The organism is Microbispora rosea, from assembly GCF_900156315.1.
Classification (GTDB): domain Bacteria; phylum Actinomycetota; class Actinomycetes; order Streptosporangiales; family Streptosporangiaceae; genus Microbispora; species Microbispora rosea.
The window spans coordinates 17,415-130,935 of record NZ_FTNI01000024.1 but is presented as its reverse complement, the minus strand read 5'-3'; the positions used below and the strand labels follow the sequence as shown (position 1 = coordinate 130,935).

Below are 113,521 nucleotides of genomic sequence, written 5' to 3'. Positions count from 1 at the left end.
ACGAATCAGGCCACGCCCGCCACCGGATCGCCATGCGGAAACCCCGGCGCGGCCGGGTCACCGTGATTGTTAGCCATAACATTTTGGCCCGGCCATTCGGGCCGGAAACGACACGATATGACGCCTGCGGGCGACGGGTGCGGCGGGCGTCTTCCGTCACTGTGGGCTATTACGGCATGCCCGTCAAGAGCCGGAAAAGGTCGAACGACGGCGCGCGTGCACCGGTCCTGAAACTTTCACGACTTTCCCGTGCAGGCCGGCGCGACCGGCCGGGACCGCACATCCAAGCGCATCCCGGGCATAGCTGAACCTCCACTGAACAGGAGCGATGTGAAAGAGATCGCCCCAGACGGGGCGCGGTCCCTCACCTCGGGAGTCGGCCGCCGGCGAGATTCGCACGGCGCGCGTGAACGCCCTCCAGGCCGAATTAGGGCCTTGACGGAGACGGGCCGGACGCCAAAACTAAGCGCACCGACCCCCAATGCACGACTGTGAGGCGGCGGGCCCACAGCTGCAATTGTTAGCGCTAACATCACATCGGCACTCGGCACCCCCCACGAGGAAGGCACGAAAGCCTCATGATTTTCCGATTAGGGCATCTGAAGAGGGCGGCACTGTCTGCGGGCGCGGCGATCACGCTCGCCGCCGGCCTCCTGGCCGGCCTTTCCGCACCGTCGGAGGCCGCCACGCAGGGGCCGTGTGACATCTACGCCGCCGGCGGCACGCCGTGCGTGGCGGCGCACAGCACGACCCGCGCTCTGTACGGCAACTACAACGGCCCGCTCTACCAGGTGCGCCGTTCCTCGGACAACGCCACCCGCGACATCGGCGTGCTGAGCGCGGGCGGCGTCGCCAACGCCGCCGCGCAGGACTCGTTCTGCGCGAACACCACCTGCCTGATCACGATCATCTACGACCAGTCCGGCCGCAACAACCGCCTCACCCAGGCGCCCCCCGGCGGGTTCTCCGGCCCGGCCGCGGGCGGCTATGACAACCTCGCGGTGGCGACCGCGGCGCCGGTCACGGTCGGCGGGCAGAAGGCCTACGGCGTCTACGTGGCCCCCGGCACCGGCTACCGCAACAACAACACCAACGGCGTCGCCAAGGGCGACCAGCCGGAGGGCATGTACGCCATCTTCGACGGCACCCATTACAACGGCGGCTGCTGCTTCGACTACGGCAACGCCGAGACCAACAGCCGCGACAACGGCAACGGCACGATGGAGGCCATCTACTTCGGCAACATCAAGGTCTGGGGCTACGGCGCGGGCAACGGCCCCTGGATCATGGCCGACCTGGAGAACGGCCTGTTCTCCGGCGTGAACCAGCACTACAACGCGGGCGACCCGAGCATCAGCCACCGGTTCCTCACCGCCATCGTCAAGGGCGAGCCCAACCACTGGGCCATCCGCGGCGGCAACGCCCAGTCGGGCAGCCTCTCGACCTTCTACAACGGGGTGCGGCCCAACGTCGCGGGCTACAACCCGATGAAGAAGGAAGGCGCCATCATCCTCGGCATCGGCGGCGACAACAGCGTCGGCGCCCGCGGCACCTTCTACGAGGGCGTGATGACGTCCGGTTACCCGTCCGACGCGACCGAGAACGCGGTGCAGGCCAACGTCGTCGCCGCCGGATACTCCACGACGACGGGCGGCGGCCAGAACGGCACGCTCACCCCCGGTTCGGCGATCTCGCTGCGCGCCACCACGCCCGGCTACACCGACCGCTACATCCGGCACCAGAACGACAACGCCATCACGTCCGTGATCACCTCGTCCAGCTCAACCCTGGACAAGAGCGACGCCACCTGGATCGTGCGCAGCGGCCTGGCCAACAGCTCGTGCGTGTCGTTCGAGTCGAGGAACTACCCCGGCGACTACCTGCGGCACAGCTACTACCAGCTCTACCGGCAGCGCGACGACGGCAGCTCGCAGTTCGCGCAGGACGCCACCTTCTGCCCGCAGGCGGGCAAGAACGGCCAGGGCACGTCGTTCGCCTCCTACAACTTCCCGGCCCGGTTCCTGCGGCACTACAACAACACCGTCTACATCGCCAGCAACGGCGGCTCGAACGCCTTCGACAACGCCACCCAGTGGAGCAACGACGTGAGCTGGGTCGTCTCCCAGCCCTGGGCATGAGCCCTCCGTCGTGAGCGAAGCCGCCCCCGGGTCACCGGGGGCGGCTTCCCCCTCTGGCCACGCTGTGGCCACGCTCATGCCAGGAGCGTCATCCGGGCCGCCCCCGCACCTCGGTGAGGCCTGCCTCCGCCGCCCGCATCCCGCGTGCGCCGATGACGGCGAGCGTGATCCCGCTCGCCACGAGCACGGCCAGTTGCAGGGTCGCGCTGAGGCCCGTGACGCCGGTCGCGCCCGGGGGCATCGTGCCTGCGCGGGCGAGCACGGCGGGCACGGTCAGGATCGCCCCCGCCAGGGCCACGGGCGCGGCGGGTCGCCCCGGCGTCCGGTACCGGAGCGCGCACCACACCGCGATCGCGGTCAGCGACACGCACGCGAGGCCGGTCGTGTCGAGCCACATCCAGGCCGGAATGAGGAGCTCCGCGGAGACGGTCTCCGCCCGCGTCGCCGCCCCGAGCACCCCGACGACCACCGAGAGCAGCAGGCCCGCGGCGATCGGGAGCGCGAGCAGGAGCAGGGCCCGCCGCGTGGGCAGGCGGGGCGGCGGGGCGTCGCGATGGAACCCGATCACCAGCGCCAGCGCCGGGACCACGGCAGGCAGGGCCGCGCAGGCCCAGCGCACCGCGCCGTCCCATCCCAACGCGCTGTCCCATTCCAGGAACGGCGGCACCAGCACGTACGGCACGACCAGAGCCGCGATGGCCGCCGCTTTGGCGATACGGACACGGCCTCGCACGAGCGCGCCGAGGCCGGCCGCCCACAGCAGGGGCGTCAGGTCGGCCAGCACGAGCCGCGCACGCTCGGGGGACCCGGGATCGCCGATGCCCATGACACCGTCGGGCAGGGCGTCCACGGGGATGCCGTACGTCAGCACCGCCTGCCCGGCGTACAGGCCCGCGATCATCGTCCAGAAGACGAGGCCGAGCAGGGCGGCCAGTCGGACCGCCTCGCCCCACAGGTAGGCCCCGGGTGGAGACCCCGGACCGCCCAGCCGCAGCCGCAGCGCGAGCGCGGCCACGCTGGCGACCTCCAGGAGGCGCGGACGCTGGTCGTCGTGTCCGGCCGGCTCGCGCCGGGCGCCTTCCATGAAGGCCGCGACCATCTCCTCCTCGCGCTCGGCCCGATAGGACCCCGGCAGCAGCCGCAGCCACCGCCGGTAGCGCTCCTCGAGCACGCTTCGTCTGCCGACGCGCTCGCTCATGCCAGCCCTCCCGCCTGCCTGAGTCGCAGCCGCTCGACGGCGCGGCGCGCGTTGTCGGCCAGCCGTACGGCCTCCTCCTCAAGCGCCCGCGCCCCTTCGTCGGTCAGCCGGTAGTAGCGGCGCAGCCGTCCCTGCCGCACCTCCTCGCGGTCCGCCTCCACGAACCCGTCGGCGGCGAGCCGGTCCAGCACGCCGTACAGGGTGCCGATCTTGAGTTGGACACGCCCTCCGGAGAGCCGCTCGACCTCCTGCGCGATGCCGTAGCCGTGCCGCGGCTCGTCGACGAGTGCGGTGAGAACGAGGAACGCCGGTTCCGTCATCGCCCGTGCTGTCACGTCCCCAGGATATATCGCCAGACATGATATTCAAGTGCACCTCACATCAACAGGAGAACATCCACGATTTGCCTAAAAGGATTAGGCAATTACATAATGCGTGAAGGCGACGCAGGGAGAGGGTCATGGCACGCGCAGGGCTGACCACGGAACGCCTGATCAGGGCGGGGGCGGAACTGGCCGACGAGGTCGGCTTCGAGCATGTGACGATCTCGGCGCTGGCCCGGCGGTTCGGTGTCAAGGTCGCGAGCCTGTACTCGCATCTGAAGAGCTCCCAGGACCTCAAGACCGGGATCGCCCTGCTGGCGCTGGAGGAACTCGCCGACCGGGTCGCGGACGCGCTGGCCGGTCGCGCCGGCAAGGACGCCCTGGCCGCCTTCGCGGCCGCCTACCGCGACTACGCCAGGGAGCATCCCGGCCGCTACGCAGCCGCCCGGTTCAGGCTCGACCCCGAGACGGCGGCCGCCAGCGCCGGCGTCAGGCACGCCCAGATGACGCGGGCCATCCTGCGCGGCTACGACATCGCGGAGCCGGACCAGACACACGCGGTCCGGATGCTGGGCGGCGTCTTCCACGGCTACGTCGACCTGGAGCTGAGCGGAGGCTTCAGTCACACGCCCGTCGACCCGGACGAGTCCTGGTCCTGGATCGTGGACTCCCTCGACACCCTGCTGCGCAACCGGACCACGCCCTGATCACGAACAGGCTGAGGCGATGAGCATCGAGCACGACCCGATCACCACACCCTTCACCACACCCGTCACCGCGGACATCCTGCGCGGCGCCCTCGACGTGGAACGCACCGCGCACGGCCTGCTGCCGCATCGGCTGCCCGCCTGGGCTCGCCGGCAGATCCCCGACGGGCAACTGGCCATGGCCGAGGCCCAGCCGTCCGGCGTACGGCTGGCGTTCCGGACCCGGGCGACCACCGTCGAGCTGGACGCGCTGCCCACCAAGCGGGCCTACCGGGGCCTGCCCGCCCCGGCGGACGGCGTCTACGACCTGCTCGTCGACGGCCGCCTCACGGCCCAGGCGACCGTGAGCGGCGGCAACGTCCGCGTCATCGACATGGCCACCCAGTCGGTCGAGCTCCGGGAAGGACCAGCCGGAACCGCCCGGTTCGCCGATCTGCCCGCGCGTGACAAGGACGTCGAGGTCTGGCTGCCGCATACGGAGATCACCGAGCTGATCGCCCTGCGCACCGACGCCCCGATCGAGCCGGCGCCGGACAGCGGGCGCAGGGTGTGGCTGCACCACGGCAGCTCCATCAGCCACGGCTCCAACGCCGCCCACCCGACCGCCGTCTGGCCCGCCCTGGCCGCCGCCCGGGGCGGAGTGGAGCTGATCAACCTGGGGTTCGGCGGCAGCGCGATGCTCGACCCGTTCACCGCCCGCACGATGCGGGACACCCCCGCCGACCTGATCAGCGTCAAGATCGGCATCAACATCGTCAACGGCGACGTGATGCGCCTGCGCGCGTTCACTCCTGCGGTCCACGGCTTCCTCGACACGGTCCGCGAGGGACACCCGGCCACGCCGCTGCTGGTCGTGTCCTCCATCCTGTGCCCGGTCCAGGAGGACACCCCCGGCCCGCTCGCACCCGACTTCGGGGGCGGGACCGTGCGGTTCAAGGCCACGGGCGACCCGGCCGAGCGCGCCGCCGGGCGGCTGACGCTCAACATCGTCCGCGACGAGCTCGCCCGGATCGTGCGGCAGCGGGCGGCCGACGACCCGAACCTGCACTACCTCGACGGCCGCGACCTTTACGGCGAGGCGGACTACGCGGAACTGCCGCTGCCCGACGAGGTGCACCCCGACCCCGCCGGGCATCGCCGCATCGGCGAGAACTTCGCCCGGCTCGTGTTCGGCGCCGGGGGCCCGTTCGCCGTCACGGCCGCCTGACTGACCGCGCCCGATCGGGCCACCGGGTGAGAGCCTGATGTGCCCGGCCGGAAATGTGCTGTTACGGTAGGCCGCGGTGTGCCGGGAAGTAGGGTCGGCGACGGGCGCGGGACGCCCGCGTGGTGGGGCTGCGCATGAAGGTGTTCTGGGCCGTGGTGGCGCGCTTCCACCAGCCGGCGCAGGTGATCACGACGGTGTTCGGGGTGACGATCATCCTGGGAACCGTCCTGCTGTCCAGTCCGCTCGCCACGACCTCGGGGAAGCCCGCGGACTGGCTCACCGCCCTGTTCACCGCGACGTCGGCGGTGTGCGTGAACGGGCTGACCGTCGTCGACACGGCCACGCACTGGTCGGCGTTCGGCGAGGCGGTCATCGCCGTCCTGATCCAGGTGGGCGGCCTCGGCATCATGACCCTGGCGACCGTCTTCACCCTGCTCGTCTCCCGCAGGCTGGGCCTGCGGGCCCGGCTGTCCGCGCAGGCCGAAACCAGGGTGCTCAACGGCAGCGACCTGCGACGCGTGGTGGGCAAGGTGGTGCTCTTCAACCTGACCTGCGAGGCCGTCGTGGGAACCGTTCTCACGCTCAGGTTCGTGCTCGGGTACGGCGAGCCCGTCGGGCGCGGCCTTTACCTGGGCCTGTTCCACGCGGTCTCGTCATTCAACAACGCCGGTTTCGCGCTGTGGCCCGACAGCCTGGTCAGGTTCGCCGCCGACCCCTGGGTCTGCCTGACCGTCGCGGCGGCGGTGATCGTGGGCGGGCTCGGCTATCCCGTGGTGTTCGAGCTGCGCCGGTCCTGGCGCCGGCCCAGCCGCTGGTCGCTGCTGACCCGCATCACGCTCGCCGTCACCGCCGTCCTGCTGGCGGGCGGCACCCTGGTCTTCCTCGTCACGGAATGGACCAACCCCCGCACGCTCGGGCCGATGGACGAACAGGGCAAGATGCTCGCCTCGTTCTTCACCGCCGTCATGCCGCGCAGCGCCGGGTTCAACAGCCTCGACATCACGCAGATGCACCCCTCAAGCTGGCTCGTCACCGAGCTGCTGATGTTCGTCGGCGGGGGCAGCGCGGGCACCGCGGGCGGCATCAAGGTCACGACGCTGGGCCTGCTCATGTTCATCGTCTGGGCGGAGCTGCGCGGCGAGAGCAGGGTGAACATCGGCCACCGCCGCCTCACCGAGGCGGCGCAGCGGCAGGCGGTCTCGCTGACCGTGCTGAGCGTGTCCCTGGTCGCGCTCTTCACCTACGTCCTGCTGGTGCTGACGCCGCACTCCCTTGACCGGGTGCTCTTCGAGGTCGTCTCCGCCTTCGGCACGACCGGGCTGTCCGTCGGCGTCGCCTCCGCCGTCTCCCCCGCCGCGCAGGTGCTGCTCACGCTGCTGATGTTCGTCGGCCGGATCGGCCCGCTCACGCTGGGCTCCGCCCTGGCGCTCAAGGAGCGCACCCGCCGCTATGAATTACCGGAGGAGGAGGTCATCGTTGGCTGACATGAGAAACGACCCCGTGGCGGTGATCGGTCTCGGCCGTTTCGGCACCGCGCTCGCCCTGGAGCTGGTGCGGCGCGGCACCGAGGTGCTCGCCATCGACCACCGCCCCAAGGTGGTGCAGAGCCTCGCGGGCCAGATCACGCACATCGCCACCGCCGACGCCACCGACCCCGAGGCGTTGCGCCAGCTCGGCCTGCCGGACTTCTACCGCGCGGTGTGCGCCATCGGCAGCGACCTGGAGGCGAGCATCCTCGCCTCGTCGCTGCTGGTCGAGCTGGAGATCGAAGACATCTGGGCCAAGGCCGTGAGCCGCCAGCACGGCCGCATCCTCAGCCGGATCGGGGTCCAGCACGTGGTCTTCCCCGAGCACGACATGGGCGAGCGCGTGGCCCACCTGGTGAGCGGGCGGATGCTCGACTACCTGGAGGTCGACGAGAACTTCGTCCTGGTCAAGACCCTTCCGCCCAAGGAGTACGTCGGAACCCCCCTCGGCGAGTCGAGCCTGCGCCGCAAGTACGGGGTGACGGTGGTGGCGGTCAAGCGGCCGGGCGAGGAGTTCACCTACGCCACCGCCGAGACCGAACTCGGCTACGGTGACGTCATCATCGTGTCCGGCCGCACGGACCAGGTCGAGCGCTTCGCGGAGCTGCCGTGACGATGTGGGGGAAAGCCGGATGTCCGGCTTTACCGGTCACCGCGTCACGAATTCGAGTAACGTCACTACTCGTAGTGATCAGGTGGGGCCCGCCGCGCCTTGACCGACCGGCCGGAAATGGCGCTATCCGTCGCGGCCATCGGGGAGTGCCGCGTTCACTAGGCGGGAAGAGTAAAGCCATCAAAGGAATCATGTGCTGACGTGGGGGCCGGCTATGGAGTCGCGATGAGTTCCCAGAGCATCCTGCGTGCGTTGCCGTTCATCGCGATTCTCCTGGTCGTCGTGGTCGACCTGATCACCGGACCCCGTGTGGGCTTCCTGGCGCTCCTCACGCTGGGCCCGGCCTTCGCCTCGGTGGCGGGCGGCGTGCGCCGCACTGCCCTGGTGGGGGTGCTGGCCCTCGCCATCTGCGTCCCCCTCGCCGTGTACGACGGCCTGCTCGGCCGGACGAGCAACTATCTCACCCTCGCGGCGATCGTCGGCGTCACCGCCGCGAGCATGCTGGCCAGCAGACTGCGCAACCGGCGCGAACGAGAGCTGGCCAACCTCCGCCTGGTCGCCGAGGCGGCCCAGAGGGTGCTCCTGCGCCCGGTCCCCCGCCGCGCGAGCGACCTGCGGATCGCGCTCTCCTACACCTCCGCCGCGGCGGAGGCCCAGATCGGCGGCGACCTCTACGAGGTGGTGACCACCCCGGAGGGCGTACGGATCCTCATCGGCGACGTGCAGGGCAAGGGCTTGGAGGCGGTCGAGACCGCGGCGTGGGTGCTCGGCGCATTCCGCGAGGCCGCCTACGACCAGTCCGAACTCGCCGGTGTGGTCGAGCGTGTGGAGACCAGTCTGGCCCGGCACCTGAGCGGTGAGAAGTTCGTCACCGCCATACTCGCGGAGGTCCACGACGGGGAGATCTCCCTGCTCAACTGCGGCCACCCCGCCCCTCTCGTGCTGCGGCGCGACGGCGTCCACTTCGCGGAGCCGCAGGAGGAGGCCCTCCCGCTCGGGCTCGGCGCCCTCGGCTCGCCGCGGCCCAAGCCCCACCGGGTGCCGTTCGGGGAGGGCGACCAGATCCTCTTCTACACCGACGGCGTGATCGAGTGCCGCGACCGCAACGGCCACTTCTACCCGCTCGCGGAGCGGGCGCATCTGTTGCGCGGCGCCGATCCCCAGGTGGCCCTCGACGCGCTGCGCGCCGACCTGCTGCGCCACGTCGGCGGCCCCTTCCTCGACGACGCCGCGATGCTCCTGCTCCGCCGTCATCCCGGATGAGCCTGTCATCCGGGTGAGGCCGGCACCGCGGCCGAGCGCGGCCCCTACTCGGGGTGCTCGCCCCTGGCGCGGTCGCGGAGCCTGCCCACCAGCGTCGCCGCGGCCTGGCCGACCTTGCGGGGCACGGCGTGCGCCGGGCTGGCCGCGAAGCTCGACTCGTCCAGCATGTCCTTCACCATCTGCAGGGCGATGCGGTTGCGGTTGGGCGTGCCCTGGGCCAGCGCCTCGGTCAGCTTGCGCACCTGGTGGCTCTTCACCTTGGCCGGGAGCGGCGGCTCGTGCTGGTCGACCAGGCACTCGACGATGACCGGACCGTCCCAGGAGAGCGCCTCGTACATCTGGTCGGCGCAGCTTCTCGGGTCGGTGATGCACATTCCCCGGGCGCCGTGCCCTCCGAGCCCACGAGCGCCCGCGCGACGTGGAAGCCGTTCTCGGGGAGCAGCGCGTCGAGGTTGTAGCCGGACACCCGGCGGGGGATGACGGGCGGGCCCCGGCGGATCGCGCCGCCCCCCCCTGCCCCGATGACGCACTCCAGCTCGTCCTCGCCGGTGGCGCCGACCCGCATGCGGGTGCCGTCGTAGGTGACGATCTCCAGTTCCTCGATGTTGTCGACGGTCTTGCCCGCGGTCAGGGAGTGGGTGCCGCAGGAGTTGTTGCCGACCATGCCGCCGATCGTCGCGTGGTCGTGGGATCCGGGCCGAAGGTCAGGCCGTACGGCGCGGCGGCGTCCCTGAGCCGGTCGCAGACGACGCCGGGCTGCACCCGCGCGGTGTGCCGCATGGGGGCGAGTTCGACGATGCGGTCCATGTGGCGGGTGAAGTCGAACACCACGGCCCCGTTGACGGCCTGCCCGGTCATCGAGGTGCCGCAGCCGCGCGCGAGCACGGGAGCGCCGAAGCGTCGGCACACCTCCAGCGCGGCCTCGACGTCGGCGGCGTCCCTGGGCGTCACCACGCCGACCGGCACCTGCCGGTAGACGGACGCGTCGTAGGCGTACACGGCCCGGTCGCCGCCGCCGAACCCGACTTCGCCCGCGATCGCCTCGGTGAGCCGGTCGCGCAGTTCCCCGGCGTACGGAGGAAGCGGCGGGTTCCTGGCCTCCGCGCCCCGGCCACGCGCGGGACGGCGCCGACGGCGGCGGTCTCGGGAAGACACGGGTGATCTCCGCCTCCTCGCGGATCTCGCCGTCCGGCCGCGTGCGCCGCGGACCGGCGGCAGCCTCTGCGGCGGCCTCTGGCGCGACCCTTCCCGCGGAGGGCGGCCAGGACCGCGGGCGCGGGTGAAAGCGCGGTGGGGATACGTCCATGCGAACCGTGCGATATGCGGGTCTGCTGCCCACAAAGCCACCGTGACCTGCGGCGTCGTTTATGGGCATCGGCGGCGGGAAGGGCCACCCGGGCGAGCCGTTCGATGCCGGAGCCGATCATGAAGGTATCGATGATGAACGTGCAGAGCAACGCGGTGAAGAGCGCGGGCGACACCCTGGCGTCGGCGATCGGCAGCGTCGCGGGCGCCGTGGCCGACCCGAAGGGCGCTCTGAAGCAGGCCAAGTCGGCCCTGTCGTCTCCGAAGCAGCTCGCCGTCGCCGCCGGCCTCGTCGCCGCGTACGTCCTCGGCTGGTGGAGCGGTCACCGGACCGCGCCGGCCGCGAGAGGCAGAGCGCGGGGCCGCTGAGGGCACGCCCGGACGCGCCGCCGATCAGCGAGGGCGCCCGTACGACCGATGTCGATCGGAGGCGGACATGACCGAGATCGTGGGTGAGAGCCTGGCCCGGCGACTGGTGGAGTGGGGGGTCGACACGATCTTCGGGCTTCCCGGTGACGGGATCAACGGCCTGATGGAGGGCTTCCGCCGGCACCGGGAGAAGCTGCGCTTCATCCTGGTCCACCACGAGGAGGCCGCCGCGTTCATGGCGACCGGCTACGCGAAGGCGACCGGCCGTCTCGGCGTGTGCGCCGCGACCTCGGGGCCGGGCGCCATCCACCTGCTGAACGGCCTGTACGACGCGAAGCTCGACCACGTGCCCGTGCTGGCCCTGACGGGCATGCAGGAGACCTCGGTGCTGGGGACCCACTACCAGCAGGAGGTCCACCTCGACCGCCTCTACCAGGACCTCGCCGCCTACAACCTGATGGTCACCAATCCGCAGCAGATGCCCGGCGTGGTCGACCTCGCGGTGCGCAACGCGCTGACCAAGCGGACGGTGTCGCACCTGACCTTCCCCAACGACATCCAGGTGGCGCCCGCGAGCGAGGACCCGTACCGGCACATCGGCCCCGGCACCCCGCCCGCCAGCCTGACGACCTGCTCGCTCCCGCCGCTGCGGCCGGGCGAGGATGATCTGGCCCGGGCGGCCGAGGTGCTGCGGCGGGGTAGGAAGATCGCGATGCTCGTCGGCGTCGGCGCGCGGCACGCCCGCGAGGAGGTGCTGGCGGTCGCCGACAGGCTGGCCAGCCCCATCGTCAAGAGCCTGCCCGGCAAGTTCGTGGTGCCGGACGACCACCCGCTCACCACCGGCGGGCTCGGCCTGCTCGGCACCGCGCCGAGCGAGGAGCTCATGGAGGAGTGCGACACGCTGTTCATGGTCGGCACGTCCTTCCCCTACGGAAAGTACCTGCCGCCCGAGGGGCAGGCCCAAGTGGTGCAGATCGACACCGACCCCACCCTGCTCGGCATCCGCCGGCCGACGCAGGCCCCGGTCGCCGCCGACGCCAGACTCGCGTTGCGGGCGCTGCTGCCGCTGCTGGATCCCGCCGAGGACCGGTCGTTCCTGGAGAAGTACCAGCGCAAGATGGACGCCTGGCGGGAGGACATGAAGGCGCTGCAGGACCCGGGCCGCGACCCCGTCGCGCCGCAGTACCTCATGGGCTGCGTCGACGAGGCGGCGTCCGACGACGCCATCCTGACCTGCGACTCCGGGACCATCGCGACGTGGGCCGCGCGGCACTGGACGATCCGCGGCGGGCGGGAGTTCTACCTGTCGGGCAACCTCGCCACGATGGCCCCGGGCCTGCCGTACGCCATCGGGATGCAGCACGCCTTCCCCGGCCGCCAGGTGATCGCCTTCGTGGGCGACGGCGGGTTCGCCATGCTCATGGCCGACTTCCTCACGGCCGTACGGCACGACCTGCCGATCAAGGTCGTGATCAACAACAACAACAGCTACGGGCAGATCCTGTGGGAGCAGATCATCCTCGGCTACCCCGAGTACGCCGTGCGGCACCGGCAGCCCGAGGCCGACTTCTCCGCCTGGGCCCGCGCCTGCGGCGCGTACGGCGCGAAGATCAAGGACCCGAAGGACCTGCCGGGCGCGATCCGCGAGGCGCTGGCGCACGACGGGCCGGCCCTGGTGGACTGCGACGTCAACCCCGACGAGCCGCCGATGCCGGGCAAGGTCACGTACGAGCAGGCCAAGCACTTCACCGAGGCGTTCCTGCGCGGCCAGCCGCACAAGGCGGGCGTCCTCGCCACGGTCGCCCGCGACAAGATCAGCGAGCTGCTGTCCTGACGGTTCCGTACGACCCGCAGCGCGACCAGGCGTACCCGCGGGACCCGTTCCCGGCCGGCCGCACGGATCAGGCAGGGTGACGGCCGGCTCGGCGGCGTGAGCGCGGAGTGGCGAAGGTCACGCGTCTCGGCGGGCGAATACTTCGAGTTTTTTGGAACTAAATGCGGGGGCGGAGCGGTTACAAGCGTTCGATCTATTTCGAACGTCAGGCCGGAGCCACGATGACAAGTCGCTTGCACGAACGACAGCACGCCCTCGACACCCCGGCGGTGAGACGCCGCGGCCTCCCGGCGCTGCCGCGCACCGCGGCCTTCTGGCTGGTGGCGGGCACCACCGCCATCCTGCTGTCCGCATCGAGTGCGCCGAGCCCGCTCTATCCCGTGTACCAGGCCGAGTTCGGCTTCAGCGCCCTCACACTGACGGCGATCTTCGCCGTCTACGTGCTCGCGCTGCTGGTCAGCCTGCTCACGGTGGGACGGCTCTCCGACTTCCTGGGCCGCCGCCCGGTGCTCGCCGCGGCGCTGGTCGCCGAGGCGGCCGCGATGGCCGTCTTCCTCGGCGCGCACGGCGTCGCCGCCCTCTTCGCCGCCCGTGTCATCCAGGGCCTCGCGACCGGTGCCGCGATCGGTGTGGTCGGTGCGTTCCTGCTCGACCTGCAACCCACCGACGGCTCGCGGCTCGGATCGCTCGTCAACGGCGCGGCCACCACCGCGGGCTTGAGCATCGGCACGATCGGGAGCGGCGTGCTGATCCAGTACGCGCCGCACCCCACCCGGCTGATCTTCGTGATTCTCACTGCGGCGTTCATCGGCCTCGCGGTCGCGACGGCGGTGCTGCCGGAAACCGTCGCGCGGACCCCCGGAGCCGCCGCCGCGCTGCGCCCGAAGGTGCTCGTCCCCACCCCGGCCAAGCGTGCGTTCCTGCGCGCGACCCCCGTCATGCTCTCCACCTGGATGCTCGGCGGACTGATCCTCTCCGTCGGGGCGTCGCTGCTCGCGACGGTGTTCGACGAGCACAACCACGCGGCGATCGGCCTCACGCTCGGAGCGCTCGCCGCGGTCTCGGCGTTCGTGTCGGTGCTGCTCAGGAAGCGCGCGCCGGAGCGTCTCCAGCGCGAGGGAACGCTGCTGCTCCTCCTCGGAACGATCCTGCTGATCGTCGCCGTGGCGTCGTCTTCGCTGACCGCCTTCGTCGCGGCGACGCTCGTCGCCGGCGCCGGGTGGGGGCCGGCCTACCTCGGCGCCTTCCGGACGGTCAGCCAGCTCGCGGCGCCGCACGAGCGAGCCGCACTGATCTCGGCGATCTACGTGGTGAGCTACCTGGCCTTCAGCATCCCGGCGTTGATCGCCGGGATCGCCATCACCACGCAGGGCCTGCGGGGAACCTCGCTGGTCTACGCCGCCGTGGTCGCCCTCGTGGCCGCAGGCACCCTCGTCTACGAGGCGCTGAGCCGGCGCGAGCCGGCCGCTTCGTGACGGCGGTAGCGGCCCGCGTAGGGTGAGCAGTCTCCGTACGGGCACAATCGTTCAAGACCGCCGCCGCGCCATGGGCTACAACGGTCCCCGGCGTGCCGCCAGTGCGGCACGGGACGTGCGCGGGGAGGCGAACGGATGAACGTGGGTTTCGTCGGTCTCGGGATCATGGGGCGGCCCATGGCGCTCAACCTGGTCCGTGCCGGAACCCCCCTCGTGGTGTGGAACCGCACGGCCGCCAGGAGCGAGCCGCTGCGCGCCGCGGGCGCGGAGGTGGCCGGCAGCGCGGCCGAGGTGTTCCGGCGGGCGCGGGTGGTGATCCTCATGCTGGCCGACGAGGCCGCGATCGACGCGGTGCTGGAGCGGGGCACGCCCGCCTTCCCCCGCAACGTCGCGGACCGGGTCGTGGTGCACATGGGCACGACCTCCCCCGCCTACTCGGCGGGGCTGGAGGCCGACGTGCTCGCGGCCGGGGGCGGCTACGTCGAGGCGCCGATCTCCGGCTCCCGCGTGCCGGCCGAGCAGGGGCGACTGGTGGCCATGCTCGCCGGCCGGCCGGAGGCCGTGGAGGAGGTCCGCCCGCTGCTGAAGCCGATGTGCGTCAAGACGGTGGTGTGCGGGCCCGCACCCAAGGCGCTGCTGACGAAGCTCGCCGTCAACATCTTCCTGATCACCACGGTCACCGGCCTCGCGGAGTCGCTGCACTTCGCTGAGCGCCAGGGCCTCGACATCGGGCTGCTCGTGGACGTCTTGAACTCGGGCCAGATGGCGAGCGACGTGTCGCGGGTGAAGGCGGTCAAGCTGGCCGGGCGTGACTTCGCCGCCCAGGCCGCCATCGCCGACGTGCTGAAGAACAACCGGCTCATCGCCGAGGCGGCACGCGGGGCCGGCGTCGCCTCGCCGCTGCTCGACGTCTGCCACGCCCTCTTCGGCGAGACCCTCGCCCTGGGCCACGGCGATCTGGACATGGCCGCCGTCGTCCACGCGATCGAGGCCAGGACGCACAAGGAGGAAACACGCGGATGACCGCTCACCCGATCGTCATCGTCACCGGAGGCACGCGCGGGATCGGCCGGAGCACGGTGCGGCGCCTGTGCGACGACGGATACGGCGTCGTCTTCACGCACTCGAGCTCGGACGCCGAAGCCGAGACGCTGGAGGCCGAGCTCGGCCGCTCCGGCGCCCTCACCCGCGGCGTACGGCTCGACGTGACCGAGGAGGACGCGCCGGAAAGGCTGTTCGAACTGGCCGAGTCCGTCGGCGAGGTCGCGGGCCTGGTCAACAACGCGGGCGTGACCGGCAGGATCGGGCCGTTCGCCGATCTGACCGACGCCGATCTGCGGCGGGTCGTCGAGGTGAACCTGGTGGCGCCCGTACGGCTGTGCCGCGAGGCGGCGCGGCGCTGGACCGCAGGCACACCGGCGACCCGGCCCGCCATCGTCAACGTCTCCTCGATCGCGGCGCGCACCGGCTCGCCGAACGAGTACGTCGCCTACGCCGCGACCAAGGCGGCGGTCGAGACACTGACCGTGGGACTGGCCAGAGAACTCGCCCCGGCGGGCATCCGGGTCAACGCCGTCTCGCCGGGAACGATCGACACCACGATCCACGCCCGCGCCGGGGAACCGGGACGGGCGCAGCGGGTGGCGGCCCGTATCCCGATGGGACGTCCCGGCAGGCCGGAGGAGATCGCCGATGCGGTCGTCTGGTTGCTGTCGGACCAGGCGTCCTACGTCACCGGCACCGTCCTCGACGTCGGCGGCGGACTCTAGGCCGTCACCGGCCCCGGAAGACGGATCGAACGCGACCGCCATCCTTGATGTCGGCATCATGCGAAGATGTCGGGATGCTGTCCCGAGTAGCGTCGGCCGCGGTGCTGGCCGCCGTGCCGTTCATGACCACCCCCCAGGCCGGGGCCGCGGCGGCCCCGCCCGTGATCCGTTACGCGGGTCTCGGGTCCTGCCTCCAGGCCGACGGCGGCCGCCATCCGTGCGGCCCGTTGAAGCTCTGGCTGAGCAACGGCCGTGTCGTCGCGCTCCCCTACGCCCGCAGGACCGTGGCGCCCGACGAGTACACCGTCGCCGGCGTGATCGCCGTCTCCCAGGACGGCGCGCAGGCCGCGTACTTCGCGGGGAAGGACGGCGTGCTCACGATCTGGGAGGCCGCGACCGGCAGGGCGCGCGAGGTTCCCACGGTGACATGGCCGGACGACCTCCGGATGGACGCGCTCACCCTCTCTCCGGGTGGCCGGTTCCTCGGCATGCGCGGCGTGGACGCCTCCGAACGGGGGGTCAACCGGGTCGCGGACACGACCACCGGGAAGGTGTTCACCCTGCCGAGGGGATACCAGACCTGGGACTTCAGCCCGGACGGGAAGCGCATGATGGCGGGCGACAACCGCAGGGCGGTGCTCTACGCGACCGGCACGTGGTCGGTGAAGTTACGGCGGTCGGTGTACATGCGGGGCGACCTCGGCCCCGACGGCGTCACCGTGGCCGCCCCGAAGTGGACGAAGACCGGCGGTTCCGTGAAGAACGTGGTCCTCACCCGCAACCTCGCCACCGCGAAGAGGACCAGCATCCCCATCCGGCTCCGCAAGGGCGAGACCGCCTTGACGGCACGCTGGGACAGAGCGGGCCATCTCGACGTGCTGACCCGCTCCGATCGTCACGTGAACGGTGACCTGCGCAGGACGCACACCTGGTATCGGGTGAACCGCTCCACGCACCAACTGCGGCGGATCGACTCCTTCGTCATCCCGTCCTCGGTGGGAGGCTACGTCCTCGCCGAGTGACGGCCCGGGAGGTCTGTGTCGACGACCGCACGGCTCGTATCCGGCCGGGCCGATCCGTCAGGCGAGCGCGGCGGTCCACTTCGCGGGCGTGAGGCCGTAGGCCCGTTTGAACATGCGCGACATGTGGGCCTGGTCGGCGAAGCCGGCGAGCTGGGCCGCCTCGGCCAGGGGCACGCCGTCGCGCAGCAGCAGGCGGGCCAGGTCGAGTTGCCGCATCGTGCGGAAGCGGGTCGGGCTGGTGCCGAACGCGTCACGGAACTGCCGCGCGACCGTCCACCGGTCGAGGCCCGAGACCTGCTCGAACTCCGCGAGCGTGCGCCGCACCGTCGGATCGCCGGCGATCAGGTCGCGCACCCGGGCCAGCGCCTCCAGCGCCAGCGGAGCCCGCCTGCCCGGCCGTACGGAGGAGTGCCGCACGAGCGTGCGGACCACCCGCAGCGTGAGCGTGAGCCGTTCGACCTCGCCCAGCGGCTCGTCGATGTCCCGCAGGCACGCGGCGAGCGCGGGGTCGGCGTCGCGCCGCCCGATCACGGGATCGGCGACGAACGGCAGCGGAGCCCCGCCCAGCGCGTCCTGGACCAGGGAGGGATCGAGGTAGACGATCCGGTAGGCGAACCCCTCGTCGGTGCCCGCCACGCCGTCGTGCGGCTCGTCGGGGTGCAGGACGTGCCACTCCCCCGGCAGGCAGTGCCGCTGCTCACCGCGATAGCGGAACGTCTGCACGCCCCGCAGCGTCATCCCGATCGCGTACGTGTCGTGGCGGTGCGTGGCGAAGCCCTCGCCGGTGAGCGACGCCTCCAGCCGTTCGATGCCCGCCGCGCCGGAGCCGAACCGCAGCCGATGGCCGGGCCGGGTCCCGCCGTCCGGCAGATGCCGTCGCAGGCCCGCACCGCCGTCCGGTGACTCGTGCCGCACGCGCCGAGACTACAGGCGTTCGCGGCCGGCGGCCGGAGCACGTCCCGCCGGAGCGGGAGGCGGCGGTTTTGACCCCGGCTCGCCCCACCGATCACGATGGGGGCGTGAACGAAACCCCTGTTGAGGTGCCCTCGCCGCGGCCCGGCCGGGAGACGGCGCCGAGCATCCGGGACGTCGCGGCGGCCGCGGGCGTGTCCCGGCAGACGGTGTCCCGGGTGCTCAACGCCTCGCCCAAGGTGAGCGCCGAGACGCGGCGGACCGTCATGGAGGTCATCGAACGGCTGCGGTATCGGCCCAACCGGGTGGCCCGGGCACTGGGGACGGGACGGGCGCGGGGCGTGACGGTGGTCACCTCCGACACCATGCTGTACGGCTACGCCTCGACGCTGCAGGGCATCGAGGAGGCGGCCCGGGTCGAGGGCCTGGCCGTCGGGGTGCGGGTGATCGAGTCGGACCGTGACATCGACGTGCGCAACGCCGCCGACTACGTCAGCGATCCGAGCGCCGGGGGTGTGATCGTGATCGCGTTCGACGCGGCCGGCATCGCGGTGCTGCGCGCGCTCCCCGACTCCCTGCCCGCGGCGGCCGCGATCGAGCCCGGCGTGCCCGTGGTGGGCCGCCCGGCGATCTGCCTGGACGAGCAGCAGGCGTCGGCCGAGGCGACGCGGCATCTGCTTGCGCTGGGACACCGGACCGTCCACCACGTGGCCATCCCGTCGGAGTCGGAGCACAGCGGACGTCTCGCGGGCTGGCGCCGCGCGCTGGACGAGGCCGGGGCGGCCGTCCCGCCGGTGGTGCCGGCGGGCTGGGACGTGCGGTCGGCGTACGAGGCGGGACGGGTCCTGGCCGCCGACCCCGGCGTGACCGCGATCCTGTGCGGCAACGACGACATCGCGCTGGCCGTGCGCCGCGCCCTGTTCGAGGCGGGCAAGGACGTGCCGGGTGACGTGAGCATCGTGGGCTTCGACGGGGTGCCCGGCTCGAAGTACTGGACGCCGGCGCTCACGACCGTGGAGATGGACTTCGCCGGGCTGGGCCGCGCCACGGTGGCGGCGGTGCTGGCCGAGCTCGCCGGGGAGCCTCAGCCGGCCGTGTCGCTGACGCCGCCGCGGCTGGTGGTGCGCGAGTCGACGGCGCCGCCGCGCGGCTGAGCCGCGTCCGCGGCGGCCGATGGCGGGCCCCGGCGCGGCGCCGGATGTTGTTAACAACACCGTAACGGGCCCTTCCCCTCGATTGTGTGACCGGTCACACTCGCATTTATGTCGATGTGACCGGTCACACACCTGCTCCGGAGAACCCGGCGCGATCGTCAGGAGACGCAGTTGAACTCACGGCACACCGAGACCAGCCTGGTGTGGGGGCACTCGGCACTGCGGGTGGTGATCGCCATATCGCCCGACGGCGTGGTGGGCATCCGCGAGCTGAGCGCGGGCGGCCCGGTACCGAGATCGCCCGCGCAGCCTCTCGTGGAGGTGCTGCTGGCCGGGCAGGGACGGGCGCGGGCCTCCCACCGCTTCTCCGACACCGCCGTCGGCCGCCGTTTCACCTACGTGGGGGCCGAGCAGGTCCGCGACGGGAAGTGGCACGAGCTGCGGATCACCCTCAGGGACGAGCAGACCGGCCTGGAGGCGCACACGCACCTGCGCTCGGCCGAGGGCGTGCCGGCCGTGCGGTCCTGGACGACGATCGACAACCGCGGCGCCCACGAGGCGGTCGTGCTGGGCGTGACCTCGTTCGCCGCCGGGTTCCCGGCCGGCTCGGCCGGCGGGCTGGACGTCGTGCGCGGCGACAGCGAGTGGCTGGGCGAGAGCCGCTGGCGCGTACGCCCGCTGCGCGAGGAGACGGCCGACCTCAACCTGCCACTGCACGGCCAGGACGGCCGGGGCCGCCTGGCGGTCACCAGCACCGGCACCTGGTCGACCGGGCAGCACCTGCCCACAGCGGGACTGCTCGACCGGGAATCCGGGCGGGCGTGGCTGTGGCAGGTCGAGCACAACGGCCCGTGGCGGTGGGAGATCGGCGAGCGCAGGGACGGTGTCTACGTCGCGCTGCTCGGCCCCACCGACATCGACCACCAGTGGCACACCGTCCTCGCCCCCGGCGAGTCGTTCACCACGGTCCCGGCGTCGGTCGCCGTCTCCTCCGGCGGGCTGCACGGCGAAGGACTCCACAGGGCAGGACTCCACGGCGCGGTGGCCGCTCTGACCGCCCACCGGCGCGCCCTGGTGCGCCCTCATCAGGACCGGGCCCGCCTGCCCGTGGTGTTCAACGACTACATGAACACCCTCATGGGCGACCCGACGACCGCGAAGCTCATCCCGCTGATCGACGCCGCCGCCGAGGCGGGCGCCGAGGTGTTCTGCATCGACGCCGGCTGGTACGACGACGACGGCGACTGGTGGGACAGCGTGGGCGAGTGGCAGCCGTCCCGGACGCGGTTCCCGCGGGGCATCGAGGAGGTGCTCTCCCACATCAGGACGCGCGGCATGGTCCCGGGCCTGTGGCTGGAGCCGGAGGTGATCGGCGTGCGCAGCCCGATGGCCGGCAAGCTGCCCGCCGGGGCGTTCCTGCAGCGCGGCGGCACGAGGCTCGTGGAGCACGGCCGCTACCACCTCGACCTGCGGCACCCGGCCGCCGTCGCCCATCTCGACGAGGTCGTCGACCGGCTCGTGGAACAGCTCGGCGTGGGCTACTTCAAGCTCGACTACAACATCGACCCCGGCGCGGGCACCGACGTGGACGCCGTGAGCCCGGGAGCGGGGCTGCTCGCCTGCAACCGGGCCCACCTGGCGTGGCTGGAGGCGGTGCTGGACCGCCACCCCGACCTGATCCTGGAGAACTGCGCCTCCGGCGCGATGCGGATGGACTACGCCCTGCTGTCGCGGATGCAGCTCCAGTCCACCAGCGACCAGCAGGACCCCCTGCTGTATCCCCCGATCGCGGTGGCCGCTCCCCTGTCCGTCCTGCCGGAGCAGTCCGCGAGCTGGGCCTACCCCCAGCCCGCCATGGACGACGAGCAGGTCGCCTACAGCCTGTGCACCGGCATGCTGGGCCGCCTCTACCTGTCCGGCCACCTGCCCACCATGACCGGCGCGCAGCGCGACGCGGTCAGGGCGGCCGTCGCCGCCTACCGGGGCATCCGCGGCGACCTGGCGACGGCCGTCCCCGTCTGGCCGCTGGGGCTGCCGGGCTGGGCCGACCCCTGGCTCAGTCTCGGCCTCACCACCCCCGGCCACACGTACGTCGGCGTCTGGTGCCGCGCGGACGAGCGGACGACGGCCTCGCTGTCCCTCCCGCACCTCGCCGGACGCCGGGTCGGCGTCGAGGTCGTCTACCCCCGCCACCTGCCCGCCTGGGACGGGGGGTGGGACCAGGAGAGGGGCCGGCTCGTCCTCACCAAGCCGGTTCCCGGCCCTTCTGCCCGCATTTTCCGCATCTCACATGCGTCCCCGCCCGACTCATCCCTCCCGCTCTGACATCCCGGGCCTGCGGTCCGGACGCCCCCCGGAAGAGAGATCGAACCCATGAAGAAATGGCAGACCCTCGCGGTCGTCGCCGTGCTCGCCGCGGGCGCCGCCGCCTGCAGCGACCCCTCTGTGGACTCCTCCGCGGACGCCGGCGGCGGCACCGCGGGCGACTCGGCCATCGCCACCTGGGCCGAGCCGACGGCCAAGCTCGACGGCGTCACCCTGACGATCTGGGCCGCGCAGAACAGCAACACCGTGCCCAAGCAGGTCGTCGACGCCTTCGGCAGGGCCACCGGCGCCAAGGTCGAGATCGTCACCATCCCCGATCCGTACGAGCAGGGCGTGCAGACCAAGGTCGCCACCGGGGACAAGCCCGACCTGGCGTTCTGGCAGCCGACCGCGTCCATGCTCACGGCGATCAACGCCAGGACCAACCTGCAGCCGCTCGACCAGGCCCCCTGGCTGTCCAAGCTGGCCCCCCAGCTCAAGGACATCACCGGGATCCTGAACGGCACGCGGTACGCCGCCCTGATCACCAGCCCGGCCGTCGAGGGCGTCTACTACAACAAGGAGGTCTTCGAGGCCAACGGGATCACCGAGACCCCGAAGAACTTCGACGAGATGATCGAGCTGGCCCGCACGCTCAAGGCCAAGGGCGTCACCCCCTTCTACGAGATGGCCGGAGACCGGTGGGCCACCCAGTGGTGGGTCCAGGTCCAGCTCGCCGACGCCGCCAAGGACGGGCTCTGGGAGAAGATCAACAAGGGTCAGGAGACCTTCTCCAGCCCGGTCGTGCTCGACGCGATCAAGAGGTACAAGTCGCTGATCGACGAGGGACTGTTCAACAAGGACATCAAGACCGCCACCTTCGAGGACCAGGGCAAGGCCCTGCTCGACGGCAAGGCGGCCATGGCGGTGCAGGTCAACTCGTTCTTCGGCCAGCTCCAGGCGACCGCGGACACCGCCACCCTCGACAAGAGGATCGGCTTCTTCCCGATCTCCCCCAGCGGCAACGTCGGCACCTTCATCCCCGACCAGTCCAACGCCCTGGTGGCCTTCAGGACCGGTGACGCCAAGCGCGAGGCCGCCGCGCGCCAGCTCCTGTCGTTCTGGATGGGCCCGGGCTACAAGGACTTCGTCGCCGACCGCAACACGGTGTCCCTGGAGACCGGCGTGCCGAGCCCGGCCTCGGTGCCCAAGGCGCTGCGGCAGGTGCACGACTCCCTCGGCGAGGCCGTCGGCTCCATGCAGGCCCTGGCCGTGGCCAACCCGGACCTGTACATCAACCTCGCCGACATGATCACGGGCACCATGACGCCCGAGCAGGTGGCCTCCACCACGCAGGAGCAGTTCGCCCAGCTCGCCAAGGCCGCCGGCGCGGCCGGTTTCTGACGCCCGACGACAGGCCCATCGCCAGTCACCCGAGGACATGCCATGCTGACTGCCACGGACACCCCCGTCCCGGACCGGCCGCTCGCGCCGCCGCCCGCTCCGCGTGGTCCCGCCGGCCGCGCGCGCCGCGGGCAGGACCGGACCCACCCGATGTGGTTCATGGCCCCGGCGCTCGCGATCCTGCTGGTGTTCTTCTTCCTGCCGACCGCGTTCAACTTCGTCTACGCGTTCACCGACTGGTCGGGCTTCAAGAGCGCCATCAGGCCGGTCGGGTTCGGCAACTTCGCCGACCTCGCCTCCAGCGGCACGCTGTTCTCCGCGCTGCGCGTCACCGTGGTCTACGCCGTGCTCGTGGCGGTCTTCCAGAACCTCTTCGGGCTGGGCCTGGCCCTCCTGCTGGAGCGCGACACGTGGGTCAACCGCACGCTGCGGGTCTTCTTCCTCATCCCGGTGCTGATGTCCGCCCTGGCCGTCGGCTACATCTTCCAGGCCCTGCTCAAGCCCGAGGGCAGCCTCAACCAGCTGCTGTCGCAGCGCGTCGGTCACGACGTGAACTACGCCTGGCTGGGCGACACCCGATGGACCATCGTCGTGGTCGCCGTGGTCCACGCGTGGAAGTGGATGGGCCTGTCCATGCTCATCTACCTGGCCGGGCTCAAGACGATCCCCGAGGACATCATGGAGGCGTCCCGCATCGACGGCGCGTCGCGGTGGCACGCGTTCCGGCGGCTGCGCTTCCCGCTGCTCGCCCCGGCGATCACCTTCAACGTCGCCACCGCCCTGCTCGGCTCCATGAACGGCTTCGACATCGTGCAGGCCACCACCGGCGGCGGTCCGGCCCGGACGACCGAGATCCTCAACATCTTCATCTACCGGACCTTCGGACAGGGCCTGTTCGCCCAGGCCACGACCATGAGCCTGGTGCTGTTCCTGCTCGTGTCGCTCATGGCGTTCCCCGTCATCCGCATCCTGCGCAAGCGCGAGGAGATCCTGTGACGCCCCGCTCCCCCGCCCGCCGCGACGCCTCCACCGCGACCGGCCGCCTGCAGCCGTTCGCCGCCACCGCGCTCGCACTGGTCACCATCGGCATCCCGCTGTGGCTCGTCGTGGCCACCGCGGGAAAGTCGCGGGGCGAGGCCCTCATCCCGGATCTCACGCCGCCCACCCACTGGCACCTGCTGGAGAACCTGGGCGAGGTGTGGAGCGAGGGCGAGGTGCCCGCCGCGTTCTTCGGCAGCCTGCTCGTCGTGGTGCCCGCCGTGACCGGCGTACTGGTCTTCGGGTCGATGGCGTCCTGGATCCTCGCCCGGCGCGCCACCCGGGTCAACGCCGTGCTGTACGCGCTCGCCATCAGCGGCATCATCCTGCCTCCCGCGGTGGTCACTGTCGTGCTGCTGCTGCGCCAGCTCGGCCTCGCCGGCAGCGCCGTCGGGATGATCGGCGTCTACATGGGCATCTACATGTCCACCGTGATCTTCTTCGTCACCGGCTTCGTCCGCACCATCCCCGTCTCGCTGGAGGAGGCCGCGCAGATCGACGGCGCGGGACCCGTGCGCGTCTTCTTCCACGTCGTCCTGCCGCTGCTGCGGCCGGTCCTGGCCACCGCCACGATCCTCGTCTGCCTCTACGTGTGGAACGACGTCTTCTACGCCTTCTTCGTGGTCGGCGGCCGCCTCGACACCCTGCCGCTCAACCTCTTCCGCGTCGCCAGCGCCGGGCTCTACCTCGACAACTGGCACCTCATCTTCGCCTACGTCATCCTCATGAGCCTGCCGCTCGTCGTGGTCTTCGCCGTCGCCCAACGCAAGATCATCTCCGGCATCACCAGCGGCGCCGTCAAGTGAGCGCCGCGGAGTGACAGCCCCCCTCAGGGGCGCCCCCGCGTCCCGGTAACAGGAGAGGACACCCATGCACCGACAAAGGTCATCCCGGCGTGCCCGCATGACGGCCGCGACCACGGCCCTCGCCGCGGCGGCCCTGACCGCCGGGCCCGTCGCCGGACCGGCGGACGCGGACACCGCCACCGCCGCCGCCGACGTCGTCGCGGTGGACTTCGCCCAGCGCACCGGGCCGGTCCACGGCGGCGCGACCGGCATGCTGTACGGCCTGTCCGACCCGGGCGTCCCGGGGGACCCCCTCGTCGCCGGCGCCCGGCCGCGAACGGTCGCGCAGAAGGCTCCGGACGGCGACCAGCATCCCAACGGCGACGCGCTCACGATCGCGGACGGCTTCTTCGCCGCGGGCGGCGAGGAGGTCGTCGTCTACATGCAGGACGTCTACAGCAAGTGGCCCTACGAGAACCTCGGCATCGACGACTACCTCGCCAAGGTCGACGCGATGGTGCGCAAGGTCGTCGCGGAGCGCCCGCAGGACAAGGACAGGTTCGTGTGGGTGCCGTTCAACGAGCCCGACGGCATCTGGTACCAGAACTGGTCCACGATGAAGCAGAAATTCTTCGACGACTGGAAGGCGGTCGTCGAGCGCATCCGCTCGATCGACCCCGGCGCCCGCATCGTCGGCCCCAACGAGGCCCGCTACAACCCCGGCCGCCTGCGCGACTTCCTCACCTGGGCCAGGGACACCGAGTGCGGCGCGAAGAGCTGCCTGCCGGACATCATGGCCTGGCACGAACTGTCGCGCGGCAGCCTCGCCGCCTATCGCGGCCACTACGACGACTACCGGCGGATGGAGCGCGACCTCGGCGTCGGCCCGCTGCCGATCAACATCGACGAGTACGGCAACCGGCGTGACATGTCCGTGCCCGGCCAGATGATCCAGTGGATCACCATGTTCGAGGACACCAAGGTGGACGCCGACATGGCGTTCTGGACCTACGCCGGCAACCTGTCCGACCACGCGGTGCGCACCCGCCAGGCCAACGGCGCGTGGTGGCTGCTCAAGTGGTACGCGGACCTGACCGGGGAGACGGTGAAGGTGACCCCGCCGCGGCCGGACGTCCCCGACACGGTCCAGGCCCTCGCGGCCGTCGACCCCTCCGTACGGCGGGGCACCGTGCTGGTCGGCGGCGGCGCCGCGCCCGTCCGGCTCGACCTCTCCGGGCTCGACCCCGCGGTCTTCGGCAGGCAGGTCGACGTCGTCGTGTCCCGGACGACGTGGTCCGGCTACGAGGGAGACGCCACGCAGCCGCCGGTCGTCGCGGCCACCCGGACCACCCTGCACGGCGGGACGCTGCGGGTCGACCTGCCGGGCGGCGACGTGATGGCCGCCTACCGGGTCACGATCGTCCCGTCGAGCGGCGGCGCGCCCGCGGCCGACGCGCCGTGGAGCGTCTCGGTGGAGGCCGAGTCTGCCGGCCTTACCTCGGCCCAGGTGCACGACCAGGACACCACGGCCGACCCGCAGCTCTACGCGACCTCCGGCAAGCGGGACGTCGGCTCCATGAAGACGGCCGGCTCCGCCGTCACCTTCCCGGTGACCGTGCCGCGCGACGGCCGCTACCGCCTGGGGATCTTCCAGGGCGCGAACAAGGCCCCCGGCAGGCACGCGCTGTTCGTGGACGGGAAGCTCGACCAGATCGTGCAGTATTCGGCCGACCTCGGCTGGACCTACCGCGGCCGCACCGACGTCGAGGTCGAGCTGACCGCCGGCGCCCACGAGCTGTCCCTGCGCACCAGCACCGACGGCACGACCCCGCTGCCGGGCAGCGACATCACGCTGGACAAGTTCGACCTCACCGAGATCACCGGCCCCGAGCGGGCGGCCTACCCGGCCGACGAGGCCCGGTTGTCCGGCGGCGCGGGCATCACCCGTGAGGGCAGGGGCGCCGCCGTCACCCTCGGCGGCGACGCCCGGGCCACGTTCTTCGCCGCCGTGAGCGAGGACGGCTACTACGACCTGACCTTCTCCTACAAGGCGGCCCGAGCCGGCGACCTCGGCGTCCGCGTGGACGGGCGAAGGATCGCGGGCGTGCGGGCGACGCGTCCCGGCGAGGCGGCCTCCCGGGCCCGCGTCTACCTCCCGGCCGGCGTCTCGGTGATCGAGGTGGGCGGCCCGGCCGGCCTGCGGCTGCGCGGCCTGACCACGGTCAGGGCCGAGGAGGCGGACGCAGCGGCCCACCGGATCGAGGCCGAGCAGGCGCAGCGCGCCGGAGCGGCCCGCGTGGTCGCCGTCCCGGCGACGAGCGGCTCGAACGCCTCCGGCGGCGCCTATGTGGGCGACATCGGCAACGGCGCGGGCAACACGCTCACCCTCACCCGGCCCGCCGGGTTCGGCCCCGGCGAGTACGTCCTCGTGGCGCACTACGCCAACGCCGACAGGAACACCGGCCACCCGTACAACACCGACGTCATCAGCCGGTTCCTCGACATCACCGAGACGGGCGGGGCGACGACGCGCGGCGTTTTCCGGCACGGCTACGCGTGGGACAACTTCTGGTCCCAGGCGACGCCGCTCACCCTGACGACCGCCTCCGGGGCGCTCGTCCTCGGCAACGCGACGGCGTACGCGCCCAACCTCGACCGGCTCGAGCTCGCGCGGCTCGTGCTGGAGGTCGACAACACGGCCAAGTGACCGGGACGGCCCGCCGTGTCCCGCACGGCGGGCCCTCCTCCTGCGGGCGTCCACGGGGACGATGGGCAAGACGGACCGCATGTCCCGTCCGCGCGTAGGACGATGTGACCATGAGCACACCCCCGGCGCCCCCAGCCGAGCAGGCAACAGTCGAGCAGGCCGTCGCCCGTATCGCCGACGAAACGGGGGAGGTCGCGGGCGCGGGAGTCCTCGTCGCCGCGGATCTCGTGCTGACCTGCGCGCACGTGATCACCCGCGGGAAGGAGGAACGGCCGGAGACCGTGCTGGTGGACTTCCCGTTCCTTCGCACGGGGCCTTCGCGGGCAGGCGTCCACTTCCTGGCGTCGGCGGCAGCCGGTTCGGAACCGCCGACGGGGGATCTCGCCGTTCTCCGGCTGGAAACCGCGCTGCCGCCGGACGTTCGGCCGGTCGAGTTCGCCGCCTCCGCGCCGCCCGGCCTTCAGGTCAGCGTCTACGGTTTCCCGAACGGCTACCCGGACGGGCGCTGGGTGTCCGGGCGCACGGTGGGAAGCCTGCCGAGCGGCGCCGTCCAACTGGAGGTGACCGACAGCGCCGGGTTCACGGGCGGCTACTCCGGAGCGCCCGTCTGGAGCCCCGAACTCGGCGCGGTGCTCGGCATCATCTTCGCGGCGGACGGGCAAGGCGGCAGAGCGGGATACATGAGCCCGGCTCCCGCTCTGGCCGAGACGTGGCCGGAGTTCAACGCCGTCGTCCGCTCCGCCCCGGAACGAGCCGCCGGGGCTCCCGAGGGCCGGCGCCGGAGAGCCGCGGAGGTCGCGTCCGGCGGGCGGGAGCGAACGCAGTGGGTCAGCGACGCACCGGCCGACCACGACATGCTCAAGCGGACCGCGCTGGCGAACGTGCTCGCCAGGCAACTGCGTCACGCGCGGACGGAGACCCCCGACGCGTCGTTCCTGGTGCACGTCGACGGTTCGTGGGGAACGGGCAAGAGCACCCTGCTCAAGCTGCTCGCCCGCGAACTGCACAGCGATTCGATCGTGGCCTTCTTCGACACCTGGCGGCACGTCCGCATCGAACCGCCCTGGTGGGCGTTGCTCGTCACCATCCGCAAGGCGGTCGTCCAGCACAGGCCTCGCTGGCGGCGTCCCCTCTTCCTCCTGCGAGAGCTTCTGGCGCGCGTCCGCCGTGACGGCGCCCCTCAGGTGCTGTCGGGGCTGCTGCTGGTGGGCGGAGCGCTCCTCGCCGCGTTGCTGCTCAGGGCAGACGTCATCACGGTCCGCAGCGTCGAGCCGGCCTTCAAGACCGTCACGACCGTCGTCGGAGCGGCCGGCGCGTTGTGGACGGCCGGGATCCTCCTCAGCAGGTACGCGATGTGGGCGTCGGCGCGCAGGGCCCGCACCTTCGAGGACTCCCACACCGATCCCATGAACGACGTCGCCGAGCACATCGCCTGGCTCGTGCGCCACGCCGGGCGGCCCATCGTCGTCCTCGTCGAGGACCTCGACCGCTGCACCGCCGACTACGTCGTGAACTTCCTCGACTCCGTCCAGACGCTTGTCCGCGACGTGCCCGCGCATTGGCGGCGGCCCGTGCGCCGCACCCCCGGCTGGCATGCCCCGAGCTTCGTCGTCGCGATGGACGGCGCCTGGCTGCGCTGCGCCTACGAGAACGCGTACGAGACGTTCAAATCGGCCGTCGCCGAGCCGGGGCGGCCCATCGGCTACCTGTTCCTGGACAAGCTCTTCCAGCTCAGCGTCCCCATGCCCAGGCTCGGCGGGGCCAACCGGGACCTGTACTTCGGCCGGCTGCTCGGCGTGAGCATCGAGAGGCCCGCGCCTGCCACAGCCGGCCAGGTCCGCGCGGCGCTCACGGCGAGCAGCGACGAGATCGAGGTGCTGGAGACGCTGGCGAAAGCCGACCCCCGGGTCCGCGAGATCGTGGCCACGCAGGCGGTCGAACGGATCCTCGACGCCGGCGTACAGGACGTCTCCCGGCACGCCCTCGCGAAGTTCTCCCGGTTGCTGCACAGCAATCCGCGCGCGATGAAGCGGTTCGTCAACACCTACACCGTCCTGCGTGCCGTACGCGTTCTGGAGGGCAGCCTGGTGCCGACCGACACCCTCGCGCTGTGGACACTTCTTCGCATCCGATGGCCGGAGTTGGCCGACTACCTGGAGGCGCATCCCGAGGCCATCGATCTGATCATGGAAGGTTCCGGCGCGCAGGGCCTCCCGGAGTCGCTCCGGGAGCTGGCGCCCTCGGAGGACCTCCATGAGGTGCTGTGCGGCGTGCCGGGGGTGACGCTCACCCCGGACGTGATCCGCGCCTGTTCCGGCGCGGGCGACGACCTGGCGCCGCTCCGTCCGTAGTCTCCGGCGGGCGGCCCACGCTCCGATCGTCCTCGTCGTGCAGTGCGGTCCCGCTGCCGCCGCGGGCCGGAATGCCCGCGACGGTCTTGGCCGGGCGCGGGGTGAGCGACTAGGTTCTCGCCGTGCCCACCGCTGATCGCGCCTCCCCCGGCGTCCGCGTCTACGCCGTCTGCTCGGAGGTCCCGCCCGACGTCGTCGGCGGGCTGGGCCGGTACGCCGAACGGATCATGGACGCCCTGCGGGACGCGGGGGCGCCGGTCGTGGTCTTCGGCGCCACGGCCCGCCGGGGCCGGGCGCCCAGGGCGGAACGCCGGGGCGACGTCACACTGCGCCGCCTGCCCACCCCCGGGTACGGGCCGGGCGAAGGATCGGCCCTCCCCGCGGGTGTACGGCGGCTCGCCAGGATCGCCGGGCTGTTCGCGTTCAACGTGCGGGCGGCCGCCCGGATCCTGGCAGCCGAGGCGGGACGGACCGGGGCGGTCGTCGCCGTGCACGACTGGATGGGCTGCGTGGCCGGGATCCTGTGCCGTGTGCTGGGGCGGCTGCCGGTGGTGTTCCACGTGCACACCCGCGAGCTGAACGCCCCCGGAGTGGGGCGCCGGTCGGCGTACGCCGTCCTGCTCGACCTTCTGGAGACGGCCCAGGCGAGGACGGCGCACCTGATCCTCGTGCCGAGCGCCCGCATGCGCGACGACCTGGCCGCCCGCGGCTGGCCCGCGGACCGGATGGTCGTCGTGCCGCACGGCTTCGAGGAGCCCGCCCTGCTGCGGCTGGCCGGGCTGCCCGGCGGCGAGCGCGACCGGATCCGCGCGGAGGTGCGGCGGCGCTATCTGCCCGGTGGCCAGGGCCGGCTCGTCGTGTTCGCGGGGCGGCCGTCGCCGCACAAGGGGGTCGGCACGCTGATCCGCGCGGTGCCGCGGGTCGCCGCCGAGCACGGTGACGTGCGGTTCGTGCTGATCGGCGCCCCGGCCCCGCAGACCGGCGACGCCGCGACGGTGGCCCGGCTGATCGAGCGGACGCAGACCGGCGCGCACGTGGTCGCCGGCAACCGCTTCCTCGCCCCCGCCGAGGTGTTCGCGCACTTCCTGGCCGCCGACGCCTGCGTCTTCCCGTCGGTGTACGAGCCGTTCGGCCTGGTCGCGGTCGAGGCGATGGCGCTCGCCCGCCCGGTGGTCGTCGGGCCGGGCTACTCGCCGGAGGTCGTCGGGGACGGCGCCGTTCGCTGTGCCCGCGACGATCCCGGCGAGCTGGCCGAGGCCCTGCTGCGCCTCCTCGGCGACCCCGGAACGGCGGACCGGCTCGCCCTGCGGGGAGCCGCGTACGTGCGGGAGCGCTACAGCTGGGCGCGTACGGCCCGGCACACCCTGGAGGCGTACGAAAGCGCCGCGCGCCCCCGCCGGGAGCGTGGCCTGACGACGGCCGGGCCGCCCCGCGGCGGTCAGCCGATGCGGAGGGGAAGCGTGCGCGGTCCCCGCACCTGACCGGGGGCCCAGGTCACCGCCGAGGGGTCGGCGAGGCCGAACACGGGGACCCGCTCCAGCCAGACCTCCAGGGCGACCCGGAGCTCCATGCGGGCCAGGTGGGAACCGACGCAGCGGTGGATGCCGAGCCCGAACGCCGCGTGCCGGTTGATCTCGCGGTCGATGATCACTTCGTCGGCCCGGTCGAACTGCGCGGGATCACGGTTGGCGGCGGGGAACGACACCAGGACCCAGTCGTCGGCCTTCATGTCGGCGCCGCGCCAGTGGATGTCCTCCTTGACCAGCCGCGCCATCGTGACCGGCGCGTACGCCCGGAGGAACTCCTCCATCGCGGTCGGCAGCAGCCCCGGCTCGGCGACCAGGCGCTCGCGGTCGGCCGGGGTCTTCGCCAGGTGCCACAGCGAGGCGCCGATCGCGCTCCACGTCGTGTCGATCCCGGCGATGAGCAGCAGGGCCATCGTGCCGGCCACGTGCGAGGGCTCGAGCTTGCGGCCGTACAGCTCCGCCTCGATCAGGTAGGTGGTGAGGTCGTCGCGCGGGCTGGCGACGTGGTCGCGGATCTGCTCCAGCAGGTAGTCGAACAGCTCCCCCATGTTGGCGACCCGCTGCTCCGGCGGCAGGTTGACGCCTTCGAGCGCGTGCTCCACGAACTCCCGGAACCTGGGCCCGTCCTCCGGCGGGAAGCCCAGCATGTCGGAGATGACCCGCATCGGGATGTGCTGTGCGTAGTCGCGGGCGGCATCGACGATCTCCGCGCCCTCGAACCCGTCGATCAGCGAGTGGCAGAACGCCCGCGCCGCCTCCTCCCGCTTGGCCACCTCCTTCTTGGTGAACGCCGGGAGCAGCAGCTTGCGCGCGTCGTGGTGGAACGGCGGGTCGGAGGAGATCGGCGGCACGGCTCCCACCGGCGCGATGTCGCGGGGCGGCCGGTAGTTGCTCATGATGATCGCCCGGGAGGAGAAGTGCTCGGTGTCATAGGCGATCGCGGCGACGTCCTCGTACCGCGTCGGCAGCCACCCGCCGCCGAACCTCTCCGTGTGCGCGATCGGGCAGCGCGCCCGCAGCTCGTCCTGGATGGGGTACGGATCGGCGGCCCATTCGGGCTCCAGGTGGGAGAAGTCGCTCGCCCAGTCGGAGACCGGGCCGGTGATGATCTCGCTGCGCGTGCCGAGGGGCTCCTCCTGCCCCTCCCGGAAGTCGCGGACGAAGCGATCGTCGACGCTCATCTCATGCCTCCTCGACCAGGACGATCGCCTTCTCCGGGCAGTTGGAGACCGCGACCCGCGCGGCGCGCTCTCCGCCCGGCGGCACGACCCCGTCGCCGACGACCTGGCCATAGCCCTCGTCGTCCTCGGTGAACAGGTCGGGCGACAGGTCGTAGCAGCGGCCGTGTCCCTGGCAGCGCGCGGGATCGATCTGCACTTTCACTGGTGCTCCCCTTGTTTCTGTGGCGTCCGCGAAGCGGGGTCGGTCGGGGCGATGGCGGCGACGAGGCGGGTGAGCAGGGCGCTCCACTCCTCGTCGCCGACGGCGTGCAGGTCCGGCGTGAGCAGCGCGCTGCCCATCGCGAGCAGGAGGCACAGGTGGGCGACGGCGCCGGGTGAGAGCGCCGGGTCGATCTCACCGTCGTCCTGGGCGGCGCGGACGAGCCCGGCGAGCCAGCCGGCCCGCTCGCCGACGTAGTCGTGCATCGGACGGGCCACGTCCTGGTCGCGGCGGGCCGCGACCAGCGCCTCCACGATCAGGGAGCCGCGGGCGTCGGGACGGCGCGGGAGCCGGCGGCCCACGGCGACGAGCAGGTCCGCGACCGGCCGGCCGGGGTCGGCGGCCAGCATGTCGGCCAGCAGCCGGGGCCCGTGGGCACGCAGCGCGGCCACGATCAACTCGGCCTTCGAGCCGAAGTGCGCGTACAGGGCGCCGTTGCTCACTCCGGCCGCCGCGGCGATGTCGGCCACGCGCGTGCCGTCGTACCCGCGCCGGGCGAACACGTCGACGGCCGCGCGCAGCAGCCGCTCCCGCGTCTCCGCGGCGGTGACACCAGCGATCCGCCCCACGACGAAATTAAATGTTCGTTCATTTGATTGCGTCAAGACCGCATCCGCTCCTCCTAAGGCCAACGCCTCGTAAAAAATGGCGGCGGATGCGCCAAGCACCGGACAAAGGTCGCAAAATAGCAGAATGTTGAACAAATGGGACGAGCATCGCGACTGGTTCGTGGACGCGGCGCTGGCCGCGGCCGTCATCGCGTTCACCGTGCCCACGACGCTCACCGGCTACAGCTTCTCCCTCTGGGGCGGCGCGCCGGACGCGCTCGAGATCACGACGGGAGTGATCACGGCGGCGGCCATGATGGTGCGGCGCCGCACCCCCTGGCCCGCGATCGTCGCCTCGGTCGCGTGCGCCTGCGTCACCGGGCAGGTCGTGCCGATGATCCTGGCCGTCTTCTCGATGACGGCCGAGCACCGGGTGCGCCGGTGGCAGTACATCGCCCTCGCCGTGACCGTGGTCTACTTCGCCGTCGACTACCGCAACCCGCACAGCGACCACTCGGTCTACCTGAACATCGTCCGCGCGCTGACCCTCATCTACCTGCCCGCGGTCGTCGGCACCTGGGTGAACGCCTACCGGCGGCTCATCAGGGAACTGCGTATCGGCGTACGCGAACGCGAGGAGATCGCCGCCTCCGAGGAGCGCCGCAAGATCGCCAGGGAGATGCACGACACCGTCACCCACGCGGTCACCGCCATGGTGCTCAACGCGGGCATAGCCCGCGACACCACCGAGCCGGACGAGATCCGGGCGCTGACGGCGAGCATCGAGGACAAGGGCGTGCAGGCGCTCGGCGAACTGCGGCAGTTGCTCACCGTGCTCCGGCGCGACGAAGGGGACCTCGCCGCGGGCACCGAGGCCATCACCCGGCTGGTCGGCGAAGCGCAGGCCAGCGGGCTCAAGGTCGATCTCCGCCTCGACACTCCCCCGGGGGCGCTGCCACGACAGGTCTCGCACGCGTGCTACCGCCTCGTGCAGGAGGGGCTGAACAACGTGCGCAAGCACGCACCGGACTCCCTCGTCAAGGTCACCTGTGAGGTCACCGGCGACCAGGTGGCCGTCTCCGTGGTCGACACTCCGGACCGCGCCCACCCCGGTGAGAGGACGGTCAGGCCGGCGCCCTCCCTCGGCGGCGGATACGGCCTGGCCGGCATCAGGGAGCGCGTCTGCCTCGCCCAGGGCCGGTTCTCCTCCGGGCCGACCCCCGAGGGCGGTTTCGCACTCGCCGCCCGGCTCCCCCTCCGGCTGCCGCACGACTGAAACGGTTTTTCCCCTACCCAGCGGGGTAGGTCCCCCTCATACCGACCGGTACAGCGGGAACGTGAGCCCGGAACGCAGCGGCCCGGTTCACAGGGCCGCCGCCACGGAAGCGGAGCGCCGGCGCGCCGCTTCACACGCGTCTGCCGTAACGATCTCGTTTGAGGGTAGCCATGAAAGCCGTGGTCTACGAAGGCCCCCGACACGTCAGCGTCACCACCGTGCCGGACGCCAGAATCGAACGGCACACGGACGTGCTCGTCCGCGTCACCACAACCAACATCTGCGGCTCCGATCTGCACATGTACGAGGGCAGGACCGACTTCGAACCCGGCCGGGTCCTCGGGCACGAGAACCTCGGCGAGGTCGTGGAGATCGGGGACGCCGTCGACCGGGTCAAGGTCGGCGACATGGTCTGTCTGCCGTTCAACATCTCCTGCGGCTTCTGCGCCAACTGCGAGCAGGGCCTCACGGCCTTCTGCCTGACCACCAATCCCACACCGGGCCTGGCCGGCGCGGCGTACGGCTACGCCGACATGGGCCCGTACAACGGCGGTCAGGCCGAGCTGCTGCGCGTGCCGTACGGGGACTACAACTGCCTCGTCCTGCCGGAAGACGCGCGAGAGAGGCAGACCGACTACGTCATGCTGGCCGACGTGTGGCCCACCGGCTGGCACGCCACGATGCTCGCCTGCGTGCAGCCGGGCGACACCGTCGTCGTCTACGGCGCGGGCCCGGTCGGGCTGATGGCCGCCTACTCCGCCCTGCTCAGGAACGCGAGCGGCGTCATGGTCATCGATCACCATCCGGACCGGCTGGCCAAGGCCGAGGAGATCGGCGCGATCCCGATCGACGACTCCCGGGCCAGCCCCGTCGATCAGATCCTGGAGCTGACCCAGGGGATGGGCGCCGACCGCGGCTGCGAGTGCGTGGGCTTCCAGGCGCACGACCCGGAAGGCGCGGAGCATCCCAACATGACCCTGAACAACCTGGTCAGGTCGGTCAAGTTCACCGGGAACATCGCCGTCGTCGGCCTGTTCCTCGCCCACGACCCCGGCGGTCGGAACGACCTGTACAAGCGCGGTCAGGTGGCCATCGACTACGGGACCTTCTGGTCCAAGGGCCAGACGATGAGCACCGGCCAGTGCAACGTCAAAAACTACAACCGCCAGCTGTGCTCCCTCATCCACGAGGCCGGCGCCCGGCCGTCCTGGATCGTCTCCCAGGAGCTGGGCCTCGACGACGCTCCCAAGGCGTACGCGCACTTCGACGCGCGGGACAAGGGCTGGACCAAGGTGGTGCTGCACCCGAACGGAGCCGCCTGACCCGCCTTGATCACACGGCGCCGGGCCCGTGATCGCCCGAAGCGGGCGGACCCTACTCTTGGGGGGAGAGCCGCGCCGCGGAGGCGCCCGGCGCGACCAGGAAGGGACAGGCGTGCTCACCGTCTGCGTGGCCCCGGCGGACCCCCCGCTGATCGTCGAATCCGTCCGTGCCGCCGGTGGCGAGGTCGTCGGTGATCCCCGCAGGGCGGAGGCGCTGGTCTGGACCGACTCGCGGCCGGAGGGCGTGCGGGACTACCTGACGCCGAGCGTGCGCTGGGTCCAGCTGCCGTCCGCGGGTGTCGAACGGTGGACGCGGGAGGGGCTCGTCGACTCCACCCGGGTCTGGTGCTCGGCCGCGGGGGCCTACGCCCCGCAGGTCGCCGAGCACGCCCTCGCCCTGCTGCTGGCCGGAGTGCACCGGCTGCCCGCCGCCGCCCGTCGCCGTACGTGGCACCGCGACCAGCCCGGCACGCTGCGCGGGAGCACGGTGGCCGTCGTCGGCGCGGGCGGGATCGGCAGAGCGGTCATCCCCGCGCTGCGCGCCCTGGGCGCGGACGTCCTCGCGGTCAACCGCTCGGGCGAGCCCGTCGAGGGCGCGGCCGAGACGGTGCCGTTCGACGGACTGGCCGCCGTCTGGTCGCGCGCCGATCATGTCATCCTGGCCGCGCCCGCCACTCCGGAGACCTACCGGATGGTCGGCCGGGACCAGCTGCGGGCCCTGGGCCCGTGCGCGTGGCTGGTCAACGTGGCCCGGGGTGAACTGGTCGACACCGACGCCCTGCTCGCCGCGCTGCGCGCCGGGGAGATCGGCGGCGCCGCCCTCGACGTCACCGACCCCGAGCCGCTGCCGGACGGGCACGGCCTGTGGGCCGAGCCGAACGCGCTGATCACCTCGCACAGCGCCAACCCGCAGGCCCGTCTCGACGAGAGCCTCGCCGAGCGGGTACGCGAGAACGTCGCCCGCTACCTGCGGGGGGAGCCGCTCCTCGGCCGCATCGATCCGGCGCGGGGCTACTGACGCCGCAGCCGGGCGGTGGCCCTCACGTCCGTCCCGGCGGCCGGGGCTCTCGGAGCACCCGCCTGGCCGATCCTCCTAGCGGTGATGCCGGCGAGCGGCGTCCTGGCGATGGTGACGGGACTCGGCCGGGACGCGTACCTGCCGTCCGTCGTGCGGCGCGAGCGCCTGCTTCCGGCGAACGTCCTGCTGCTGACCCTGCTGCCGCAGATCGTCGTCGTGCCGATGAAGCTGACGGGGGCCGTCTGGCAGGGGCCCGTGTTCCTGTTCGCGATCGGCCTGGCACTGGCCGCGACGGCGGCGCTGTTCCGGGGCGTCTCCGCCGTCGAGGCGCCGCCGCCGCCCAGGGCGGGGCTGTGGCGGGAGACGGCGGAGGGGATCCGTTTCACGGCCCGGCATCCGGCGCTGCGGGCGATCGCCCTCTATCTGGTGCTGTCGGCCGTGGTCGCCGAGATCGCCGGCGCGGTGGCGGGCGAGGCGTGGGAGACCGCGTTCCGCGGCCTGAGCGGGGCCGGCAGCGGGTCTGCCTGGTGGCTGATGAGCGCGCCGGCGTACGTCCCTTGCGTCCTCGGGGCGCTGGTGGCCGTGCTGCTGCACCGCAGGATCGGGACCTTCCGCCTGGCCTGGTGGGCCCTGATCGTGAGCGGGCCGTTCACCCTGCTGCTCGCCTTGTCCGGCATCGGGCCCGGATGGGCCTGGTACGTCCTCGGGACCGCCGTCCCGGCGGCCGGAAGACTGATCGCCTTCGTCGCCCTGCTCAGCCACCGGCAGGCCGTCACACCCCACCGGCTGCTCGGGCGCACGGGCGCTGTGCTGATCGTCCTCACCACTGTGGCCGACGGCGTGGCGGGCCTCCTGGAGGAGCCCGCGGAGCGGCTGGCGGAGGTGGGCGGCGTCGCACCCGCCGCACTCGCCACGGTCGCCGCGCTCGCCGCCGCCGTCCCGCTGCTGCGGGCCCGGCGGTCCGCCGATCACGATGTGAACGGCGGGCTCGGTGACGACCGAGCCCGCCGCGTCATGGGGAGAACCGGCGATTAGGCGGATCGACCGACGACGATGCTCACAGGAGTCCCCTCTTCACGAGATTCCCCATGAGATCGCGTACTCCGAAGTTCCAGGGTTCGCACTCCTCGGCGTGCCGGACGCGGTTGACCAGGGTGCCGAGCGCCGGGGAACTGATCCTGACGATGTCGCCGACCTTGTGCGTGAACCCCTCGCCGGGGCGGTCGCGGTCCTGGATGGGCGCGAACATGGTGCCGAGCATGAGGACCGCGCCGTCGGGATAGTGATGATGCGGCCCGATCATCTGCCGCACCAGCGCCTCCGGATCACGTGACATCCGCGCCATCTCTGAGACGGTCTCAAGGCGGAAGCCGTCCATGCCTTCGATGTCGAGGCCCACCACGAGGCCGCGTACCTGTTCCAGGTCGAACCGCTCGTCGAAGAGCCGGATCAACGGTCCCAGCGCACACGAGGCGTTGTTGTCCTTCGCCCTCGGCAACAGCAGCGCGGATCGGCCCTCGACGTCCCGGAGGTTCACGTCGTTGCCGAGGGTCGCCCCCACGATCCGGCCGCTCGACTGGACGATGAGCGCCACTTCGGGCTCCGGGTTGTTCCAGGTCGAGGCGGCGAGCACGCCGACGGGGACCGCGGTTCCCATGGCGGAGAGGATCTGGCCCTTGGTGAAGATCTCGGCATCCGGTCCGATGCCGACCTCCAGGTACTGACTCCAGATGCCCTCGGCGACGAGGAGGTCCTTCAGCCGCGTCGCCTCCTCCGAGCCCGGTGACAGGCCGTGCAGGTCGGCTCCGAGGCCGGCGAGAATCCGCTGGCGGATGTCCGCGGCGAGCAGCAGGTCGCCACGGGCCCGTTCCTCGATGATGCGCTCGATCATCGAGACGGCGAAGGTCACCCCGGCGGCCTTGAGCGCCTGGAGGTCGACCGGTGTGAGCAACCAGGGCCGGGTGCGGTCCCGGTCCGCGGCGCCGGTGTTGGCGAGCACGTCCCGGAAGCCGCCGACCCGCCGCCCGTCGAGCCTGGACACCACGGCGGCGGGATCCGGCAGTTCACAGACGTCGCGGATCGTCGGGAACTCGGCGCTGATGTCGAGGACGTCGCCGTTGCGGACGACGACGGGTGACGGCCCTTCGACGCCGGGATCCCAGATCCGGCCGATCAGAATGCTGTCCTCGGCGTCGTCCGGCAGCGCGTCGGCGGCCGTGCCGAACCAGTCGACCTCGGCGGGGTACGCCGCGGACGATGCCTGGCTCATACGGAGTCTCCCAGGTTGAAGAAGGACCGCTCGTCCTCGGGGCGGATGTCGAAGACGGCGTCCTGGAACATCCGCAGGGGGTGGGGTGTGAAGGGGTGCCGCGCGATCGCCTCGAGATCGAGTTCGATGCCGAGTCCGATCCCTGCCGGGATCATGACGTCGCCCTCCTTCGTGAGCACGAGTCGTTCGTTGGTGATCTCCGGGCGCCACGGCACGTCGGTCGCCATGATTTCCAGGTATCGGAAGTTGGGCAGGGTCGCCCCGAGTTGCAGCGTCGCCGCGGTGCTCAGCGGCCCGCTGGGATTGTGCGGGGCGAAACCGACGTAGCTGGTCGCGGCGAGCGTCGAGATGAAGGCCAGCTCGGCGATGCCGCCGGCGTGCGTCACGTCGGGCTGGACGAAGTCGACCGCCTGACGGGCGATCGCCGGCGCGAAACCCTGCCGGCCGAACCAACGCTCCCCGGCGGCGATGGGCACCGGAGACGCCCGGCGGATGTCGACGAGGGCGTCGAGGTTGTCCGGAGGGCACGGCTCCTCGAACCACACCGGGTCGAACTGGGCGATCTCGCGTGCGACCTTGATCGCGTGGCGGACGTCGAACCGGCCGTGGCCCTCGATGAACAGCTCGACGTCGCGCCCGACCGCGGAGCGGACAGCGTCGATCTGCGCGAGCACGCGGTCCAGCTGCCGGGACGTGATCGTCAGGTCGAAGTTCTCGAAGGGATCCCACTTGAGACCGCGGAAGCCGCTGTCGACGGTCCTCCTCGCGGCGGCGGCGTAGTCCTCAGGCGTGACGGCTCCCGAGAACCAGCCGTTGGCATAGGCACGCACCCGGTCCCGGGTGGCGCCGCCGAGAAGCCGGGAGACGGGGACACCGAGCTCCCGTGCCGAGATGTCCCACAGCGCCATTTCCAGCGAGCTCAGCGCGGTCATGATGACCGGGCCGCCTCGCCAGTACCAGTCTCTCGCCAGCTCGTACAGGATGCCGGAGATACGGGTGGGATCGAGCCCCACCACGGCTTCGGCGACTTCGGCGACGGCTCCCTGGACGGCGCGCTCCTTGCCCTCCAGCGTCGCCTCGCCGAGTCCGACGATCCCCTCGTCGGTGGTGACGCGGACGATCACGAGGTTGGTGCGGTAGAAGTCGACGACGAGGGTGTCGACCGAGGTGATCTTCATGCTCCCGTTTACCCCTTCACGGCGCCGGCGGTCATGCCGGCCACCACATGCCTCTGCGCGAACAGGTAGAAGACGACGGCGGGCAGCGTGAACATGAACGCGACCGCCATCACCGTCTGGATCGGCGTGCCCAGCTCGCCGATGAAGTTCGCGATCCCCACCGAGGCCGGCTGCTTCCCGGGGGTGAAGATGAATGTCACGGCGAACACGTACTCGTTCCAGGCGTGGAAGAACGCGATGACCGCGGTGGCCGCGATGGACGGCGCGATCAGCGGCACGTTGATGCGCGTCAGCACCGTGAGCGGCCGTGCTCCGTCGACACGCGCGGACTCCTCCAGCGCGCGCGGGATGCCGTCGATCGCGCCCTTGAGGATGAGGGCGACGATCGGCAGGACGAAGGCGGAGTTGACCAGGATGAGGCCGCCCAGGGAGTCGAGCAGGCCGAACCGCCGGAAGAGCGAGAACAGCGGCACGACCATGAGCGCCTCGGGAAGCATCTGCGTGAACAGCAGAAGCACGGTCACGACGGCCTTGCCCCAGAACGAGAACCGCGAGAGCGCGTAGCCGAGCGGAATGCCGAGGCCGATCGAGAGGACTGTCGTGCCGAGGGCGATCACCAGGCTGTTGCGCAGCCAACCCAGCGCCTTGCCTTCGGCCAGCGCGTCGATGAAGACCCCGAATTGGGAGAAGTCGGGGACGAGCCGAGCCTTCGCGGCGAAGAGATCCGAGTTGCTCGACAGCGCCGTGACGATCATCCAGTACAGGGGGAAGACGGCGACGCCGAGCACGACGAGGACGCCGAGGATGCGCAGGGTCAGACCGATGCGAAGCGGCCTCATCAGCGGGCCTCCCTTTCGGCGGCGCGGGCGACGAACCGGCTGCCGGCGACGACGATGAGCGACACGACCACCCCGACCATGCCGATCGCCGCCGCGGAACCGAGTTGCTTGGAGTCGAAGGCCTCCGAGTAGAGGTCGATGACGAGCGTCTCGGTCGCGCCGACCGGTCCCCCCTTGGTCATGAGCCAGATGAGCTCGAACCGCCGCAGCGACCAGATGGTCATGAGGATGGCGAGCAGTCCGATGGTGGGCTTGATGACCTGCCAGGTGACGGCGCGGAAGGTCCACCACCGCCCTGCGCCGTCCACCGTCGCGGCCTCGGTCAGGTCCGGGGGCACGGACTGCAGCGCGGACAGCAGCACCACCGAGGTGAACGGGAACAGCTGCCAGATGGTCGTGGCGAGGATCGCCGGGAGAGCGTACTTCGGGCTGTCGAGGATGGCGCCGCCCGGGACGCCGAGGCCGACCGCGTCCAGGAAGCGGTTCACGATCCCGTAGTCCGGGTTGAGCATCCACGTCGCGATGAGCGCGACCGCGATGCCGGGCGCCGCCCACGGAATGGTCACCAGCGCGCGCGCCCACCCCCTGCCGCGGAACCCTTTGTTGAGAAGCAGGGCGACGGCGAGCCCGGATCCCACGGCGCCGACAACACACACGATCACGTAGATGAAGGTGGTGAGAAGGGTGCGGCGGAAGTCCTCGTCACCGAAGATGCGGGTGAAGTTGTCCAGCCCCACCCACGTGCTGCGGGTGGGGTTCAGCAGCGACGTCCGCGTGAAGCTCAGGAAGATCTCCTGAACGAGCGGAACGACCTGGAAGACGAGGATGAAGACGGCGGCGGGCGCCAGGAAGAGGTAGGGCGTCCACTTGCTTCCCCGCGGGCTGCCTCGACGCCGGGTCTCGGATCGAGACCCTGAGGTCTGCTGTTGTTTCAGCACAGTCATCGAGTTCGGTCCTTGTTCGAGTAGGACGCCGCCGGCGGGAGGGATGCTCACGCCGGCGGTCTCGTCCGATCAACCGACCAGTTTGGTCGCCTGCTCCTGGGCGCGGTCCAGCGCGGTCTTGAGGTCGACCGTGCCCTGGAGCGCCGCGACGACGTTCTGCACGACGATCTTGCGGATGTCGGGCGTCTTCGCCTCGAATCCCAGGACGATCTGCGGCAGGCTCGATTCGGTGAGGTCGTCGAACACCTTGAGGAAGGGCGTCTCCTTGAGCTTCTCGGCGCTGCGCTGGGTGACCGTCGCCACGCTGCTCGCGCCGAGGATCTCCTGCAGCTTCACCTGGTTGGCCGGCTCAAGCGCCCAGCGGATGAAGGTGGCCGCGGCCTCCTTCGACGGGCTCGCCTCGTTGATCACGATGGGCGCGAGGATGGCGCCCTGGCTGCGGACCGGGAACGGGATGGGCGCGACGCTGAAGTTCAGGTTGGGGTTCTGGCCGCGGGTCGCCGTCACGTAGCCGCCGTTGTTGAGCTCCATGCCGACCTTGCCCTCGGCGAACATGCGGCGGAACGTCGCCGCGTCCGCGCCCCGCGGGATCACCTTCGCGTCGTACAGGTCCTTGTACGCCTGCAGGCCCTTGAGGTTCTCCGGCGAGTTGATGGTCAGGTTCTTGCCGTCCGACCACTTGCCGCCGAAACCGTAGACGTAGTTGAAGATGTCCTGCCAGACACCGGCCTCCTCGGCCTCCGTCTGACGGAACGCCAGGCCGTAGACGTCGCCCTTGGTCAGCGATTGCGCCGTCTTGGCGAACTCCTCGTAAGTCGTCGGCGGCTTCGAGATCAGGTCGGCGTTGTAGAACATCGCGTAGTTCGACGCCTCGAAGATGATCCCGTCTCGCCTGCCGTCGTGGACCATGAACTGGTCCGGCTGCTTGAGCAGGTCATACTTGCTGACGTCGATCAGGTCGTCGAGCGGCGCGATGAGGCCGGCGTCCGAGGCGGACTCGAACTCGGGCATGTCGAAGCGGATCAGGTCCGGCCCTTGCCCGCTGCCCATCTGGGTCAGGACGGTCTGGCCGAAGGTCGGGTACGGCACCGCCGCGGCGGACACCCGGACCTTGCTCTGACTCTTGTTGAAGTCATCGAGCCACTTCGTGAGCAGTGGCCCGCGGCCGGGGTCGCCGAACGTCGAGGCGGCGAAGGTCAGCGTGGTCACGCCGCCGGATCCGCTTCCGGATTCACTGTCAGAGCCGCAGCCGCTCAGGAAGGCGACGGCCGTACAGATGAGACTGGTCGCCACAGCCATGCTACGGCGAACGCGATGCAGCTCCATGTGTTACTCCCGTAATCAACCGTTCGTTCCCCCGAAACGCCGTTTTCTTGCAACGATCGTAGCAACATGTGCAACACTGTCAAGGAGCGAGCGGTTGCGCGGCATATGCTCTACATTGCGCGTAGTGCAACGCAGGGAGGGCAGTAGTGGCACAATCCATCCAGCGCGCGATCAACCTGATCCGGGTGGCAGCGGAACATCCGCTGACCCTCACGGAGGCCGCGGACGTGCTCGGCGTCCACAAGTCCACGGCTTTGCGGATCTTGCAAGCGCTTGAGGCCGCGCGGTTCGTGCGCAAGACAGGGGCGGGGACCTACGTGTTCGGGAGCGGGCTCATCGAACTGTCCGAGCTCGCGCTCGGCTCGATGGACCTACGTCAGTTCGCGTCCGCGCACCTGCGCCGGCTCCAGGGGCAGACGGGCCATACCGTGCACCTGGCACAGCTGACCGGCAACGAGATCATTTACATCGACAAGGTCGACAGCCCCGCGTTCGACGCGGTGAAGCTGCCGTCTCGGATCGGCCGGGCCGTCTCACTGTATGCGAGCGCCGTCGGGAAGGCGATCCTCGCCTACCTCCCCAGGGAGGACCGCGATCGCCTGCTCGCGCACGTCGACTTCGACCGGTACACCGACACGACGATCACCGATCGCGAGTCCTTCGAAGCCGAACTCGCGCAGGTCCGCGAGCAAGGCTGGTCTGTCGACAACGGAGAGCACGACGCCTACGTCATGTGCGTGGCCGCGCCGGTCAGGGATTCACGCGGCAAGGTCGTCGCCGCCGTCTCCATCACCGCGATCGAGGTGATCGAGACCTTGGACCAGTTGAAGGAGAAACTTCCGCTGCTGCTGGAGACCGCGACGCTGATCTCACAAGAAGTCGGATACACGCCGGAGGCGCCGCCGGCGAGCTGAGTCGCGACCTGTGGGGGGCACTTCGAGGTGCCGTCGGCGTTGGCCTGACACGCCGACTCTCCCAGGGCTTCCCCAGATCGCAGGCTAGGTCGCAGGCTCGGGTCTTCAGACGACCTTGCCGTGGCACCTCCGTAGGTGGGAGGCGCCACGGCAAGGCCCTGCCGGGTCGGTGGAAGGAACCAGGTCAGTCGACGGTCACCTGCGTGCTCTGTGACGCGTTGAACAGTTTGTCGCCCGGGTAGCGGGCGACGACGGGGCCGTCGAGGAGCGCGCCCTCGACGGCCTTGCGGAAGGTGGCCACACCGTCCTTGACCGGTGCGGATCCGAGGTGGGTGTCACCGGCGTAGAAGTCGACCTTGCCGGTGGGGGAGGCGACGTTGGCGGTCACGGTGCCCACCGCGGCGGTCGCCGTGAGCCTGACGTTGTGGGAGTTCCCGGCGGGCGTGGCGGTGACGTCCAGGCCCGTCGTGGTGGTGCGGAACGCCACGTTACGCAGATAGAAGTTGAGCATCGGACGCCAGACATGCCAGGTGTGCATGCCGTCGACGTAGTACTCCTTGATGTCGACTCCGGCGGACCGCAGCGCCTCGGCGCGTGTGTGCAGGCTCTGGGCGCTGGTGCCGTCCTGCCGTCCGGTGCCGAAGAGGAGGCCGCCGGGCACCGTCTTCAGGCGGTCGATCTGCGCCTGCGAGGCGGCCGGCCCGCCGATGCTCCAGGCGGCGTCGTAGGCGAACAGGTCGGTGTTGTCGTACATGATGGTGAACGCGCGACTCCCGCCCGCCGAGAACCCGCCGAAGGCGCGGTCCTCCGGCCGGGTCGAGACGTGGTAGTTCTGCTCCACGAACGGGATGACGTTGTTGCGCAGCTCGTTGGCGTACCCCTGGTTGCCACCGGGCAGGCCGTTGAAGTCGGTGGACACGACCACCATCGGCTGCACCGCGCCGTCCCTGATGGCGTTCTCCACGATGTGGTGGGCCACGCCCTGCATCGTCCAGGCGATCGAGCTGTCCCCGGCACCGTGGCTCAGGTAGAGCGTGGGATAGGGCGTCGCCCGGTTCGGGTCGTAACCGTGCGGCGTGTAGACGACGATGTCATGCACCCCGGCCGGGTTGGTCGACAGCGGCGACGGATACCGCCGCGACTCCAGCTTCCCGGCCTCATCGGCCTTGACCGGCGCCTGATAGTCGTTGTCGTAGGTGGGGAACTTCGCGCTGCTCGGTACGTAAATCGTGCTGCGCACCGCGCCCGGCGCGCTCGGGTACTGGGGCTGCACCTCCCACCGGTTGGCCGGGTCGTCGTGCAGCGCGCAGCCGGTGGCCTCCACGTTGGTGCAGTCGTGGGTGAAGGCGTAGCGGAACGTTCCGGCGGGTAACGGGACGGTGATCTCCCATACCCCGTCGGACCCGAGTTGCATGGGCAGGATGCGCCAGGGGGTGGCCGCGGTGTCGCCCGGCTGCCACTGGGACGGCGGGTGGTTGTCGCCGACGTTGTCGGGCTGAGCGAAGAACCAGTCGCCGTAGATCTGCACGCTGTCGACGCCGGCGGGCGCCTGGTATCGGAATGTCACCGCGTACCCGGTCGGGGGCGCGTCGGACTTGACCAGGGTCGGCCCCAGCGGCTTCACCGGCGCCGCCGAGGCCGGAGGGGCCGACACCCCGACCGCGGCCACCGCTGTCGCGACCGTGAGGCCGGCCAGAAGCGACCTCAGCCTTCTACCTCGTTGAATCCTCGGCGGACGATGGGGATGGGCGACGGGCACGTTGCTCTCCCTCCGAAGAGTGAAAAGTGGTCAGACGTAACGAATCGGACCTGACCGTTGCCATGATCGTAGGTGGACGCCCACCGATGTCAAGAGCAAATTGCATATGACGTTCCATGCGTTGCAATATGCGCAATGAAGTCGCATCCGGCCTCGGCAGGCGGGAGGCAGCCGGCAATCAGAATCGGAGCGCGACCTTTAGCGAGGTCCCGCGCAACTTTCATCGTTCGGCCCACAAAGTCTGCGTATGTTAACGCTATCTTTCGCTGCGACTGGAGGTTAGTGTCGGCATTCAATACCCGCAGGGAGGATCGATTGATATTGCGACAGCGAACGTCACGTCGCAGGCTGAGTCGCACGAGCAGAGGTGTCGCGGGCCTGGCACTGGGTGCGCTTCTCTCGGTCTCGCTCGCGGCGACGCCCTCGCAGGCTGCCGAGGAGAAGCTCGACGAGGGTCTGGTGCACCACTTCGCCCTCGACGAGACCAGTGGGACGACGCTGGTCAACTCGGGTAGCGCGGGCCCGGCGGCGAACGCCACGCTCGTGCATCCGGAGAAGGCGACCTTGACCGGCGACGGAGTCAGGTTCAACCCCGACTCCTACGAGAGCGCCCTCGACGGCGCGTACGTGGCCCTGCCGGACGACATCACCGCCGGCATGTCGAACCTCACCGTCGACTATGACGTGCGGATCGACCCGGCGAACGTCGGCGAGCACCAGATGTGGAGCTTCGGCGCGAAGTCCGGCTCGTGCGACGCCGACACCGGCGCCCAGGGCTCCATCTTCGCGTCGAACACCCAGCGGTTCCGCGTCGCGGTGGGTTCGGCGAACATCCAGCAGAATCGGGTCCGCATGCCCGAGGGAGCGTGGACGCACGTCACCTACACCCAGTCGCTGAACGCGAACGGCACGAGCTGGACCGGCAGGCTCTACCTCGACGGCGTGCTGCACGCGACGTCGGCGAACCTGACCACGCCGCCGTCGGTGAACGCCGCGGGCACCAACTGCAACTTCCTCGCTCGCTCGCAGACGTCGGGCCACTACTCATTCCGCGGAACGATCAGGGACTTCCGGGTCTACGACCGGGCGGTGAGCCTCGACGAGACACTCGCCCTGGCGGAAAGAACCGTCTCCGACGGCGTGCGCGCCGACGCCGAGGCCATCGACCTCGGTCTGACCAGCGCGATCGTCCGCGACATCGTACTGCCCAAGGTGGGCTCCACGGCGGGCTCGACCATCACGTGGACGAGTTCGGACCCGTCGGTCGTCCAGGTCTACACCCCGCCGGCCGTCAACAGCGCGCGCAAGGTCGCGGTGACCGGCAAGATCACCCGGCCCGCCCAGGGGCAGCCCGACGCGACGGCCACGCTCACGGCGACCGTCCGCAAGGGCGCCCAGGAGGTCACCACACGGGAGATCCCCATCGTGGTGAAGGCCGAGTTCGACGACGCGCAGGCGGTCGACCGTGACACGTTCGACCTGGCCCTGCACGCCACCGACCACGTGCGCGGAAACTTGGACCTCCCTGCCACCGGCGAGTTCGGATCCGCGATCACCTGGAAGTCGACCACCGACCTCGTCACCCCGACGGGTAAGGTGACCCGCCCGGCCTTCGGCCGTGCGGACGTCGAGGGCGTCCTGACGGCGACCATCACCAAGGGTTCGGCCTCGAAGACGAAGTCGTTCCCGGTGACCATCACCGCCATGCCCCGCTCCGAGGAGTACGAGCGGTACTTCATGGGGTACTTCAAGGGCGAGGGGATCGCCGACGGCGAGCAGATCATGTTCGCGACGTCCAACGGAAACACCGCTCTGGACTGGACCGGTCTGACCGGAGGCCGGCCGTCGCTCATCTCGCAGCTGGGCGACCAGGGCCTTCGCGACCCGCACATCGTCCGCTCACCCGACGGCGACACGTTCTACATGATCGCCACCGACCTGAACTGGTACGACCAGGGCGGATACGCCATCAACGACACCCAGTACATCGAGGTGTTCGAGTCGCACGACCTCGTGCACTGGACCCCTCAGCGACACGTGAAGGTCGCGCCCGACAACGCGGGCAACGCCTTCGCACCCGAGTCGCTGTGGGTCGAGGAGATCGGCGCCTACGCCGTCTTCTGGGCGCAGTCACTGTGGAACGACCCCGTGAACCGCACCGGTCAGGGGAACGCGCAGATGTGGTACACCACGACGCGCGACTTCCAGACGTTCTCCGATCCCAAGGTCTGGCAGAACCCGGCCCCTCTGTCGCGGATCGACACGACCGCGATCCGGGTCGGCGACCAGTACTACCGCGTGACCAAGAACGAGGCCGGCAACCAGGGCTCGGACATCTTCTCGGAGAAGCACACCGACTTCCTGGACAGCGACATCAACCACTGGACGTTGGTCGCTCCGGCTCTGGGGCGCACGACGTGGGCCGCCAACCAGGGGTACGAGGGGCCGATCATCTTCAAGGCCAACCCCGGTGACACCTCCTGCCCCGGCCAGTTCTACCTCTGGGGTGACCGGTACACGAACGGTGGTGGATACCAGGCCGCGTGCCACGAGAACATCGAGGCTCCGACCTGGAACGCCAAGGCGATCACGATGACCAACGCGGGCGTCGCACGTCCGCGTCACGGCACCGTGATCCCGATCACCCTCCGCGAGTGGAACGACATCCGCGGGATCCCGAACAGCGATGTCACGACCACCACTGAGGTGGCCGTCGAGCCGTACGCGAGCGGGGCCCAGACGACCACGGCCACCGCCACGGTCAAGGCGGCCGACGGGTTCGAGACCGGCGGTCAGGTGCGGTTCAGCATCGGCTCGTGGTCGAAGCTCGCCCACCTGAAGGACGGCGCGGCCACGGTCACGCTGCCGGCGGGCCTGCCTTCGGGCGCCCGCACGGTCAAGGCCGAGTACCTCGGCTTCGACTACCTGAAGGCATCGGAGGGCACGGCGTCGTTCCAGGTGCCCTCCGGCCCCAACGCCGTCAAGGTCAAGGCGAAAACCGCGCCGGCGTCGGTTGTCCGCGGGGACACGTTCACGCTGAACGTGACCGTCGGGCCGGCGGGCGGGCACAAGAAGGACGCTCCGACCCCGACCGGCGAGGTCACCGTCACCTTCGGCGGCACCGTGCAGGTCGTGCCGCTGGCGGACGGCGAGGCCGTCGTCACACTGCGGACCGCCGATCTGCAGCGCGGGGTGTACCCGGTCCACGTCGCCTACTCCGGCAACCCGACCTACCAGCCCCACGCCGCCGACTACCAGAAGTTGACGGTTCGGTAGCCGGCGAGTGGCGGGCCGGCGAGCTCATCCTCGCCGGCCCGCCACGACCGGTCTGCGCGGGTATCGCCCTGCCCGACGCCGCTCCGGCTCTTCCGCGTATGGGGACGGCGTCTATCGTTCCCCCCATGAAGGTCTGTTCGATCGCCGCTCCGGCCACGGCGGAGGAGGCGGAGGCGATCCAGGACGCCCTGCGGCCCCGGCTGGACCTGAGCGGCCCCGGTCCCCGTGACCCCGCCCTGGTCGCGGGGGTGGATGTGGCCTACGCCGACGACCTGCTGGCCGCCGCGGTCGTGGTGCTCGACGGGACGACCCTGGACGTGGTCGAGCAGGTGACGGCGCGGGGACGGCCCGCCTTCGACTACGTGCCCGGCCTGCTCGCCTTCCGCGAACTGCCCAGCCTCGTCGAGGCGCTGGAGCGGCTCACCGTCACACCCGACCTGATCGTCTGCGACGGGTACGGCCTGGCGCATCCCCGTCGGTTCGGCCTCGCCTGCCACCTCGGGGTGCTCACCGGCCTGCCCACGATCGGCGTCGGCAAGACGGCCTTCGTCGGCTCCTTCGAGCCGCCCGGCCGGGAACGCGGCTCGTGGAGCGAACTGCTTCTGGACGGCCGGGTTGCCGGCCGGGTGTTGCGTACCCGGGACGGTGTGAAGCCGGTCTTCGTCTCCGTCGGCCACCGCGTCGACCTGGAGACCGCCTGCCACGACGTGCTGGCCCTGACCCCGCGTCACCGGCTCCCCGAGACGACGCGCGCCGCCGACCGGCTGTCGCGTACGGCGCTGAAGGCCGCCCTGGCCGCCTCCACCTGACTACGGCGACGCGTCCCCGCACGTGATCAGGAGGCGCCTTCGGCCAGGTGGCGCTCGACGGTCGCGACCTTGGCGTCGAGCCTGTCCTGCCCGGCGCGGGCGTCGGCCTTGAGCACCAGGCTGACGCGGGAGCAGCGGGCCTCGACGGCGGCGACCGCGTCCTTGACGACGGCGAGCACCTCGTCCCACGTCTCCCCCTCGACGGTGGTGAACATGGCGTCGGTGCGGTTGGGCAGCCCGGACGCGCGGACCACGCGCACCGCCTCCGCCACCATCTCGCCGACGTCCTCACCGGCGCCGATCGGCGTGACGCTGAACGCGACGAGAACCGACATGAAACCTCCTCGAAGATCGCATCCCCGGGCCACGCTAACACCCGCCGGCGGGCGGCGGCGGGTGCGGGTGGTTCACGCCCGAGTGGTGCGCTCACCCGGCCTGTGGCCTGCGGCCGCGCGGGCGTGCGCGCCGGTGAGGAGAGCGCGCACCCGCGCGGCGGTGCCGTCGCCGGGGTTGAGCACGCAGATCCACGACTGGGCGGCGTACACGGGGTGCGGCAGGATCCGGTCCGGCACCCGGTAGTCCAGCGCCTCGTGGCGGTCGGCGTGCGCGGCCGGCGGATAACCGAGCAGCTCCTCGAACACGGCGCGGCCGACCCCGACGTTGACCCGGAAGACGCCGGGCCGGTTCAGGTCGGAGGCGGTGTCGAACCCCTCGTAATCCTTCACGACGATCGTGGCGAAGGGCATCTTCCGGTTGGCCGGCTCGTCGTCGGGGTCGTAGTAGAAGAAGGTGTCTCCCCATGCCGCCCGCGGCGCGCCGTTGTCCTCCGCGGCGGTGAAGGCGGCGACACCCGGCAGGCCGGTCACGAATTCGATGACGTCGTTCTCGGTCACACGAGGTCCTTTTCTCGCTGGATTTCCTCCTTCAAGTTTCTCATTCAAGTCCTGTATGAGACTTTTTCCCGGATTTCGCCGATGATCGCTCGTCAACCCTCAACTCGTGGGTGAGGGCCTCCGCGCTCCGGTCCGGGTAGGCCGCACCACCGCCACGGGGCAGTGCGCGTGGTGCAGGACCGCCCGGCTCACCGAGCCGAGCACCGCCGCGCCGACGGCGCCGCGCCCTCGCGACCCCACGACGAGCAGGTCGGCCTTCTCTCCCGCCTCGACCAGCGCGGTGACCGGATGCGCGCAGACGGCCCGCATCTCCGCGGCGACGTCGGGATACCGGTCCCGGTGGGTCCGCAGCGCGCCCGCCGCGCAGTCCTCGTGGGCCTTGCGCACCTCGTCGACGTCGTAGGTGATCTCCGGCGCGAAGGGGTGCACCGGAAGCTGCCAGGCGTACAGGGCGAGCAGGCGGCAGTCGCGCAGCCGCGCCTCCTCGAACGCGTAGGTCAGGGCGGCGCCGGCCTCCGCGGAGCCGTCGACACCGACGACGACCAGCCCGTGGGACGCCGGCACTCCGGCACGCACCACGACGACGGGGGCGTCGACCTGACCGGCGACGTGCATGCCGACCGAGCCGAGCAGCATGCCGGTGAACCCGCCGTGTCCCCTGCTGCCGATCACGACCTCCGCCGCGTTCCCGGCCTCCTGACGCAGCACCCGGGACGGGTCGCCCTCGATCATGGCGGTGGTCACGCGTACGGCCGGGTGGATCTCCCGCACGGCCTCTTCCGCCTCCTCCAGGATGCGGCGGCCGGCCCGGTCGAGCTGGTCCTCGATCGGGACGGGATAGCGCGCGATCTCGTACGGCAGGCGGTCCACCGCGTGGACGATCCGCAGCGGCAGGCCCTTGCGCGCCGCGTCGCCGGCGGCCCATTCCACCGCGGCGGCCGCGGCACGGGATCCGTCGGTGCCCACGATGACGGGTTCGGTCATGGCTCCTCCTTCTGCTCCTGCCCCTATCCGACCGCCTGGGCCTCGTCCGGGGCAGGGCCGCTGGTCCCCGCCCGGCGGGACCTTCCTCCTCCCCCACGGCACACACCGGGGCAGACCCCCCAGGACAGGCTCGGGGCAGGACACCCGGGGCGGACCCCGGGCGGATATGGAGCGGCCGGCTCGCGTGGCGACGAGGCGCGCGAGCCGGCCGGAGGTCGGGAACAGACGGGGAGGGGCGGGGGCAGGCCGCAGGGTCAGGAGCAGGTGAACCCGCTCGCCCCCGGCGAGGAGGGGCCGGACCCCTGGAAGCCGAAGCTCGCCGACGCGCCGGGCGCCAGGTTCTGCGCCCACGAGGGCGCCTTGGCCGTCCAGCGGCCGCCGCTGGAGGTCACGGTCGCGCTCCAGCCGCTGACGAGGCTCACTCCGGACGGCATGTCCCAGGTGACCGTCCAGTTCGGCCAGGCCGCCGCGCCGGTGTTCTTGACCGTGACGTTCGCCGTGAACCCGCCCTGCCAGGAGCTGGCCACCTGGTAGGTCACCTGGCAGTTCCCCGGGTTCGCCGACGGCGACGGGCTGGGACTGGGGCTGGGACTGCGGCTGGGCGAGGGCGACGCCGAGGGGGACGCGGACGGGGACACGGAAGGAGACGCGGACGGCGAGGCGGAGGGCGACACGGACGGCGACGGCGACGGCGAGCCGCTGGGCGTGGTCGTGGTGTAGCTCGCCGCGGTGTAGTCCGCGCCGCACTGCGATCCGCAGGACGCGGGCAGGGCGAAGCTGTAGACCCGGCCGCCGTTCACCAGCGCGTCGGACGCGTCGCGCACCCGGATCTGGAACTGCGTCGATCCCTGTGTGACCCCGCCGATGATGTACGACTGGCCCATGTCGGAGTTCATCTGGGCCTGCTTCCAGGCGCCGTCGGCGTAGTACTCCACCCCGTGGATGCCGTTGGGCAGGTGGGAGACGGCGATCGCGGGCCACCACGCCTGCGCGCCCTTCATGAACCCGATCCTGATGTCGCCGCTGTAGCCGGGCGCCGGGACGAACGACCAGGTCATGTGGCGGTTGTTCCAGTGGTTCGGGTACATGTCCCCGACCGGCGACCCGTTCTTGACGAACCTGTTGAGCGACGGCTTCGACAGGTCCAGGTGATACCGGTCGTCGCGGCACCAGCCGTTGGAGTCGCCGCAGCTGTCTGCGACGATCATGGTGAGCGTCGCGCCGTTGTACGCGTCAGAGACCCACGACCCGTTGCGGCAGAACGCCTGGCCGGGCGCCCCGTCGTTGACGCCGGTGCAGTAGTCGGAGACGGTCACCTTCACATACCGGCCGCAGTTGAGGCCGTTGTTCCACAGCCCGGCCTTGGACGCGTTCGCGCCGGTGAGCGGCCGGGGGTAGAAGGAGTAGTCGCCGGGCGTGTCGTACACGTTGAGCGCGACGAAGTCCTGCGAGTCCAGCTCCGACTGCGGCAGGCCGCAGCCGCCGTACGGCGAGCCGAGGCCGTCGAAGTAGGTGGCGCTGCCGGTCACCGGCGCGGGCGGGTCGTCGACCGCGCCCGCCGGTGTCGCGGCGGGCCAGGCGGTGAGCAGCACTGCGGCGACGGCGGCCGCCCAGATGCGGCGTCGGACGGAGGTTGCGCGGCCGGTCATCGGGCTCCCTGCGCTCACGGTAGGGCTAGGAACGCCGAGATCGTGGCGCGGGGCGGTGGCCAGGTCAAGGCGCCGACGCGGGCCATCCCGGTGAGCTGGGCGATCCTCGGTGAAGGCCTGTAACTTTCATCACCATCCCAAACCAGAGACGTGCATAAGCCGACTTTCGGGGCAGAGGACGCGAAATCACTCATCGGCCTGGGGGAGCGGCTACATGACAGACCTCGCACGCGGCATGGCGGTCGGCGTCGAAGAGGAGTTCCATGTCGTGGACCTGGGGACCCGGCAACTCGTCCCGCGCGCCGGCCTGCTCCTCCAGCAGTTGCCACCGGACCGGTTCACCCAGGAGTTGCACCGCTCGGTCGTGGAGGCCAACACCCGCCCGTGCACCAGTCTGGAGGACCTCTCCCGCGAGCTGACCGGGCTGCGGGCCGACGCGGTCGCCGCGGCGGACGGGCTCGGCCTGGGCATCGTCGCCGCGGGGACGGTCCCATTGGTCGATCCCGAGACGATGAAGATCTCCCCCGATCCGCGCTACGAGCAGATGCTGGCCGACTACCAGGCACTCGCCCGCGAGCAGCTCATCTGCGGCACACAGGTGCACGCCGAGGTGCGCGACCGCGACCTCGCGGTGGCCGTCACGCACCGGCTGGCTCCCTGGCTGCCGCCGCTGCTCGCTTTGAGCTGCAGCTCGCCGTACTGGATGGGGGCCGACACCGGCTACGCGAGCTTCCGGTCGATGGTGTGGCAGCGCTGGCCCACCGCGGGACCGGCGGCGCGGTTCGAGTCGGCCGAGGAGTACGACGCGATGGTGGACGAGCTGATCCGGTCGGGGGTCATCAGCGACCCCGGCATGCTCTACTTCGACGTCCGGCCGTCGGCGCACGTGCCGACCGTCGAGCTGCGGGTGTGCGACGCCTGTCCGCGCGTGGACGACATCGTGCTCATCGCCGGGCTGTTCCGCGCGCTCGTCAGCCGCGAGCTGGACGCCCTCGCCGCAGGCGGGCCGCGCTCCGCGGCCGAGGAGTCCGTGCGTACGGAGCTGGTGCGGGCCGCCTCCTGGCGGGCGGCCCGCTCGGGGCTGGACGGCGAGCTGGTCGATCCCGTCGAGGGCGTGCCGCGGCCGGCCCGCACGGTCGTCGGCCGGATGGTGGAGGGGCTCCGGCCGCAGCTGGAGGAGTCCGGCGACTGGGCCCTCGTCTCGTCGCTGGCGTCCCGCGCGCTGGCGGACGGCGGATCGGCGGCCCGGCAACGGGAGGCGTTCCGGCGCGGCGGCCGCCTGACCGACGTGGTGGACCTGCTGCTGGCCGAGACGAGATCCCCGGCCGGGACGAGAACCCTTGCTGACACGAGATACGGGGACCGGCGGCTCGCGGCGGCGGGGAGATAGGACATGTGCGGACTGACCGGCGAGATCCGGTTCGACGGGCGACGCGCCGACATCGGCGCGGTGGGCCGGATGACCGACGCGATGCACGATCGCGGTCCGGACGGGTCGGGCCTGTGGGCGCGGGGCCCGGTCGCCCTGGGCCACCGGCGCCTGAAGATCATCGACCTGTCGGACAAGGCGGCCCAGCCGATGGCGGACGACTCCCTCGGCCTGGCCGCGGTCTTCAACGGCTGCCTCTACAACTACCGTGAGCTGCGCGACGAGCTGCGGGCCGAGGGATACCGCTTCTTCTCCGGCTCCGACACCGAGGTCCTGGTCAAGGCGTTCCACCGCTGGGGACCCGACTGCGTGCACCGCTTCGCGGGGATGTTCGCCTTCGCCGTCTTCGAACCGGCGACGGGACGGCTGACACTCGCCCGCGACCGGCTCGGCATCAAGCCGATGTACGTCTGGCAAGACGGGCGGCGGCTGCGCTTCGCCTCCACCCTGCCCGCGCTGCTGGCCGGTGGCGGGGTGAGCACCGACATCGACCCCGTCGCGCTGCACCACTACATGACCTTCCACTCGCTGGTGCCCGGCGAGCGCACCATCCTCGCCGGTGTGCGCAAGCTGCCTCCGGCGACCGTACGCACGGTCGAGGCCGACGGGACCTCCCATGACACGGTCTACTGGGAGCCGCCCTTCACCCGCCTGCCGCGATACGAGGGGATGGACGCGCACGACTGGCGCGAGGCCGTGCTCGACCGGCTGCGCGCCGCCGTACGCAGGCGCATGGTCGCGGACGTGCCCGTGGGCGTGCTGCTGTCGGGCGGGCTGGACTCCAGCGTCATCGTGGCCCTGCTCGCCGAGGAGGGCCAGCGGGACCTGTCGACGTTCAGCATCGGGTTCCCTGCGGCCGGCGGGGACGCCGGGGACGAGTTCCGCTACTCCGACCTGGTCGCCGAGCGCTTCGGCACCGACCACCACCGCATCCTCATCGAGGACTCCCGCCTGCTTTCGGGTCTGCCGGAGGCGGTGCGGGCCATGAGCGAGCCCATGGTCAGCCACGACTGCGTCGCCTTCCACCTGCTGTCGGGTGAGGTGGCCAGGCACGTCAAGGTCGTGCAGTCGGGGCAGGGCGCCGACGAGGTGTTCGCCGGATACCGCTGGTTCCCGCCGCTGGCCGCCGTGCCGCGCGAGGAGGCATTCGCGACGTACGCCCGGGAGTTCTTCGACCGGCCGCACGAGGACCTCGCCGGCATCGTCGCGCCCGGCCATCTGATCGACCAGGACGTGAGCGCCGACGTCATCCGCCGCCATCTCGACCGGCCGGGAGCCGAGACGGCGCTCGACGCGGTGCTGCGCCTGGAGACCCGGCTGATGCTCGCCGACGACCCGGTCAAGCGCGTGGACAACATGACCATGGCCCACGGTCTGGAGGCCCGCACGCCGTTCCTCGACCACGAGCTGGTCGAGCTCGCGGCGGCGTGCCCGCCGGAGCTGAAGCTCGCCGGGGGCGGCAAGGGCATCCTGAAGGAGGCCTCCCGGGCGCTGCTGCCGCGCGAGGTCGTGGACCGGCCGAAGGGCTACTTCCCGGTGCCCGCGATCCGGCACATCGACGGGCCGTTCCTCGATATGGTGCGCGACGCGCTCACCGCGCCCGCCGCGCGCTCCCGCGGCCTGTTCGACAAGGCGTACGTCGAGGAGCTGCTGGAGAACCGGGAGGCCCACCGCACCACGACGGGGGTCAACGTGCTGTGGCAGCTCGGACTGCTCGAGATGTGGCTGCAAGCGCAAGGAATCTGATGGCGGAGCACCTCCTCGGCGCTGGGTCCGGCGCAGGGTTCCCCGGCGCCGGGTTTCTCGACGCCGGGTTTCTCGACGCCGGGTTTCTCGACGCCTGGGGCTGCTGGACGCCGGCCCCGGCGCCGGACCGGCGCGCCGTCGCGTACGTCAGCGACAGGGACGGCGCGCCGCGGGTCTGGGTCCAGCCGGTGGGACCGGGCGGGCGGGCACGGGTCGTCGACACCGGGCCCGAACCCGTCGCCGACGTGAGCTGGTCACCTGCCGGGGACCGGCTGGCCGTGCTCGTGGCACCCGGCGGCGGCGAGCACACGCAGGTCTGGACGGTCCGCAGCGACGGCGGCGACCTGCGCCCGCTGGCCGCGCCCGAGGGCGGGTCGGCGTGGTTCGTCGGCTGGACCGGCCGGGGCGATCTGCTCCTGGTGGCCGAGGTCTCGCCGGCCGGTTCGACCGAGGCCCTGCTGGTCGACGCGGCCACCGGGAGCCGGGAGACGGTCGCCGCCGGGCCGCTCCTGCACCCGGAGGCGGTCAGCCGCGACCACGCGAGGGTGCTGCTGCGGCACGGTCCGCGCGGCGTCCGGCGGATGTACGTCACGGACCTGTCCCCGGGCGGCGGGCACCTCCCCGGGGGTGACACGGGCCCGCCCGGGAGCGTCACGGACCTGTCCCGAAGGGGCACGGGCATGTCCCGAGGCGGCGCGGGCATGTCCCGAGGCGGCGCGGGCCCGTCCGGGGGCGTCGCCGAGCGGTCGCTGCTCGCCGGCCTGCCCGGGTCGACCGAGCAGGGCCGGCTCTCCCCCGACGGCGGAACCGCCTACCTGCTGAGCGACGCGGGCCGGGACCGCGCCGCGCTGGTCGCCGTACCACTCGACGGGCCCGTCAGCGAGTTCATCGGCGGGCCGGTCGCGGTGGCCGAGCGGCGGGACGCCGAGCTGGACCGCTTCGCGCTCAGCGTGGACGGCCGCCGCCTCGTGCTGGTGTGGAACGCGGCCGGGCGCTCGGAACTGGAGGTGCTGGACGCGGGCGGTGGCCCCGGCGGTGGCCCCGATGACGCCGGACGCGTCGGCTCCGCTCCCACGCGCAGCGGACACGGGGACGCGCAGGCCGCCGCGGACCCCGGGGGCCCCGGAGGCACGGCCGGCGGCGGCCCCGGGTGGGCGCGACGCCCGCTCCCTGCTCCGCCCGGTGAGGTGGTCTCCTCGATCAGGCTCTCGGCGGACGGCCGGACGGCCGCCCTCGCCGTCGAGGGACCGGCCCAGCCGTCGCACGTCGTGCTGTGCGACCTCGACACGGGCCGATACCTGCCGGTCGCCGGAACCGGGCGGCTCGCCGGGGCCGTGGACGCCGAACTCGTGCGCCTCCCGGCCCGCGACGGGCTGGAGCTCAGCGGATGGCTCTACCGGCCGCCCGGCGCCCTGGGCCCGGCGCCGTACGCGGTCTTCCTGCACGGCGGGCCCGAGGACCAGGAGCGACCGGCGTTCACCCCGCTGTACCAGTGCCTGGTGGCCGCCGGCATCGGCGTGTTCGCGCCGAACGTGCGCGGCTCCGCCGGATTCGGCCGGGCCTTCCGCGACGCCGACAACCACGCGCTGCGTTTCCGCGCCGTCGACGACGTGGCCGACTGCGCCGCCTTCCTGGTGCGGGCGGGGCTGGCCGACCCCGCCCGCCTCGCGTGCCTGGGCTGGTCGTACGGCGGCTACCTGACGCTGGCCGCGCTCGTCACGTATCCGCGGCTCTTCCGCGCCGGGGTGGACGTGTGCGGGATGGCGGACTTCGCCACCTTCTACGAGCGTACGGAGCCGTGGATCGCGGCGGCCGCCGTGAGCGAGTACGGCCATCCGGAGGCCGACCGCGACCTGCTGCACGCCCTGTCGCCCCTGCACGCCTTCGACCGCCTGGCCGCTCCCCTGCTCGTGGTGCACGGCGCGCGGGACACCAACGTCCCGGTGTACGAGGCCCAGCAGGTCGTGCGCGCGGCCCGGGCCCGGGGCGTGCCCTGCGAACTGCTGCTGTTCGAGGACGAGGGGCACGAGATCCGGCGGCGGGCCAACCGGGTCGCGTTCGTGCGGCGGGTGACCGAGTGGCTCGGACCGCGCCTGACCGGCGTGTCCTCCGGGTGACCCCCGCGGCGGCTCTCAGCGCGACTCGTGCAGCCGCGCCAGGTCGCTCTCCATCTTGGCCATGACCAGCTGGTACCCCTCCCAGCCGTACATCCGGAGCAACTCGGACTTCATGCGGAGCGTCTCCTCCTGCACCGCCTCTGGACCCTGGCGGCGTAGAGCGTCGAGCGCGAGACGCGCCTGCCGCTCTCGGTCGGGGGCTCCGGCGAGATCCTCGCGTCTCATCTCAGGAGTAGGCATGGGGCTCTGCCCTCCGGGTCTGGACGAACGGTGCCTACACCTGACGCGCCTCGGCGGCTCTAGGTTGACCGCCGCGAGAAAAACTTCACAACAAGCGTGTACCGGCGGGTAGATGTGACCGGTCCCCCCGGCGTCCCGTCAGGGCGCCTCGCCGCCGGGGACCTCGACCGCGATCTCTCCGCCCAGCCGGTGCCCCCCGCCGAGCACGAGGTTGTCGCCGCTCCAGAACCTCCCGGGGTCATACCAGTTGGGCCGGCGGCCGGCGGGCAGCAGGCCCATCGCCTCGTACGTCACGGCGACGACCTCGGCGCAGTAGGCCGTCTCCAGCGCACGATCGGGCGCGGTGTCCCCGGCGCCGTCGCCCGCACCCTCCCGCGCGCCCTCCCACATGCCGTCGCCCGTGCTGTCCCCCGTGGCGTCTCGCGCGCCGCCTCGCGTGTCGTCTCGCGCCGCGCGGCGCAGCGAGGGCAGCCGCCCGCGCAGCCAGCGGCCGGCCAGGCGGGCCGTGGACGGGAACGGCGTGCCGTCCAGCCGCGCGATCGTCCGCAGGACGGCGTCCTCCATCTCCCTGGTCGCGGACGGCTCCAGCTGCCGCAGCCAGGCGCGCTGGCCATACCTGGCCGCCCAGACGCAGACCGCGTCACGCATGTCGTGCAACTGGACGCCGCGCTGATGCGTGCCCGACCACATGTCGGGCAGCGACCGGCCGAGCTCGGCGTGCCACATGAGCGGCGGCAGGTCCTCGATGACGACGGCCATGCCGACATGGTTCACCGGGCTGTTGGTGGTGACCTGGATGGCGCGGTCCGGCGCACTGCGTCCGCGGAACACCCAGACGTCGCCAGTGCGGGCCAGTTCGAGCGCTTTGTCGAGACTTATCCGCGTAGGAGCCACGGCAGTAGCCTAGGCACATGCGCTGGTGGAAGATACTCGGTCTGGCGGCCTTCGCGGGCGTGGCGGCGACCGGTGTGGTGATCGCCCGAGCCGAGCGCCGGCGGCGTGCGTACACGCCGGAGGAGATCCGGGAGCGCCTGCGGGCCCGGCACGCCGAGGCGGTCGCCGCGGCGGAGCCGCCAGGGATCGCCGCTCAGCCGCCGCGGTAGGCGTCGACGCCGAGCTTGACCGCGACCGCGAGACCGCAGAGGGCCGCGGCGAGGCGCAGCGTCTGGCCGGGCAGGCGGCGCGCGACCGCGGGGCCGAGCCAGCCGCCCACGAGGAACCCCACGGCCAGCGGGCCCACCGCCGCCCAGTCGACCGGGCCGAGGACGGCGAACCAGACGGCGGCGACGGCGTTGGCGAGCGCCGAGACGACGTTCTTGACCGCGTTGACGCCCACCGCCGGCCTGTCGAGCGCCGCCGCGAGCACGGCGAACATGATGATCCCGCCGGCGGCGCCGAAGTAGCCGGTGTAGACGGCGACGCAGAAGACGCCCGCGCGCAGCCCCAGGCCGCTGTCCCCGCCGAGGCTCACCCGCCCCGGACGCGGCGGACGCAGCAACAGCAGCAGCGAGGCGCCCGCGACCAGCACCGGGGCGACCATCTCGAACGTCCGCGGCGGCGTCACCAGCAGCAGCCCGGCGCCGGCCGCGCCGCCCAGCCCGGCGGCGAGTCCGAGGCGGCCGACGAGACGTGCCTGGCCGGCCAGCTCGGGCCTCGACCCGGCCGCCGCTCCCACACCGGTGAACAGCAGCGCGACCGTGTTGGTGACGTTCGCCGCCAGCGGCGGCAGGCCGAAGGCCAGCAGCGCGGGGTACGACACGATCGAGGCCAGGCTCACTACCGTGCTGACCACTCCGGCGACCAGGCCGATCCCGGCCAGCCCCAGCACGTCCACAAGCACAAAGGCACCCAACCATACGGGTTTCGGACGACCGCTACCGGCCTCCTCGTCCGGACGCCCGGCGGCGCGGCCCGCCTGTCAGGACGCGGGAAAGCGCAGCACCCAGCGGCGCTGCCAGGGTGTCTCCACGGCCCGCGGGTGGTATTCGGCCCGGGCCCAGGCGACGGCCCGGTCGGCGGGCAGTCCCGACAGCACGGCCAGGCACGCGATCACGGTGCCGGTGCGCCCGACTCCCCCGCCGCAGGCGACCTCGACCCGGCGGCCGGCCCGCGCGTGCGCGTGCAGCGCCCGGATGCGGCCGATCGCGTGCTCCCGGTCGCGGGGCAGGAGGAAGTCGGGCCAGTCGATCCACTCGTGCGGCCAGGTGAGGGCGTGGTCGTGCTTGTGCCGTAGCCGCCGGCTGCCCAGATAGAGGCCGTGGTCGGGCAGGGCGCCCGGCGGCACTGCGCGTCTCAGGCCGCGGCCCCGCACCGGGGTGCCGTCGGGAAGCCGGATGGCACCAGGAAGATCATCGATGGGCATGCCTCATCTTGCCCTCCGCCGCGCCGCCCCGGCAGCGGATTTTCGGGCTCATCCGGACGCGAGGCCGAACTCGTCCCTCAGGATGGAGAACAGGAGCTGGTCGTGCCAGCGCCCGCCCCGCCACTGGGCACGCCGGACCACGCCCTCCAGCCGGAACCCGATCTTCTCCAGGCACCGGATCTCGGCCGTGTTCTCCGGGTCGGTGGTCGCCTGGACGCGTTCCACCCGCGTGTGCGTGAACAAGTAGCGGACGAGCTCCCGCTGGGCCCGGGTCCCGACTCCCCTGCCCCGCCAGTCCGGCAGCAGGCCGACCGCGATCTCCCAGCACAGCGACGTGTCACGGCGGCCCCAGCGCCGTTCCAGCCACTCGACCCGCCCCGCGAGCTCGCCGTCCACCGTGACGGAGAGCATGTTGTCGGCTCCGGCCAGGAGCCCGCGGGTGCGCAGCGCCTCCCGCAGCGCGATGTTCGGCGTGAATCCGAACCACTGGTGCGGGGTCGCGCCGCTCTCGCTCTGGAAGGCCGAGTCGAAGGCGTCCAGGTCGGCTTCCGTCACGGGTCGAAGGGCCAGGTGGTCGGGCATCGCGGTCGGTCTTCCTCACGTGTCGTTCGAGTGATGGCGGCCTCGCGCCGGGCGGCAGGACGTTCCCCTCGCCTGCTCCGGCGGCGTGGACGTGGCCCGAATCATCGCATTCCGGCCCGTGACCACGGCCGCCCGGCCGCCCTCGCAGAACCGGAGAGCGCTCTCCACCTCGTGCTATAAATGGCTGCATGAGCACCGATCTCCCGCACATGTCGGGAGCCCCCACGCTGGAGGACGTGGCCCGTGTGGCGGGAGTGTCCCGGGCGACCGTCTCGCGCGTGATCAACGGTATCCGCAACGTCGCGCCGGACATCCAGGAGGCGGTGCACCGCGCCATCGAGACCACCGGCTACGTGCCGAACCGGGCCGCCCGTTCCCTCGTCACCCGCCGTACGGGAGCGGTCGCGCTGGTCGTGTCGGGCGCGGGCGACGCGGAGGGCGGCGAGCCGTTCGAGTCCCGCGTCTTCGCCGACCCGTTCTTCGGCCGGGTCGCCAGCGGCGTGGTGGGATACCTGCGGCCGCGGGGCATCCACCCGGTGCTGATGCTGGCGGACTCGGCGCAGACCCGCGACGACGTCGTGTCCTTCCTCCGGCAGGGCAGCGCCGACGGCGCCCTGGTCGTCTCGACGCACGGCGAGGACCCGCTGCCGAAACTGCTGGTGGACGCCGGGCTGCCCGCCGTGCTGTGGGCGCGGCCCGCCCGGCCGATCCCGATCAGCTACGTCGACCTCGCCCACCGGGCCGGCGCGGCGCTGGCGGCCGACCACCTGGTGGCGCGCGGCTGCCGCCGGGTGGCCACCATCAGCGGCCCCTTCGACGTGCCCGCCGCGCAGGACCGGTTGTCGGGGTTCCAGGAGGCCATGGCCGGGCACGGCCACCCGTACGTGCCGGCCGTGGAGGGGGACTTCATGCCCGCGAGCGGGGAGGCGGGCATGCACCGGCTCATCAAGGAGCACCCGGACATCGACGGCGTCTTCGCCGCCAACGACCTCATGGCGCAGGGCGCGCTGCTCGCGCTGCGCGACCTCGGGCGCCGGGTGCCCGACGACGTCGCGGTGATCGGGTTCGACGACAGCGCCGCGGTCACCTGCCGCCCGCCGCTGACGACCGTGCGCCAGCCGATGGAGGACATGGCCGCCGAGATGGCCCGCCTGCTGCTCGCGCAGGTCGCGGACCCGGACTTCCGGGTCACCTCGGTCATCGTGCAGCCGACGCTGGTGGTCCGCGAGTCGGCCTGACGAACCACCGGCGCCGCGTCTTTCACGCCACGCGCAGCCCCTTGCTCGCCTTGATGATCTCGGCGTAGCGGTGGCCGCTCGACTTCACGGTCCGCGCCTGGGTCTCGTAGTCGACGTGCACCAGGCCGAACCGCTTGTCGTATCCGTACGCCCACTCGAAGTTGTCCAGCAGCGACCACGCGAAGTAGCCCGCCACCGGCGCCCCCTGTTCGATGGCCCGGCCGCAGGCCGCGATGTGGTCCTCCAGGTAGGCCAGGCGCTCCGGGTCGTCCACGGTCCCGTCGGGGCCGACCGTGTCGCGCCAGGCGGACCCGCTCTCGGTGACGTACAGACGGGGCGCGGCGTACTCCCGGGCGAGGCGCACCAGCAGGCGCTCAAGACCGCCCGCGTCGGCCTCCCAGCCCATGGCCGTGGTCGTCGCCCCCGGCACCTCCAGCTGCCGCGCGTACGGCACCGGCCCCTCGGGGTCGGCCGCGACCACCTGCCGGAAGTAGTAGTTGACGCCCAGGTAGTCGAGCGGGGCGGCGATCGTCTCCAGGTCGCCGGGCCGGATCGGCAGGTCGACGCCGTACACCGCGAGCATGTCCTCGGGGTAGCCGCGGCCGGTGACCGGGTCGAGCCACCACCGGTTGACGTGCCCGTCGAGGCGCCGCGCGGCGGCGTGGTCCTCCTCGCTGTCGGTCGCGGGGTCGATCGGGCTGAGGTTGTTGACGATCCCGATCGACGGCGTGAGCCGCGCCGCGGCCCGTACGGCCTGCACCGCGAGGCCGTGCCCGAGATGGAGGTGGTAGGAGGTGCGGACGGCCGCCTCCAGGTCTCGCACGCCGGGGGCCATGGAGCCCTCCAGGTGCCCGTGCCAGGAGCAGCACAGCGGCTCGTTGACCGTCGTCCAGTCGGCGACGCGGTCACCGAGCCGTTCGGCCACGACGGCGGCGTAGTCGGCGAAGCGCTGCGCGGTGTCGCGCTCGGGCCACCCGCCGCGGTCCTGCAACGCCTGCGGCAGGTCCCAGTGGTAGAGGGTCGCGAACGGCCGGATGCCGGCGTCGAGCAGGGCGTCCACGAGGCGGTCGTAGAAGGCGAGCCCGCGCGGGTTGACCGGTCCCGTGCCGTCGGGCACCACGCGGGGCCAGGCCACCGAGAAGCGGTAGGCGTCCACGCCGAGTCGTTCGAGCAGGCCGACGTCCTCGCGCCACCGGTGGTAGTGGTCGCAGGCCACGTGTCCGGTGTCGCCGCCGTCGATCGCCCCGGGCACCTCGCAGAAGGTGTCCCAGATCGAGGGCAGCCTGCCGTCCTCGAGGGCCGCGCCCTCGATCTGGTAGGCCGAGGTGGCGACGCCCCAGACGAAATCGGTGAAAGCGGTTACATCGGGGACATGGCCGCGCTGCGGCTCCATTCGCTGGTTCTCCTTAGTTCGACGGTGGTGGTGAAGGTGGTCGAGGTGAAGGCGGCCGAGGTGAGCGTTCACTTCACGGCGCCGGCGGTGAGCCCCTGCACGAGGTAGCGCTGCAGCAGCAGGAACCCGGCCACCACGGGGACGCTGACGACCAGGGAGGCCGCCATGATCTGGTTCCAATAGACGTCGTTCTCGGTGGCGTACCCCTGGAGGCCGACGGCGAGGGTGCGGCTCGACTCGTCGGTCATGACCGAGGCGAACAGCACCTCCCCCCACGCCGTCATGAACGCGTAGATCGCGACGGCCACGATACCGGGGGTGGCTGCGGGAAGGACGACCCGCAGCAGCGCACCGATCGGGCCGCTGCCGTCCACCTGGGCGGCCTCGTCCAGTGCCGTCGGAATCGAGTCGAAATATCCGGCGAGCATCCAGATCGAGAACGGCAGCGAGAAGGTCAGATAGGTGATGATCAGGCCCGTGCGGCTGGCGTACAGCTCGACCCCGAGCGCGGTCCCGAGGTTCACGTAGATCATGAACAGCGGAAGCAGGAAGAGGATGCCGGGGAACATCTGCGTCGACAGCACGGTGACCGAGAAGATCCGGCGGCCGGGGAAGCGGAAGCGGCTGATCGCGTACGCGGCGAAGATCGCGATGAGGACCGACACCAGCGCGGCCACCGACGCCACGATCAGGCTGTTGGCGAAGTAACGCGCCAGCGGGACCGTCCGCCACATGTCGGCGAACGGCCGGAGCGTGATCCTCGTGGGGATCCAGTGGAAGTCCCCCTGCACGTCCTGCAGCGGCTTGATCGCCGAGGTCAGCATCACGTACAGCGGGGTCAGGGTGAACAGGCCGAGCAGGCCGAGGCCGGCCCACCGCGCCCACGGCAGCCAGCGGGGGTCACGCATCGCTCCTCCTCCGGGACGTCGCCACCAGATACACGGCGGTCACCACCAGCAGGAACAGCAGGAGCAGCACCGACATGGCCGAGCCCGAGCCGAAGTTCCAGGTGACGAACGAGCTCTGGTAGATGTGGATCGAGATCAGGTCCGCGTCCTGCGGCGCCGACTTGCCGAACAGCACGTACGGCGTGTTGAAGTCGTTGAACGTCCACAGGAACAGCACCAGGACGAGCACCTGGTTGACGGGGCGCAGCATGGGCAGCGTCACCGCGCGCAGCCGCCGGCCCCAGCCCGCGCCGTCGATCGCGGCCGCCTCGTACAGGTCGCCCGGGATGTTCTGCAGCCCGGCCATCAGCACGAGGAAGGCGAACGGCCACGACCGCCACACGCAGACCACGATGAGGGACCAGAAGCTGTTGGACCCGATCAGCCAGAACGGCCGCTCGCCGAACAGGTGCAACTGGTCCACCAGCACGTGGTTGACGAGACCCGAGTCGCGCTGGAGCAGGAAGCTCCAGGTGATCACCCCGGCGTAGACCGGCAGTGCGTACGGCACGAGGAACAGCGCGCGCAGCACGGCCCGGCCCCGGAACGAGCCCTGCATGAGCACCGCGCCGCAGATGCCGAACAGCCACGACAGCCCGACGGTGAGCACGGTGAACACGACCGTGACGAGGAACGAGTGCAGCAGCGAGCGGCCGACCGCACTGTCGAAGTCGACGGCGACGGCGTAATTGTCCAGCCCCGCGAAGGGCGCGGCCGACCAGTTGCGCAGGAAGAACTGGGTGAGCTTCAGGAAGCTCATCCCGATGCCGATCAGCATCGGCACCAGGTGGACGAGCAGTTCGAGCAGCACGGCCGGGAGGATCAGCAGGTAGGGCAGGGCGGCGCGGCGCAGCCGCACCGGGACCCGGTCCGCGAGCCCCCGCCTCCGATCGCTCCGAGACACAGGGCCGATCGGAGACCCAGGGCCGACTGGAGACGAGGGCATTTCGGAAGGCGTGGGCGTTTCCGGAGGCGTGGGACCGTGTCCCGCGCCGGGCCGGGACGCGGCGGGCATCGCCGTCGGATCCGGTGCGGGGCGGGGGGAACGCCTGCCGCCCGATGCCGTCCTGGTGCGCCCCGCGGGGGCATCGGTCAGGGCTTGGCCGTCGTCTGCCCCGGCCACCTCGGCCGGGGACAGCGAGAAGCCGTCCTCTTCAGGGGACGGAGGAATCACGGACTTCCTCTCGATGTCGAGGTCTGCGTCAGGGCGCCGGGCGGAGCCTCCGCCCGGCGCGGGCTCACCGGGCCGCTCAGCCGCCCATCTGCTGGTTGGCCTCGGTCAGCTTGGCCTTGACGGCCTCCTCCGTGGCCGGCTTGCCGCTCGCGACGTCGGCGAACAGCTGGTTCATCGCGTTGCCCACGAGCGTCTCGAACTGGCTCTCCTGCGCCACCTGCGGCAGCGGCGCGGCCGTGGTGGAGAGGATCTGCTGGAACGTCTTGATCGTCTCGCTCTCGAACGCGGGGTCGTCGTAGGCGTCCGTGACGGTCGGCAGCGAGCCGTACGCCTTGTTGAGGTTCTGCTGGGCCTGCTTCGACGTCATGAACTGGACGAACTTCAGCGCCCCGTCCTTGTTGGCGGCCGTCTTGAACACGGCGAGGTTGATGCCGGCGACCATCGCGTTGACCTGCTTGCCGCCCTGCGACGGATCGGGCAGCGGGATCGGGGCCAGGCCGTAGTCGTCCTCGCTCCAGCCGGCCTGCTTGAGCTGCGTGGCGATCGACTGCCACATCAGCATCCCGGCCTTGCCCGAGACGAAGTCCTGCACCGCCTCGGTGCCGTTGGCGTACTCGGCGTTGCTCGGGTTGACGATCTTGTGGACGGCCATCAGGTCGAGGTACTGCTTGATGGCCGCGACCTCCTGGTCGGAGTCGAAGCGCGGCTTACCGGAGGCGTCGAACAGATCCGCGCCGTGCTGCTGGCCGAAGATGAAGGCGTGGTGGGCGTTCTCGCTGACGCTCGCGCCCTCCACCGCGAGCCCCCACTTGCCGTCCTTGGTCAGCTTCTTGCCGTCCGCGATCAGCTCGTCCCAGGTCGCCGGCGGCTTGTCGATGCCGGCCTCCTTGAACATCTTCTTGTTGTAGAAGAGGCCGTAGGTCATGCCGTAGATCGGTACGGCGGTGGGCGGCTGGCCGGGGGCGCCGGTCGCGGCGAGGCTGGGGCCGAGGAAGCGCTCCTTGCCTCCGAGCGTCTTGAGCAGGGCGTCGTCCCACGGCACGAACGCCCCGGTCGCCTGCAGCGAGGCCGACCAGGTGTTGCCGATGTTGACGACGTCCGGGCCCTTGCCCGACGTGGTCGCGGCGAGGATCCGGTTGAGCAGGTCGGCCCACGGGACGACCTCCAGGTTCACCTTGATCCCCGTCTCCTTGGTGAACCTGTCCAGCTCGGGCTCGAGCACCTCCTTGTCGTTCTCCAGGCTGGTGCCCTGGTTGGACGCCCAGTAGGTGATCGTCTGGGCCGCGCTCCCACCGGCCGAGCCGGCCGTGGACGACGAGTCGTCGGCGCCGCAGGCCGTCACGGCGAGCACGAGGGCTCCGGCGACGGCGAAGAGATATGGCTTGCGTCTGCGCACGGGTGTTGTCCTCACTCTTGCGGTGCGACCGCCCGCCCGTGCGGGCGGCGGCCTGGGGGGTGAACGGTCCTTCTCGCCGGTGAAGGCGCGGTGCTGTGACGGGGCGGTGCTGTGACGACACGTCCTGTCGCAGCGCGGCGCGGACGGCCCCGCAGCCGCGGGAGTCGTCCCAGGTGACGGTGCCCGCCACGCGAGCACGGGCTCTCCGCACCGCCGCCGGTTTGGAGAGCGCTCTCCACGGAGGAGAGTGTCGCGGAAGGCGGAGAGTGTCAAGGGGCGACCCTCCCCCACCCCCGCGCGGCCGGCCGGCCCGATTCTGTTTCACCGGTATGACCTGCGGATTTCCAGCGCGTCGAGAACCCGCCTTGACAGGGCGACTCTCCGGGTCCACGCTCTGGGAAAGCGCTCTCCTGCCCGCTTTCCGCATCTGCGCCGAAGAGAGGCCGCCGTTTCTCCACCGCACGCCGGGCACGTTCCCGGCTCTCCCCGCCGGCCGGTGGCGCACCGCCCCCGCCCGGCCGCGCAGGCCCGTACGCAGGGATTTTGATGCTTCGGTGGGCGACTCCCCCACCGAGACGCGAACAAACGCCGGGGGAAGCGAACTGCCGCAAAGCGCACACCGGGCATCCGCACAGCAGGGAAAGACCCCAACGCGGACGGGGGCCCGGCGTGACCGCCTCACCGCCGTACCCCGACGGCACCGGATATCAGGCCGGTGGCGAAACGCGCGACGACGCCGGGCCCGCTCACGCGAAACCGCCGCGGACGCCGACTGCGCGGTATTTACAATACAGAGCTGTACTGTATCGTAAATGACATGGTCGATGCGGAACCAGAGCGGCCTCCGGGACGTCCGCGCAGCGCGGACATCGACGCGGCCGTCCTCACCGCGGCCGTGGACCTGCTGATCGAGCGCGGGGTCGACGCCGTCACGATCGAGCAGGTCGCCCGCCGCGCGGGGGTGACCCGGGCGACGGTGTACCGGCGGTTCCCGGACAAGATCCGGCTGCTCGTCGCCGCGCTCGGCGCGGGCCAGGACGCGTCGCCTCCGCCGCCGGAGCCGGTCGACATCGAGCAGATGCTCGCCATATGGGCCCGCCACCTGGCCCTGCCCCGGCTGCGAAAGCTCACCCGCCGGCTGATGACCTCGCTCCACGACCACCCCGCCCTGCGGGAGGCGTACTGGAACGCGAGCATCCGGCGGCGCGAGGAGGCGATCCGCGCCAGCCTGGAGCACGCGCGCGATCACGGGAGGTTCCCGCCCTCCGCCGACCTCGGCGTCATCCAGACGATTCTCACCGGCGCGGTCGGCACGCACCTCACCACCCAGCCCGACACCAGCAGCGAGGACGAGATCCGCGACTTCCTGCTGGCCGTGCTCCACCAGACCGGTTACCGCGGAGGCGAGCGACCGGCGTGACCACCGGGAGGACCGGATGCGGAAGATCCCCGTCGACTTCACGGGAGTGCGCGTCACCGCGCTTCTGGAGCTCTACCTGCGCTGGCTCGACAGCCGGGACCGGCACCCGATCCTCGGCGACGAGTGGGCCCGGCAGGCGGTCGACCGGCTGGACTTCGACTTCGCCCAGTTCACGTCGCTCGGCATCGGACGCTTCGCGGTCGGAGTGCGCTCACGGATGATGGACGACTGGGTCAGGGACTTCCTCGGCCGCACGCCCGGCGCGGTCGTCCTCGACATCGGCTGCGGGTTCGACAGCCGTGTCCGGCGCGTCGACCCGGCAGAAGGCCACCATTGGTACGACGTGGACTTCCCCGACATCGTCGAGATCGCGGGCCTGCTGTACCCCCCGCGTCCTGGTCACACCGCCGTCGGCGCATCCGTCACCGAGCCCGGCTGGCTCGATTCGATCCCCCGGGACAGGCCCGCGATCGTGGTCGCCGACGGCCTGCTGAACTTCCTCCCCGAACCCGACGTACGCCGGATCCTCACCCAGATCGTCGAGCACTTCCCCAGCGGGGAGATCGTCTTCAACATCACCTCCCCCGTGGTCAGGAAGCAGCGCGAGAGACGACCCGTGCCGGTCTTCGTGAAGTTCGGGATCAGCGAACAGTGGTTTCCCGGCGACCCGCGCGACGTCGAGGGATTCCATCGCAGGCTTCACCTGGCGGAGGTCGGCAGCCCGGGCGACGGCTCCCTGCTCAGCCGCTCCCCGCTGTACTACCGGCTGCTGGTGGCCCTGATCGGCCTGGTCCCCGCGTGGCGGAACGCCGGGTGGATCCTGCGTTACCGCTTCTGACACGGCGCCGTACGTCCGGATCGGGCACAGGGTTACGATCAAGAAGGAGGACGGATCAAGGGGGAGCGGCGATGGCGCGAGGGACCGGGTCGTGAGGGCCGCCCGGCTGCACAAGGTGGGCGACATCCGGCTGTCCGAGGAACCTCGCCCCGTTCCCGGGCCCGGAGAGAGCCTTGTCCGGGTCACCGCCGTCGGTCTGTGCGGCTCCGACCTGCACTGGTACTCCGAGGGCGGCATCGGCGACGCGGTGCTGGACGATCCGCTCGTCGTGGGGCACGAGATCGCCGGAGTGATCGAAGGCGGCCCGCGGCACGGCACGCGGGTCGCGGTCGACCCCGCCATCCCCTGCGACCGGTGCGGGGTCTGCGCGACGGGATACGGCAACCTGTGCCCGGACGTCCGCTTCGCCGGGCACGGCACGCTCGACGGCGGCCTGCGCGAGTATCTCGCCTGGCCCGACGACCTGCTGCACCCGCTGCCCGACGCGCTCTCCGACAGCGACGGGGCCATGCTCGAACCGCTCGGTGTGGCGATCCACGCCGTTGACCTGGGACACCTGGGGCTCGGGGCGCCCGTGGCCGTCGTCGGCTGCGGGCCGATCGGGCTGCTGGTGATCCGGCTCGCCCGGCTCGCCGGCGCCTCGGCGGTGGTCGCCGTCGATCCCCTGCCGCACCGCCGCGCCGCCGCCCTGCGGCTCGGCGCCGACCACGCCCTGTCCCCGGAGGAGGCGGGACCGGCCGCGTGGACCGGCATCGACGGGCTCGACGGCCTCGGCGTACGGGTGGCCTTCGAGGTGGCGGGCGACGACGACGCGGTGCGCACGGCCATGACCGCGGCCCGGCCCGGCGGCCGGGTCGTGCTGGCCGGCATCCCCGACGAGGACCGCACGTCGTTCCCCGCGTCGCTGGCCCGGCGCAAGGGCCTCACGCTCGCGCTGGTCCGGCGGATGAACCTCACCTATCCCCGGGCGATCCGCCTCGTCGAGAACGGGTCGGTGGACGTGTCGTCGCTGGTCACCGACCGCTTCCCGCTCGCGGCGACGGCGGACGCCTTCGCCGCCGCCGTGTCCCGGCGCGGGCTCAAGGTCGTGGTGGAACCGCACGGCTGAAGCCCGGATGTCTCCATGACGACCCCGGTGTCCCTGGTGCACCGGCTCACCACTGGCTGATGAGCGGCGTGTCCGGCCCGTGCTGCCGCCAGGCGCTGGTGAGGCGGACGAGGCGGGCCGGGGTGGCGATGCCGCGCACGGTTGCGATCCTGCCGCCTGTGATGTCGAACGTCACGGCACCGATGACCTGGTCGCCGATCACAAAGAGGAGGGCGGGGGCGCCATTGACGCGCGCGTAGTGGATGGCGGGCGTGCCGCCGGCGAACCGCCGCTTCGCGGGTGTGGGTTTGAAGCCGGCCCGTACGACGGCGGCGATGTGGTGCGGAGTGTCGTACCACAGCAGCTTCTCCGCCAGACCCGCGCCGTCGGAGATCGCGGTCGCGTCGTCGGTGAGCAGCGCCACCAGCCGTGCGGTGCGGCCCGAGGCGGCGGCGGCGAGGAATTCCTCGACGACCCTGCGGGCGGATGCCGGGTCGACTTCGCCGCCGCGGCGCGCGGCGGTGATGCGGCGCCGGGCCCGGTGGAGGTGCTGCTGGCTCGCGGACTCGGTGATGTCGAGGATCTCTGCGATCTCGGCGTGGCTGTGGGAGAACGCTTCGCGCAGGACGTAGACGGCTCGCTCGAGGGGCGACAGGCGCTCCATGAGCGTCAGCACGGCCAGGGAGACCGATTCGCGCTGCTCGAACGAGTCGGCCGGGCCGAGCATCGGGTCGCCGTCGAGGAGCGGTTCGGGCAGCCAGACACCGGCGGTCCGTTCGCGGCGGGCTCGCGCCGAGCGGAGCCGGTCCAGGCACAGGTTGGTGACGACTCTGGTCAGCCATGCTTCCGGCACCTTGATCCGTTGCCGGTCCGCGGCCTGCCAGTGCAGGAACGCATCCTGCACGGCGTCCTCGGCGTCGGCGGCGGAGCCCAGCAGCCGGTAGGCCAATGAGGCCAGCCGGTTCCGGCTGGCCTCGAACAGGCTGGTGTCGAAGCGATCAGCGGCGGTGCTGTCCACGCGGACCACCTTCTCGGGCGTGTGTCAGAGGTGCGTCGAGGGGCCGGCTGTTCTGAGGTGCCGGCTGTCGTGGATCGACAACAGAAGGCGTCTTCGGCGATGCCTGCACGCTCTACCTCGACGATCCCGCGTTGCCTGCCACAGCAGAGGAGGATCCCGTCGCGTGCGTGGCCGGCTGTGCGGCCGTGTCTGCGACGGCGGCGGTAGGGCGGTGGCGCAGGCCGCCGGCCAGGCACAGCACCATGCCGAGCGTGAGCCAGGTCGCCAGGACGGTGACAGAGTGGGCGATGCCGTGGCCCTCGAAGAAGGCGGTGGAGCGCAGCAGCCGGCCACCGGCCCCGGGCGGTAGCAGTTGGCCGAGGGTGCCGGACCAGCCGGGCAGCATCTCGGGTGCGGTTGCGGTGCCCGACAGGGGGTTGCCTATGAGCATCATGGTGGCGGCGCCGAGGCCGAGGCCGGCGTACCCGAGCAGTGACTCGAACCCGAGGATGCTCAGGGACGTGGCCGCGATGGTCAGGGCGACAGCGCCGCCGTTGGCCCAGTAGCAGCCGCCGAGTGAGCCGAGCCAGAACTGCAGGATCGCTGCCACGGCAAGCCCGCCGGTGATGGCGAAGGCGAACGCTCCGGTGACGCGGCGGACGGTGCCGCGGACGAGCCTGGTCAACAGCACGGCGGCGAGCAGGCCGCCCATGACCAGCGGCAGGGCTCCGGCGGCCAATCCGGCGCCGCGCGGATCGTCGGCCGGCAGCGGGACGAGGTCGCGGGCGGCGACCGCCGTGCCGGTCCCCCGTGCCTGGCTGAGGCCGGTCGCGATGCTGTTCAGGGCCTGGACGACGGCGGCGCTTCCGGCGGATGCGGTGATGACCTGTGGGGTGCCGGAGCTGACGTCGATCGCCCCGTACACCTTGCGGTCGCGGATCAGCTGTTCGGCGGCGGCGGTGTCGGCGACCTCGGTGACCGCGAAGCCCTCGGGAAGCCGTCGGCCGAGTGCGGCGGTGAGCTGCTTGACGGCGGGGGCGGGCCCGGCGACGGCGATCGGCACATCATGCACCGATGAGCGCACCGACGGCCAGGCGAAGGCGGTGAGCAGCAGGCTGATGCTCACCGTGAGCAAGGCGACTGCCCCGGCCACGGTCGGCCAGGGTGAGGGCGACGCGATGGCTGCAGGCGCGGCCTGACTGGACATCGGCGGTCGCATCCGGCGCGGCGGCCAGGTGGCGCTTGCGCTTGGGCATGCCGAAGGTCGGGTGCGAGGTGGCCCACAGCGACATCGCGAGTATGCCCGCCTTGACCCGCGCGGCCTTCCGGCCGCTCAGATACCTCGGCTTCGCCTGCCCTTCGTCGCCGATCATCTGCAGGATCCCGTCCTTGCCGCCCGAGACTGATGTGGTTGTACGTGTAGAGGAGCTTGGTGTTGGCGATCTTCCGGCCGGTCAGGCGTCCGATGATCGCCTCGACGGCCTGCCGGCCGATAAGACCGGCCGAAGCGCAGGACATCGGCAGCGGCCGGCCGTTGTCGCCGATGGCGTAGGCGCTGTCACCGATGGCGTAGACGTTCGGGTGCGAGACCGACCGCATGGTGCGATCGACGACGATCCGACCGTCCCCGGTGACCTCCAGCCCGGCGACGGCGGCGATGGGGCTGACCGCGAACCCGGCCGCCCACACGGTCGCGCCGGACGCCAGGGCGGTGCCGCCCGCGCACAGCACCCGCGTCGCTTCGACGGCTTCGACGCAGGTGTGCTCCAGGACGGTGATGCCCAGCCGGTCGCAGGCCTGGCGCAGGTGGCCGCGCGCCCCGGCGGAGAGCCGGGCGCCCAGCTCGCCGCGGGCGACCAGCGCCACCGACAGGCCGGGCCGGGATTCGGCGATCTCGGTGGCGGTCTCGATGCCGGTCAACCCGTCGCCGACGACCACCACCCGCCCGCCATCGCCCCGCCCGTCCAGGCTGTCCAGGCGCTCGCGCAGGCGCAGCGCCGAGGGCCTGGCGGCGATGTCGAAGGCGTGCTCGGCCGCGCCGGGGACGGCGCGGGCGGCGCCGTGGCTGCCGAGCGCGTACACAAGCGTGTCGTAGCCGAGTTCGCCGCCACCGCCGTCGTCGGCCACGGCGACGGTCTGGCGCTCGGGGTCGACGACGGTGACGCGGGCCACCCGCAGCCGTATCCCCGTGCCCGCGAAGACGTCGACGAGCTTCGGCGCGTCGATGTCCCGGCCGGCCGCCAGCTGGTGGAGCCGCATTCGCTGCACGAAGTCCGGCACGGCGTTGACCACGGTGATCTCGGTGTCCGCCGGGGACAGCCGGCGGGCCAGGGTCCCGGCCACGTAGGCTCCGGCATAACCGGCGCCGAGGACGACGATGCGGTGCTTCATGTGATGCTCCTGTCGGTTCGCCTGCTTCCGGGGAATTGAGCGGAACAGCGCCCCGATTGCTGACAGGAACTTCCATGTGGCATGGATCACAGATCGGCGGGAGCGTCCCCCGACGGTGCTCGCGGCGCCATACAGCCATGCGCCGGCACGCCTGCTCGCTGACGATCCCGCCCTGCGCCGCGCGGGGTGGACGACGACCTCGGGCCCGGCCGGTGCGATCTCATCGGCTGACGAACTGGTCGTACCCGAGCTTGGCGACCAGGGCGGCCACCACACACAGCAGGACGACGCGGACGAATCCCGTTCCCCGGTTGAGCGCCATCCGTGCGCCGATCTGCGCTCCGGTGATGTTGCAGACGGCCATGGCCAGGCCGAGCGCCCACACCACGTGGCCCTGCGCGGCGAAGACGACGAGCGCCCCGAGGTTGGTGCCGGTGTTGACGACCTTCGCGGTGGCGGAGGCGTGGACGAAGTCCATCCCGAGGATCGAGGTGAACGCGATGAGCAGGAACGTGCCGGTGCCCGGCCCCACGATGCCGTCGTAGTAGGCGATGCCGACGCCCGCGACCGCGACCCCCGTCATCACCCGCGCACGCGTACGCAGATGCGGGTGGGGCAGGCGGCCGAACCCCGGCCGCAGAGTCACGAACGCCCCCACGCCCAGCAGCACGACCATCACCAGCGGCTTCAGCACGTCCGCGTCGAGCAGCGCCGCCGAGGCGGCGCCGAGGCCGGCGAAGGCGACCGCGAGCGCCGCGGCCGGCACGGCCACCGCCCGGTCGAGCTTCGTCTTGCTCGCGTAGGTGACGGCGGCCGAGCCCGTCCCGAAGATCGCGGCGGACTTGTTCGTCGCCAGCGCCTGGACCGGTGTGAGACCGGCCAGCAGCAGCACCGGAAGCTGAAGCAGCCCTCCCCCGCCGACGACGGCGTCCACCCATCCGGCGGCCACGGCGGCGAGCAGCAGGAGCACCACCTGTCCGGCACCCATGTGATTCCGTCCCCCTTTGTACCCTTTTGACCCTGACCCGACGAGCGAGCCTAGCGGGCGGCGGGCAGCCCGGCGTTGGCCAGGATCGCCTCTACGGGCACCGTCGTGCTCTCGGCGGCGGTCAAGCCCGAGGCGGCGAGGTGGGCGTCGACGATCCGCAGCCCGACGGGGTAGCCCGCGTGGTCGGGCAGGCCGACGGGCGGCTGCCCCATCAGCTCCGCCGTCGCGTCCCCGTGCACGTACGCCGTGAAGTTGTGCATGCCGGTCAGGTTCACGGCCTCGGTGATCGTGGCGTACGCGCTGTCGAGCGCGGGCCCCTCCAAGGAGGTGCTCCAGGGCCCGAGCCCCTCCGGTCCGTACAGCTCGCGGACGAACGCCTCGGCGAGCCCCTCGGAGACGACCTGCTCGCCGAGGGTGACGGCGGCGGGGTCCCAGACGACGTTCGAATACCTGATGTTGTGGTTGAGCTCGTGGACGGCGCAGTGCCCGAGGCGGCCGAGGTTCTCCTCGGTGGGCCAGACGAGAAGGTAGACCAGGCCCTTGCCGCTCATGCCGAGGTAGCCGTGGTTGCGCCGCACAAGGTGCTCCGCGTCCGGGTCGCCGAGGACGACATAGACCTGCAGCGTCTCGGGGTGCCTGATGCCGGGAACGGCCTCGCGCTGGTGCTTCCACGCGGCGGTGAGCGCGTCGCGGACCTGCTCCCACACCCCCGCGTCGCGCATCCGCCGCAACGCGGGCAGGTAGCGCTCGTCGTCCCGGTCGACGCGGAAGCCGGAGCCCTGGTGATGCATGCCGACGACGTCGGCGACCGGCATCCAGGGCACGGCGTCCCACATCGGGCGCAGCATGCGGGTGAGCGCCGCGGGCCGTTCCGCGAGGGGGGCGGCCAGCAGATCGGCCATCGCGGTGGCCGTGTCGTGAACGATGATCTCCATGCCGCCGACGCTAGAAGCTCACGCGACGTGAGGCTCAAGCGACATTTCCCCCGCGCGGGGGAGGCGGGTCCCGCCCGGCGGGGAGGGCCGGCGAGGACGCGGCCGCGAGCCTGGAGTCATGGAAACGACACACCTTCGCCGCGGGTCTCGGCCCGCGCGCACCGGCGCGCTCGCCACGGCCGCCACCGCCGTGGTCGGTCTCGCGCTGACCGGCGTCGGGGCGAGCGGGATCGCCTTCGACATCGTGGGCGGGATCATGGCGGCGATCGCGGCGGTCACCGGGCAGAGCGGCGTCGTCGACCTGGGCTTCGACTTGCCGATGGCCGCCGCCCGCGCCGCCGCGCTCGCCGTCGGCACGACGCTCCTCGTGACCGCCGTACGGCGTCGCCGCCGCGCCCGCGGGGCCTGCGCACGCTGCGGCCGGTCAGAAGGACCCAACGGCGCTCACGCCGAGGGACCCGGCGACGCTCAGGCCGAGGGACCCGGCGACGCGAGCCGCACCTCTCCCGCCGGCGGGGGCCGGGAGACGTGGCAGGCTCGGGGATCATGGCAGGCTCGGGGATCGTGGCAGAGGCTCAGCGTCCGCGCCGGATACCTCACCGTGCTGCTCGCGGCCGGGTACGGCGCGCTGAAGGTGCAGTGGGGTCTCGGGGGCACGGTCGGCCTCGCCGATCCCCGGGCGTTCGGGGACGTGCGTCTGTGGACGCCGGGACTGGGCGACACCGGGGTGCTCGCGCTGATCGGCATGGCGCTCGGGCTCGGTTTCGCCCGGACCTGGCGGCCGCCGCTGCGCATGCCGCGATGGATGCCGCTGACCGCCGCCTTCGTGGGGAGCGTGATGCTGGTCCCGGTCGGCGTCCTCGGCACGGGACTGCGCGTCGCGGTCGCCCTCGGCCTCGCGAATCCGTCCCTGGAAGGCGTCTCTCCCTGGGTTTTCGGCGTCATCTATCCCTGGTTCCTCGCTTGGGGCCTGGCGATGGGGACGGCGGCCGTCGGCTACCACCACCGCACGCGCGGCGTATGCCGCGCGTGCGGCCGGGGGCGGCCCGCCTTCGTACGGCATGCCCGCGGGGAGGGGGCGGCGGCGCGGGAGGGAGCGGCGACGACGACACTGTGATCAGAGGAACGAACGGTGAGGAGCTGATGTGACGTCGTGGAGCGACCACGCGATCTGGTGGCATGTCTACCCTCTGGGTTTCACCGGCGCCCCGTTGACGGCGGCGCCCGAGGGAGCGCCGGTCCGGCATCGGCTGCGGCGTCTGGAGAGCTGGCTCGACTACGCCGTGAACCTCGGCTGTTCTGGTCTGCAGCTCGGCCCGATCTTCGCGTCCGAGACGCACGGCTATGACACGGTGGATCACTTCCGGATCGATCCCCGGCTCGGGGACGACGACGACTTCGACCACCTGGTGGCGCAGGCGCGGCGGCGCGGGCTGCGGGTGTTGCTCGACGGTGTGTTCAACCACGTGGGCAGGGGGTTTCCGGCCTTCGCGCGGGCGCTCGCGGAAGGGCCGGGCTCCCCCGCCGCCCGCTGGTTCCGTCCCGGTGACGGCGCGGGCGGCTTCGCCGTGTTCGAGGGCCACGATCAGCTGGTCGCGTTGAACCACGCGGAGCCCGCCGTCCTCGACCACGTCGTACGGGTGATGGGCCACTGGCTCGACCGCGGCGCGTCCGGCTGGCGGCTCGACGCGGCCTACACGGTGCCGCGCGCCTTCTGGCGGGAGGCCGTCACCCGGGTGCGGCGGCGGCATCCGGACGCCTGGTTCGCCGGCGAGGTGATCCACGGCGACTACGCGGCGTACGTGACCGAGGGCGGGCTCGACTCGGTGACGCAGTACGAGCTCTGGAAGGCCATCTGGAGCTCGCTCAACGACGGCAACTTCTTCGAACTCGCCTGGGCGCTCGACCGGCACAACGGGCTGCTGGAGGTGTTCGCGCCGATGACGTTCGTGGGCAACCACGACGTGACGCGCCTGGCCAGCAGGCTGACCGATCCGCGGCACCTGGGGCACGCGCTGGCCGTCCTGTTCACGGTGGGCGGGGTGCCGAGCCTCTATTACGGCGACGAGCAGGCGCTCCCCGGGGTCAAGGAGGAACGCGCCGGGGGCGACGACGCGATCCGGCCCGCCTTCCCCGACGGCCCGGACGGCCTGGCCTCGCACGGCATGCCCGTGTACCGGCTCCACCAGCGGCTGATCGGGCTGCGCCGCCGGCACCCCTGGCTGGTCCGGGCTCGTACGAAGGCCGAGCACGTCGCCAACAGGGCCCTCGCGCTACGCAGTGAGGGAGCGGCGGGAGAAGTCGTCACACTGCTCAACATCGGCGACGACGCCTATCGCTTCCCGGTGGACGTCTCCCGGCTGAGCGTCGCGGACAGCTGTGCCGGGGCGGGCGGCCCGGACGAGGACCCCGCTCTCGTGCCCGCGCACGGCTGGCGGGTGCTTGTCCACAGGCCGTGACCGGACGGCACGGCCCGCGCCGCGACCGCGGGATCATCGGACCGTGAACCGCGTCCTCGCTCCGCTGCTCGACAGGGTCACCTACCGCAGGTGGGCCTGTCTGATCGTCGGCGGGGCGCTGCTCATGCCCTACATGATGGCCGGAGAGGCCGCGACGGCGCTGTGGCGTCCGACATCGGACGCCGGCGATCCGCTGCTGTCGGTGCAACTGCTGATCTTCATCGGGGTGCTCCCCGTGGTGGCCGTGTCAGGGCTGTTCCTGCCCATCCGGGCCTTCGAGGCGGCCGCCGCCCGCACCTTGCTGGGCGTGGCGGTGGAGGCCCCTCTGTCCCCCGTACAGCGGACATGGTCCGAACGCCGCCGGACCGCGGCGTGGTTCACCCTGCATCTCGGGATCGGCGGTCTGGTGAGCGGGATGACCCTGGCCATGGTGCCGTTCGCGGTCTGGCTCGCGGTCCTGCCACTGGCCGGGGATCACCTCGGGCTGGTGGACTCCGGGCTCCACGGCGGCTGGGCGACGATGTGGGGGCCGCCCGCAGGCGTGGCGGTCCTCGTCTGCCTGCTCTTCCTCGCCGTCGGCGCCGGCGCGCTGCTCGCCCGCCTGGCCCCCGCGCTCCTCGGGCCGTCCGCCGCCGACCGGCTCGCCCTGGCGCACCGGGCGGCCCACCGGCTGGCCGTCCGCAACCGGCTCGCGAGGGAGCTGCACGACTCGGTGGGCCACGCCCTCAGCGTGGTGACCGTACAGGCCGCCGCCGCGGGCCGGGTGCTCGACCGGAACCCCGCCGCCGCCCGGGCCGCGCTGGAGGCGATCGAGACCTCCGCCCGCAACGCGCTGGACGAGCTCGACCACGTCATCGGCGTGCTGCGGGAGGGCGCGGGGCGAGCCTCGCCGGAGCCGTCCCTCGGCGACCTTCCCGCGTTGCTCGACGCCGCCGTCACCGGAGACAGACCGATCGTCCGGCGGCTTGGCGACCTGTCCGGCGTGCCTCCCGTGATCTCCCGGGAGGCCTACCGCGTCGCGCAGGAGGCGTTGACCAACGCGATCCGGCACGGCACGGGCCCGGTCGAGGTGGACGCCGAGGTGCGCGACCGCGTCCTGGAGCTGCGCGTGCGCAACGAGGTCCGTGCGCATCGCCGGCGGAGCATCACCGGATCACGCCGGCGCGACAGGAACGGCGGCGGCGCGGGGCACGGGCTGGACGGCATCCGGGAGCGGGTGACGCTGCTCGGCGGCCGGGTGGACGCGGGCGCCGACGGCGAGACGTGGCTGGTCGAGGTCCGCGTGCCGCTTCCGGGCGCGGACGCCGCCCGTCTCCCGGAAGCACGGGCATGAGCGAGGACTCCGGTGAGAGGCGGACGGGAACATGAGCACGAGCATCAGGGTGCTGCTGGCCGACGACGAGGACCTGATCCGCACCGGCCTGCGGATCATCGTCGAGTCCGAGCCCGGCCTGAGCGTCGTGGGCGAGGCGGCCGACGGCGCCGCGGCGGTGTCGCTGGCCCGCTCGCTCAGGCCCGACGTCGTCCTGATGGACGTACGCATGCCCGCGGTGGACGGCATCCAGGCGACGCGGGCCCTCACGGCCGCGCAGGGCGCGCCCAAGGTGGTGGTGGTGACGACGTTCGAGAACGACGACTACGTCTACGAGGCGCTGCTGGCCGGCGCGAGCGGCTTCCTGCTCAAGCGGGCGAGGGCGGACGAGCTCGTCCAGGCGATCCGGGTGGTGGCGGCGGGCGAGTCGCTGCTGTTCCCCGCCGCCATCCGGTCGCTGGTCGCGGCCCGCGGCGCCGCCCGCGCCGTCCCCGGCATCGGCCGGCTGACCGCACGGGAGGGGGATGTGCTGCGGCTGATGGCACGCGGCCTGTCGAACGCGGAGATCGCCGCCGAGCTCGTCGTCGGCACGGAGACCGTCAAGACCCACGTGGGGAACGTCCTGACCAAGCTGGGCGCCCGCGACCGCACGCAGGCGGTGGTCGCCGCCTACGAGTCCGGCTTCGTCTCCCCCCGCTGAGCCCCGCTGAGCCCCGCTCAGCCGCGCTGAGCAAGGCGAACCCGCGTCACCCGCCGGCCAGACGCCACAGCGAGGTGCTTCGCGGCCCGGGCGGCGTGGAGGAGATCCGCGCCGTCCGTCGCCCGCGGGTGCCGCGGCCTGGTGCCGATCCTGTCCACCACGCGCAGGCCCGCCGGGGTGGGGCAGCTCGATCCAGGCCGAGCCGGGCTTGCCCATAGCGGGGTGGGCACGTCTGCCACTCGGGTTGGGGCGCGATCGTTTTGCCGGCGGAGCGCTCCGCAGCGTCGCATGAGCCGAGCTCCGCTGACCCATACACGTGGAAGCGGCTACCGAGCTTGGAGTACGCCGGCGTCGAGAGACGTCGCGAAGGTCTGCACGTAGTCGATGGCTGCCTGCAACGCGTCTTTCAGCGGAGCGATGTCCCGCGCGACCTGGGCGAGGAGCATGCCGCCCTGGAAGGCGGCAAGGAGCAGATTGGCCAGCTGCGTGGGATCCGCCTCAGCGCTGATGCGGCCGAGTCGCTGCATGCGCTCGATTCCATCGCGGAAGATGCCCCTCCACTGGTCGAACGCACTCGCGAGCTCGTCGTGCACGTCGAGGTCCGTCTTGATGATCTCGCTCGCCAGGGAGCCGAGGCTGCAGCCTTCCTGATAGGCACGCTCGTAGCGGACGTAGAAATCCGCCCACTCCCGAAACGCGTCGAGGTTGTCGAAGCACGTGAACCGCTCGCCGCGGTGGAACGTGAGAACGCGCTCGGCCTGCCAGGCGATCACGGCCAGGACAAGACTCTCCTTGGTCGGGAAGTAGTGGTTGAGCTGCGATCCGCTGACGCCGGCGGCGCGGCGGAGCTGTTCGTTGTTCGTCGCATGGACCCCCTTGGCGTAGATGAGCTCCGCGGCGTGCTCCAGGATGCGGGCCCGCGTTGCCTGTCCCTTGTCGGTGAGCTTGTGGGGCTCCCGTGCTCCTGCGGTGGGTTTCATGCTTCAGAGGATACCTAAATTGGGCTTGACAGCCCAGTCTTTGGCGGTGTTCACTCAAGAAGTGGGCTGACAAGCCCAAAAAATCTCAAGCGCATCCCAGGCTGACGACCACTCACCGGAGGCTGATTCACCATGTCCCGACTGAACGTCCCCTCTCCTGACGACGTCCCCGACGGAGTGAAGGGCATCCTCGACAACGTCGGCGCACAGTTCGGCTTCGTCCCGAACATGTTCGCGACTCTCGCGTCGAACCCGACCGTCCTCGACGTCGTCATGACACTGCAGGGCACCTTGAGCCGGGTTCTGGACGCCAAGACGCGGCACACCATCGCGCTCGCCGTGTCGCAGGCGAACGGTTGCGATTACTGCCTGGCGGTGCACACGTACGTATCGTCCGAACTCGGTGGCATGTCGAGCGATGACATCCACTTGGCCCGCGCCGGGAGCTCGATCGATCCCAAGCGCGCCGCGGTCGCCCGTTTCGCTCAGCGGCTGGTGGACAGCCGCGGCCAGGTGAGCGACGCCGACCTGGCGGCCGTGCGAGGTGCGGGATACACCGACCCGCAGATCCTGGCGATCGTCACGGTGGCGGTGCAGGTCCTGCTGACCAACTTCATCAACAACGTCAACCAGACCGACATCGACATCCCCGCCGTCAGCTCGGTCGGTACGCCGTGATGAGCGTTCGGGTCCTCGTCGAGGCGGCGTACTGAGCCGCTCGATCCGTCACTGTCTCCACTGATCATCCGGGAAAGGTCCGGCATACCCGCCCGACCTCGACGCACTCGTCGCGATCGTCACCGCCGGCGCTCCTAACGCACTCATATAAGAAACAGGCAGATTGACATGAATCTTGACAAGATCATGAAAAAGCACCTCACCAGGTATTTCGACCCCAGCAAGACCATTCCGGAGGACACCCTTCAGCAGCTGCTGAGGTTCCTGCGCTCCACGCCGTCATCGGTGAACGTACAGCCCAACCACTTCTACGTCCTCGCCACGCCCGAAGGCAAAGAACGGCTCGCGGCCAACCTGGGCGAACGATTCCAGGACAACGCCGAGAAGATCCTGAACGCGTCGCACACCATCATCCTCACCACCCGGGCAGATGTGCCTGACAGCCACCTCGATGCGGTGTTCACGAAGGAGAGGGCCGACGGCCGGTTCCCTGACCCGTCGAAGCAGGAGCTGTGGGAATCGATGACCCGAGACTTCCTCGACCTGCGCAACTACGGCTACAAGGACCTGAACCACTGGATGGAGAAGCAGACCTACATGGCGGTGGGCCTGACCATGATGGCGGCCGCCGAGCTCGGCGTCGAGGCCACGCCGCTGGAAGGGTTCGACCCGGCCAGTGTCGACAAGGCGTTCAAGATCCGCGAGACCGGACACAGCACGACGGTGCTGCTGGCCCTCGGCTACCCCGACCCCCGGAAGGTGTACACCAACCCGATCTCGCGATTCGACGCCGACCAGCTGTTCACCTTCATCTGAAAACCCACGGCACATACGAGGAAGCGGGCAATCTCAATGAAAGCCATTGTGGTAACCGACCAGGCCGCGGGAACGGCGGGGATGACGCTGACGGAGCGGCCCGAGCCGTCCGCAGCGATCAACGATGTCATCGTTCAGATTCACGCATCGGGCTTCGTCCCGACTGAGATGGAGTGGCCATCCACCTGGACCGATCGCGCCGGCCGTGACAGGACACCCTCGATCCCCGGCCACGAGCTGGCCGGAGTGGTCGCCGCCCTCGGCTACGGCACGACGGGGCTGTCGGTCGGGCAGCGGGTGTTCGGCCTCGCCGACTGGCACCGCGACGGCACCCTTGCGGAGTACGTGGCGATCGAAGCACGCAACCTCGCACCGCTGCCCGGCGACGTCGACTTCACAGTCGGCGCTTCCCTGCCGATCTCAGGTCTGACCGCGTGGCAGGGGCTGTTCCAGCACGGCCGTCTTCAGGCCGGCCAGACCCTCCTCGCCCATGGCGCAGCCGGGGCGGTCGGGACGATGGTGACCCAGCTCGCCCGGGAGGCGGGCGCATACGTCATCGGCACCGGACGCGCCGCCGACCGCGAAAAGGCACTCGACTTCGGCGCGCATGAGTTCGTCGACCTCGAGAACGACGCGCTGGAAGACGTCGGAGGCGTCGATCTGGTCTTCGATGTCATCGGCGGCGACGTTCAGAAGCGGTCCGTCGCCCTGATCAAGGCCGGAGGAACGCTGGTGTCCGTCGTCGGTCCGGTCGAGGCGCGGCCCGCTGACGGCCTGGCGGTGGACTTCGTTGTCGAGGCCGATCGCGCCGAACTGGGCGAGATCGTGCAGCGGGCGCGGGACCGGCGGCTGCGGACGAACATCGGTGACGTCGCGAGCTTCGACGATGCCATTGATGTCCTTAACCCGACCACCCGGCGCAGCGGAAAGACAGTCATCCGCATACGCCCGTAGGGAACGGATGGCCGCAGTCCGGCTGGCGGGTCATCCGCCGCCGTTCGTGGCGGCCATGCGGAGGACGCCACCTTGGCCTTGACCGGGCGGTCAGGGCACTCGGATCGATAGAGGAGTCGATCACCTTGGATGGACAAGAGCTGCAGAAGATCGCGGGCGACTGCACTGTGGGACTGCCCGGCGCCGAGCTGGAGCGTGATTCCGGCCCCGACTGGCACCGCTACAAGGTGCGCGGCAAGGTCTTCATGCTCATGACCGACATGCCAGGGCGCCCCGTCGTGATCCTGAAAGCCGATCCGGACGACGCCGCGGCCCTGCGTGAGCAGTACGCAGACATCACTCCCGGCTATCACATGAACAAGAGGCACTGGATCACGCTGGAGGGCGGGGGCACCATCGACCAGAAGCTGGTGAAGGAGCTCGTGATCGACTCCTACCGTCTCGTGGTCGGCGGGCTTCCCAAGTCCGAGCAGCCCGTGGATCCGCGTACCTACGGCCGCCGCGCCTGAGCACGAGGCCGGCAGGTGGCCGCATGGCCTGAGCCGGCACGGCGGGCAGCATGGCACCGACAAATCTTCCGCGGCTTTTTGGTCGATCGTCACGCCTGCCGGGGGTGCGGGCACTGCGGCAGCGTGGGAACCGGAAATATCCGGCGCGATTCACCGCCATGCGGGACGAATCGGTGCGGCCATCAGAGAAGAGGGGGTCGTCGATGGGAGACGGGATCAGGGCGCGGGTGTCGGTCACCGGGCTGGGCGCCACCACGCCGCTGGCCGGGGACGTGGCCGGCACCTGGGCGGGCCTGCTGGAGGGACGGTCCGGCATCCGCCTGATCGAGGAGGACTGGGCCGGGGATCTGCCCGTGCGGATCGCCGGCCGGCTGCCGGTGGACCCCGCCGAGGTGCTGGGCCGGGTGGCGGCGCGGCGGCTCGACCGCTGCCAGCAGGCGGCGCTGGTCGCCGCGCGGGAGGCGTGGGCGGACGCGGAGGCGCCCGGCGTCGAGCCCGAGCGCCTCGCCGTGGTGATCGGCACGGGGGTCGGCGGCGTCCTGACCACGCTGACGCAGAACGAGATCCTCGAAAGGTCCGGGCCGCGCAGGATCTCGCCCTACACGGTGCCGATGCTGATGCCCAACGGACCTGCGGCGGTGGTCAGCATCGAGCTCGGGGCGCGCGGAGGCGCGCACACGCCGGTGAGCGCGTGCGCCACCGGCGCCGAGGCGATCGCGATGGGCCTCGACCTCATCAGGCTCGGACGCGCCGACGTGGTGATCGCGGGCGGTGCGGAGGCGTGCGTGCACCCGCTGACCCTCGCCGGGTTCGCCCAGGCCAAGGCCGTTTCCCCGCGCAACGACGCGCCGCAGGAGGCGTCGCGGCCGTTCGACGCGGGACGCGACGGCTTCGTGCTGGGCGAGGGGGCCGCGCTGGTGGTGCTGGAACGCGAGGAGTTCGCCGCCGCCCGCGGCGCCCGGGTCCACGCCGCTCTCGCCGGCGCCGGGGTCACCTCCGACGCCCACCACATCACCGCCGCCGACGCGGCGGGACAGGCGCGCGCGATGCGGCTCGCCCTGGCCGACGCCGGTCTGGACGCGCTCGACGTGGGCTACGTGAACGCCCACGCCACCTCGACCCCCACGGGCGACCTGACCGAGAACGCGTCGATCGCCGAGGCGATCGGCACGCACCCGGCGGTCACCGCGATCAAGTCGATGACCGGTCACCTGTGCGGCGCGGCCGGGTCGCTGGGCGCGATCGCCACCGTCCTCGGCCTTCGCGACGGGATGATCCCCGCGATTCGCAACCTCGACAACCCGGACCCGGAGGTGAAGCTCGACCTGGTGGCCGGCGCGCCGCGCACCGGGCGCTGGACGGCCGGGCTGGTGAACTCCTTCGGCTTCGGCGGCCACAACGCGTCCCTGGTGTTCACCAGCGTCTGACGGCCGCGTCAGATGGGGCCGCGGCCGTCGAAGAGGTCGTCCGGCCAGGGGCTCTGGCTGCCGTCGCCGCTGCCGGACGGGCCGGGAGTGGGCTGCTGCGGCTCGGGCGAGGCGGGCTCGGGCGGCGGGGTGGGCACGAACTGCGTGTTCGGCAGCGGCCGGGGCGGCTCCGGCTCGTCCTCGCCGCGGAACAGCATCATCCAGGTGACCAGCAGCAGCGCGAGCACGAGCGTGGCCAGCAGCGTCGAGGCGAGCACGACCGCCCGCCGGGTGGCCACCGGCGGCGGGGGCGGCGCGGGCGGGGCGGGCAGCGCGGGAGTGCGGTCGCCCAGCCAGTAGTGCGCGAAGTCGGGCCCGTGCCGCTGCCCGATCAACGTGCCGGACACGGGGACCGGGTCGAGGAACCGCTCTGCCCCCGGGCCGTTCGGCATGTACGGCACGGCCACCCAGGGCGCGGGGCCGCCCTGCATCGCCAGGACGGGAGGCGTGTCGGGCGGGACCCGGCCGCGCACCCGGTCGACCAGGGAGGCGCCCCACCCGCGTACGCCCGTCCGGCCCTGCGCATCCCTGATCGCGGTGACGAACCGGTCCCTGGCGGCGGCGTCGAGGGCGGCGCCGCTGGACAGGACGGCCACCGACACCACCCGGCCGTCGGGCGCCTGGCCCAGGTAGACGAGCCCGGCCGGGGCCGTCTGCAGACGTGCCTGCAGCGCGAACGGCCCCACGTGGGGCGGGTCGCCGTACTGCAGCGGAGTCACCATCCTCCACATCAAAACACACGGGCACGGCAGGGGGTGTGGCACGCGCCGGGACGGGCAAATGGGAGAGAAATGGATTCTCCAGCCGAGTCACGATTGAATAACGAGCATGACCGTTGCCGATGAACGCAGTGACCCGGAGCCCGGCGAGGGCGTGACAGAGCAGGAGGGCGAAGCCCGGCTGGACGCCCTGCGGGAGTCGCTGGCCGAGGTCCGGCGGGTGATCGTCGGGCAGGAGCACATGGTCGAGCGGCTGCTGGTGGCGCTGCTCGCCCGGGGACACTGCCTGCTCGAAGGCGTCCCGGGGGTCGCCAAGACGCTGGCCGCCTCGACGCTGGCCACCGTCGTGGGCGGCACGTTCGCCCGCATCCAGTTCACCCCCGACCTGGTGCCCAGTGACATCGTCGGCACCCGCGTCTACCACCCCAGCTCCGAGCGGTTCGACGTCGAGCTCGGGCCGGTGTTCGTCAACTTCCTGCTCGCCGACGAGATCAACCGCGCTCCGGCGAAGGTGCAGTCGGCCCTGCTGGAGGTGATGGCCGAGCGGCAGGTGACGCTCGCGGGACGCACCCACCCGCTGCCCCGGCCGTTCATCGTGCTGGCCACACAGAACCCGATCGAGTCGGAGGGCGTCTACCCGCTGCCCGAGGTGCAGCGCGACCGGTTCCTGTTCAAGGTGCGCGTGTCCCACCCGAGCGCGCACGAGGAGCTGGAGATCCTGCAGCGGATGAGCGTGCGCCCGCCCGTGCCCAGGCCGGTGCTCGATCCGGCCACGCTGGTGCGGCTGCAGGACATGGCCGAGGAGATCTCGGTCCACCAGCTCGTGGCCGACTACGTCGTACGGCTGGTCATGGCCACGCGCACCCCGGCGGACTACGGCCTGGCCGACCTGCAGGACACTATCGAGATCGGGGTGAGCCCCCGGGCGACGCTGGGCCTGATCGCCGCCGGGCGGGCCCTGGCCCTGCTGCGCGGGCGCGACTACCTGCTGCCCGACGACGTCCGCGACGTCGCGGTCGACGTCATGTCGCACCGGCTGATGCTCACCTTCGACGCGCTGGCCGACGAGGTGGACCCCGACGACGTCGTACGCCGGGTCCTTCAGGCGGTGCCGCCGCCTCTCGTCGTGTGGAACCAGGGCATGCGATGAGCGGGGCGAACCCCGACCAGGCGCTGCGCCGGCTGGAGCTGACGGTGGTGCGGCGGCTCGACGGGCTGCTGCAGGGCCGCCACCAGGGGCTGATCCCCGGGCCCGGCAGCGAGCAGGGCGACACCCGCGTGTACGTGCCCGGCGAGGACGACGTGCGCCGCATGGACTGGGCGGTGACGGCGCGCACGACCGTGCCGCACGTGCGCGACCTGATCGCGGACCGGGAGCTGGAGACCTGGGCGGTGGCCGACCTGTCGGCCAGCATGGAGTTCGGCACGGCCGACATGTCCAAGCGCGATCTGGTCGTCAGCGCCGTCGGGGCGATCGGGATCCTCGCCGGCCGCGTGGGCGACCGGTTCGGCGCCTACATCCTGTACGGGGACGACGTGCACCGCTTCCCGGCCAAGCCGGGCCGGCCCCGGCTGTACGCTCTGCTGCACTCGCTGCTCAGCGCGCCGCCCGCGCAGGGCGCGGTGGATCTCGGGGAGGCTCTGGAGATGATGGCGACGGCGCACCGCAAGCGCGGGCTGCGGGTGATCGTCTCCGACTTCCTCGACTCGCCCGACTCCTGGGAGCCGCCGCTGCGCCGCCTGGCCGCGCGGCACCAGGTGCTCGCCGTGGAGATCATCGATCCCCGCGAGCTGGAACTGCCCGACGTCGGGTTCGTCACCCTCGCCGACCCCGAGACCGGGCGCTCGCGCGGCGTCCACCTGTCTCAGCCGCTGAGGGAGCGGTACGCCGAGGCCGCGGCCGAGCAACGGCAGGAGACCCGGGCGGCGCTGCGCCGGGCCGGGGCGGCCCACCTGGTGCTGCGCACCGATCGCGACTGGGTGTTCGACATCGCCGAGTTCGTGCTGCGCCAGCGGCGGGCCTCCCACCTGCTGCGCCGGGCCGCGAACAGGAAGGGGGGCGCATGACCTTCCTCGCCCCCGGGTGGCTCTGGCTGTTCGTCCTGATCGCCGCGCTGGTCGCGGCGTACGTCGCGGCGCAGTTCGCGCGCCGCCGCTACACCGTGCGCTTCACCAACCTCGCGCTGCTGTCGCTGGTGGCGCCGGAGCGGCCCACCTGGCGGAGGCACGTGCCCGCCGTGCTGTTCCTCGTCATGATGAGCCTGCTGGTCCTCGGCGCGGCCCGGCCCGCGGGCGAGGTGAGGGTGCCCCGCGACCGCGCCACCATCATGGTCGCCGTGGACGTGTCGCTGTCGATGGAGTCGGCGGACGTCCCGCCCACCCGGCTCGTCGCGGCCAAGCAGGCGGCCCAGCAGTTCGTGAAAGACCTGCCCGAGCGGTTCAACGTCGGCGTGGTGGCCTTCGCCAGATCGGCCGCCGTCGTCATCTCCCCCACCACCGACCACGCGGCCGTGAACACCGCGATCTCCAGCCTGACCACGCGGCCCGGCACGGCGATCGGCGAGGCCGTGTTCAACTCGCTCGACTCGATCAGGTCGTTCGACCAGCGGGCGGTCACCGATCCGCCCCCGTCCGCGATCGTGCTGCTGTCGGACGGCGACAACACCTCCGGGCGTTCGGTCAACGATGCCATCGAGGCGTCGGTCGGCGCCAAGGTGCCGGTGTCCACGATCGCGTACGGCACGCCCGACGGCACGGTGTCGATCGACAACCGGGCGGTGCAGGTGCCGGTGAACAAGGCCACGCTGAAGTCGCTGTCGGACGGCACCGGGGGCCGGGCGTACACCGCGGAGTCGGGCAGCGAACTGCACGACGTGTACGCGCAGATCGGCACCTCGCTCGGCTACAAGGTCGTGCACCAGGAGATCACCCAGCGGTTCCTCGTCGCGGCGATCGTCGCGGGCCTGCTGGCCGCCGTCGCGGCGATGCTGCTGGGCGCCCGCATCCCCTGACCGCATCCCCTCACCCCATCCCCCGACCGCGCCACCCGGCGCGTTCAGCCCACCGGCGCCTCGCGGGGCAGCTCACCGGCCTTGTCCGCCTCCTCCCGCCGAGGAGCCCGGGCGAAGGCCAGCCCGGCCGCCAGGCACGCCACGGGCACGACGGGAAGCACATAACGGTGGTCGAAGTCGAGCACGGCCACCGGCGCGACCAGCAGCGTCACGGCGACCGCCCACGGCAGCGCCGCCTGCCGCCACGGTCGCCGCAGCGCCCCCGTCAAACCCAGCAGCAGGACGGCGGCCAGCAACGGCCCGCGCAGGTAGGCCGCGTACTGGTAGGCGATCAGCAGGTCAGCGTACGGCCGGACCGAGCGCATGCCCGTGAGATCCGGGTCGTACTCACGTCTCACCTGGTCGGCGAGCGGCTGATCGGCGGGCAGCGGCCAGGTGCCGAGTGCGAAGCCGAACGCGGGGACGGTGCGCGCCGGGTGGGCGACGGGGGTCCAGGCGAACGCGAGCGCGGTGTTCTTCACCACGTCGCGCAGGTAGTCCAGCGGCTGGGCGGCGACGGCGCGCAGCGCGAAGGTGCGTGCCCGGTCGTTGAGCGCGACGTGTCCGCCGGGAAGCCGGTTGAGGGAGGACTCCTTCGCCCACACGTACTCCCCCGCGGCGTCGAGGACGGTCCCGTTCGGACACAGTGGCGCGAGATCCCGAGGAGGGCGGATGACCGCGCAGTCCGCGAAGGTCATCGACCGGGCCCACAACGCCACGCCGTCCGTGCCGCTGACGCCGATCCGGCCGTGGACCCCGCCGTACCACGCCGCGTACGCGGCGACCGGCAGCAACCCGGTCAGGGCGAGCACGGCCGGCCGGCGCCAGGGGACGCGGCGGACGGCAAGCACCAGCAGGACGAGCAGGAGCAGCGGCAGCGCGATCGTCCGGGTGAGGGCGGCGCCCGCGAGCAGCAGGCCGGCGGTCGCGGCGGCACGCGCGGACGGCACCGGCCGGCGGACCAGCAGGGCCGTGGCGGTGACGACCAGCAGGATGAACAACGTGTCGGACACCACGGCGTGCTCCAGCCGGAGGAACGACGCGTCGAACAGCCCCGGCGCCGAGGCGGCCACGGCGGCCCAGCCGGGCGATCCCCTGCCGCGCAGCGCCGCGTAGACGACCACGCCGGTCGCGAGGCCCATCGCGTGCTGCACGGCGACGACCACCTCGACGCTGTGGAAGGGCAGCAGGGCGCGCAGCAGCAGGGGGTATCCGATCGGGTGGAATCCCTGCTCCGGCTGCAGGTGAACGGCATTGCGCAGGTAGGCGAACGAGTCGTACCAATAGAGCCGGGCCGGCGGGTAACCGAGCATGGTGACCATCCTGAGCACGGCCGCGGCGACGAGCGCGACCGTGAAGGCCCGGTGGCGTCTCATCCCGGCGAGCACCGGGAGCAGGACACGAGCGTATGCGGCCATGACGAACCCATTCGTTGAGGGGGAGATCCGCCCGGGCGCACACCCGACCGGGGTCTCAGTGACGCCGGGGCTTCACGGGCGTTCAGTGCAGAAGGCGTCCCTGGGGCGCGGCTGGGGGTTCGGAGTGGGGTTGACGAGCATGAGCGCCTGTCCGTCGGCGACCATGACCCCCTCGTAGACGTACCAATCGGCGGGAGCGGACGGCCTGGGCCCCTTGGTGGCGGGGGAGGTGAACTCGGCCCGCAAGCCGCGTTCCCGCAGCAGGGGCAGGACCTCGGCGACGGTCTTGTTGACGTAGTCCACGCAGTGGAAGGGCTGGCCCTCCATGTCGATGGCCTCCAGGACGCCGTAGCGCTCCCCGGGCCGTGCGGCACGGCCGATCAGCACGGTGGCGTGCCCGCGGAAACCGACCGGGATTCGGAAGCCGATCGGGCAGAGCGCCATTCGCACGCACTCGCCCGGCGCCTCGATCGGCCTGATCGCGCTGAAGTCCCGGGTGCCGTCGAAGTAGAGCGCATGTCCCACAGAGGCCGCCGCGATCGGCACGAGCCGCACGTCCACGTCAAGGCCACGCTGACGCAGTTCCCGCTGGTACGACGCGGGAGCGGCGAACAGGTCCCGCACCATGACGACGTAGTGGTCGCCCTCCCGCCTGATGTCGAGCGCCGCCGCGGCGGGTGCGGGACCGAGGCCGGCCGCCCCGGGCACGAGCCAGCCCACGGCGAGCAGGACGGCGGTGAGCGAGACGATCACGGGCACCAGACGGGGGCTGCGCGCGATGCTCCGGGCGGCGCCGGCGACGGCCCTCGCCACACGCGGCCGGCGGGGCGCCGGAGCATGGCCGGAGACGATGTCCTCCAGCAGTTCCAGGGCGGCCGGCGTCATCCCCGGGCCCGGGCCCGGGGCGATTCGGGCGACGAGCCGGTGCAGGCCATCGCGGTCGTGAATCATCACGCCTCCCCTCCCGCCAGCGCCGGCATCCGCGCGCAATAGCGGGCCACGTCCACCCCCGCGGAGCTCAACTCCCCGGCGAGACGCTTGCGGGCCCGGTGCAGCCGAAGGCGGGCGGCTCCGCGCGAACAGCCCAGCACCGTGGCGATCTCCGCCGGTCCCAGCCCTTCCCAGCTCACCAGCGCCAGCACCTCCCGGTCGTCGGGGCCGAGGCGCCGGAACGCCGCGCGTACGGCGTCGAGATCCTCGCGATCCGGTGTCCAATCGTTGTCGTCCCATTGGCCGAGCTCCGCGCCGAGCCGCTCCACGAGCGCGCTCCTCCGGGTCTCGGCCCTGCGGCCGTTGGCCAGCACCCGCCGGGCCACGCCGTACAGCCATAATCGGGCCGACGGGCCGGGAGGGACGTCGGCGATGCGGCGCCATGCCGTGGCGAAGGTCTCGGCGAGAACGTCCGCGGCGTCCTCGGGGGATTCGGTGCGGCGCCGCACATATCCGAGGAGGTCCGCGTAATGCGCCATATAGATCTCCTCGAAACGACGCCTCAGGTCCGAGCGGGCCACCGACACTCCTCCTTCACCGCTTTCTCCGTCATTTCGTACGTGTCCGGAAGGCCGGAAGTGTTTCAGCCTGTTCCCCGGTCCTCGCGGGCGCGGAGATCACCGGTCTCCGGCGTTGGTACGTTTGGGCACGTGGCCCATTACTTCGAGGAGAGTCCCCAGGCGGCCAGCCGGCCCGGTTCGGTCGCGCTGGTCCTCCCGGATCTGCACCTGCGGCTGGAGACCGACCGCGGCGTGTTCTCTCCCGAACGCATCGACCCGGGGACGCGGGTGCTGCTGGAGACCGTGCCGCCGCCTCCGGCCGAGGGCGACCTGCTCGACCTCGGCTGCGGCTACGGGCCCATCGCGCTGACGATGGCCTCGCGGGCGCCGAAGGCCACGGTGTGGGCCGTCGACGTGAACCGGCGCTCGGTGGAGTTGTGTGCGCGGAACGCCAAGAGCGCCGGCCTTGACAAAGTAAGGTCGGTTCATGCCGACGAGATGCCCGAGGACGTCAGGTTCCGGGCCATCTGGTCGAACCCGGCCATCCGGATCGGCAAGACCGCGCTCCACGAGATGCTCACCCGGTGGCTCGACCGGCTCACCCCCGACGGCAGCGCCTACCTGGTCGTGCAGAAGCACCTGGGCTCCGACTCCCTGCAGCGCTGGCTGAGCAACCAGGGCCGGCCCACCTCACGGCTGGCCTCCCGGTCCGCCTACCGGGTGCTGCGGGTCGACGCCCGTCCCGCCGAGATTCAGGAGCGATGACCGCCCGATGAGCACTCCCAACCCGCGCAGGCAGCTCAAGCCGACCGACGTCAAGCGGCTCAACCGCACCTGGCGCCGCAACACCGAGGGCCGTCTCGCGCTGATCCTCGAATCGGTGACCGGGCCCTTCAACATCGGATCGATCTTCCGTACGGCCGCCGCCTTCGGCGCGGAGACGGTCTGGCTGGCCGGCAACGCCACCCCGCCCACCAACCCCAAGGCCCAGAAGACCGCGCTCGGCACCGACCGGCTGGTCGAGTGGCACGAGCCGGTCCCGGTGGCCGAGGCCGTGCGCGCCGCGAGGGAAGAGGGCTTCCGGGTGGTCGCGGTCGAGCTGACCGGCGACGCCGTTCCCCTGCACGAGGCCAAGCTCGGCGGCGACGTGTGCCTGGTGCTCGGCAGCGAGGACCACGGCTGCTCCCCCGCCTGCCTGGAGGCGGCCGACTCGGTGGCCTACATCCCGCAGGTCGGCAGGGTCGGATCGGTCAACGTGGCGGTCGCCGCGGCCATCGCGATGGCGGAGGCCAGGCGGCAGGAGTGGGCGTCGCCCGCCGGGTAGCCCACGTCCGCCCCCGGCGGCCAAGCAAGCGGCGAGGGCCCGCGGCCCGCGCCGGCCGCGAGCCCTCAGGGGCCGTAGGGCGGTCAGCCCAGCGTGGGGAGCGGACCGAACAGCCAGTTGCCGCGGCTCTCGGGGTCGGGGCTGCGGAAGAACTGCTCGTTGGCCACGTGCAGCTCCTGCCTGCTCAGTGAGCCGTTGCCGTCGAGGTCGAGACGCTCGAACGCGACGGCGGCGTTCGCCTCCGACATGCGGAAGGCGCTCTCGGCCATCCGCAGGTACTCGGTCCGGGTGATCCTGCCGTCTCCGTCGGTGTCCATCAGGTCGTAGAAGGCGTCGGCGACCGGCGCGACATGGGTGTGGTAGCCCGCCTCGGGCTGGGTGACGAACCGACGGAACCCGTCCGTGAACTCCTTCAGCTCGACGCGCTCGTCCCCGTCGCTGTCCATGGGCAGGGTCACCTCGTCCCACAGCCTCGCGTACCGGTCCCGGACCCGCCGCGACTCCGTGGAGCCCGGCGCGAACCCGAACGCGTTCACCAGCCGGTCGGCCGAGGCGGTGTAGTCCATCTTGTCGACGGTCCCGTCGTCGTCCACGTCCAGGAGCGTGAACAGATGGGCCAGCTTGCGCTGCTGCAGGTCGTTGAGCATGCACCCTCCCTGAATTGGTCACCGTGAGCAATCGCGACTTTACCTTCCGCTACCTGTTGTGGGAAGGTGCCGTGGTGCGGGTTCACGTGATCGACGGCGCCAACGGCTTCGTGGCCTCTCATCTCATCGGCACACTGCTGGCCCGGGGCGAGGAGGTGATCGCCCTCGCCCGCGCCTCCGCGGAGGTGGTGCGCCGCCGTGTCGAGGACGCGCTGCGGTGCCTCGGCTTCGACGAGGCCCCGGCGGGCCGCCTCCGGGTGCGCGGGCTGGCGCTGGACGAGCCGGACCTCGGCCTCCCGGTCGCCGAGGTCTTCGCGGAACCTTGCGTCTACTGGCACGTCGCCGCGCTCGTCACCTTCTTCCCCCGCCGGGAGGAGGAACTGCTGAACGTGAACGTGGCGGGATCGGCCAACGCGCTGTCCACCTACGAGCGGCACGCCCGTCCCGGCTCGCGCTACGTCCACGTCGGGACGGCCTATCAGTGCGGGCTCGACACCGAGGGCCCCGTTCCCGAGGACTGGCCGTCGCAGGCTCCGCCGGACCGGTTCCGGAACTTCTACGAATACTCCAAACGCCAAGCGGAGATCGCGCTGGCGCGGTCGCGGTCCGTTCGCGAGGGCACCGCCCTGGTGGCCCGGCTGGGCGTGATGGTCGGGCACTCCGGCACGGGGCGGGCGCTGACCGACTACGGCCTGTACGACTTCCTCCGGGTGATCGCCTTCTTCGCCCGGCGCACGCCCGGTGAACGGGTCCGCCTCCCCTGTCATCCGGAGGCCAACCTCCATCTGACCCCCGTCGACACCACGGTCTCCCGGTTGCTCGCGCTCGCCGCCGCCGACCAGCCGCGTCCGGTCTCCCACGTGGTGAACGGCGTCACCGTGCCGGTGCGCGACCTGTTCGGCGTGATCAACGCCCGGCTGCCGATCGAACTGGTTCCCGCCACACCCGAAGAGATCCGCGACAGGCCTTTCGGCCGGTTCGAGGCGCTGGTCAACATGCGGGCCAAGTACACAGCGACCTACTTCCGGCACCGCTACGACTTCGCGTGGCGGAACGCGGTGGCGCCGCCCGCCGTCACTCCCGCGGTCCTCGACCGGCTCGTCTCCTGGTACGTACGGGAGGGGTTGCCCGAATGACCGACTTCGTCACACACATACGGAGCCGCATCAGCGACGACCGTGAGTTCGTCTTCGTACGCGACGACGGCGGCACGGCCCGGCTCACCTTCGCCGAACTGGACCGGCGGGCGCGCGCCACCGCCGTGTGGCTCGCCGGACGCGGCCTGACCGACCAGCCGGTGCTGCTGCTCTACCCGGCGGGGCTCGACTTCACCGTGGCGTTCCTCGGCTGCCTCTACGCCCGGGTGCCGGCGATCCCCGCTCCCCTGCCGGACGCGGGCGCACCGCACGCGAGCCGCGTACGGACACTGATGCGGGACGCGGGCGCGCGGCTGGTCCTGACCGATCCCGGACACGTGTCCGAACTGTCCGATCTTTCGGCCCACGTGGCCGATCACGCGGTCGCCGATCCGGACGCCTGGACTCCACCGGCCCTCTCCGACGCCACCATCGCCTACCTGCAGTACACCTCCGGCTCGACCAGTGACCCGCGCGGCGTCGAGGTCTCGCACGGCAACCTGCTGCACAACCTGGAGCTGTTCCGGTTGCTGGCGCGGAACACGCCGGTGCGGCGGCTGGCCGGGTGGCTGCCCCACTACCACGACATGGGCCTGGTCGGCCTTCAGCTACAGGCGCTCCACGCGGGCGCCGGCCTGGTGTTCATGTCACCCACCGCTTTCGTCGCGCGGCCGGTGCGCTGGCTGGAGATGATCAGCCGGTACGGCGCGGACTGGACCGTGTCGCCGGACTTCGGATACGCCTGGTGCACGCGAAGGATCACCGACGAGCAACTCGCCGGCCTGGACCTGTCCACACTGACCATGGCCGTCAGCGGAGCCGAGCCGATCCGCGCCGGCACACTCGCCGAGTTCGAGCGGCGGTTCGCTCCCGCAGGCTTCCGCCCGACCACCTGGAATCCCGGTTACGGCCTGGCCGAGTGCACCCTCATGGTCACCTGCGTGCCGCAGGGGCAGGGCGTGACCGTGCGCCGGTTCGACCCCTCCGCGCTGCAACGGAATCGGGCGGTCCCGGCGCCCGAGGGGACGCCCCTGGTCGCCTGCGGCCCGGTCTCCGGTCTCGATCTGCGAATCGTCGGCCTGGACGGCTCCGGCAACGTCGCCGACGGCGAGATCGGGGAGATCTGGGTGGCGGGCCCCAGCGTCGCCCTGGGCTACCGGGGCCGCCCGGCGGAGACCCGCGCCGTCTTCCTGGCCGACGATTCCGCACCGCACGGCCGCTGGCTGCGCACCGGTGACCTGGGGTTTCTGCTCGACGGCCAGCTCTACGTGACGGGACGGATCAAGGATGTGATCATCGTCAACGGTCGCAACCTCTACCCGCAGGATCTGGAGGAGGCCGCGGCGCGGGCCAACCCGGCCGCGGGGCGCAGCGCCGCCTTCGGCGTCCGGCGCGGCGACGGCCGGGAGCACGTCGTCCTCGTGCAGGAGGTGCGCCGGGGCCAGTCGGGGGCCCTCGGCGAGACGGCCGAGCGGATCATGGATCGGGTGACGCGGGAGTTCGGCATCCCGCTGAGCCTGATGCTGGTGCCTCGTGGCGCGGTGCGGCAGACCACCAGCGGCAAGCTTCGCCGCCGGCACATGCGAGAGCTGTTCCTCAACGGACGCCTCACCCCACTGCACGCCGAACTGGAACCCGCGGTCAACGACCTGCTGGGGACCGTCGCGTGAACGCCGCCTCCGATCCGATGTCCCCCGGTGACCTGCGCCGATGGCTCATCGAGCGGGTGGCCGCCTATCTAGGGCTGCCACCCGCGGAGATCGATCCGACGGTGAAGCTCCGCACGTACGGCCTGGACTCGATCCATTCGCTCAGCCTGTGCGTCGACGTGGAGGAGGCGGTCGGCCTGCTGGTCGAGCCGACCCTGGCCTGGGATCACCCCACGATCGAGGACATCGCCGCCCATCTGGCCGATCTCCTGTCACGAGACCCGACCACGCGGGGGCCGGCGGACACGGAGTGAACCGCGACACGGGGAAGCGGAACTTCCACCCCGAAGATGACAAGGGACTCTTGTGACGCAAATGTTCACCTTGGCGCGCTGACTGTGTGGCCGGAACCCGGCATACTCCTTTCGTGCATCGCCGTTTCGCGTTCCTCGACCACCCCGGACCGCTCGCCTTCGCGCATCGAGGCGGGGCGGCGGAGGCCCGCGAGAACACCATGGCCGCCTTCTCCCGGGCGGTGGAGCTCGGTTACACCTTTCTGGAGACCGACGCGCACGCGACCGCCGACGGCGTCCTGCTCGCGTTCCACGACCACACCCTCGACCGGGTCACCGACCGCACCGGCCGCATCTCGCGGCTGCCCTACCGCGAGGTGCGCGAGGCCAGGATCGGCGGCCGGCACGAGATCCCGCTGCTGGAGGACCTGCTCGGCGCCTGGCCGGACGTGCGGTTCAACATCGACGTCAAGGAGAGCGCCGCGATCGCCCCGCTGGCCCGGGCGATCCACCGCACCCGCGCCTACGACCGCGTGTGCCTGACCTCGTTCTCCGAGGCCCGGCTGGCCCGCGCCCGGCGGGCGATCGACCGGGAGGTCTGCTTCTCGCTCGGCCCGCGCGGCCTGACCGCCCTGCGTACGGCCGCGATGGGAGGCGGGTACGGCAGGCTGCTGTCCGGGCTGGCCCGGGCGGGCGTGCCGTGCGCGCAGGCGCCGATCGGGTTCCGCGGCCTTCGGGTGACCACCCGCGCCCTCGTGCGCACCGCGCACGCGATCGGGATGCAGGTGCACGTGTGGACGGTGAACGACCCGGTGACGATGGCCCATCTGCTCGATCTCGGCGTCGACGGAATCATGACGGACAACATCAGCGGCCTGCGCGACGTGCTCAAGTCACGCGGGCAGTGGCACCCCCGCCCAGCCGTACCGTGACCACGGACCATGCCGTCCAATGAGCCCCGTCCAATGAGCCCCGCCCCCTGACCCTGTCCCTTGTTACACCCTGTCCCTTGTTACACCCGGGCCCCCGCCGAACCCCGGCCTCCGCCGATCTCCCGGCCCCCGGCGACGCTCCACCCCCATGAGGAGAGACCATGACCGCTCCCCAGGTCGTCCGCGAGGAGATCCCCAGCGCACGGCGGCGCGAGCAACGCGGCTGGTACTGGTATGACTGGGCGGACTCGGCGTTCCAGACGACCGTCCTGACCGTCTTCCTCGGGCCGTACCTGACCTCGGTCGCCACTGCCGCGGCGGGCGGCGAGGACGGCTTCGTGGCGTTCCTGGGCCTGGACCTGCGTCCGAAGGCCTACTTCACCACCATGGTGACGATCTCGGTGCTGCTGCAGATCGTGATCATGCCGGTGGTCGGCGCGCTGGCCGACCACACCGGCCGCAAGAAGCAGATCCTGGGGGTCTTCGCCTACCTGGGCGTGGTGGCCACGCTCGGCTTCTACTTCGTGTCCGGTGACGCATACTTGCTCGGCGGCGCACTGTTCCTGGTCGCCAACGTGACCTTCGGCGCGGCCCGCGTCGTCTACGACTCCTTCCTGCCGCAGATCGCCGGGACGGAGGAACGCGACACGATCTCCAGCAGGGGCTGGGGCTTCGGCTACCTCGGCGGCGGCCTGCTGCTCGCGCTCAACCTGGTGATCTACCTGTTCGCCGACATCGAGACCGGCCTGGCGGTGCGGATCAGCCTGGCCTCGGCGGGCCTGTGGTGGGGCGCGTTCGCCCTGATCCCGATGCTGCGCCTGCGCAACCGGCGGGTGCCCGTCCATGAGTCGACCGCGGCCCGGGCCGTGGCGGGCAGCATCCGCCAGCTCGGCCGTACGATCGCCGACCTGCGCCGCTACCCCCGCACGCTGCTGTTCCTCGCGGCCTACCTGGTCTACAACGACGGCGTGCAGACGGTGATCAGCTTCTCCGCCACGTACGCCGACCAGGAGCTGGGGCTGAGCCAGACGCACCAGATCGGGGCGATCCTCATGGTGCAGTTCATCGCCGTCGGCGGCGCGCTCGGGCTCGCGCGGCTCGCGGTGAGATTCGGGACCAAGCGCACCGTCCTGGCCAGCCTGGTGGTGTGGACGATCGTGGTGGGCGTGGCCTACTTCCTGCAGAAAGGCTCGGCCGTCCAGTTCTACGCGATCGCCTTCGCCATCGCGATCGTCATGGGCGGCACCCAGGCGCTGTCGCGCTCGCTGTACTCCCTGGTGATCCCACCCGGCCGGGAGGCGGAGTACTTCAGCCTCTACCAGATCAGCGACAAGGGGTCGGCGTTCCTCGGCTCGCTGGTGCTCACGCTGGCGCTCCAGCTCACCGACAGCTACCGCACCGCGATCGTCTCGCTGGTGGCGTTCTTCGTCCTCGGATTCGCACTGCTCAGCGTTGTCAACCTTCCCCGAGCCATCCGTGAGGCGGGGAACGAGGTGCCCGACCACATCTGAGACCAGTGGGACGGAAAAAGCGCGATTGGATCAGGTCTCGGCTGGGAATCCACACACGGTATCAGGCGTTGTACGCGGTGGCGAACGAACCCCTCGAAGGCGGGGACCTCAGGAGGCTTAAAGACATGGGCGAGCGTGCACTTCGCGGTACCCGGCTCGGCGCGACCAGCTACGAGAACGACCGCAACACCGATCTGGCCCCGCGTCAGGAGGTGTCCTACACGTGCCCCAAGGGCCATCTCACCACCGTCCCGCTCGCCGTCGAGGCCGAGATTCCCACGACCTGGGAGTGCCGTCACTGCGGCAGCCCGGCGCTGCGGGTGGACGCGGAGCAGCCCCAGCAGAAGAAGGCGAAGCCCCCGCGGACCCACTGGGACATGCTGCTGGAGCGCCGCTCGATCGAGGACCTCGAAGAGGTGCTGAACGAGCGACTGGCCATTCTGCGCGAGCAGCGGCGCAAGAGCGCGTAGGACGCCGACGACGCCCCCGGCGGCCCGGAGATCCATTCGTCCGGGCCGCCGGGGGCGTTCACGTGTCCGCGCTGTTGGGTCCGCGCTGTTCGGTGCGGATGCGGGATTCCGGTCCGCGCTGTTCCTCAGCCGGTCGGCGCCGGCGCGCGCACGACGGCCATGGGGCACGTCGCATAGTGGAGCATGGCCTGGCAGACCGATCCGAGGATCAGGCCGGTGAACTCGCCGTGCCCCTGGGAGCCGATGACCAGCAGGTCCGCACCCGCCGACGCCTGCCGCAGCACGTCCACCGGATGTCCCCGGACGACCTCCTCGACGACCTTCACGTCGGCATAGAGTTCGCGCCGCCCGGCGAGTGCCTCCCTGACCATCCGCACCTCGACGCTCTCGTCGTCGAAGTCGTCGGGGAGCGGCGCGAAACCGCCACCCGCCCCCAGCGGGCTGTAGGCGTGCACCACCCGCAGGCCCGTCCCGCGCAACGCCGCCTCGGCGAAGGCGAAGTCGAGCACCTTGCCGCAGGCGGGCGATCCGTCGATGCCCACCACGATCTCCGGGCGCGGCGCGGAGGGCACCTCCCGCACGACGACCACGTCGCACGGGGCGTGACCCGCCACGCCGTACGCGACCGAGCCGAGCAGCAGGCCGCGGAAACCGCCGAGCCCGTGGTTGCCGACCACCAGGAGATCGGCGTCCACGGCCGCCTCGACGAGCGCCGGGCGCGGGTCGCCGGCCAGGATCGCGGTGTCGACCTGCACCCGGGGCGCCTCCACGCGGACCCGCTCGGTGGCGGCGTCGAGGACGGCGGCGGCGCCGTCGCGCATCCACGCCGCGACGTTCGTGTACGGACCCTGCTGCGCGGTCGAGCACGCCCAGGCGGGGATGGCGTTGGCGATGCGCAGGGGGACGCCACGCAGCTCGGCCTCCCGGGCCGCCCAGCAGACGGCCTCCATGCCGGCGCGCGAGCCGTCGACACCCACGACGATCATGACGCCCTCCCCTCGTCCGGTCCTTCCATCACATCGTTTCCCCGCCGGGCCGTGCGAGCGCCGAAGGTCCCGCCGGAACGGGACCTCCGGCCCCCGGCGCCCTCTACGACACCCCCGCTCCTACAACAGGGCGTGCTCCGGGGAGACGGCCGCGCGGGCGGTGAGGTGGTGACGCAGCCGCTCACCCTCGACGTCGAGGTCGGGCAGCGCCCGGTCCAGGGCACGGGGCAGCCACCAGGCGGCGCGGCCGAGCATGGACATCACGGCGGGGACGAGGGTCATGCGGACCACGAAGGCGTCGACGAGCACACCGACGGCCAGCGCGAAGCCCATCGACTTGATGATCGGGTCGTTCATGAACACGAACCCGCCGAACACCGCCGTCATGATCAGCGCCGCGGCGGTGACGACCCGCGCGTTGTGCCCCATGCCGTTGATCGTCGCCTGGCGGGGCGTGTCGCCGTGCACGTAATCCTCGCGCATCCGCGAGACCAGGAACACCTCGTAGTCCATGGCCAGGCCGAACAGGATGCCGATGAGCAGGATCGGCAGGAAGCTCACCAGCGGGCCCGGCACGTCCACGCCCAGCAGACCGGCCAGGTGGCCCTCCTGGAAGATCGCCACGGTGATGCCGAAGGTCGATCCGACGGTGAGCAGGAAACCCAGCGCCGCCTTGACCGGGACCAGGATCGAGCGGAAGACGAGCATGAGCAGCAGCACCGACAGGCCGACCACCAGCAGCAGGTACACCGGCATGGCGTCGGCGAGCTTGTCGGACACGTCGATGCCCACGGCCGTCGCGCCGGTGACGGCGATCTCGGCGCCGCCGATCCTGGCGACCTTGGCGCGGATGGCGTGGACGGCGTCCTCGGTGGCCGCGGCGGTGGGCCCGGCCTTGGGGATGATGGTCAGCAGCGCGGTGGTGCCCGCGGCGTTGGGCTGCGGCGGAGCCACCGCCAGCACGCCGGGGGTCTGCTGGATCAGCTTGGCGGCCTCACCGGCGGCGGCCGTCGTGGCCGCGCGGTCGGCGGCGGAGACCACGGCGATCAGGCGGGCGTTGAAGCCCTCGCCGAACCCCTCGCTGGTCAGGTCGTACGCCTCGCGCGCCGGAGTGCCGGGGGCGGCGGTGCCGGCGTCGGGCAGGGCCAGCCGCAGGTCCTGGGCCGGCAGTGTGAGCGCACCGAGGCCGAGGACCCCGGCCAGCAGGATCGGCACGCGCAGCCGGGTGACCACCCGTCCCCAGGTGTGGCCGAAGCCCCGGCCGCCCGCGTCGGCGTTCTCGCCGGTGCGCTGCTTGCGGGGCAGCACCCGGGTTCCGGCGTACGACAGGAAGGCGGGCAGCAGCGTGAGGGCGACCAGCACGGCGACGGCCACTGTGCCGGCGGCGGCCAGGCCCATCACGCTCAGGAACGGGATGCCGACCACCGACAGACCGGCGAGCGCGATGACCACGGTGGCCCCGGCGAACACGACCGCCGATCCGGCGGTGCCCACCGCGCGGCCCGCCGCCTCCTCCGGTGCCACGCCCTCGGCCAGGAACTGGCGGTAGCGGGAGGTGATGAACAGCGAGTAGTCGATGCCGACGGCCAGCCCCAGCATCAGCGCCAGCACCGGCGTGACGGAGGTCAGCTCGACGACGCCGCTGAGCGCGAACAGGCCGCCCATGCCGGCCCCCACGCCGATCAGCGCGTTCAGCAGGGTCATGCCGGCGGCCACCAGCGAGCCGAAGGTGACGATCAGCACCACCGCGGCGATGACGACGCCGATCCCTTCGGATCCGCCCACTTCCGGCGCGGCGTTCAGCACCTCCCCGCCGTGCTCGACCCGCAGCCCCGTCACGGAGGAACCGGCCTTCGTGTACGCCTCGCGCTGGGCCTCGGTGACGTCCTTGATCGCGCTGGCGAACTGCACCTGGACCAGGGCGTAGCGGCCGTCGGCGGAGACGGCGCCGGACTTGAAGGGGTCGAGGGCGGCGACGACGCCGGGGATGCCGGCGGCCTCCTTGATCACGGGCGCGATCGCGGCGGGGTCCAGCTTCCCGCCCTGCGGAGCGGCGACGACGATGGTGCCGGTGGCACCGCTGGCCTGCGGGAACTCCTTGGCCAGGGCGTCCAGCGCCCGCTGCGACTCGGTGCCGGGCATGGCGAACTTGTCGCCGGTCGGCCCGTGGAAGGCGGCGGCGGCCAGGCCCAAAACCACGAGCAGCAGCAGCCACACGGCGGCCACGAGCCCGCGTCTGCGGAAGGAGAACCGGCCCAGCCGGTACAGCAGGGTTGCCAAAGCAGATCTCTTTCTTCGGGAGGTCAGTCGGTCTGCAGGCCGAGCGTCCGCAACGCGCCGCGGGTCAGCTCCGCGCGCAGCGTCTCCTCGGGGAGCGTGAGCTCGCCGGCGCTGGTCAGGATGATCCCCAGCATCGCCATCCAGGCCCAGACCCGGGCCTGAGGGGTGGCCGAGCGGCCGGACAGGGCGACCGTCAGCCGTTCGGTGAGGCCGTCCACGTCCGGCAGTTCCGGCCGGTTGAGCAGCGCGTCGACGTCCTGCAGGAGGATCTTCACCTGCAGCCGGAACCGCAGGGACAGGTCGACGAGTCCGGCGACGGCGGCGCGGGCCGCCTCCTCGCCGTCGAGCCCGGCGAGCCGCCCTTCCAGCTCGGCGAACTCCGGCCCGACGGGCGCCAGCAGCTCGGTCAGGATCGCGTCCTTGTTCGTGAAGTGGTAGAGCAAGGACGCCTTGGAGCAGCCCGCGTCCGTGGCGATGTCCTGAAGGGAGGTGCCGCGGAAGCCGTGCGCGGCGAACAGCCGCACGGCCGAGTCCAGGATGTCCGCGCGCGTGGTGGTTGCGGAACGTGCCATGCGGACCACCTTAGCTGACCGATCGGCCAGCTTTTGACCGATCGGCCAGCAACCAGGGAGCGCGAGTGCGGCACCTGCCGCCCAGCGGCATCAGGAGGAGACGGGCCTGACGCGAGAGTGCAACGCCTCGAACCAGTCGGCGGCCACGTCCCTTCGGTGACGCGTCCGATCAGCGCGAGCGTCGTCGCCGCCGGTCGCCGGCCCTGCCGAGGTGGCCCATGAGCTACCCGTTGACGGGCGCCGGCGCCGGTCAAGCAGCAGGCCGTCAGAGGGGGATCTCGACCGGAGAATCCTCGAGAGTTTTCTGAAGTCGCCTGGTGGCCGTCTCGGCGGCGGACCTGGTGAGCGCGGAGTCGGGCCGGCCTACGTTGACGGTGTGTTCAAGCGCGATCATCGTGTGCCCCACCCTGATGATCACGATGTCGATCGCAATCATGGAGTCCTTGTCCAGGTTTCTGCCGGGAATCCCGCTGCGAATCTTTATTGCGTAGACACTGTCGCCGAGCTTGCCGACCTGCAGCTTGCGGATGCTGTCTTTCGCGTAGCGCCTGGCGACCGAGACGTGACCACAATCCCGGACCATAACCTTGGCCGCGCGCTCCAAGGTGGCGATATCGCTACGAGTGCCGTTGACTATGTACTCATTCAGCCGCTCCCATTCATCTGCATTCTCCAGCGCGGTCGCGAACTTGGCCCGGTAGAGCGGAGCGATTCCCTTGACGGCCCTGGTACACGCCTTCGAGAGAAGGACCGTGGAAGACAGGGGATCCCTGTTCAGATCCGCGCTGTGCGCAAACCCAGGACCGAGGTCCTCCGGCACAAGTAGCGCTGCCGCAAGTCGATCCGAAGACGGCGGCTCGGGAGAACTCCCAGCCATGACAGGGGCCGGCGCGAGGAGAACCGCGCATAACAGACCAGCGGCGAGTAGCGCACGACTGATGATCACACCCGGGTACTTTATGTGATGCCTCTCCCTGTGAGGAGAGACCAAAGAGCGAAGGATGGGAACCTGGCACAGGAACGTGCCGGTTGATACGTAGCCCTCTTTCCAATCGGAGGCGACCCGCTCTCCGGGTCCACGGTTGGGGGATGCCAGGTTCTTCGGCCGGCCCGCGCAGATGTCCTGACGTCTTCTGCGCGCCTCATGGCGATTCACGTACGCCGCCGACCCCTCCGACCCAGAGTGGCGACCCACCTTGCATTGGCTAAGTTAGCTTGCTAAGTTAGCTGCATGGAACGGAATCTCAGCCTCAACCTGCACGTGCTCACCGCCCGGCTGGACCGGGCCGCCGACCGGATTCTCCGGGCAGAGCACGACATCTCCTACAGCCGCTTCCTGGCCCTGACCCTGGTCGGGGAACTGGAGGCCTCGACACAGCGAACCCTCGCCGAATACCTCGGCGTCACCGAGCCGTCGGTGAGCCGCATGACCGGTGTACTGGCCGCCGACGGCCTCCTCGATGTCCAGCCCGACCCCGCCGGGGGCAACCGCCGGCGGCTGAGCCTCACCGACGAGGGGAAGCGGCGGGTGGCCTCGATCCGGCAGGAGTTCGAAGACCGGCTTGCCGCCGTCGTCGCGGCGAGCGGCGTGCCGTACGCCGAGTACGCCGAGCACACCGCGCGGCTGCTGACCACGTTCGACCGGCTGGAGCGGGAGGCGGGAAAGTGAGCCAGAACACCGATATTTCGCCCTTACACGAGCACACGGCAGTTTCGGCCGACGGCACGGCGATCGGTTACCGGACCCTGGGCGCAGGACCGGACCTGATCGTGGTCGGCGGCAACCTGAGCACCTCCGACGACTACCTGCCGCTGGCCCGGCTGCTGGCTCGCTCCTTCACCGTGCACGTCGTCGACCGGCGCGGACGCGGCGCCAGCGGCCCCCAGGGACCGGAGTATTCCCTGGCCAAGGAAGTGGAGGATCTACGCGCCGTCCAGGCCGCGACCGGGGCCCGCCTGGCCTTCGGGCACAGTTATGGCGGGCTTGTCATCCTGGAGACCGCACGCTCCTTCCCGTTGTTCGACCGCATCGCGGTCTACGAGCCGGGAGTGCCCTGCGCCCCCGTCCCCACCGGATGGATGGCCCCGTTCCGGGAGCGGCTGGCCGCGGGCGACCACTACGGCGCGTTCGTCCACTTCGTCCAAGGCTCCGGCGGAGCGCCGGCCTTCATGACCAAACTGCCGCACTGGTATCTGCGCACCGTGATGCGCGTGGTGTTGCGCGGGCAGAGATGGGAGCGCATGCGATCCCTGCTGAAGGCGTGCCTGGCCGAACACGAGCAGCTCGCCGCCCAGTACGGCCGGCTCCCCGAATTCGCCGACGTCACCGCCCCGGTGCTCCTCCTCGTCGGCGGCCGCTCCAAGCCCGATCACCGAGCGGAGTTCGCCATGCTCCGCGACACCCTTCCCGACGCCACTCTCACAACCGTCGAGGGCCTTGATCATCTTTCTCCGACACAACCCAAATCGGGCCCGGTCGTGGTCGCGCGGGCACTCCCGTTCCTCCTGTGACGGTTCGGACGGAGCGGCCCCCGTTGAGCACGGACGATTTCACCCGCCTCCATGTATCGGCCCGGCGCCAGTCCGGGAGAAACGCGAAGGCCCGGCTGGAAAGGCCGGGCCTCGGCTCGGGCGGACCGTGCCGCCAGATCACCCGCGGGAGATCACACGCGGGAGATCACAGGTCGAGCAGGTCCGCCGACACCTGCCAGAGGAGGGTGGCGGCCTCCGGGTCGAGCGCGTACGCCGCGACGCCCCGGCCCTCGCCCGATTCGACGACCTCCGCCTCCTGGTTGTTTTCGAAGGGTTGCGCGGTCTCTTGCCTGGGTCAGCGGGCTTCGAGGGTGCCGTGTGCCTCGATGGAGAGGTCCTGCCAGTCGGACCAGGTCTTGAGCCGGTCGGCGTAGGCCTGCTCGATCAGTGGGTGGAAGCCCTTGCCGAACAGCACCCGCAGCGGCGGGTTCTCGGAGTCGACGAGCTTCAGCAGTGCCTGCGCCGCGGCGGCCGGGTCGCCGGCGGGCATCTTCCCGGTCATCGCCCCGAGGCGCTGACGGAGACCGTCGTAGGCCGGGTCGGGCGCGGCCATGTGGCCGTTGGCCAGCGGGTCGGGGTTGTTGCCGTCGCGGGTGGCGAAGCCGCCGGGCTCGATGATGGTCAGCTTGACGCCGAACTCGGCGACCTCACCGGCGAGCGCCTCGTTCAGGCCCTCCAGGGCCCACTTGGAGGCGTGGTACGCGCCGCCGAGCGGCATCGCGATCACCCCGGCCGCCGAGGAGAGCTGGATGATGTGCCCCGAGCGCTGCTCGCGCAGGTGGGGCAGCGCCGCCTGGACCACCCACACCGCACCGAACAGGTTGGTCTCCATCTGGTCGCGCAGGTCCTGCTCGGTCAGCTCCTCGACCGCGCCGATCTGGGCGTACCCGGCGTTGTTCACGATGACGTCCAGCCGCCCGAAGTGCTCCTTGGCGCGCTGCACGCTCTCGAAGACGGCGGCCCTGTCGGTCACGTCCATCTCCAGCGGCAGCACCGCGTCCCCATAGGTGTCGACCAGCGCCTGCAGGCTCGCGGTGCTCCGTGCGGTGGCGGCGACCTTGTCGCCGCGCTTGAGCGCGGCCTCCACGAAGTTGCGGCCCAGGCCGCGGGACGAGCCGGTGACGAACCAGACCTTCTGCATGGTGTGCTCCTTGTTTTCGCGTTCAGCCGTTACAACCCCCTGGACGAGACGGCCGGCGGAGATGTGAGATCGCCCGAGTGTGACCTGCGGCACAATGTCGCGTTTGTCCGGCATGGTGATATCAATGATCGGTGTGACCCGCGTCGAGGAGTTCCAGGAACTGAGGCCGCTGCTGTTCGCGATCGCCTATCGCGTCCTGGGCAGCGTGAGCGAGGCCGAGGACGCGGTTCAGGAGGCCTGGCTGCGCTACGAAGGCTCCGCGACCCAGGCCGAGTCGCCCAAGGCCTTCCTGTCGGCCACGGTGACGCGGATCTCGATCGACGTGCTGCGCTCGGCCCGCGTGCGGCGCGAGGCGTACGTCGGGCCGTGGTTCCCAGAACCGCTGCTGACCGACCCCTACCAGGACCCGGAGCGGTCGGCGGAGCTGTCCGACTCGTTGTCGATGGCGGCGCTGATCCTGCTGGAGCGGCTCAGCCCGCTCGAACGCGCGGTCTTCGTGCTCCGCGAGGTGTTCGCCTTCAGCTACCGGGAGATCGCCGACGCGGTGGAGCGGTCGGAGGCGGCCTGCCGCCAGCTCGCGCTGCAGGCGCGCCGCCACATGGACGCGGGCCGGCCCCGCTTCGAGGCGGATCGCCAGACGCGCGACCGGCTCGCCGGGCGGTTCTTCCATGCGATGCGGGAGGGGGACGTCGCAGGGCTGCAGGAACTGCTGGCCGCCGACGTCCAGCTCGTCAACGACGGCGCCGGCAAGATCGGGAGCACGATCCCCCTCTTCGGCGCCGCGAAGGTCGCCCGGGTGCTGTCGGTCACTATCCCGCCGTTCGCCCAAATCGGCGCGGTGCTGGAGGCGCACGAGGTGAACGGCCGGCCGGGCTTGATCATCCGCGACCGCGAGAGCCGCGTCTTCAACGTCTGGACGTTCGACATCCTGGACGGACGCATCCAGACCATCCGCTCGATCGTCAACCCCGACAAGCTCGCTCACCTCGGCCCCGTCGCCGACGCCCACGCGGTCATCCGCGAGAAGAAGCAGACCCGCCGCGACCAGCGGACGTCATGACCGGCGGCCCGGCGGCCGGAGTGCCCCGGGATCTACAGGTCGAGCAGGAATCTACAGGTCGAGCAGGTCCGCCGACACCTGCCAGAGGAGGGTGGCGGCCTCCGGGTCGAGCGCGTACGCCGCGACGCCCCGGCCCTCGCCCGATTCGACGACCTCCGCCTCCTGGTTGTCCTCGAAGTAGCGTCCGCTGACGCCCTCGACCAGCGGCGAGGCGCCGAGCAGCACGGAGGTGGCCGCGCCCTGCTCGGTGTTCTTCCACGTCACGCCGGTCGAGTTGCCCAGCGCGCGGCGGCGCTCGATGTAGTCGGGCTCCAGGTGCCGCTGAAGGCCGGTGGGGATCCCCCCGGGCATGAGCGCGTTGACCGTGATGCCGTCGCCGGCCCACCGCCTGCCGGCCTCGACCGCGAACAGCACGTTGGCCGTCTTCGACTGCCCGTACGCCAGCCACGGCTCGTACGGGCGCTCCTTGAAGTGGATGTCGTCGAAGACGACCGGCGAGCGCAGGTGGGCGCTGGAGCTGACCGACACGACGCGGGCGCCGCCGGCCGCCGCGAGCGCCGGGTGGAGGCCCGTGGCCAGCGCGAAGTGACCGAGGTGGTTGGTCGCGAACTGCAGTTCCCAGCCCTCGGGAGTCCGCGTCTCCGGGCACGCCATCACTCCGGCGTTGTTGACCAGGATGTGCAGCGGCCCCTCCCACCCGGCGACGAACGCCGCGACGGAGGCCTGGTCGGCGAGGTCAAGCGGCGCGACGAGAACGGGCGCGCCCGCGGTGGTGGCGGCGATGTCCTCGGCGGTCCGCTTGCCCGCGTCGAGGTCGCGGACCGCGATCGTCACCTCCGCGCCCGCCGCGGCCAGCGCCCGGGCGGTCTCGACGCCGATCCCCGACGCGCCACCGGTCACGATCGCGCGCCGACCGCGCAGGTCGACGCCTTCCAGGACCTCGGCCGCGGTGGACTGCGCGGTGAACGGCGTGGTGATGCGGGTGGTCTGAGTCATGTTCGTCCCCGTCCCGTACGGCGGCGGCCCCCCGGGAGCCCGGCCGCTACAATCAGGAAAACCGGAGGAACCTCCGGTACGCCTGGAACTCTAATCGGAGGACCCTCCGTTTAGCAACCCGCGCCTGTGGAGGAGCCGTGTCCACCCCCGCTCGACCACCCGCAGCCAAGCCGTTGCGCGCCGACGCCCGGCGCAACCGCGAGCGGCTGCTCGACGTCGCCGTGCGGGCGTTCTCCCAGGACGGGCCGGATGTCACGCTCGACGCGATCGCGAAGGAGGCCGGCGTCGGCATCGGCACGCTCTACCGCCACTTCCCCACCCGGGAGGCGCTGATCGAGGCGGCCTACCGCAACGAGCTGGCGAAGCTGTGCGACGCGGCGGCCGAGCTAGCGCACGAGATGCCGCCCGACGTGGCGATGCGCACCTGGATGGACCGTTTCGTCGACTACCTGGCTACCAAACGGGGCATGGCCGACGCGCTCCGCGCCGTGATCGCCTCCGGCGCCAACCCGTACGCGCACAGCCGCGACCGGCTGCTCGGCGCGATCGGCACGCTGCTCGACGCGGGCCGCACGGCCGGCACCCTGCGGCGGGACGTGGCGGCCGAGGACGTGCTCACCGGCGTGAACGGCATCTGCCTCGCCGCCGGCGAGCCCGCGCAGCGCGAGCAGGCCGGGCGTCTGCTCGACCTGCTCATGGACGGTCTACGCTACGCGGCGACCGGGACGACGACCTGAGGCTCCGCCCCGGCGCGCCCGCTCACACAGGTCACATAGGGTCACACACGGTGCCAGCGGGCCTCCGCGAAGCAGTAGACGGCGAACAGCACCAGGCCGACGGCGACCACGACGAGCAGCCACGGACCGGCCGGGGTGTCGGCGAGCGCCTTGAGCGCGCCGTCGATGCCGGCCGCCTTGTCGGGGTCGTAGGTGAGGGCGGCCCGGCCGATCAGGACGCCGGCGGCCAGCGCGATGACGCCGCGGGCGATGTAGCCGGCCTTGCCGAGCTTGACGACGACACCGCGAGCCCGGGGCCCGGTCACGTGCATGTCCTTCATGAACTTCTCGGTCCAGCCCTCGTAGATCCAGAAGACGCCGAGGGCGATCACGCCCAGCGCCATCAGGCCGACCAGGAACTGGCCGCCGGGCAGCTCGAACAGCGTCTTGGTGACGTCCTGCGACTGGCTGTCGGACGAGGAGGCGGCCTTGTTGCGCGTGAGCAGCGCCACCATCGAGAACACCAGGGCGGCGTAGACGACGGCCCTGGCCACGGCCTCCACGCGCTCCTTGACCCCGGGCCGGCCCCAAACGGCCTCGGAGACCTGCCAGATCGTCAGTGCGGCCAGGCCGACGGCCATGACCCACAGCAGGGGGTCGCCCAGGGGCGCGTCGCGGACGATCTGGAGCGCGCTGCTCTTGTCGGCCTCCCCGCCGCCGCCGAAGGCGATCTGGAGGGCGACCAGGCCGATGATCGCGTACAGGACGCCCCGGGCGGCGAACCCGACCTTGGCGAGCTTCTCCAGGACAGGGTGGTCGGCCGCCCTGCGGGCCGCACCTTCGAGACGGCGGCCGGCCTGATGCGCGGTCGTCATCGCGGCTCCTCTCCTTCGGGGATCGGTCGGCGGATCGGTCCGTCTGCCGGACTGGTCACCTACTGACCCGGACGAGGAGGATCAAACGTCCGCCGGGCTCAGCCGGCCAGGCGCAGGGCCTCCGCCGCGACGGCGTGCCGGAGGTCGCGGATGCCGGGGCGGCCCCGCAGCGGATGCACGTTGTTGGTGAGCAGCACGACGGTCAGCCGGTGGGCGGGATCGACGACCAGCGACGTTCCGGTGAAGCCCGAGTGGCCGAACGCGCCCGTGAGCGGCCCCACGATGGCCGGGTCGTCGATGCGCACGCCGAGCCCCTGCCGGAAGGCCGCGCCCGGCACGCCCTGGTCGCGCAGCATCTCGGCGGTCCAGGCGGGAGACAGGGCCGGGCCGCCGCCGGTGCGCAGCGCCTCGCCGAAACGCACGAGGTCGGCGGTGGTGGAGAACAGCCCGGCGTGCCCGGCCACGCCGCCCAGCGCGTGAGCCGTCTCGTCGTGCACCTCGCCCCGCACGCAGGTGCCGCGCTTGAACTCGGTGGCGACGGCCCGGCCCGGCTCGACCGGCCCGTACGTCGTGGCACCGAGCCCGAGCGGCCCGGTGACCCGCTCGCGCACGAGCACGTCCAGCGGCGCGCCGCCGGCGGCCTCCGCAACCCGGCCGGCCGTGATCATGCCGACGTCCGAGTAGAGGTGCGTCCCCGGCGGCCCCTGCTCCGGAGTGGACAGCACCAGGTCCCAGCGGGCCTCCTCCGGCTCCTTCTCCACCCGGCGGCTCGCGGGCAGGCCCGCCGAATGCGTCAGCAGGTGCCGCACGGTGATCTCGGGCCGGTGCCCGTAGAACCGGGGCAGCCGGACGGCCACCGGCTCGTCGAGGTCGAGCGCGCCCTCCTGGGCCAGCGAGACCAGCACCACGGCCGTGAACATCTTGGTCAGGGAGGCGATGTCGAAGAGCGCGTCCATCGCCACGGCGGGCCGTTCCGCCAACAATCCCCCGGACGGGTCGGCGTACCGCACGGCCTCTCCCACGGCGGCCGCGGCCACCGTGCGCCCGTCCACGGCGATCTCGGCGACCGCCGCCGAGGCGACCTCGGGCACCGCGGCCCGCAGGACCTCTTCGAGCGCGGACACCCCGTCAGGCACCGCGTTATCAGGCACCGCGTTATCAGGCACCGCGTTATCAGGCACCGCGTTATCAGGCAC

Annotated in this window: 104 protein-coding genes and 1 pseudogene; 59 read left to right on the top strand and 46 right to left on the bottom strand. The window is 71.6% G+C overall.

Annotated features, from left to right (window positions below; all coding sequences use genetic code 11):
* The first annotated feature begins 578 nt into the window (after positions 1-578).
* The gene (locus tag BXA11_RS29310; RefSeq protein ID WP_076439733.1) at positions 579-2,138 is read left to right on the top strand and encodes an alpha-L-arabinofuranosidase B; all 1,560 of its coding nucleotides are present in this window, start codon (positions 579-581) and stop codon (positions 2,136-2,138) included.
* Positions 2,139-2,226: 88 nt separating this feature from the next.
* On the opposite strand, the gene BXA11_RS29305 is transcribed toward BXA11_RS29310, so the two are convergent.
* Together BXA11_RS29305 and BXA11_RS29300 are read right to left on the bottom strand one after the other, a co-directional pair.
* Entirely contained in the window at positions 2,227-3,336 is a 1,110-nt protein-coding gene (locus BXA11_RS29305) for a hypothetical protein (RefSeq protein WP_076439731.1), read from the bottom strand.
* On the bottom strand, positions 3,333-3,671 hold the full coding sequence (locus BXA11_RS29300) for a PadR family transcriptional regulator (RefSeq protein WP_231514017.1): 339 nt from the start codon (positions 3,669-3,671) through the stop codon (positions 3,333-3,335). The genes BXA11_RS29305 and BXA11_RS29300 overlap by 4 nt, the downstream gene beginning before the upstream one ends.
* A 125-nt stretch (positions 3,672-3,796) precedes the next feature.
* On the opposite strand from BXA11_RS29300, the gene BXA11_RS29295 reads away from it, so the two are divergent.
* From BXA11_RS29295 to BXA11_RS29275, 5 genes are all read left to right on the top strand, one after another.
* Positions 3,797-4,366, top strand: coding sequence for a TetR/AcrR family transcriptional regulator (locus tag BXA11_RS29295; RefSeq protein ID WP_076439729.1), 570 nt, complete (start codon positions 3,797-3,799; stop codon positions 4,364-4,366).
* A gap of 19 nt (positions 4,367-4,385) precedes the next feature.
* Positions 4,386-5,573, top strand: coding sequence for a GDSL-type esterase/lipase family protein (locus BXA11_RS29290; protein WP_204053999.1), 1,188 nt, complete (start codon positions 4,386-4,388; stop codon positions 5,571-5,573).
* 134 nt (positions 5,574-5,707) lie between these two features.
* Positions 5,708-7,057 carry a TrkH family potassium uptake protein gene (locus BXA11_RS29285; protein ID WP_076439774.1) on the top strand — a complete coding sequence of 450 codons (1,350 nt, stop codon included), beginning with the start codon at positions 5,708-5,710 and terminating at the stop codon, positions 7,055-7,057.
* 1 nt (position 7,058) lies between these two features.
* Positions 7,059-7,712: a potassium channel family protein gene (locus BXA11_RS29280; RefSeq protein ID WP_239105256.1), complete on the top strand. Its 654-nt coding sequence runs from the start codon at positions 7,059-7,061 to the stop codon at positions 7,710-7,712.
* 225 nt (positions 7,713-7,937) lie between these two features.
* Positions 7,938-8,975 carry a PP2C family protein-serine/threonine phosphatase gene (locus tag BXA11_RS29275; RefSeq protein WP_030509819.1) on the top strand — a complete coding sequence of 346 codons (1,038 nt, stop codon included), beginning with the start codon at positions 7,938-7,940 and terminating at the stop codon, positions 8,973-8,975.
* A 44-nt stretch (positions 8,976-9,019) separates the two neighbouring features.
* On the opposite strand, the gene BXA11_RS45835 is transcribed toward BXA11_RS29275, so the two are convergent.
* The gene (locus BXA11_RS45835) at positions 9,020-9,217 is read right to left on the bottom strand and encodes a hypothetical protein (RefSeq protein ID WP_143734574.1); all 198 of its coding nucleotides are present in this window, start codon (positions 9,215-9,217) and stop codon (positions 9,020-9,022) included.
* A gap of 11 nt (positions 9,218-9,228) precedes the next feature.
* Positions 9,229-9,884: pseudogene (locus BXA11_RS45830) on the bottom strand (FAD-binding oxidoreductase).
* 516 nt (positions 9,885-10,400) lie between these two features.
* Here BXA11_RS45830 and BXA11_RS29255 point away from each other — a divergent pair.
* The 6 genes from BXA11_RS29255 to BXA11_RS29230 all read left to right on the top strand — a co-directional run bounded on the left by BXA11_RS29255 (position 10,401) and on the right by BXA11_RS29230 (position 16,749).
* The gene (locus BXA11_RS29255) at positions 10,401-10,649 is read left to right on the top strand and encodes a hypothetical protein (protein WP_143734573.1); all 249 of its coding nucleotides are present in this window, start codon (positions 10,401-10,403) and stop codon (positions 10,647-10,649) included.
* Positions 10,650-10,716: 67 nt separating this feature from the next.
* Positions 10,717-12,483: a thiamine pyrophosphate-dependent enzyme gene (locus BXA11_RS29250; RefSeq protein ID WP_076439721.1), complete on the top strand. Its 1,767-nt coding sequence runs from the start codon at positions 10,717-10,719 to the stop codon at positions 12,481-12,483.
* 221 nt (positions 12,484-12,704) lie between these two features.
* Positions 12,705-13,958 carry an MFS transporter gene (locus BXA11_RS29245; protein WP_081903767.1) on the top strand — a complete coding sequence of 418 codons (1,254 nt, stop codon included), beginning with the start codon at positions 12,705-12,707 and terminating at the stop codon, positions 13,956-13,958.
* A 135-nt stretch (positions 13,959-14,093) separates the two neighbouring features.
* Positions 14,094-14,981, top strand: coding sequence for an NAD(P)-dependent oxidoreductase (locus BXA11_RS29240; RefSeq protein ID WP_076439719.1), 888 nt, complete (start codon positions 14,094-14,096; stop codon positions 14,979-14,981).
* The gene (locus BXA11_RS29235) at positions 14,978-15,727 is read left to right on the top strand and encodes an SDR family NAD(P)-dependent oxidoreductase (protein ID WP_076439717.1); all 750 of its coding nucleotides are present in this window, start codon (positions 14,978-14,980) and stop codon (positions 15,725-15,727) included. The genes BXA11_RS29240 and BXA11_RS29235 overlap by 4 nt, the downstream gene beginning before the upstream one ends.
* 74 nt (positions 15,728-15,801) lie before the next feature.
* A complete protein-coding gene (locus BXA11_RS29230; RefSeq protein WP_076439714.1) occupies positions 15,802-16,749 on the top strand; it encodes a WD40 repeat domain-containing protein in 948 nt (315 codons plus the stop codon).
* A gap of 57 nt (positions 16,750-16,806) precedes the next feature.
* On the opposite strand, the gene BXA11_RS29225 is transcribed toward BXA11_RS29230, so the two are convergent.
* Positions 16,807-17,664 (bottom strand): AraC family transcriptional regulator, encoded by an 858-nt coding sequence (locus tag BXA11_RS29225; protein WP_239105248.1) that lies wholly within the window; start codon positions 17,662-17,664, stop codon positions 16,807-16,809.
* Positions 17,665-17,768: 104 nt separating this feature from the next.
* Between BXA11_RS29225 and BXA11_RS29220 the strand changes: the two genes are divergently transcribed.
* From BXA11_RS29220 to BXA11_RS29185, 8 genes are all read left to right on the top strand, one after another.
* Entirely contained in the window at positions 17,769-18,815 is a 1,047-nt protein-coding gene (locus BXA11_RS29220) for a LacI family DNA-binding transcriptional regulator (RefSeq protein ID WP_204054002.1), read from the top strand.
* A 171-nt stretch (positions 18,816-18,986) separates the two neighbouring features.
* A complete protein-coding gene (locus tag BXA11_RS29215; protein WP_204054003.1) occupies positions 18,987-21,140 on the top strand; it encodes an alpha-galactosidase in 2,154 nt (717 codons plus the stop codon).
* 48 nt (positions 21,141-21,188) lie between these two features.
* A complete protein-coding gene (locus BXA11_RS29210) occupies positions 21,189-22,523 on the top strand; it encodes an ABC transporter substrate-binding protein (protein WP_076439709.1) in 1,335 nt (444 codons plus the stop codon).
* 42 nt (positions 22,524-22,565) lie between these two features.
* Positions 22,566-23,519 carry a carbohydrate ABC transporter permease gene (locus BXA11_RS29205; protein WP_204054004.1) on the top strand — a complete coding sequence of 318 codons (954 nt, stop codon included), beginning with the start codon at positions 22,566-22,568 and terminating at the stop codon, positions 23,517-23,519.
* Positions 23,516-24,367: a carbohydrate ABC transporter permease gene (locus BXA11_RS29200; protein ID WP_076439707.1), complete on the top strand. Its 852-nt coding sequence runs from the start codon at positions 23,516-23,518 to the stop codon at positions 24,365-24,367. Before BXA11_RS29205 ends, BXA11_RS29200 begins: the two co-directional genes overlap by 4 nt.
* A gap of 97 nt (positions 24,368-24,464) precedes the next feature.
* On the top strand, positions 24,465-27,053 hold the full coding sequence (locus BXA11_RS29195) for a CBM35 domain-containing protein (RefSeq protein WP_076439705.1): 2,589 nt from the start codon (positions 24,465-24,467) through the stop codon (positions 27,051-27,053).
* Positions 27,054-27,163: 110 nt separating this feature from the next.
* The gene (locus BXA11_RS29190) at positions 27,164-29,404 is read left to right on the top strand and encodes a P-loop NTPase fold protein (protein WP_076439703.1); all 2,241 of its coding nucleotides are present in this window, start codon (positions 27,164-27,166) and stop codon (positions 29,402-29,404) included.
* Between the two features lie 122 nt (positions 29,405-29,526).
* Positions 29,527-30,885, top strand: coding sequence for a glycosyltransferase family 4 protein (locus BXA11_RS29185; RefSeq protein WP_076439701.1), 1,359 nt, complete (start codon positions 29,527-29,529; stop codon positions 30,883-30,885).
* On the opposite strand, the gene BXA11_RS29180 is transcribed toward BXA11_RS29185, so the two are convergent.
* Genes BXA11_RS29180 through BXA11_RS29170 form a run of 3 tightly spaced genes read right to left on the bottom strand, consistent with a single transcriptional unit; the run spans position 30,843 to position 32,939 of the window.
* The gene (locus BXA11_RS29180; RefSeq protein ID WP_081903755.1) at positions 30,843-32,111 is read right to left on the bottom strand and encodes a cytochrome P450; all 1,269 of its coding nucleotides are present in this window, start codon (positions 32,109-32,111) and stop codon (positions 30,843-30,845) included. The genes BXA11_RS29185 and BXA11_RS29180 overlap by 43 nt on opposite strands.
* 1 nt (position 32,112) lies before the next feature.
* On the bottom strand, positions 32,113-32,313 hold the full coding sequence (locus BXA11_RS29175; RefSeq protein WP_030509837.1) for a ferredoxin: 201 nt from the start codon (positions 32,311-32,313) through the stop codon (positions 32,113-32,115).
* A complete protein-coding gene (locus tag BXA11_RS29170) occupies positions 32,310-32,939 on the bottom strand; it encodes a TetR/AcrR family transcriptional regulator (protein ID WP_051762048.1) in 630 nt (209 codons plus the stop codon). The genes BXA11_RS29175 and BXA11_RS29170 overlap by 4 nt, the downstream gene beginning before the upstream one ends.
* 124 nt (positions 32,940-33,063) lie before the next feature.
* On the opposite strand from BXA11_RS29170, the gene BXA11_RS29165 reads away from it, so the two are divergent.
* From BXA11_RS29165 to BXA11_RS29150, 4 genes are all read left to right on the top strand, one after another.
* Positions 33,064-34,194, top strand: a complete 1,131-nt coding sequence (locus tag BXA11_RS29165) for a sensor histidine kinase (RefSeq protein WP_076439699.1) — start codon at positions 33,064-33,066, stop codon at positions 34,192-34,194.
* Between the two features lie 218 nt (positions 34,195-34,412).
* A complete protein-coding gene (locus tag BXA11_RS29160) occupies positions 34,413-35,516 on the top strand; it encodes a glutathione-independent formaldehyde dehydrogenase (RefSeq protein ID WP_342202891.1) in 1,104 nt (367 codons plus the stop codon).
* 112 nt (positions 35,517-35,628) lie between these two features.
* The gene (locus tag BXA11_RS29155; protein WP_076439695.1) at positions 35,629-36,534 is read left to right on the top strand and encodes a D-isomer specific 2-hydroxyacid dehydrogenase family protein; all 906 of its coding nucleotides are present in this window, start codon (positions 35,629-35,631) and stop codon (positions 36,532-36,534) included.
* Between the two features lie 81 nt (positions 36,535-36,615).
* Positions 36,616-37,569 (top strand): MFS transporter, encoded by a 954-nt coding sequence (locus tag BXA11_RS29150; RefSeq protein WP_143734572.1) that lies wholly within the window; start codon positions 36,616-36,618, stop codon positions 37,567-37,569.
* Positions 37,570-37,591: 22 nt separating this feature from the next.
* Here BXA11_RS29150 and BXA11_RS29145 read toward each other — a convergent pair whose 3' ends face one another.
* The 5 genes from BXA11_RS29145 to BXA11_RS29125 all read right to left on the bottom strand — a co-directional run bounded on the left by BXA11_RS29145 (position 37,592) and on the right by BXA11_RS29125 (position 42,973).
* Positions 37,592-38,803, bottom strand: a complete 1,212-nt coding sequence (locus BXA11_RS29145) for a fumarylacetoacetate hydrolase family protein (protein WP_083744660.1) — start codon at positions 38,801-38,803, stop codon at positions 37,592-37,594.
* On the bottom strand, positions 38,800-39,981 hold the full coding sequence (locus BXA11_RS29140; protein WP_076439691.1) for a mandelate racemase/muconate lactonizing enzyme family protein: 1,182 nt from the start codon (positions 39,979-39,981) through the stop codon (positions 38,800-38,802). Before BXA11_RS29140 ends, BXA11_RS29145 begins: the two co-directional genes overlap by 4 nt.
* Before the next feature lie 8 nt (positions 39,982-39,989).
* Entirely contained in the window at positions 39,990-40,820 is an 831-nt protein-coding gene (locus tag BXA11_RS29135) for a carbohydrate ABC transporter permease (RefSeq protein ID WP_076439690.1), read from the bottom strand.
* Positions 40,820-41,764, bottom strand: coding sequence for a carbohydrate ABC transporter permease (locus BXA11_RS29130; protein WP_076439688.1), 945 nt, complete (start codon positions 41,762-41,764; stop codon positions 40,820-40,822). The genes BXA11_RS29135 and BXA11_RS29130 overlap by 1 nt, the downstream gene beginning before the upstream one ends.
* A gap of 69 nt (positions 41,765-41,833) precedes the next feature.
* Positions 41,834-42,973 carry an ABC transporter substrate-binding protein gene (locus BXA11_RS29125; protein ID WP_159454854.1) on the bottom strand — a complete coding sequence of 380 codons (1,140 nt, stop codon included), beginning with the start codon at positions 42,971-42,973 and terminating at the stop codon, positions 41,834-41,836.
* A gap of 263 nt (positions 42,974-43,236) precedes the next feature.
* Between BXA11_RS29125 and BXA11_RS29120 the strand changes: the two genes are divergently transcribed.
* Entirely contained in the window at positions 43,237-44,004 is a 768-nt protein-coding gene (locus BXA11_RS29120; RefSeq protein ID WP_076439684.1) for an IclR family transcriptional regulator, read from the top strand.
* Positions 44,005-44,188: 184 nt separating this feature from the next.
* Here BXA11_RS29120 and BXA11_RS29115 read toward each other — a convergent pair whose 3' ends face one another.
* Positions 44,189-45,673, bottom strand: coding sequence for an alpha/beta hydrolase-fold protein (locus BXA11_RS29115; RefSeq protein WP_076439682.1), 1,485 nt, complete (start codon positions 45,671-45,673; stop codon positions 44,189-44,191).
* Between the two features lie 411 nt (positions 45,674-46,084).
* On the opposite strand from BXA11_RS29115, the gene BXA11_RS29110 reads away from it, so the two are divergent.
* Entirely contained in the window at positions 46,085-49,039 is a 2,955-nt protein-coding gene (locus tag BXA11_RS29110) for an immunoglobulin-like domain-containing protein (RefSeq protein ID WP_159454853.1), read from the top strand.
* Positions 49,040-49,164: 125 nt separating this feature from the next.
* Complete coding sequence (locus BXA11_RS29105) at positions 49,165-49,848, top strand: endonuclease V (RefSeq protein ID WP_076439678.1); 684 nt, start codon at positions 49,165-49,167, stop codon at positions 49,846-49,848.
* A gap of 26 nt (positions 49,849-49,874) precedes the next feature.
* Here BXA11_RS29105 and BXA11_RS29100 read toward each other — a convergent pair whose 3' ends face one another.
* The 4 genes from BXA11_RS29100 to BXA11_RS29085 all read right to left on the bottom strand — a co-directional run bounded on the left by BXA11_RS29100 (position 49,875) and on the right by BXA11_RS29085 (position 53,374).
* A complete protein-coding gene (locus tag BXA11_RS29100) occupies positions 49,875-50,183 on the bottom strand; it encodes an MTH1187 family thiamine-binding protein (protein WP_030509852.1) in 309 nt (102 codons plus the stop codon).
* A gap of 72 nt (positions 50,184-50,255) precedes the next feature.
* On the bottom strand, positions 50,256-50,741 hold the full coding sequence (locus tag BXA11_RS29095) for a DUF6194 family protein (protein ID WP_076439675.1): 486 nt from the start codon (positions 50,739-50,741) through the stop codon (positions 50,256-50,258).
* Between the two features lie 99 nt (positions 50,742-50,840).
* Positions 50,841-51,725, bottom strand: a complete 885-nt coding sequence (locus tag BXA11_RS29090) for a universal stress protein (RefSeq protein ID WP_076439673.1) — start codon at positions 51,723-51,725, stop codon at positions 50,841-50,843.
* A gap of 254 nt (positions 51,726-51,979) precedes the next feature.
* Positions 51,980-53,374 (bottom strand): cellulose binding domain-containing protein, encoded by a 1,395-nt coding sequence (locus tag BXA11_RS29085; RefSeq protein WP_076439671.1) that lies wholly within the window; start codon positions 53,372-53,374, stop codon positions 51,980-51,982.
* Positions 53,375-53,588: 214 nt separating this feature from the next.
* Here BXA11_RS29085 and BXA11_RS29080 point away from each other — a divergent pair, with 214 nt between their 5' ends.
* Genes BXA11_RS29080 through BXA11_RS44905 form a run of 3 tightly spaced genes read left to right on the top strand, consistent with a single transcriptional unit; the run spans position 53,589 to position 58,666 of the window.
* Complete coding sequence (locus tag BXA11_RS29080; RefSeq protein WP_083744657.1) at positions 53,589-54,764, top strand: carboxylate-amine ligase; 1,176 nt, start codon at positions 53,589-53,591, stop codon at positions 54,762-54,764.
* Between the two features lie 3 nt (positions 54,765-54,767).
* Positions 54,768-56,549: an N-acetylglutaminylglutamine amidotransferase gene (locus BXA11_RS29075; protein ID WP_076439668.1), complete on the top strand. Its 1,782-nt coding sequence runs from the start codon at positions 54,768-54,770 to the stop codon at positions 56,547-56,549.
* Positions 56,549-58,666, top strand: coding sequence for a S9 family peptidase (locus BXA11_RS44905; protein WP_239105249.1), 2,118 nt, complete (start codon positions 56,549-56,551; stop codon positions 58,664-58,666). Before BXA11_RS29075 ends, BXA11_RS44905 begins: the two co-directional genes overlap by 1 nt.
* A 15-nt stretch (positions 58,667-58,681) precedes the next feature.
* Here BXA11_RS44905 and BXA11_RS29065 read toward each other — a convergent pair whose 3' ends face one another.
* Entirely contained in the window at positions 58,682-58,891 is a 210-nt protein-coding gene (locus BXA11_RS29065; protein WP_030509859.1) for a hypothetical protein, read from the bottom strand.
* 153 nt (positions 58,892-59,044) lie between these two features.
* Positions 59,045-59,800: a hypothetical protein gene (locus BXA11_RS29060; protein ID WP_076439666.1), complete on the bottom strand. Its 756-nt coding sequence runs from the start codon at positions 59,798-59,800 to the stop codon at positions 59,045-59,047.
* A 17-nt stretch (positions 59,801-59,817) separates the two neighbouring features.
* Between BXA11_RS29060 and BXA11_RS29055 the strand changes: the two genes are divergently transcribed.
* The gene (locus tag BXA11_RS29055) at positions 59,818-60,009 is read left to right on the top strand and encodes a hypothetical protein (protein ID WP_076439664.1); all 192 of its coding nucleotides are present in this window, start codon (positions 59,818-59,820) and stop codon (positions 60,007-60,009) included.
* Here BXA11_RS29055 and BXA11_RS29050 read toward each other — a convergent pair.
* From BXA11_RS29050 to BXA11_RS29040, 3 genes are all read right to left on the bottom strand, one after another.
* Entirely contained in the window at positions 59,994-60,746 is a 753-nt protein-coding gene (locus BXA11_RS29050) for a sulfite exporter TauE/SafE family protein (protein WP_239105250.1), read from the bottom strand. The genes BXA11_RS29055 and BXA11_RS29050 overlap by 16 nt on opposite strands.
* A 78-nt stretch (positions 60,747-60,824) precedes the next feature.
* Positions 60,825-61,268, bottom strand: a complete 444-nt coding sequence (locus BXA11_RS29045) for a protein-tyrosine phosphatase family protein (RefSeq protein WP_076439662.1) — start codon at positions 61,266-61,268, stop codon at positions 60,825-60,827.
* A gap of 48 nt (positions 61,269-61,316) precedes the next feature.
* Positions 61,317-61,850, bottom strand: coding sequence for a GNAT family N-acetyltransferase (locus BXA11_RS29040; RefSeq protein ID WP_076439660.1), 534 nt, complete (start codon positions 61,848-61,850; stop codon positions 61,317-61,319).
* Positions 61,851-62,038: 188 nt separating this feature from the next.
* Here BXA11_RS29040 and BXA11_RS29035 point away from each other — a divergent pair, with 188 nt between their 5' ends.
* Positions 62,039-63,088 carry a LacI family DNA-binding transcriptional regulator gene (locus tag BXA11_RS29035; RefSeq protein ID WP_076439658.1) on the top strand — a complete coding sequence of 350 codons (1,050 nt, stop codon included), beginning with the start codon at positions 62,039-62,041 and terminating at the stop codon, positions 63,086-63,088.
* A 22-nt stretch (positions 63,089-63,110) separates the two neighbouring features.
* On the opposite strand, the gene BXA11_RS29030 is transcribed toward BXA11_RS29035, so the two are convergent.
* From BXA11_RS29030 to BXA11_RS29015, 4 genes are all read right to left on the bottom strand, one after another.
* A complete protein-coding gene (locus BXA11_RS29030) occupies positions 63,111-64,481 on the bottom strand; it encodes a GH1 family beta-glucosidase (protein WP_076439656.1) in 1,371 nt (456 codons plus the stop codon).
* Between the two features lie 68 nt (positions 64,482-64,549).
* Complete coding sequence (locus tag BXA11_RS29025; RefSeq protein ID WP_076439654.1) at positions 64,550-65,389, bottom strand: carbohydrate ABC transporter permease; 840 nt, start codon at positions 65,387-65,389, stop codon at positions 64,550-64,552.
* Entirely contained in the window at positions 65,382-66,332 is a 951-nt protein-coding gene (locus BXA11_RS29020) for a carbohydrate ABC transporter permease (RefSeq protein WP_239105252.1), read from the bottom strand. Before BXA11_RS29020 ends, BXA11_RS29025 begins: the two co-directional genes overlap by 8 nt.
* 346 nt (positions 66,333-66,678) lie before the next feature.
* Positions 66,679-67,998 (bottom strand): sugar ABC transporter substrate-binding protein, encoded by a 1,320-nt coding sequence (locus tag BXA11_RS29015; RefSeq protein ID WP_076439650.1) that lies wholly within the window; start codon positions 67,996-67,998, stop codon positions 66,679-66,681.
* Positions 67,999-68,815: 817 nt separating this feature from the next.
* Here BXA11_RS29015 and BXA11_RS29010 point away from each other — a divergent pair.
* The 3 genes from BXA11_RS29010 (at position 68,816) to BXA11_RS29000 (ending at position 71,364) form a co-directional block, all read left to right on the top strand.
* A complete protein-coding gene (locus BXA11_RS29010) occupies positions 68,816-69,418 on the top strand; it encodes a TetR/AcrR family transcriptional regulator (protein ID WP_076439648.1) in 603 nt (200 codons plus the stop codon).
* A 16-nt stretch (positions 69,419-69,434) separates the two neighbouring features.
* Complete coding sequence (locus BXA11_RS29005) at positions 69,435-70,256, top strand: class I SAM-dependent methyltransferase (protein WP_076439646.1); 822 nt, start codon at positions 69,435-69,437, stop codon at positions 70,254-70,256.
* Positions 70,257-70,347: 91 nt separating this feature from the next.
* Positions 70,348-71,364, top strand: a complete 1,017-nt coding sequence (locus BXA11_RS29000) for a zinc-binding dehydrogenase (protein ID WP_076439644.1) — start codon at positions 70,348-70,350, stop codon at positions 71,362-71,364.
* A gap of 46 nt (positions 71,365-71,410) precedes the next feature.
* Here BXA11_RS29000 and BXA11_RS28995 read toward each other — a convergent pair whose 3' ends face one another.
* From BXA11_RS28995 to BXA11_RS28975, 5 genes are all read right to left on the bottom strand, one after another.
* A complete protein-coding gene (locus tag BXA11_RS28995; RefSeq protein WP_244303596.1) occupies positions 71,411-72,361 on the bottom strand; it encodes a sigma-70 family RNA polymerase sigma factor in 951 nt (316 codons plus the stop codon).
* 112 nt (positions 72,362-72,473) lie between these two features.
* A complete protein-coding gene (locus BXA11_RS28990) occupies positions 72,474-73,466 on the bottom strand; it encodes a hypothetical protein (protein ID WP_204054006.1) in 993 nt (330 codons plus the stop codon).
* Positions 73,463-74,731 (bottom strand): NAD(P)/FAD-dependent oxidoreductase, encoded by a 1,269-nt coding sequence (locus BXA11_RS28985; protein WP_244303595.1) that lies wholly within the window; start codon positions 74,729-74,731, stop codon positions 73,463-73,465. The genes BXA11_RS28990 and BXA11_RS28985 overlap by 4 nt, the downstream gene beginning before the upstream one ends.
* Positions 74,732-74,951: 220 nt before the next feature.
* Entirely contained in the window at positions 74,952-75,719 is a 768-nt protein-coding gene (locus BXA11_RS28980; protein ID WP_076439640.1) for a TSUP family transporter, read from the bottom strand.
* 50 nt (positions 75,720-75,769) lie between these two features.
* A complete protein-coding gene (locus BXA11_RS28975) occupies positions 75,770-76,654 on the bottom strand; it encodes a DUF2268 domain-containing putative Zn-dependent protease (protein ID WP_076439638.1) in 885 nt (294 codons plus the stop codon).
* Positions 76,655-76,772: 118 nt separating this feature from the next.
* Here BXA11_RS28975 and BXA11_RS28970 point away from each other — a divergent pair, with 118 nt between their 5' ends.
* The 4 genes from BXA11_RS28970 to BXA11_RS28955 are packed head-to-tail and all read left to right on the top strand — an operon-like array spanning position 76,773 to position 81,125.
* Positions 76,773-77,771 (top strand): hypothetical protein, encoded by a 999-nt coding sequence (locus tag BXA11_RS28970; RefSeq protein ID WP_076439636.1) that lies wholly within the window; start codon positions 76,773-76,775, stop codon positions 77,769-77,771.
* A gap of 28 nt (positions 77,772-77,799) precedes the next feature.
* Positions 77,800-79,113, top strand: a complete 1,314-nt coding sequence (locus tag BXA11_RS28965; protein ID WP_076439634.1) for an alpha-amylase family protein — start codon at positions 77,800-77,802, stop codon at positions 79,111-79,113.
* 43 nt (positions 79,114-79,156) lie between these two features.
* Positions 79,157-80,446 (top strand): sensor histidine kinase, encoded by a 1,290-nt coding sequence (locus BXA11_RS28960; RefSeq protein WP_076439632.1) that lies wholly within the window; start codon positions 79,157-79,159, stop codon positions 80,444-80,446.
* A gap of 31 nt (positions 80,447-80,477) precedes the next feature.
* Positions 80,478-81,125, top strand: coding sequence for a response regulator (locus BXA11_RS28955; protein WP_030509877.1), 648 nt, complete (start codon positions 80,478-80,480; stop codon positions 81,123-81,125).
* A gap of 326 nt (positions 81,126-81,451) precedes the next feature.
* On the opposite strand, the gene BXA11_RS28950 is transcribed toward BXA11_RS28955, so the two are convergent.
* Positions 81,452-82,105 carry a TetR/AcrR family transcriptional regulator gene (locus BXA11_RS28950; RefSeq protein WP_076439630.1) on the bottom strand — a complete coding sequence of 218 codons (654 nt, stop codon included), beginning with the start codon at positions 82,103-82,105 and terminating at the stop codon, positions 81,452-81,454.
* A gap of 132 nt (positions 82,106-82,237) precedes the next feature.
* Between BXA11_RS28950 and BXA11_RS28945 the strand changes: the two genes are divergently transcribed.
* The 5 genes from BXA11_RS28945 to BXA11_RS28925 all read left to right on the top strand — a co-directional run bounded on the left by BXA11_RS28945 (position 82,238) and on the right by BXA11_RS28925 (position 86,489).
* Positions 82,238-82,783 (top strand): carboxymuconolactone decarboxylase family protein, encoded by a 546-nt coding sequence (locus BXA11_RS28945; protein WP_076439629.1) that lies wholly within the window; start codon positions 82,238-82,240, stop codon positions 82,781-82,783.
* A gap of 168 nt (positions 82,784-82,951) precedes the next feature.
* Positions 82,952-83,599 (top strand): nitroreductase family protein, encoded by a 648-nt coding sequence (locus BXA11_RS28940; protein WP_076439627.1) that lies wholly within the window; start codon positions 82,952-82,954, stop codon positions 83,597-83,599.
* Positions 83,600-83,635: 36 nt separating this feature from the next.
* Positions 83,636-84,553, top strand: coding sequence for an NADP-dependent oxidoreductase (locus BXA11_RS28935; RefSeq protein ID WP_076439625.1), 918 nt, complete (start codon positions 83,636-83,638; stop codon positions 84,551-84,553).
* Positions 84,554-84,678: 125 nt separating this feature from the next.
* Entirely contained in the window at positions 84,679-85,062 is a 384-nt protein-coding gene (locus BXA11_RS28930; RefSeq protein ID WP_076439623.1) for an MmcQ/YjbR family DNA-binding protein, read from the top strand.
* Positions 85,063-85,265: 203 nt separating this feature from the next.
* Positions 85,266-86,489 carry a beta-ketoacyl-[acyl-carrier-protein] synthase family protein gene (locus tag BXA11_RS28925; protein ID WP_076439621.1) on the top strand — a complete coding sequence of 408 codons (1,224 nt, stop codon included), beginning with the start codon at positions 85,266-85,268 and terminating at the stop codon, positions 86,487-86,489.
* Between the two features lie 8 nt (positions 86,490-86,497).
* On the opposite strand, the gene BXA11_RS28920 is transcribed toward BXA11_RS28925, so the two are convergent.
* On the bottom strand, positions 86,498-87,250 hold the full coding sequence (locus BXA11_RS28920) for a hypothetical protein (RefSeq protein ID WP_081903762.1): 753 nt from the start codon (positions 87,248-87,250) through the stop codon (positions 86,498-86,500).
* 106 nt (positions 87,251-87,356) lie between these two features.
* On the opposite strand from BXA11_RS28920, the gene BXA11_RS28915 reads away from it, so the two are divergent.
* The 3 genes from BXA11_RS28915 to BXA11_RS28905 are packed head-to-tail and all read left to right on the top strand — an operon-like array spanning position 87,357 to position 90,258.
* Positions 87,357-88,397, top strand: coding sequence for an AAA family ATPase (locus BXA11_RS28915; protein WP_030509885.1), 1,041 nt, complete (start codon positions 87,357-87,359; stop codon positions 88,395-88,397).
* Positions 88,394-89,314 (top strand): DUF58 domain-containing protein, encoded by a 921-nt coding sequence (locus tag BXA11_RS28910; protein WP_076439619.1) that lies wholly within the window; start codon positions 88,394-88,396, stop codon positions 89,312-89,314. Before BXA11_RS28915 ends, BXA11_RS28910 begins: the two co-directional genes overlap by 4 nt.
* The gene (locus tag BXA11_RS28905; RefSeq protein ID WP_030509887.1) at positions 89,311-90,258 is read left to right on the top strand and encodes a VWA domain-containing protein; all 948 of its coding nucleotides are present in this window, start codon (positions 89,311-89,313) and stop codon (positions 90,256-90,258) included. Before BXA11_RS28910 ends, BXA11_RS28905 begins: the two co-directional genes overlap by 4 nt.
* Before the next feature lie 44 nt (positions 90,259-90,302).
* Here the strand turns inward: BXA11_RS28905 and BXA11_RS45480 are convergent, their stop codons facing one another.
* From BXA11_RS45480 to BXA11_RS28890, 3 genes are all read right to left on the bottom strand, one after another.
* Positions 90,303-91,715 carry a hypothetical protein gene (locus BXA11_RS45480; RefSeq protein WP_204054053.1) on the bottom strand — a complete coding sequence of 471 codons (1,413 nt, stop codon included), beginning with the start codon at positions 91,713-91,715 and terminating at the stop codon, positions 90,303-90,305.
* Between the two features lie 72 nt (positions 91,716-91,787).
* On the bottom strand, positions 91,788-92,666 hold the full coding sequence (locus BXA11_RS28895; protein ID WP_076439617.1) for a hypothetical protein: 879 nt from the start codon (positions 92,664-92,666) through the stop codon (positions 91,788-91,790).
* The gene (locus BXA11_RS28890) at positions 92,666-93,226 is read right to left on the bottom strand and encodes an RNA polymerase sigma factor (protein ID WP_275409786.1); all 561 of its coding nucleotides are present in this window, start codon (positions 93,224-93,226) and stop codon (positions 92,666-92,668) included. Before BXA11_RS28890 ends, BXA11_RS28895 begins: the two co-directional genes overlap by 1 nt.
* Positions 93,227-93,355: 129 nt before the next feature.
* Here BXA11_RS28890 and BXA11_RS28885 point away from each other — a divergent pair, with 129 nt between their 5' ends.
* Together BXA11_RS28885 and BXA11_RS28880 are read left to right on the top strand one after the other, a co-directional pair.
* On the top strand, positions 93,356-93,970 hold the full coding sequence (locus tag BXA11_RS28885) for a class I SAM-dependent methyltransferase (protein WP_076439615.1): 615 nt from the start codon (positions 93,356-93,358) through the stop codon (positions 93,968-93,970).
* A 7-nt stretch (positions 93,971-93,977) separates the two neighbouring features.
* Positions 93,978-94,529, top strand: a complete 552-nt coding sequence (locus BXA11_RS28880; protein WP_076439613.1) for a TrmH family RNA methyltransferase — start codon at positions 93,978-93,980, stop codon at positions 94,527-94,529.
* An 83-nt stretch (positions 94,530-94,612) separates the two neighbouring features.
* Here the strand turns inward: BXA11_RS28880 and BXA11_RS28875 are convergent, their stop codons facing one another.
* Positions 94,613-95,176 carry an EF-hand domain-containing protein gene (locus BXA11_RS28875; protein ID WP_076439611.1) on the bottom strand — a complete coding sequence of 188 codons (564 nt, stop codon included), beginning with the start codon at positions 95,174-95,176 and terminating at the stop codon, positions 94,613-94,615.
* Positions 95,177-95,250: 74 nt separating this feature from the next.
* Between BXA11_RS28875 and BXA11_RS28870 the strand changes: the two genes are divergently transcribed.
* The 6 genes from BXA11_RS28870 (at position 95,251) to BXA11_RS28845 (ending at position 101,167) form a co-directional block, all read left to right on the top strand.
* Entirely contained in the window at positions 95,251-96,312 is a 1,062-nt protein-coding gene (locus tag BXA11_RS28870; RefSeq protein WP_159454852.1) for an SDR family oxidoreductase, read from the top strand.
* Positions 96,309-97,982: a fatty acyl-AMP ligase gene (locus BXA11_RS28865; protein WP_076439607.1), complete on the top strand. Its 1,674-nt coding sequence runs from the start codon at positions 96,309-96,311 to the stop codon at positions 97,980-97,982. The genes BXA11_RS28870 and BXA11_RS28865 overlap by 4 nt, the downstream gene beginning before the upstream one ends.
* Positions 97,979-98,275 carry an acyl carrier protein gene (locus tag BXA11_RS28860; protein ID WP_239105304.1) on the top strand — a complete coding sequence of 99 codons (297 nt, stop codon included), beginning with the start codon at positions 97,979-97,981 and terminating at the stop codon, positions 98,273-98,275. Before BXA11_RS28865 ends, BXA11_RS28860 begins: the two co-directional genes overlap by 4 nt.
* A gap of 113 nt (positions 98,276-98,388) precedes the next feature.
* Positions 98,389-99,186 (top strand): glycerophosphodiester phosphodiesterase family protein, encoded by a 798-nt coding sequence (locus BXA11_RS28855; protein ID WP_030509896.1) that lies wholly within the window; start codon positions 98,389-98,391, stop codon positions 99,184-99,186.
* 161 nt (positions 99,187-99,347) lie between these two features.
* A complete protein-coding gene (locus BXA11_RS28850) occupies positions 99,348-100,697 on the top strand; it encodes an MFS transporter (protein ID WP_076439605.1) in 1,350 nt (449 codons plus the stop codon).
* Positions 100,698-100,822: 125 nt separating this feature from the next.
* Positions 100,823-101,167, top strand: coding sequence for an RNA polymerase-binding protein RbpA (locus tag BXA11_RS28845; RefSeq protein WP_030509898.1), 345 nt, complete (start codon positions 100,823-100,825; stop codon positions 101,165-101,167).
* Positions 101,168-101,292: 125 nt separating this feature from the next.
* Here the strand turns inward: BXA11_RS28845 and BXA11_RS28840 are convergent, their stop codons facing one another.
* The 4 genes from BXA11_RS28840 to BXA11_RS28825 form a co-directional block, all read right to left on the bottom strand.
* Positions 101,293-102,153 (bottom strand): universal stress protein, encoded by an 861-nt coding sequence (locus BXA11_RS28840; protein ID WP_030509899.1) that lies wholly within the window; start codon positions 102,151-102,153, stop codon positions 101,293-101,295.
* 120 nt (positions 102,154-102,273) lie between these two features.
* Positions 102,274-104,433 (bottom strand): MMPL family transporter, encoded by a 2,160-nt coding sequence (locus tag BXA11_RS28835; RefSeq protein ID WP_076439602.1) that lies wholly within the window; start codon positions 104,431-104,433, stop codon positions 102,274-102,276.
* A gap of 23 nt (positions 104,434-104,456) precedes the next feature.
* A complete protein-coding gene (locus tag BXA11_RS28830; RefSeq protein ID WP_076439600.1) occupies positions 104,457-105,005 on the bottom strand; it encodes a TetR/AcrR family transcriptional regulator in 549 nt (182 codons plus the stop codon).
* A gap of 265 nt (positions 105,006-105,270) precedes the next feature.
* On the bottom strand, positions 105,271-105,951 hold the full coding sequence (locus BXA11_RS28825; protein WP_208865583.1) for a hypothetical protein: 681 nt from the start codon (positions 105,949-105,951) through the stop codon (positions 105,271-105,273).
* Between the two features lie 285 nt (positions 105,952-106,236).
* On the opposite strand from BXA11_RS28825, the gene BXA11_RS28820 reads away from it, so the two are divergent.
* The gene (locus BXA11_RS28820; protein ID WP_076439595.1) at positions 106,237-106,674 is read left to right on the top strand and encodes a MarR family winged helix-turn-helix transcriptional regulator; all 438 of its coding nucleotides are present in this window, start codon (positions 106,237-106,239) and stop codon (positions 106,672-106,674) included.
* Positions 106,671-107,516: an alpha/beta fold hydrolase gene (locus tag BXA11_RS28815; RefSeq protein WP_076439593.1), complete on the top strand. Its 846-nt coding sequence runs from the start codon at positions 106,671-106,673 to the stop codon at positions 107,514-107,516. Before BXA11_RS28820 ends, BXA11_RS28815 begins: the two co-directional genes overlap by 4 nt.
* Positions 107,517-107,832: 316 nt before the next feature.
* Here the strand turns inward: BXA11_RS28815 and BXA11_RS28810 are convergent, their stop codons facing one another.
* The gene (locus BXA11_RS28810; protein WP_076439591.1) at positions 107,833-108,678 is read right to left on the bottom strand and encodes an SDR family NAD(P)-dependent oxidoreductase; all 846 of its coding nucleotides are present in this window, start codon (positions 108,676-108,678) and stop codon (positions 107,833-107,835) included.
* Positions 108,679-108,802: 124 nt separating this feature from the next.
* Here BXA11_RS28810 and BXA11_RS28805 point away from each other — a divergent pair, with 124 nt between their 5' ends.
* Complete coding sequence (locus BXA11_RS28805; protein ID WP_308441098.1) at positions 108,803-109,738, top strand: RNA polymerase sigma-70 factor; 936 nt, start codon at positions 108,803-108,805, stop codon at positions 109,736-109,738.
* A gap of 51 nt (positions 109,739-109,789) precedes the next feature.
* Here the strand turns inward: BXA11_RS28805 and BXA11_RS28800 are convergent, their stop codons facing one another.
* Complete coding sequence (locus tag BXA11_RS28800; RefSeq protein WP_076439589.1) at positions 109,790-110,734, bottom strand: SDR family NAD(P)-dependent oxidoreductase; 945 nt, start codon at positions 110,732-110,734, stop codon at positions 109,790-109,792.
* Between the two features lie 137 nt (positions 110,735-110,871).
* Here BXA11_RS28800 and BXA11_RS28795 point away from each other — a divergent pair, with 137 nt between their 5' ends.
* Positions 110,872-111,471: a TetR/AcrR family transcriptional regulator gene (locus tag BXA11_RS28795; RefSeq protein WP_076439586.1), complete on the top strand. Its 600-nt coding sequence runs from the start codon at positions 110,872-110,874 to the stop codon at positions 111,469-111,471.
* Between the two features lie 41 nt (positions 111,472-111,512).
* On the opposite strand, the gene BXA11_RS28790 is transcribed toward BXA11_RS28795, so the two are convergent.
* Together BXA11_RS28790 and BXA11_RS28785 are read right to left on the bottom strand one after the other, a co-directional pair.
* Positions 111,513-112,325: a DUF1206 domain-containing protein gene (locus BXA11_RS28790; RefSeq protein ID WP_076439583.1), complete on the bottom strand. Its 813-nt coding sequence runs from the start codon at positions 112,323-112,325 to the stop codon at positions 111,513-111,515.
* Positions 112,326-112,423: 98 nt separating this feature from the next.
* Positions 112,424-113,461 carry a serine hydrolase domain-containing protein gene (locus BXA11_RS28785; RefSeq protein WP_083744655.1) on the bottom strand — a complete coding sequence of 346 codons (1,038 nt, stop codon included), beginning with the start codon at positions 113,459-113,461 and terminating at the stop codon, positions 112,424-112,426.
* Between the last annotated feature and the right edge of the window lie 60 nt (positions 113,462-113,521).

What these genes read in the sequence shown, in the direction of transcription:
- BXA11_RS29310 (WP_076439733.1), top strand. Translation starts at nt 579, where the DNA reads ATGATTTTCCGATTAGGGCATCTGAAGAGGGCGGCACTGTCTGCGGGC.
- BXA11_RS29305 (WP_076439731.1), bottom strand. Translation starts at nt 3,336, where the DNA reads ATGAGCGAGCGCGTCGGCAGACGAAGCGTGCTCGAGGAGCGCTACCGG.
- BXA11_RS29295 (WP_076439729.1), top strand. Translation starts at nt 3,797, where the DNA reads ATGGCACGCGCAGGGCTGACCACGGAACGCCTGATCAGGGCGGGGGCG.
- BXA11_RS29290 (WP_204053999.1), top strand. Translation starts at nt 4,386, where the DNA reads ATGAGCATCGAGCACGACCCGATCACCACACCCTTCACCACACCCGTC.
- BXA11_RS29285 (WP_076439774.1), top strand. Translation starts at nt 5,708, where the DNA reads ATGAAGGTGTTCTGGGCCGTGGTGGCGCGCTTCCACCAGCCGGCGCAG.
- BXA11_RS29280 (WP_239105256.1), top strand. Translation starts at nt 7,059, where the DNA reads ATGAGAAACGACCCCGTGGCGGTGATCGGTCTCGGCCGTTTCGGCACC.
- BXA11_RS29275 (WP_030509819.1), top strand. Translation starts at nt 7,938, where the DNA reads ATGAGTTCCCAGAGCATCCTGCGTGCGTTGCCGTTCATCGCGATTCTC.
- BXA11_RS29255 (WP_143734573.1), top strand. Translation starts at nt 10,401, where the DNA reads ATGAAGGTATCGATGATGAACGTGCAGAGCAACGCGGTGAAGAGCGCG.
- BXA11_RS29250 (WP_076439721.1), top strand. Translation starts at nt 10,717, where the DNA reads ATGACCGAGATCGTGGGTGAGAGCCTGGCCCGGCGACTGGTGGAGTGG.
- BXA11_RS29245 (WP_081903767.1), top strand. Translation starts at nt 12,705, where the DNA reads ATGACAAGTCGCTTGCACGAACGACAGCACGCCCTCGACACCCCGGCG.
- BXA11_RS29240 (WP_076439719.1), top strand. Translation starts at nt 14,094, where the DNA reads ATGAACGTGGGTTTCGTCGGTCTCGGGATCATGGGGCGGCCCATGGCG.
- BXA11_RS29235 (WP_076439717.1), top strand. Translation starts at nt 14,978, where the DNA reads ATGACCGCTCACCCGATCGTCATCGTCACCGGAGGCACGCGCGGGATC.
- BXA11_RS29230 (WP_076439714.1), top strand. Translation starts at nt 15,802, where the DNA reads ATGCTGTCCCGAGTAGCGTCGGCCGCGGTGCTGGCCGCCGTGCCGTTC.
- BXA11_RS29210 (WP_076439709.1), top strand. Translation starts at nt 21,189, where the DNA reads ATGAAGAAATGGCAGACCCTCGCGGTCGTCGCCGTGCTCGCCGCGGGC.
- BXA11_RS29205 (WP_204054004.1), top strand. Translation starts at nt 22,566, where the DNA reads ATGCTGACTGCCACGGACACCCCCGTCCCGGACCGGCCGCTCGCGCCG.
- BXA11_RS29195 (WP_076439705.1), top strand. Translation starts at nt 24,465, where the DNA reads ATGACGGCCGCGACCACGGCCCTCGCCGCGGCGGCCCTGACCGCCGGG.
- BXA11_RS29190 (WP_076439703.1), top strand. Translation starts at nt 27,164, where the DNA reads ATGAGCACACCCCCGGCGCCCCCAGCCGAGCAGGCAACAGTCGAGCAG.
- BXA11_RS29180 (WP_081903755.1), bottom strand. Translation starts at nt 32,111, where the DNA reads ATGAGCGTCGACGATCGCTTCGTCCGCGACTTCCGGGAGGGGCAGGAG.
- BXA11_RS29165 (WP_076439699.1), top strand. Translation starts at nt 33,064, where the DNA reads ATGTTGAACAAATGGGACGAGCATCGCGACTGGTTCGTGGACGCGGCG.
- BXA11_RS29145 (WP_083744660.1), bottom strand. Translation starts at nt 38,803, where the DNA reads ATGAGCCAGGCATCGTCCGCGGCGTACCCCGCCGAGGTCGACTGGTTC.
- BXA11_RS29140 (WP_076439691.1), bottom strand. Translation starts at nt 39,981, where the DNA reads ATGAAGATCACCTCGGTCGACACCCTCGTCGTCGACTTCTACCGCACC.
- BXA11_RS29135 (WP_076439690.1), bottom strand. Translation starts at nt 40,820, where the DNA reads ATGAGGCCGCTTCGCATCGGTCTGACCCTGCGCATCCTCGGCGTCCTC.
- BXA11_RS29130 (WP_076439688.1), bottom strand. Translation starts at nt 41,764, where the DNA reads ATGACTGTGCTGAAACAACAGCAGACCTCAGGGTCTCGATCCGAGACC.
- BXA11_RS29105 (WP_076439678.1), top strand. Translation starts at nt 49,165, where the DNA reads ATGAAGGTCTGTTCGATCGCCGCTCCGGCCACGGCGGAGGAGGCGGAG.
- BXA11_RS29100 (WP_030509852.1), bottom strand. Translation starts at nt 50,183, where the DNA reads ATGTCGGTTCTCGTCGCGTTCAGCGTCACGCCGATCGGCGCCGGTGAG.
- BXA11_RS29090 (WP_076439673.1), bottom strand. Translation starts at nt 51,725, where the DNA reads ATGACCGAACCCGTCATCGTGGGCACCGACGGATCCCGTGCCGCGGCC.
- BXA11_RS29085 (WP_076439671.1), bottom strand. Translation starts at nt 53,374, where the DNA reads ATGACCGGCCGCGCAACCTCCGTCCGACGCCGCATCTGGGCGGCCGCC.
- BXA11_RS29080 (WP_083744657.1), top strand. Translation starts at nt 53,589, where the DNA reads ATGACAGACCTCGCACGCGGCATGGCGGTCGGCGTCGAAGAGGAGTTC.
- BXA11_RS29075 (WP_076439668.1), top strand. Translation starts at nt 54,768, where the DNA reads ATGTGCGGACTGACCGGCGAGATCCGGTTCGACGGGCGACGCGCCGAC.
- BXA11_RS44905 (WP_239105249.1), top strand. Translation starts at nt 56,549, where the DNA reads ATGGCGGAGCACCTCCTCGGCGCTGGGTCCGGCGCAGGGTTCCCCGGC.
- BXA11_RS29065 (WP_030509859.1), bottom strand. Translation starts at nt 58,891, where the DNA reads ATGAGACGCGAGGATCTCGCCGGAGCCCCCGACCGAGAGCGGCAGGCG.
- BXA11_RS29055 (WP_076439664.1), top strand. Translation starts at nt 59,818, where the DNA reads ATGCGCTGGTGGAAGATACTCGGTCTGGCGGCCTTCGCGGGCGTGGCG.
- BXA11_RS29045 (WP_076439662.1), bottom strand. Translation starts at nt 61,268, where the DNA reads ATGCCCATCGATGATCTTCCTGGTGCCATCCGGCTTCCCGACGGCACC.
- BXA11_RS29040 (WP_076439660.1), bottom strand. Translation starts at nt 61,850, where the DNA reads ATGCCCGACCACCTGGCCCTTCGACCCGTGACGGAAGCCGACCTGGAC.
- BXA11_RS29035 (WP_076439658.1), top strand. Translation starts at nt 62,039, where the DNA reads ATGAGCACCGATCTCCCGCACATGTCGGGAGCCCCCACGCTGGAGGAC.
- BXA11_RS29030 (WP_076439656.1), bottom strand. Translation starts at nt 64,481, where the DNA reads ATGGAGCCGCAGCGCGGCCATGTCCCCGATGTAACCGCTTTCACCGAT.
- BXA11_RS29025 (WP_076439654.1), bottom strand. Translation starts at nt 65,389, where the DNA reads ATGCGTGACCCCCGCTGGCTGCCGTGGGCGCGGTGGGCCGGCCTCGGC.
- BXA11_RS29010 (WP_076439648.1), top strand. Translation starts at nt 68,816, where the DNA reads ATGGTCGATGCGGAACCAGAGCGGCCTCCGGGACGTCCGCGCAGCGCG.
- BXA11_RS29005 (WP_076439646.1), top strand. Translation starts at nt 69,435, where the DNA reads ATGCGGAAGATCCCCGTCGACTTCACGGGAGTGCGCGTCACCGCGCTT.
- BXA11_RS28985 (WP_244303595.1), bottom strand. Translation starts at nt 74,731, where the DNA reads ATGAAGCACCGCATCGTCGTCCTCGGCGCCGGTTATGCCGGAGCCTAC.
- BXA11_RS28980 (WP_076439640.1), bottom strand. Translation starts at nt 75,719, where the DNA reads ATGGGTGCCGGACAGGTGGTGCTCCTGCTGCTCGCCGCCGTGGCCGCC.
- BXA11_RS28975 (WP_076439638.1), bottom strand. Translation starts at nt 76,654, where the DNA reads ATGGAGATCATCGTTCACGACACGGCCACCGCGATGGCCGATCTGCTG.
- BXA11_RS28970 (WP_076439636.1), top strand. Translation starts at nt 76,773, where the DNA reads ATGGAAACGACACACCTTCGCCGCGGGTCTCGGCCCGCGCGCACCGGC.
- BXA11_RS28955 (WP_030509877.1), top strand. Translation starts at nt 80,478, where the DNA reads ATGAGCACGAGCATCAGGGTGCTGCTGGCCGACGACGAGGACCTGATC.
- BXA11_RS28950 (WP_076439630.1), bottom strand. Translation starts at nt 82,105, where the DNA reads ATGAAACCCACCGCAGGAGCACGGGAGCCCCACAAGCTCACCGACAAG.
- BXA11_RS28945 (WP_076439629.1), top strand. Translation starts at nt 82,238, where the DNA reads ATGTCCCGACTGAACGTCCCCTCTCCTGACGACGTCCCCGACGGAGTG.
- BXA11_RS28940 (WP_076439627.1), top strand. Translation starts at nt 82,952, where the DNA reads ATGAATCTTGACAAGATCATGAAAAAGCACCTCACCAGGTATTTCGAC.
- BXA11_RS28935 (WP_076439625.1), top strand. Translation starts at nt 83,636, where the DNA reads ATGAAAGCCATTGTGGTAACCGACCAGGCCGCGGGAACGGCGGGGATG.
- BXA11_RS28925 (WP_076439621.1), top strand. Translation starts at nt 85,266, where the DNA reads ATGGGAGACGGGATCAGGGCGCGGGTGTCGGTCACCGGGCTGGGCGCC.
- BXA11_RS28920 (WP_081903762.1), bottom strand. Translation starts at nt 87,250, where the DNA reads ATGGTGACTCCGCTGCAGTACGGCGACCCGCCCCACGTGGGGCCGTTC.
- BXA11_RS28915 (WP_030509885.1), top strand. Translation starts at nt 87,357, where the DNA reads ATGACCGTTGCCGATGAACGCAGTGACCCGGAGCCCGGCGAGGGCGTG.
- BXA11_RS28910 (WP_076439619.1), top strand. Translation starts at nt 88,394, where the DNA reads ATGAGCGGGGCGAACCCCGACCAGGCGCTGCGCCGGCTGGAGCTGACG.
- BXA11_RS28905 (WP_030509887.1), top strand. Translation starts at nt 89,311, where the DNA reads ATGACCTTCCTCGCCCCCGGGTGGCTCTGGCTGTTCGTCCTGATCGCC.
- BXA11_RS45480 (WP_204054053.1), bottom strand. Translation starts at nt 91,715, where the DNA reads ATGGCCGCATACGCTCGTGTCCTGCTCCCGGTGCTCGCCGGGATGAGA.
- BXA11_RS28895 (WP_076439617.1), bottom strand. Translation starts at nt 92,666, where the DNA reads ATGATTCACGACCGCGATGGCCTGCACCGGCTCGTCGCCCGAATCGCC.
- BXA11_RS28880 (WP_076439613.1), top strand. Translation starts at nt 93,978, where the DNA reads ATGAGCACTCCCAACCCGCGCAGGCAGCTCAAGCCGACCGACGTCAAG.
- BXA11_RS28875 (WP_076439611.1), bottom strand. Translation starts at nt 95,176, where the DNA reads ATGCTCAACGACCTGCAGCAGCGCAAGCTGGCCCATCTGTTCACGCTC.
- BXA11_RS28865 (WP_076439607.1), top strand. Translation starts at nt 96,309, where the DNA reads ATGACCGACTTCGTCACACACATACGGAGCCGCATCAGCGACGACCGT.
- BXA11_RS28850 (WP_076439605.1), top strand. Translation starts at nt 99,348, where the DNA reads ATGACCGCTCCCCAGGTCGTCCGCGAGGAGATCCCCAGCGCACGGCGG.
- BXA11_RS28845 (WP_030509898.1), top strand. Translation starts at nt 100,823, where the DNA reads ATGGGCGAGCGTGCACTTCGCGGTACCCGGCTCGGCGCGACCAGCTAC.
- BXA11_RS28840 (WP_030509899.1), bottom strand. Translation starts at nt 102,153, where the DNA reads ATGATCGTCGTGGGTGTCGACGGCTCGCGCGCCGGCATGGAGGCCGTC.
- BXA11_RS28830 (WP_076439600.1), bottom strand. Translation starts at nt 105,005, where the DNA reads ATGGCACGTTCCGCAACCACCACGCGCGCGGACATCCTGGACTCGGCC.
- BXA11_RS28820 (WP_076439595.1), top strand. Translation starts at nt 106,237, where the DNA reads ATGGAACGGAATCTCAGCCTCAACCTGCACGTGCTCACCGCCCGGCTG.
- BXA11_RS28810 (WP_076439591.1), bottom strand. Translation starts at nt 108,678, where the DNA reads ATGCAGAAGGTCTGGTTCGTCACCGGCTCGTCCCGCGGCCTGGGCCGC.
- BXA11_RS28805 (WP_308441098.1), top strand. Translation starts at nt 108,803, where the DNA reads ATGATCGGTGTGACCCGCGTCGAGGAGTTCCAGGAACTGAGGCCGCTG.
- BXA11_RS28800 (WP_076439589.1), bottom strand. Translation starts at nt 110,734, where the DNA reads ATGACTCAGACCACCCGCATCACCACGCCGTTCACCGCGCAGTCCACC.
- BXA11_RS28790 (WP_076439583.1), bottom strand. Translation starts at nt 112,325, where the DNA reads ATGACGACCGCGCATCAGGCCGGCCGCCGTCTCGAAGGTGCGGCCCGC.